This window comes from Hydrogenophaga sp. NFH-34, from assembly GCF_021401345.1.
GTDB classification, from domain to species: domain Bacteria; phylum Pseudomonadota; class Gammaproteobacteria; order Burkholderiales; family Burkholderiaceae_C; genus Hydrogenophaga; species Hydrogenophaga electricum.
The window spans coordinates 52,808-165,317 of the sequence record NZ_JACBGE010000010.1; the positions used below are offsets into that span (position 1 = coordinate 52,808).

General features: G+C 65.2%; 108 protein-coding genes, 2 tRNA genes and 1 pseudogene (2 of these 111 cut by a window edge). 61 read left to right on the top strand and 50 right to left on the bottom strand.

Going from position 1 to position 112,510, the window contains the following annotated elements:
• On the top strand, positions 1 to 662 hold the 3' portion of the coding sequence (gene kdsB, locus L0977_RS11115; protein ID WP_234264933.1) for a 3-deoxy-manno-octulosonate cytidylyltransferase. The gene continues 112 nt to the left of window position 1, outside the view; the window shows 662 of its 774 coding nt (coding positions 113–774); its start codon lies beyond the left edge, outside the window; its stop codon occupies positions 660 to 662.
• A 159-nt stretch (positions 663 to 821) separates the two neighbouring features.
• Entirely contained in the window at positions 822 to 1,478 is a 657-nt protein-coding gene (gene adk / locus L0977_RS11120) for an adenylate kinase (RefSeq protein ID WP_234264934.1), read from the top strand.
• A 61-nt stretch (positions 1,479 to 1,539) separates the two neighbouring features.
• Here adk and L0977_RS11125 read toward each other — a convergent pair whose 3' ends face one another.
• Positions 1,540 to 2,523: an asparaginase gene (locus L0977_RS11125; RefSeq protein ID WP_234264935.1), complete on the bottom strand. Its 984-nt coding sequence runs from the start codon at positions 2,521 to 2,523 to the stop codon at positions 1,540 to 1,542.
• A 128-nt stretch (positions 2,524 to 2,651) separates the two neighbouring features.
• Between L0977_RS11125 and lexA the strand changes: the two genes are divergently transcribed.
• The 3 genes from lexA (at position 2,652) to L0977_RS11140 (ending at position 4,922) form a co-directional block, all read left to right on the top strand.
• Positions 2,652 to 3,320: a transcriptional repressor LexA gene (gene lexA / locus L0977_RS11130; RefSeq protein ID WP_234265050.1), complete on the top strand. Its 669-nt coding sequence runs from the start codon at positions 2,652 to 2,654 to the stop codon at positions 3,318 to 3,320.
• A gap of 132 nt (positions 3,321 to 3,452) precedes the next feature.
• Positions 3,453 to 3,824, top strand: coding sequence for a hypothetical protein (locus L0977_RS11135; protein ID WP_234264936.1), 372 nt, complete (start codon positions 3,453 to 3,455; stop codon positions 3,822 to 3,824).
• 90 nt (positions 3,825 to 3,914) lie between these two features.
• Positions 3,915 to 4,922, top strand: coding sequence for a D-2-hydroxyacid dehydrogenase family protein (locus L0977_RS11140; RefSeq protein ID WP_234264937.1), 1,008 nt, complete (start codon positions 3,915 to 3,917; stop codon positions 4,920 to 4,922).
• Between the two features lie 76 nt (positions 4,923 to 4,998).
• On the opposite strand, the gene L0977_RS11145 is transcribed toward L0977_RS11140, so the two are convergent.
• Positions 4,999 to 6,948: a hypothetical protein gene (locus L0977_RS11145; RefSeq protein ID WP_234264938.1), complete on the bottom strand. Its 1,950-nt coding sequence runs from the start codon at positions 6,946 to 6,948 to the stop codon at positions 4,999 to 5,001.
• 163 nt (positions 6,949 to 7,111) lie between these two features.
• On the opposite strand from L0977_RS11145, the gene L0977_RS11150 reads away from it, so the two are divergent.
• From L0977_RS11150 to L0977_RS11170, 5 genes are all read left to right on the top strand, one after another.
• Positions 7,112 to 8,632, top strand: coding sequence for a 3-hydroxyacyl-CoA dehydrogenase (locus tag L0977_RS11150; protein ID WP_234264939.1), 1,521 nt, complete (start codon positions 7,112 to 7,114; stop codon positions 8,630 to 8,632).
• 3 nt (positions 8,633 to 8,635) lie between these two features.
• On the top strand, positions 8,636 to 9,415 hold the full coding sequence (locus L0977_RS11155; protein ID WP_234264940.1) for an oxepin-CoA hydrolase, alternative type: 780 nt from the start codon (positions 8,636 to 8,638) through the stop codon (positions 9,413 to 9,415).
• A gap of 126 nt (positions 9,416 to 9,541) precedes the next feature.
• A complete protein-coding gene (locus tag L0977_RS11160; RefSeq protein ID WP_234264941.1) occupies positions 9,542 to 10,261 on the top strand; it encodes a Crp/Fnr family transcriptional regulator in 720 nt (239 codons plus the stop codon).
• A 34-nt stretch (positions 10,262 to 10,295) separates the two neighbouring features.
• On the top strand, positions 10,296 to 11,381 hold the full coding sequence (locus tag L0977_RS11165; protein ID WP_234264942.1) for a phosphotransferase: 1,086 nt from the start codon (positions 10,296 to 10,298) through the stop codon (positions 11,379 to 11,381).
• A gap of 57 nt (positions 11,382 to 11,438) precedes the next feature.
• Positions 11,439 to 12,698 (top strand): acyl-CoA dehydrogenase family protein, encoded by a 1,260-nt coding sequence (locus tag L0977_RS11170; RefSeq protein ID WP_234264943.1) that lies wholly within the window; start codon positions 11,439 to 11,441, stop codon positions 12,696 to 12,698.
• A gap of 51 nt (positions 12,699 to 12,749) precedes the next feature.
• Here L0977_RS11170 and L0977_RS11175 read toward each other — a convergent pair whose 3' ends face one another.
• Positions 12,750 to 13,445, bottom strand: coding sequence for a hypothetical protein (locus tag L0977_RS11175; protein WP_234264944.1), 696 nt, complete (start codon positions 13,443 to 13,445; stop codon positions 12,750 to 12,752).
• A 74-nt stretch (positions 13,446 to 13,519) separates the two neighbouring features.
• On the opposite strand from L0977_RS11175, the gene L0977_RS11180 reads away from it, so the two are divergent.
• The 5 genes from L0977_RS11180 (at position 13,520) to L0977_RS11200 (ending at position 17,295) form a co-directional block, all read left to right on the top strand.
• Complete coding sequence (locus L0977_RS11180) at positions 13,520 to 14,224, top strand: glutathione binding-like protein (protein WP_234264945.1); 705 nt, start codon at positions 13,520 to 13,522, stop codon at positions 14,222 to 14,224.
• Positions 14,225 to 14,259: 35 nt separating this feature from the next.
• Positions 14,260 to 14,336: transfer RNA gene (locus L0977_RS11185), tRNA-Pro, on the top strand.
• Positions 14,337 to 14,396: 60 nt separating this feature from the next.
• Positions 14,397 to 14,473, top strand: a tRNA-Arg gene (locus L0977_RS11190).
• Positions 14,474 to 15,156: 683 nt separating this feature from the next.
• The gene (gene trfA / locus L0977_RS11195) at positions 15,157 to 16,065 is read left to right on the top strand and encodes a plasmid replication initiator TrfA (protein WP_234264946.1); all 909 of its coding nucleotides are present in this window, start codon (positions 15,157 to 15,159) and stop codon (positions 16,063 to 16,065) included.
• Between the two features lie 714 nt (positions 16,066 to 16,779).
• Entirely contained in the window at positions 16,780 to 17,295 is a 516-nt protein-coding gene (locus tag L0977_RS11200) for a hypothetical protein (RefSeq protein WP_234264947.1), read from the top strand.
• A 22-nt stretch (positions 17,296 to 17,317) separates the two neighbouring features.
• Here L0977_RS11200 and L0977_RS11205 read toward each other — a convergent pair whose 3' ends face one another.
• From L0977_RS11205 to L0977_RS11245, 9 genes are all read right to left on the bottom strand, one after another.
• Entirely contained in the window at positions 17,318 to 18,199 is an 882-nt protein-coding gene (locus L0977_RS11205) for a hypothetical protein (protein ID WP_234264948.1), read from the bottom strand.
• 56 nt (positions 18,200 to 18,255) lie between these two features.
• Positions 18,256 to 19,779: a UvrD-helicase domain-containing protein gene (locus L0977_RS11210; RefSeq protein ID WP_234264949.1), complete on the bottom strand. Its 1,524-nt coding sequence runs from the start codon at positions 19,777 to 19,779 to the stop codon at positions 18,256 to 18,258.
• The gene (locus tag L0977_RS11215; protein WP_234264950.1) at positions 19,776 to 21,536 is read right to left on the bottom strand and encodes an ATP-dependent nuclease; all 1,761 of its coding nucleotides are present in this window, start codon (positions 21,534 to 21,536) and stop codon (positions 19,776 to 19,778) included. The genes L0977_RS11210 and L0977_RS11215 overlap by 4 nt, the downstream gene beginning before the upstream one ends.
• Entirely contained in the window at positions 21,533 to 22,015 is a 483-nt protein-coding gene (locus tag L0977_RS11220) for a very short patch repair endonuclease (protein ID WP_234264951.1), read from the bottom strand. The genes L0977_RS11215 and L0977_RS11220 overlap by 4 nt, the downstream gene beginning before the upstream one ends.
• Positions 22,016 to 23,677, bottom strand: coding sequence for a DUF2357 domain-containing protein (locus L0977_RS11225; protein ID WP_234264952.1), 1,662 nt, complete (start codon positions 23,675 to 23,677; stop codon positions 22,016 to 22,018).
• Positions 23,678 to 23,680: 3 nt separating this feature from the next.
• Complete coding sequence (locus L0977_RS11230; protein ID WP_234264953.1) at positions 23,681 to 25,357, bottom strand: McrB family protein; 1,677 nt, start codon at positions 25,355 to 25,357, stop codon at positions 23,681 to 23,683.
• Positions 25,323 to 26,828, bottom strand: a complete 1,506-nt coding sequence (locus L0977_RS11235; protein ID WP_234264954.1) for a DNA cytosine methyltransferase — start codon at positions 26,826 to 26,828, stop codon at positions 25,323 to 25,325. The genes L0977_RS11230 and L0977_RS11235 overlap by 35 nt, the downstream gene beginning before the upstream one ends.
• 70 nt (positions 26,829 to 26,898) lie before the next feature.
• Positions 26,899 to 27,090, bottom strand: coding sequence for a CopG family transcriptional regulator (locus L0977_RS11240; RefSeq protein WP_234264955.1), 192 nt, complete (start codon positions 27,088 to 27,090; stop codon positions 26,899 to 26,901).
• 768 nt (positions 27,091 to 27,858) lie between these two features.
• A complete protein-coding gene (locus L0977_RS11245; RefSeq protein WP_234264956.1) occupies positions 27,859 to 28,743 on the bottom strand; it encodes a hypothetical protein in 885 nt (294 codons plus the stop codon).
• Between the two features lie 1,037 nt (positions 28,744 to 29,780).
• Here L0977_RS11245 and L0977_RS11250 point away from each other — a divergent pair.
• Entirely contained in the window at positions 29,781 to 30,119 is a 339-nt protein-coding gene (locus tag L0977_RS11250; protein WP_234264957.1) for a hypothetical protein, read from the top strand.
• Positions 30,116 to 30,322, top strand: a complete 207-nt coding sequence (locus L0977_RS11255; protein WP_234264958.1) for a hypothetical protein — start codon at positions 30,116 to 30,118, stop codon at positions 30,320 to 30,322. The genes L0977_RS11250 and L0977_RS11255 overlap by 4 nt, the downstream gene beginning before the upstream one ends.
• 226 nt (positions 30,323 to 30,548) lie before the next feature.
• Here the strand turns inward: L0977_RS11255 and L0977_RS11260 are convergent, their stop codons facing one another.
• The 5 genes from L0977_RS11260 to L0977_RS11280 all read right to left on the bottom strand — a co-directional run bounded on the left by L0977_RS11260 (position 30,549) and on the right by L0977_RS11280 (position 35,259).
• Positions 30,549 to 31,703, bottom strand: coding sequence for a tyrosine-type recombinase/integrase (locus L0977_RS11260; RefSeq protein ID WP_234264959.1), 1,155 nt, complete (start codon positions 31,701 to 31,703; stop codon positions 30,549 to 30,551).
• A gap of 208 nt (positions 31,704 to 31,911) precedes the next feature.
• The gene (locus tag L0977_RS11265) at positions 31,912 to 32,421 is read right to left on the bottom strand and encodes a DUF4124 domain-containing protein (RefSeq protein WP_234264960.1); all 510 of its coding nucleotides are present in this window, start codon (positions 32,419 to 32,421) and stop codon (positions 31,912 to 31,914) included.
• Positions 32,422 to 32,711: 290 nt separating this feature from the next.
• Positions 32,712 to 34,154 (bottom strand): aminotransferase-like domain-containing protein, encoded by a 1,443-nt coding sequence (locus L0977_RS11270; protein WP_234265051.1) that lies wholly within the window; start codon positions 34,152 to 34,154, stop codon positions 32,712 to 32,714.
• Positions 34,155 to 34,217: 63 nt separating this feature from the next.
• On the bottom strand, positions 34,218 to 34,892 hold the full coding sequence (locus tag L0977_RS11275) for an LrgB family protein (protein ID WP_234264961.1): 675 nt from the start codon (positions 34,890 to 34,892) through the stop codon (positions 34,218 to 34,220).
• Positions 34,885 to 35,259: a CidA/LrgA family protein gene (locus L0977_RS11280; protein ID WP_234264962.1), complete on the bottom strand. Its 375-nt coding sequence runs from the start codon at positions 35,257 to 35,259 to the stop codon at positions 34,885 to 34,887. The genes L0977_RS11275 and L0977_RS11280 overlap by 8 nt, the downstream gene beginning before the upstream one ends.
• 142 nt (positions 35,260 to 35,401) lie before the next feature.
• Between L0977_RS11280 and L0977_RS11285 the strand changes: the two genes are divergently transcribed.
• From L0977_RS11285 to L0977_RS11295, 3 genes are all read left to right on the top strand, one after another.
• The gene (locus tag L0977_RS11285; RefSeq protein WP_234264963.1) at positions 35,402 to 36,076 is read left to right on the top strand and encodes a hypothetical protein; all 675 of its coding nucleotides are present in this window, start codon (positions 35,402 to 35,404) and stop codon (positions 36,074 to 36,076) included.
• Positions 36,077 to 36,089: 13 nt separating this feature from the next.
• Entirely contained in the window at positions 36,090 to 37,499 is a 1,410-nt protein-coding gene (ccoG, locus tag L0977_RS11290; protein ID WP_234264964.1) for a cytochrome c oxidase accessory protein CcoG, read from the top strand.
• A gap of 270 nt (positions 37,500 to 37,769) precedes the next feature.
• Positions 37,770 to 38,417, top strand: coding sequence for a Crp/Fnr family transcriptional regulator (locus tag L0977_RS11295; RefSeq protein WP_234264965.1), 648 nt, complete (start codon positions 37,770 to 37,772; stop codon positions 38,415 to 38,417).
• A gap of 288 nt (positions 38,418 to 38,705) precedes the next feature.
• On the opposite strand, the gene L0977_RS11300 is transcribed toward L0977_RS11295, so the two are convergent.
• From L0977_RS11300 to L0977_RS25575, 7 genes and pseudogenes are all read right to left on the bottom strand, one after another.
• Positions 38,706 to 39,170, bottom strand: coding sequence for a DUF2846 domain-containing protein (locus L0977_RS11300; RefSeq protein WP_234264966.1), 465 nt, complete (start codon positions 39,168 to 39,170; stop codon positions 38,706 to 38,708).
• A 446-nt stretch (positions 39,171 to 39,616) separates the two neighbouring features.
• Positions 39,617 to 40,279 carry a hypothetical protein gene (locus L0977_RS11305; RefSeq protein ID WP_234264967.1) on the bottom strand — a complete coding sequence of 221 codons (663 nt, stop codon included), beginning with the start codon at positions 40,277 to 40,279 and terminating at the stop codon, positions 39,617 to 39,619.
• 267 nt (positions 40,280 to 40,546) lie between these two features.
• Positions 40,547 to 41,529 (bottom strand): annotated as a pseudogene (locus L0977_RS11310) (IS5 family transposase).
• A gap of 96 nt (positions 41,530 to 41,625) precedes the next feature.
• A complete protein-coding gene (locus tag L0977_RS11315) occupies positions 41,626 to 41,940 on the bottom strand; it encodes a hypothetical protein (RefSeq protein WP_234264969.1) in 315 nt (104 codons plus the stop codon).
• A gap of 28 nt (positions 41,941 to 41,968) precedes the next feature.
• Positions 41,969 to 45,298 carry a glycohydrolase toxin TNT-related protein gene (locus tag L0977_RS25570; RefSeq protein WP_234264970.1) on the bottom strand — a complete coding sequence of 1,110 codons (3,330 nt, stop codon included), beginning with the start codon at positions 45,296 to 45,298 and terminating at the stop codon, positions 41,969 to 41,971.
• Between the two features lie 202 nt (positions 45,299 to 45,500).
• Positions 45,501 to 46,034: a DUF2059 domain-containing protein gene (locus L0977_RS11325; RefSeq protein ID WP_234264971.1), complete on the bottom strand. Its 534-nt coding sequence runs from the start codon at positions 46,032 to 46,034 to the stop codon at positions 45,501 to 45,503.
• 32 nt (positions 46,035 to 46,066) lie between these two features.
• Complete coding sequence (locus L0977_RS25575; protein WP_326491063.1) at positions 46,067 to 47,560, bottom strand: hypothetical protein; 1,494 nt, start codon at positions 47,558 to 47,560, stop codon at positions 46,067 to 46,069.
• Between the two features lie 407 nt (positions 47,561 to 47,967).
• Here L0977_RS25575 and L0977_RS11335 point away from each other — a divergent pair, with 407 nt between their 5' ends.
• From L0977_RS11335 to L0977_RS11355, 5 genes are all read left to right on the top strand, one after another.
• Positions 47,968 to 49,155, top strand: a complete 1,188-nt coding sequence (locus tag L0977_RS11335; RefSeq protein WP_234264972.1) for an ABC transporter substrate-binding protein — start codon at positions 47,968 to 47,970, stop codon at positions 49,153 to 49,155.
• A 79-nt stretch (positions 49,156 to 49,234) separates the two neighbouring features.
• Positions 49,235 to 50,098 carry a branched-chain amino acid ABC transporter permease gene (locus L0977_RS11340; protein WP_234264973.1) on the top strand — a complete coding sequence of 288 codons (864 nt, stop codon included), beginning with the start codon at positions 49,235 to 49,237 and terminating at the stop codon, positions 50,096 to 50,098.
• Positions 50,099 to 50,138: 40 nt separating this feature from the next.
• Positions 50,139 to 51,131, top strand: a complete 993-nt coding sequence (locus L0977_RS11345; protein ID WP_234264974.1) for a branched-chain amino acid ABC transporter permease — start codon at positions 50,139 to 50,141, stop codon at positions 51,129 to 51,131.
• Positions 51,128 to 51,889 carry an ABC transporter ATP-binding protein gene (locus L0977_RS11350; RefSeq protein WP_234264975.1) on the top strand — a complete coding sequence of 254 codons (762 nt, stop codon included), beginning with the start codon at positions 51,128 to 51,130 and terminating at the stop codon, positions 51,887 to 51,889. The genes L0977_RS11345 and L0977_RS11350 overlap by 4 nt, the downstream gene beginning before the upstream one ends.
• Before the next feature lie 4 nt (positions 51,890 to 51,893).
• Complete coding sequence (locus L0977_RS11355; RefSeq protein ID WP_234264976.1) at positions 51,894 to 52,610, top strand: ABC transporter ATP-binding protein; 717 nt, start codon at positions 51,894 to 51,896, stop codon at positions 52,608 to 52,610.
• 15 nt (positions 52,611 to 52,625) lie between these two features.
• Here L0977_RS11355 and L0977_RS11360 read toward each other — a convergent pair whose 3' ends face one another.
• A complete protein-coding gene (locus L0977_RS11360; RefSeq protein WP_234264977.1) occupies positions 52,626 to 53,432 on the bottom strand; it encodes an IclR family transcriptional regulator domain-containing protein in 807 nt (268 codons plus the stop codon).
• 169 nt (positions 53,433 to 53,601) lie between these two features.
• Between L0977_RS11360 and pobA the strand changes: the two genes are divergently transcribed.
• Complete coding sequence (gene pobA / locus L0977_RS11365; protein ID WP_234264978.1) at positions 53,602 to 54,786, top strand: 4-hydroxybenzoate 3-monooxygenase; 1,185 nt, start codon at positions 53,602 to 53,604, stop codon at positions 54,784 to 54,786.
• Positions 54,787 to 55,043: 257 nt separating this feature from the next.
• A complete protein-coding gene (locus L0977_RS11370; protein WP_234264979.1) occupies positions 55,044 to 55,961 on the top strand; it encodes a CoA transferase in 918 nt (305 codons plus the stop codon).
• A gap of 42 nt (positions 55,962 to 56,003) precedes the next feature.
• On the opposite strand, the gene L0977_RS11375 is transcribed toward L0977_RS11370, so the two are convergent.
• Genes L0977_RS11375 through L0977_RS11385 form a run of 3 tightly spaced genes read right to left on the bottom strand, consistent with a single transcriptional unit; the run spans position 56,004 to position 58,067 of the window.
• Positions 56,004 to 57,080, bottom strand: a complete 1,077-nt coding sequence (locus L0977_RS11375; RefSeq protein ID WP_234264980.1) for an AI-2E family transporter — start codon at positions 57,078 to 57,080, stop codon at positions 56,004 to 56,006.
• Between the two features lie 4 nt (positions 57,081 to 57,084).
• The gene (locus L0977_RS11380) at positions 57,085 to 57,699 is read right to left on the bottom strand and encodes an AAA family ATPase (RefSeq protein WP_234264981.1); all 615 of its coding nucleotides are present in this window, start codon (positions 57,697 to 57,699) and stop codon (positions 57,085 to 57,087) included.
• A gap of 8 nt (positions 57,700 to 57,707) precedes the next feature.
• The gene (locus L0977_RS11385; protein ID WP_234264982.1) at positions 57,708 to 58,067 is read right to left on the bottom strand and encodes a ParD-like family protein; all 360 of its coding nucleotides are present in this window, start codon (positions 58,065 to 58,067) and stop codon (positions 57,708 to 57,710) included.
• 84 nt (positions 58,068 to 58,151) lie between these two features.
• Here L0977_RS11385 and L0977_RS11390 point away from each other — a divergent pair, with 84 nt between their 5' ends.
• Entirely contained in the window at positions 58,152 to 58,856 is a 705-nt protein-coding gene (locus tag L0977_RS11390) for a DUF1294 domain-containing protein (protein ID WP_234264983.1), read from the top strand.
• A 12-nt stretch (positions 58,857 to 58,868) separates the two neighbouring features.
• Here L0977_RS11390 and L0977_RS11395 read toward each other — a convergent pair whose 3' ends face one another.
• Positions 58,869 to 59,378, bottom strand: a complete 510-nt coding sequence (locus L0977_RS11395; RefSeq protein ID WP_234264984.1) for a bacteriohemerythrin — start codon at positions 59,376 to 59,378, stop codon at positions 58,869 to 58,871.
• Between the two features lie 221 nt (positions 59,379 to 59,599).
• Between L0977_RS11395 and L0977_RS11400 the strand changes: the two genes are divergently transcribed.
• A complete protein-coding gene (locus tag L0977_RS11400) occupies positions 59,600 to 60,253 on the top strand; it encodes a class I SAM-dependent methyltransferase (RefSeq protein ID WP_234265052.1) in 654 nt (217 codons plus the stop codon).
• A 79-nt stretch (positions 60,254 to 60,332) separates the two neighbouring features.
• Here the strand turns inward: L0977_RS11400 and arsB are convergent, their stop codons facing one another.
• The 3 genes from arsB to L0977_RS11415 form a co-directional block, all read right to left on the bottom strand.
• Complete coding sequence (arsB, locus tag L0977_RS11405; protein ID WP_234264985.1) at positions 60,333 to 61,400, bottom strand: ACR3 family arsenite efflux transporter; 1,068 nt, start codon at positions 61,398 to 61,400, stop codon at positions 60,333 to 60,335.
• Positions 61,397 to 61,903 (bottom strand): arsenate reductase ArsC, encoded by a 507-nt coding sequence (locus L0977_RS11410; protein ID WP_234264986.1) that lies wholly within the window; start codon positions 61,901 to 61,903, stop codon positions 61,397 to 61,399. The genes arsB and L0977_RS11410 overlap by 4 nt, the downstream gene beginning before the upstream one ends.
• Positions 61,904 to 61,967: 64 nt before the next feature.
• The gene (locus L0977_RS11415; protein ID WP_234264987.1) at positions 61,968 to 62,294 is read right to left on the bottom strand and encodes an ArsR/SmtB family transcription factor; all 327 of its coding nucleotides are present in this window, start codon (positions 62,292 to 62,294) and stop codon (positions 61,968 to 61,970) included.
• 173 nt (positions 62,295 to 62,467) lie between these two features.
• Here L0977_RS11415 and L0977_RS11420 point away from each other — a divergent pair, with 173 nt between their 5' ends.
• Entirely contained in the window at positions 62,468 to 63,997 is a 1,530-nt protein-coding gene (locus L0977_RS11420; protein ID WP_234264988.1) for a TonB family protein, read from the top strand.
• A 104-nt stretch (positions 63,998 to 64,101) separates the two neighbouring features.
• Here the strand turns inward: L0977_RS11420 and L0977_RS11425 are convergent, their stop codons facing one another.
• Positions 64,102 to 64,710: a hypothetical protein gene (locus tag L0977_RS11425; RefSeq protein WP_234264989.1), complete on the bottom strand. Its 609-nt coding sequence runs from the start codon at positions 64,708 to 64,710 to the stop codon at positions 64,102 to 64,104.
• Between the two features lie 114 nt (positions 64,711 to 64,824).
• Positions 64,825 to 65,190: a phage integrase N-terminal SAM-like domain-containing protein gene (locus L0977_RS11430; protein ID WP_234264990.1), complete on the bottom strand. Its 366-nt coding sequence runs from the start codon at positions 65,188 to 65,190 to the stop codon at positions 64,825 to 64,827.
• Positions 65,191 to 65,372: 182 nt separating this feature from the next.
• Here L0977_RS11430 and L0977_RS11435 point away from each other — a divergent pair, with 182 nt between their 5' ends.
• Positions 65,373 to 65,750 carry a hypothetical protein gene (locus L0977_RS11435; protein ID WP_234264991.1) on the top strand — a complete coding sequence of 126 codons (378 nt, stop codon included), beginning with the start codon at positions 65,373 to 65,375 and terminating at the stop codon, positions 65,748 to 65,750.
• A gap of 14 nt (positions 65,751 to 65,764) precedes the next feature.
• Here L0977_RS11435 and L0977_RS11440 read toward each other — a convergent pair whose 3' ends face one another.
• Both L0977_RS11440 and L0977_RS11445 read right to left on the bottom strand, forming a co-directional pair.
• Entirely contained in the window at positions 65,765 to 67,108 is a 1,344-nt protein-coding gene (locus L0977_RS11440) for an IS110 family transposase (protein ID WP_234264992.1), read from the bottom strand.
• A gap of 412 nt (positions 67,109 to 67,520) precedes the next feature.
• The gene (locus L0977_RS11445) at positions 67,521 to 69,908 is read right to left on the bottom strand and encodes a YgiQ family radical SAM protein (RefSeq protein ID WP_234264993.1); all 2,388 of its coding nucleotides are present in this window, start codon (positions 69,906 to 69,908) and stop codon (positions 67,521 to 67,523) included.
• Positions 69,909 to 70,103: 195 nt separating this feature from the next.
• Here L0977_RS11445 and L0977_RS11450 point away from each other — a divergent pair, with 195 nt between their 5' ends.
• From L0977_RS11450 to hpxZ, 9 genes are all read left to right on the top strand, one after another.
• A complete protein-coding gene (locus L0977_RS11450; RefSeq protein ID WP_234264994.1) occupies positions 70,104 to 71,009 on the top strand; it encodes a LysR family transcriptional regulator in 906 nt (301 codons plus the stop codon).
• 103 nt (positions 71,010 to 71,112) lie between these two features.
• The gene (locus L0977_RS11455) at positions 71,113 to 72,246 is read left to right on the top strand and encodes a ring-opening amidohydrolase (protein ID WP_234264995.1); all 1,134 of its coding nucleotides are present in this window, start codon (positions 71,113 to 71,115) and stop codon (positions 72,244 to 72,246) included.
• Positions 72,243 to 73,625, top strand: coding sequence for an amidase (locus L0977_RS11460; protein WP_234264996.1), 1,383 nt, complete (start codon positions 72,243 to 72,245; stop codon positions 73,623 to 73,625). Before L0977_RS11455 ends, L0977_RS11460 begins: the two co-directional genes overlap by 4 nt.
• Positions 73,626 to 73,651: 26 nt before the next feature.
• Positions 73,652 to 74,863 carry an FAD-dependent monooxygenase gene (locus L0977_RS11465; protein WP_234264997.1) on the top strand — a complete coding sequence of 404 codons (1,212 nt, stop codon included), beginning with the start codon at positions 73,652 to 73,654 and terminating at the stop codon, positions 74,861 to 74,863.
• Positions 74,860 to 75,426: a glyoxalase gene (locus tag L0977_RS11470; protein WP_234264998.1), complete on the top strand. Its 567-nt coding sequence runs from the start codon at positions 74,860 to 74,862 to the stop codon at positions 75,424 to 75,426. Before L0977_RS11465 ends, L0977_RS11470 begins: the two co-directional genes overlap by 4 nt.
• Positions 75,413 to 76,399 (top strand): ABC transporter substrate-binding protein, encoded by a 987-nt coding sequence (locus L0977_RS11475; protein ID WP_234264999.1) that lies wholly within the window; start codon positions 75,413 to 75,415, stop codon positions 76,397 to 76,399. Before L0977_RS11470 ends, L0977_RS11475 begins: the two co-directional genes overlap by 14 nt.
• 43 nt (positions 76,400 to 76,442) lie before the next feature.
• Positions 76,443 to 77,258, top strand: coding sequence for an ABC transporter ATP-binding protein (locus tag L0977_RS11480; RefSeq protein ID WP_234265000.1), 816 nt, complete (start codon positions 76,443 to 76,445; stop codon positions 77,256 to 77,258).
• The gene (locus L0977_RS11485; RefSeq protein WP_234265001.1) at positions 77,255 to 78,019 is read left to right on the top strand and encodes an ABC transporter permease; all 765 of its coding nucleotides are present in this window, start codon (positions 77,255 to 77,257) and stop codon (positions 78,017 to 78,019) included. The genes L0977_RS11480 and L0977_RS11485 overlap by 4 nt, the downstream gene beginning before the upstream one ends.
• A gap of 14 nt (positions 78,020 to 78,033) precedes the next feature.
• On the top strand, positions 78,034 to 78,432 hold the full coding sequence (gene hpxZ, locus L0977_RS11490) for an oxalurate catabolism protein HpxZ (protein WP_234265002.1): 399 nt from the start codon (positions 78,034 to 78,036) through the stop codon (positions 78,430 to 78,432).
• A 102-nt stretch (positions 78,433 to 78,534) separates the two neighbouring features.
• Here hpxZ and L0977_RS11495 read toward each other — a convergent pair whose 3' ends face one another.
• The 5 genes from L0977_RS11495 to L0977_RS11515 form a co-directional block, all read right to left on the bottom strand.
• Complete coding sequence (locus L0977_RS11495) at positions 78,535 to 80,091, bottom strand: gamma-glutamyltransferase family protein (RefSeq protein WP_234265003.1); 1,557 nt, start codon at positions 80,089 to 80,091, stop codon at positions 78,535 to 78,537.
• 229 nt (positions 80,092 to 80,320) lie between these two features.
• Entirely contained in the window at positions 80,321 to 80,908 is a 588-nt protein-coding gene (locus tag L0977_RS11500) for a GAF domain-containing protein (protein WP_234265004.1), read from the bottom strand.
• Between the two features lie 62 nt (positions 80,909 to 80,970).
• Entirely contained in the window at positions 80,971 to 81,168 is a 198-nt protein-coding gene (locus L0977_RS11505; RefSeq protein ID WP_234265005.1) for a DUF2783 domain-containing protein, read from the bottom strand.
• A 2-nt stretch (positions 81,169 to 81,170) separates the two neighbouring features.
• Positions 81,171 to 82,892, bottom strand: a complete 1,722-nt coding sequence (locus L0977_RS11510) for an FAD-dependent monooxygenase (RefSeq protein ID WP_234265006.1) — start codon at positions 82,890 to 82,892, stop codon at positions 81,171 to 81,173.
• A gap of 101 nt (positions 82,893 to 82,993) precedes the next feature.
• Entirely contained in the window at positions 82,994 to 83,842 is an 849-nt protein-coding gene (locus L0977_RS11515) for a helix-turn-helix transcriptional regulator (RefSeq protein WP_234265007.1), read from the bottom strand.
• Positions 83,843 to 83,964: 122 nt separating this feature from the next.
• Between L0977_RS11515 and L0977_RS11520 the strand changes: the two genes are divergently transcribed.
• The 6 genes from L0977_RS11520 (at position 83,965) to opgC (ending at position 90,918) form a co-directional block, all read left to right on the top strand.
• Positions 83,965 to 84,870: a crotonase/enoyl-CoA hydratase family protein gene (locus L0977_RS11520; protein ID WP_234265008.1), complete on the top strand. Its 906-nt coding sequence runs from the start codon at positions 83,965 to 83,967 to the stop codon at positions 84,868 to 84,870.
• Between the two features lie 143 nt (positions 84,871 to 85,013).
• Entirely contained in the window at positions 85,014 to 85,592 is a 579-nt protein-coding gene (locus L0977_RS11525) for a bactofilin family protein (RefSeq protein ID WP_234265009.1), read from the top strand.
• Positions 85,593 to 85,673: 81 nt separating this feature from the next.
• Complete coding sequence (locus tag L0977_RS11530) at positions 85,674 to 87,308, top strand: AAA family ATPase (RefSeq protein ID WP_234265010.1); 1,635 nt, start codon at positions 85,674 to 85,676, stop codon at positions 87,306 to 87,308.
• 17 nt (positions 87,309 to 87,325) lie between these two features.
• Positions 87,326 to 88,009 (top strand): general secretion pathway protein GspB, encoded by a 684-nt coding sequence (locus L0977_RS25580; RefSeq protein ID WP_234265011.1) that lies wholly within the window; start codon positions 87,326 to 87,328, stop codon positions 88,007 to 88,009.
• Between the two features lie 106 nt (positions 88,010 to 88,115).
• Positions 88,116 to 89,687: an ATP-binding protein gene (locus L0977_RS11540; protein ID WP_234265012.1), complete on the top strand. Its 1,572-nt coding sequence runs from the start codon at positions 88,116 to 88,118 to the stop codon at positions 89,685 to 89,687.
• Between the two features lie 88 nt (positions 89,688 to 89,775).
• Positions 89,776 to 90,918 (top strand): OpgC domain-containing protein, encoded by a 1,143-nt coding sequence (gene opgC / locus L0977_RS11545; protein WP_234265013.1) that lies wholly within the window; start codon positions 89,776 to 89,778, stop codon positions 90,916 to 90,918.
• Here the strand turns inward: opgC and L0977_RS11550 are convergent.
• The 5 genes from L0977_RS11550 to L0977_RS11570 all read right to left on the bottom strand — a co-directional run bounded on the left by L0977_RS11550 (position 90,895) and on the right by L0977_RS11570 (position 95,342).
• Complete coding sequence (locus L0977_RS11550; RefSeq protein WP_234265014.1) at positions 90,895 to 91,584, bottom strand: SGNH/GDSL hydrolase family protein; 690 nt, start codon at positions 91,582 to 91,584, stop codon at positions 90,895 to 90,897. The two genes, opgC and L0977_RS11550, sit on opposite strands and share 24 nt — an antisense overlap.
• Before the next feature lie 155 nt (positions 91,585 to 91,739).
• Complete coding sequence (locus L0977_RS11555; protein WP_234265015.1) at positions 91,740 to 92,348, bottom strand: hypothetical protein; 609 nt, start codon at positions 92,346 to 92,348, stop codon at positions 91,740 to 91,742.
• Between the two features lie 127 nt (positions 92,349 to 92,475).
• Positions 92,476 to 93,186, bottom strand: coding sequence for a hypothetical protein (locus tag L0977_RS11560; RefSeq protein ID WP_234265016.1), 711 nt, complete (start codon positions 93,184 to 93,186; stop codon positions 92,476 to 92,478).
• Between the two features lie 78 nt (positions 93,187 to 93,264).
• On the bottom strand, positions 93,265 to 94,110 hold the full coding sequence (locus tag L0977_RS11565; RefSeq protein WP_234265017.1) for a YggS family pyridoxal phosphate-dependent enzyme: 846 nt from the start codon (positions 94,108 to 94,110) through the stop codon (positions 93,265 to 93,267).
• Positions 94,110 to 95,342 (bottom strand): benzoate/H(+) symporter BenE family transporter, encoded by a 1,233-nt coding sequence (locus L0977_RS11570; RefSeq protein ID WP_234265018.1) that lies wholly within the window; start codon positions 95,340 to 95,342, stop codon positions 94,110 to 94,112. Before L0977_RS11570 ends, L0977_RS11565 begins: the two co-directional genes overlap by 1 nt.
• 118 nt (positions 95,343 to 95,460) lie before the next feature.
• On the opposite strand from L0977_RS11570, the gene pdxR reads away from it, so the two are divergent.
• The 4 genes from pdxR (at position 95,461) to L0977_RS11590 (ending at position 99,465) form a co-directional block, all read left to right on the top strand.
• Positions 95,461 to 96,963, top strand: a complete 1,503-nt coding sequence (gene pdxR, locus L0977_RS11575) for a MocR-like pyridoxine biosynthesis transcription factor PdxR (RefSeq protein ID WP_234265019.1) — start codon at positions 95,461 to 95,463, stop codon at positions 96,961 to 96,963.
• A 498-nt stretch (positions 96,964 to 97,461) separates the two neighbouring features.
• Positions 97,462 to 97,638 carry an AlpA family phage regulatory protein gene (locus tag L0977_RS11580; RefSeq protein ID WP_442786631.1) on the top strand — a complete coding sequence of 59 codons (177 nt, stop codon included), beginning with the start codon at positions 97,462 to 97,464 and terminating at the stop codon, positions 97,636 to 97,638.
• A gap of 23 nt (positions 97,639 to 97,661) precedes the next feature.
• Positions 97,662 to 98,036, top strand: a complete 375-nt coding sequence (locus L0977_RS11585; RefSeq protein WP_234265020.1) for a hypothetical protein — start codon at positions 97,662 to 97,664, stop codon at positions 98,034 to 98,036.
• Between the two features lie 421 nt (positions 98,037 to 98,457).
• The gene (locus L0977_RS11590) at positions 98,458 to 99,465 is read left to right on the top strand and encodes an HTH-type transcriptional regulator ArgP (protein WP_234265021.1); all 1,008 of its coding nucleotides are present in this window, start codon (positions 98,458 to 98,460) and stop codon (positions 99,463 to 99,465) included.
• Here the strand turns inward: L0977_RS11590 and L0977_RS11595 are convergent.
• Both L0977_RS11595 and L0977_RS11600 read right to left on the bottom strand, forming a co-directional pair.
• Positions 99,397 to 100,656, bottom strand: coding sequence for a hypothetical protein (locus L0977_RS11595; protein WP_234265022.1), 1,260 nt, complete (start codon positions 100,654 to 100,656; stop codon positions 99,397 to 99,399). The genes L0977_RS11590 and L0977_RS11595 overlap by 69 nt on opposite strands.
• Entirely contained in the window at positions 100,656 to 101,600 is a 945-nt protein-coding gene (locus tag L0977_RS11600; RefSeq protein ID WP_234265023.1) for a fatty acid desaturase family protein, read from the bottom strand. Before L0977_RS11600 ends, L0977_RS11595 begins: the two co-directional genes overlap by 1 nt.
• Positions 101,601 to 101,866: 266 nt before the next feature.
• Here L0977_RS11600 and L0977_RS11605 point away from each other — a divergent pair, with 266 nt between their 5' ends.
• The 3 genes from L0977_RS11605 to L0977_RS11615 all read left to right on the top strand — a co-directional run bounded on the left by L0977_RS11605 (position 101,867) and on the right by L0977_RS11615 (position 103,676).
• Positions 101,867 to 102,280 (top strand): ACT domain-containing protein, encoded by a 414-nt coding sequence (locus L0977_RS11605; RefSeq protein WP_234265024.1) that lies wholly within the window; start codon positions 101,867 to 101,869, stop codon positions 102,278 to 102,280.
• Between the two features lie 201 nt (positions 102,281 to 102,481).
• Positions 102,482 to 102,919, top strand: a complete 438-nt coding sequence (locus L0977_RS11610) for a hypothetical protein (protein WP_234265025.1) — start codon at positions 102,482 to 102,484, stop codon at positions 102,917 to 102,919.
• Positions 102,920 to 102,953: 34 nt separating this feature from the next.
• On the top strand, positions 102,954 to 103,676 hold the full coding sequence (locus L0977_RS11615) for a helix-turn-helix transcriptional regulator (RefSeq protein WP_234265026.1): 723 nt from the start codon (positions 102,954 to 102,956) through the stop codon (positions 103,674 to 103,676).
• Between the two features lie 71 nt (positions 103,677 to 103,747).
• Here L0977_RS11615 and L0977_RS11620 read toward each other — a convergent pair whose 3' ends face one another.
• On the bottom strand, positions 103,748 to 105,136 hold the full coding sequence (locus L0977_RS11620; RefSeq protein WP_234265027.1) for a heavy metal sensor histidine kinase: 1,389 nt from the start codon (positions 105,134 to 105,136) through the stop codon (positions 103,748 to 103,750).
• Positions 105,136 to 105,822 (bottom strand): heavy metal response regulator transcription factor, encoded by a 687-nt coding sequence (locus L0977_RS11625; protein ID WP_234265028.1) that lies wholly within the window; start codon positions 105,820 to 105,822, stop codon positions 105,136 to 105,138. The genes L0977_RS11620 and L0977_RS11625 overlap by 1 nt, the downstream gene beginning before the upstream one ends.
• 198 nt (positions 105,823 to 106,020) lie before the next feature.
• Here L0977_RS11625 and L0977_RS11630 point away from each other — a divergent pair, with 198 nt between their 5' ends.
• The 8 genes from L0977_RS11630 to L0977_RS11665 all read left to right on the top strand — a co-directional run.
• Complete coding sequence (locus L0977_RS11630; protein ID WP_234265029.1) at positions 106,021 to 107,076, top strand: TolC family protein; 1,056 nt, start codon at positions 106,021 to 106,023, stop codon at positions 107,074 to 107,076.
• 14 nt (positions 107,077 to 107,090) lie between these two features.
• A complete protein-coding gene (locus L0977_RS11635) occupies positions 107,091 to 108,479 on the top strand; it encodes a multicopper oxidase family protein (protein ID WP_234265030.1) in 1,389 nt (462 codons plus the stop codon).
• 68 nt (positions 108,480 to 108,547) lie between these two features.
• Complete coding sequence (locus L0977_RS11640) at positions 108,548 to 109,042, top strand: cupredoxin domain-containing protein (protein ID WP_234265031.1); 495 nt, start codon at positions 108,548 to 108,550, stop codon at positions 109,040 to 109,042.
• Positions 109,039 to 109,422, top strand: coding sequence for a copper-binding protein (locus L0977_RS11645; RefSeq protein ID WP_234265032.1), 384 nt, complete (start codon positions 109,039 to 109,041; stop codon positions 109,420 to 109,422). The genes L0977_RS11640 and L0977_RS11645 overlap by 4 nt, the downstream gene beginning before the upstream one ends.
• Complete coding sequence (locus tag L0977_RS11650) at positions 109,422 to 109,922, top strand: c-type cytochrome (RefSeq protein ID WP_234265033.1); 501 nt, start codon at positions 109,422 to 109,424, stop codon at positions 109,920 to 109,922. Before L0977_RS11645 ends, L0977_RS11650 begins: the two co-directional genes overlap by 1 nt.
• A gap of 104 nt (positions 109,923 to 110,026) precedes the next feature.
• Entirely contained in the window at positions 110,027 to 110,524 is a 498-nt protein-coding gene (locus L0977_RS11655) for a hypothetical protein (RefSeq protein ID WP_234265034.1), read from the top strand.
• 57 nt (positions 110,525 to 110,581) lie between these two features.
• A complete protein-coding gene (locus L0977_RS11660; protein WP_234265035.1) occupies positions 110,582 to 112,222 on the top strand; it encodes a multicopper oxidase family protein in 1,641 nt (546 codons plus the stop codon).
• A gap of 10 nt (positions 112,223 to 112,232) precedes the next feature.
• Positions 112,233 to 112,510 carry the start of a YVTN family beta-propeller repeat protein gene (locus L0977_RS11665; RefSeq protein WP_234265036.1) on the top strand. The gene runs 772 nt beyond the window's last position, so only the first 278 of its 1,050 coding nucleotides appear in the window; it begins with the start codon at positions 112,233 to 112,235; its stop codon lies beyond the right edge, outside the window.

The window sequence follows — 112,510 nt, forward strand, 5'->3', positions numbered from 1 at the left end:
GGGCCGCGCTGAGTGGTGCGGCACGCTGCGTCGTGGCGGCGGACGACGAACGCATCGTTCGCGCCTGCCAGGCCCATGGCGTGGCGGCCCTGCTCACGCGCACCGATCACCCGTCCGGCAGCGACCGGCTGGCCGAAGCCTGTGCCTTGCTGGATCTGGCCAACGATGCGGTGGTGGTCAATGTCCAGGGCGATGAACCCCTCATCGCGCCTGCATTGATCGATGCCGTGGCCGAGCAGCTCCGGCAACGCACCGATTGCGTGATGAGCACGGCAGCCCATGTGCTGGCCGGCATGGCCGAGTTCCTCAACCCCCATGTGGTCAAGGTGGTGCTCGACCGCCAGCACACGGCGCTGTACTTCAGCCGTGCCCCCATTCCCTGGTGGCGCGATGGCATGGCCTCGGCCGAGGGACTGACCGACAACACCCCCCTGCCCTCGCCCGCACCCTTGCGGCACGTTGGCATCTACGCTTACCGGGCCGGTTTCCTGCGCCGCTTCCCGACCCTGGAGCCCGCACCGCTGGAGCGCATCGAATCGCTGGAGCAACTGCGCGTGCTCTGGCACGGCGAGCGCATCGCGGTGCACGTGACCGAAGAAGCACCGGGCCCTGGGGTGGACACCCCGGACGACCTCGCACGCGTCCGCGCCCTGTTCGGCTGAGCCGGAAAACCGGCCCGTTCCCGCTGCACGGACCACCCCTCCGGGGCGACAGCGTGTAAGGCGACTGGGGGAAAGCCCATGCTATCCTCGACCGACTGGCCCGCCTGGCTTGTGCCCGCGCTCGGCCCCTGCTTCTTGAAACTCTGATAAAGGAAACCGATGAGACTGATTCTGTTGGGCGCCCCCGGCGCTGGCAAAGGCACACAAGCCGCTTTCATTTGCCAGAAGTACGGTATCCCGCAAATCTCCACCGGCGACATGCTGCGCGCCGCGGTCAAGGCCGGCACGCCCCTGGGTCTGCAGGCCAAGGCGGTCATGGAATCCGGTGGCCTCGTCAGCGACGACCTGATCATCAACCTGGTCAAGGAACGCATCGCCCAGCCCGACTGTGCCGGCGGTTTCCTGTTCGACGGTTTCCCCCGCACCATCCCCCAGGCCGATGCGATGAAGGCTGCAGGTGTCAAGCTCGATTACGTGCTCGAGATCGATGTGCCTTTCGATGCCATCATCGAGCGCATGAGCGGCCGGCGTTCCCACCCGGCCAGCGGCCGCACTTACCACGTCAAGTTCAACCCGCCCAAGGTGGACGGTGTGGACGACGTGACCGGCGAACCGCTGATCCAGCGCGATGACGACAAGGAAGAAACGGTCCAGAAGCGTCTGGAGGTCTACAGTGCCCAGACCCGCCCGCTGGTGGACTATTACCGCAACTGGGCACAGGCCGATGCGGCCGCGGCACCGAAGTACCGCGCCATCAGCGGTATGGGCACCGTGGAAGAGATCACCTCGCGCGCCCTGGCGGCACTGGCCCAGTAAGCCTTCTTCCCGCTCCCGCCAAGCCCGGCCTTTGCCGGGCTTTTTTTGTGGCCGCCTGTCGTCAGCGTCCGCTGCGTTCTGCAAGGAGGTCCAAGGCCAGCGCCAGACGGGCTTTGGGCGCATTGAGCGGGGCCGCGACCGGAAATGGGTTGCGATCATCCGGCATGGCCCGCCCCTGTGCGCACCGGCTCGCACGCACCACCCGCACGCCCGCGTGCTGCGCTTCCAGCAAGGCCGCCACCAGGTTGTCGTGCAGGGTCCCGTTGCCGGTGCCGGCGACCAGCAGACCCTCGGGCGCCAGCGTCAACAAGGCCCGCACCAGGTCGCCATCGGCATCGGCATGGCTGGTGAGCAGCGGCACCTTCGGCAACGCCGGTGCCGCGAGAAAAGCAGCCAGCAAGCGGGTGTCCGGTGCTTCGGGCAAGGCGAGCGGCTGAAACCAGCGGACCTGTCCCGCCTCCACGCAGCCGGCCGGTCCGGCATCGCCCGAAGAGAAGGCGTCCAGCCGGTAACTGTGCACCTTGGCCACATGCTCGGCGCGGTGAATCTGCCCGGCACAGACGGCCAGCACACCACGCGCCTGCGCATCTGCTGCCACGACCACGGCATCAAGCAAATTCTGGGGGCCGTCGGGCACCAGCGCCGTCGCCGGGCGCATGGCACAGGTCAGCACGACCGGTTTGGCTGGCTGCAGCAACCGTTGAAGCAGGTAGGCGGTTTCCTCCAGGGTGTCCGTGCCATGGGTGATGACGATGCCCGCCACGGACGGCTGCGCCATGTGCAACTCGACCGCCCGCACCAACCGCTGCCAGACCGGCAGCCCCATGTCCTTGCTGTCAACCTGGGCCACCTGTTCCAGGGCCAGCGGCCACTGTGCCAGCGCCGGCACGCCGGCGACCAGATCGCGCACCGCCACCTGTCCGGCCACGTAGGCCACGGGGTCATCGGCACCGACCGAACGCCCGGCAATGGTGCCCCCGGTGCCCAGAATCACCACCTTGCAGTCGGGCGGAACGGTCAGCAGGTCGTCTGTGTGATGGGGCACTTGCGAAACTCCTTGAACTGGGTAAAAATACAGTTACTGGATAAGAAAACAGTCACTTTGATCGGCGGTCTTCCGGCATCAGCCCGATGTCTCGCCGGTTTTCCGAAAGGTACGTCATGTTGGACCCCTTGCTCTCCTCGCCCAAGCTCACGGCCCGCCAGCAGCAGATTCTGGAGCTGATCCAGAAAGCCATTGCCAGCACCGGTGCCCCGCCGACGCGCGCAGAAATCGCGGCCGAGCTCGGCTTCAAATCGGCCAACGCGGCCGAAGAGCACTTGCAGGCCCTGGCCCGCAAAGGGGTGATCGAGCTGGTCAGCGGCACCTCCCGGGGCATCCGTCTTCGCGGGCGTGATCTGCGTTCCATCAACGAAGCCCGCGAACACCAGCTCACCCTCCCGGGCCTGGCCCAGCTGGCGCTGCCGCTGATCGGCCGGGTGGCAGCCGGCTCGCCGATTCTCGCCCAGGAGCACGTCGATCAGACCTACCACGTCGAGCGCAGCCTGTTCCAGCGCCAGCCCGACTATCTGCTGCGTGTGCGGGGCATGTCCATGCGCGACGTCGGCATCATGGATGGGGACCTGCTGGCCGTGCAGTCCACACGCGATGCGCGCAACGGCCAGATCGTCGTGGCCCGGCTGGGTGACGACGTGACGGTCAAGCGTTTCATGCGGCGCGACGACCGCATCGAACTGCACGCCGAAAATCCCGACTTCCGCACCATCGTGGTGGAGCCAGGTGAACCTTTCGAAATCGAAGGTTTGGCTGTGGGCCTGATCCGCAACAGTTTCCTGATCTGACCCTACCGGTCTTCATCGCCGGTGCAGGTGGCGGGCGGTTGCGCGGGGAGTTGACAACTCCTCGGGCACATCCCTGCGCGGGCGAACTTTTTTCAATCCTGCCTGTGTTCAACCCCTTGCCTGGAGTTTCACATGGGAATCCCTTTTGCTCGCAATACCTGGCGTGCCCCTTTGCGCCTGATCGATAGCTGGCTCGCGCTGGAGCCTGCGCCCATCGTCAGGCGCGAGCGCTCGGCCCGGATCGTGCAGCTTTTTTCACGTGCCGGCTGGCTGCATGCCAAGCCGTCCACACCTGCGGCGCCCTCCCCCCAACTCTCGAAGCAGCAGGCACTTTCCCGTTCCAACGTGCATCGCCTGGATAAGGCTCGTCGCCAGCCCTTGCTGGTGCGTCAACACGGCCAGGAAGGCCGCCTGGTGATCTCTGGCCGCATGCACGATGTCTGCGCCGAACTGGACCGTCTGGTGGCACTGGAGTCGCAGCAACACGCGGTGAAAGCGGCCTGATCAGGCCAAGGCCTGGCCGCGTCAGTGGCGGGCCCACATATACAGCTTGTAGCAAGGACCGGGAAGGGCTTGCGGGCACAATAGCGTCCCATGAATATTGTGATCCTGGACGACTACCAAGACGTTGTCCGCAAGCTGCGCTGCGCCGAAAAGCTCGAACCTTATCCTGCCAAGGTCTTCACCAACACCGTCAAGGGCGTGGGACAGCTTTCCGTCCGCCTGCGTGATGCCGATGTGCTGGTGCTGATCCGCGAGCGCAGCCAGATCAGCCGGCAGCTCGTGGAGAAGCTGCCCCGGCTCAAACTCATCGCCCAAACAGGCCGCATCGGCAAGCACATCGATGTCAATGCCTGCACGGAACGGGGGGTCGCGGTTTGTGAAGGTACCAGTTCCCCCATTTCCACGGCCGAGCTGACCTGGGCCTTGATCATGGCGTCCATGCGGCGCCTGCCACAGTACATCGCCAGCCTCAAGCATGGGGCGTGGCAGCAGTCCGGCCTCAAAGCGGCGTCCATGCCGAACAATTTCGGGCTCGGCATGGTGCTGCAAGGCAAAACCCTCGGTATCTGGAGCTACGGCCGCATCGGCAAACTGGTGGCCAGCTACGGCCGCGCTTTTGGCATGCGCGTGCTGGTGTGGGGGAGCGACGAGACGCGCATCCGCGCCATGGCCGATGGCCACGAAATTGCCGAAAGCCGGGAAGCTCTGTTCGAAACATCCGATGTGCTGTCGCTGCACCTGCGGCTGGGTGAAGCCAGCCAGGGCTGTGTCACGCTGGAGGATCTCTCCCGCATGAAACCGACGGCCTTGCTGGTCAACACGTCAAGGGCCGAACTCATCGAACCGGAGGCCCTGCTCACGTCGCTCAACCGTGGACGGCCTGGCATGGCTGCGGTGGATGTTTTCGAGTCGGAGCCCATTCTGCAAGGGCATGCCCTGCTGCGTCTGGAGAACTGTATCTGCACGCCGCACATCGGCTATGTCGAGCAGGACAACTACGAGCAGCTGTTCTCGGCGGCCTTCGACAACGTGGTCAATTTCATCAAAGGAACACCCACCAACATCGTCAACCCTGGTGCCCTGCAGGTTCGCCGCTGAGGTGGAGATTCCCCCCATGAAAAAAACCGCCTTCCGGCGGTTTTTTTCATGGGTCCCAAGGCCCTCGTCCGGCCATTTAGGCTTTCTTGTCGTCGAGCGACTCAGGCGGGGTGAAGTCGAGCACCTCAAAATCGATGAGATTGCCTTCGGGCAGCGGATCGTGCGACGCGGGTGCGGGCGGCTTGGCCGTCGGCTCTACCGGCAAGCTGACCTCGGGCAAAGACGCCTCAAACGCAGCATTCTCGGACAGCTCGTCCAGATCGACGTCCAGCCCAAGCCGGGGTGAGGCCGGCGGGACCACATCCATCGGCTGGGTTTCGCGCCCCATATTGACGGAAACGCCCCCGGTCGCAGCACCGGCCTTCAAAGGTCGGATGGCCGTGTGCTGGAAATCGCTGCCCGGGACAGACGCCACCTCCTCGCGCTTGGCGACGTCTTTGGCGATGGCGTAGAGCAGCAGCAACTCGCGATAGGCTTCAAGCCCGAACACCTCGCCCTCGCTCTCGCCGTCTTCCGACTCCCGGAAAATGGACTGCTCGATGACATCGAGTACGCGTGGCTGAGGCCACAGGGCCTGGATGCGGCTGAACGCAGCCTCATAGGTCTCCAGCCCACGGTTTTCTTCCGCGTACTGATCGAACGGCGGCGCGTCGGCGTTGAAATGCTGGTTGAAGTCTTCGCGCAGGCGGTCGTATTCCACGCGGCGCCCCAACTGGTGATACAGCCGGAACAGATCCAGATAAGCCAGCGGGCTGGGTTCGGCGCTGTCAATAAGGTGGCTGCGCAGCACGCCGATGGCCTGTTCGTGTTCGCCGAGCGAAACAAAGAAGTCGGCCTGCTGCTGCACATCGAACAGCTCTTCCGTGGCCACCGAACGCGACGCCGCCAGCATGCTGGGGGCAAACTCCTTGCGGTCCTGCGGTGCCCAACTGGCCGCGGATTGGGCGGTCAAACTCTGGTAGCCGTCGTCTGCCCCCAGATCGAGATCAAGGTCGAGCCCCGCCCCGCCCACCTTGGCCCCAAGCGTGGGCGCGACCTTGGCGCCAGCCGGCGCCACGGAGATATCGTCACCCGCTTGCGCCTCGGCCCACCAAGCCTTGTCTTTGTCCTTCTTTTTCGCAGGAGCCGGCTTCTTGTCGTCTGGCTTGCGGGCCTCGCGCACGACCATGGTCTGGCGGCGACGCAGCAACCATGCGAGCAGCAGCAAGGCCACGAGCAGCAACAGGGCCAGACCCCAGACGGCATAACGCTGCCATTGCGACTGGTCCAGCTCGGCCTGCAAGGCCTGGATGCGCGCCTTGTCCTGGGCTTCCTGCTCGCGCAAGCCTTTGGACTCGGCTTCAAGCACCGCCAGCTTCTGGGCGTCTCGCAGCACGTCTTCGGGCGCGGCGTTGATCGCCTTCCACAGCTGGCTGGCCGCCTGGCGCACCTCTTCCGAGCTTGCCGGTTCGCTCAGCAGGCTCAGCGAAAGGCGCAGCACGGGATCGCGGTCGATGGCCAAGCTCAGATCCACCGGTTCGAGCTGAAGGCGTGGTGCAGGTGCCGGCTGCTCGGGCCGGCGGACCACACTGCGCGGTGCCGCGCGGGCAGGAGCTCGGGCGGCGGTGGCCCCCGTCGCGGACGCTACCGAACCACTGTCCTGGCCCGAAGCGGTGGCCGGCGCCGTGTTCCCGGCCGCCGGTGTTCCGATGGCAGGGATCGGTGCCGCTACAGGCGGCGCCACCGGCAAGGCGCCAGACGACGATTCGGCAACCAGATCGGCGAGCAGCACATAGCGCCGCGAAAACGGCGAGGAACAGCCTGCCTGAACCTGCACCGTGACGATCGGCTCATTGACCGGCTGATTGACCTGAATGCGGATGCTCGCCCCCACATCGGAGGCGCCGCCGATGGGCGTGCTGACGACGTTGCCGGGATTGATCACCGAGTCGCCGTAAAGCACCTCGGTCCGGATGCATTGCTCACCGATATTTTCACCTGGCGCCAATGTGGCCTGGACGCGGATATCCAGCGGTCTGCCAATCACGGCCGCCCCGCTTTGCCGTCCCAAGCTCACCGCCGAACTGCTCAAGGCAGTTGATAGCAAAATACATCCCAGCCCGAAATGGCGCACGTCGAAGTCCCTTCGTTCCTCTGTCGGAACATTTTGTCATAGCTTGCCCTGAACGCAGCACAAATAATACTTTCACATGACCGCTATCTTTTCCGTTGTTGGCATTGTTGGCACCGGTGCCATGGGGCGAGGTATTGCCCAGATGGCTGCCCAGGCTGGCAGCCAGATCGTATTGTTCGATCTTCAGTCCGGCGCAGCACAGGCTGCCCGCGATGCGCTGGCCGAAACCTGGCAGAAGCTGGTGGCCAAAGGCAAGCTTGATGCGGCCAAACAACAGTCTTATCTGGAGCGCATCCGTCTGGCCGAAACCTTGAGCGATCTGGGCCAATGCGATCTGGTCATTGAAGCCATCGTCGAAAAGCTGGAGGTCAAGCAGCGCCTGTTCAGCGAGCTCGAAGGCATCGTGCCAGCCACCACCGTTTTGGCCACCAATACCTCGTCGTTGTCGGTCACGGCCATCGGCGCCGCTCTGCAGCACCCCCAGCGGCTGGCGGGCTATCACTTCTTCAACCCCGTGCCCCTGATGCGCGTGGTGGAGGTGATTGCCGGCATCAAGACCGACCCGGCGGTGTGCCAGCGCCTGACCGACTACACCCGCCAATACGGCCATACCCCGGTGGTGGCCCAGGACACGCCCGGCTTCATCGTCAACCACGCCGGGCGCGGCTATGGCACCGAGGCGCTGCGCGTGGCGGGCGAGCGTGTGGCCGACTTTGCCACCATCGATCGCATTCTGCGCGACCAGATCGGCTTCAAGCTCGGCCCGTTCGAACTCATGGACCTCACGGCGCTGGACGTTTCGCACCCGGTCATGGAGTCCATCTACCGCCAGTATTACGACGAGCCGCGCTACCGGCCCAGCGTGATCACAGCCCAGCGGCTGGCCGGTGGTGTGGTCGGGCGCAAAGTGGGCGAAGGCTTTTATGCCTATCAAGAAGGCCAGGCCCAGGTGCCGGCCGAACCGCCGGTGCCGGTGGTGTCCGCCCTGCCGCCGGTCTGGGTGTCGCCCAAAGCCGCGCGCCGCGCCGAGCTCTACCAGTTGCTCAAAAACCTGGGGGCTGCGATCGAAACCGCCGCAGCGCCGTCTGCGCAGGCGCTGATCCTTGTCGCCCCGCTCGGGCACGACGTGACCACGCTGGCTGCCGTGGAGCGGCTGGACCCGACCCGCACCGTCGGCATCGACATGATGCTGGAGGACGCGGCCACCAAGCGCCGCGTGCTGGCCACCAACCCCGCCACGCGGCCGGACATGCGTGACGCGGCCCATGCCCTCTTCGCCAAGGATGGCAAACCGGTCAGCGTGATCCGCGACAGCGCCGGCTTCGTCAGCCAGCGCGTGGTGGCCACCATCGTGAACATCGCCACCGACATGTGCCAGCAAGGCATCTGTTCGCCCGCCGATCTGGATGTGGCGGTCACGCTCGGCCTGGGTTATCCCATGGGGCCCCTGGCCCTGGGCGACCGTATCGGCCCGACCAACGTGCTGGAGATCCTGTTCAACCTGCAGACCGTCTATGGCGACCCGCGTTACCGCCCCTCGCCCTGGCTGCGCCGCCGCGGCGCACTGGGTTTGAGCCTGACGCACGAAGAGGCCTGAGCCATGACCGCCAGCCTTCAAAGCCGCAGCCACGGCGCCACGATGGTGCTGACCATCAGCAACCCCGAAAACCGCAATGCTCTGGGCCCGGAGATCTACGCTGCTGGTGTGGAAGCGCTCAACGCGGCCGAAAACAGCGCCGAGGTTCGCAGCGTCGTCATCACGGGCGAAGGCAGCCACTTCTGCGCGGGCGGAAACTTGCAGCGGTTGCTGGCCAATCGCCAACAGCCGCCCGAGGTGCAAGCGCAAAGCATCGCCGGCCTGCACAGCTGGATCGAGACCATCCGCGCCTTCCCCAAACCGGTCATTGCCGCGGTTGAAGGGGCCTGTGCGGGGGCCGGGTTCTCGCTGGCGCTGTCCTGCGATCTCATCGTCGCGGCGCAGGATGCGGTGTTCGTCATGGCTTATGCCAACGTCGGTCTTTCGCCCGATGGCGGTGCCACCTGGAGCCTCACCCACGCCCTGCCCCGCGCCACGGCACTGCAGTTGCTGCTGTGCGGCGACCGCATCGATGCGCCGCGGCTGCAGGCGCTGGGTGTGATCAACAGCGTGACCGATCCCGGCCAGGCTCTTGACAGTGCCCTGGCGCTGGCCGAGCGCCTGAACCAGCGCGCGCCGAACGCGCTGACCAGCATCAAGGAACTGGTCAACGAGGCCGTGTCCGCACCGCTGCATGTGCAACTGACCACAGAGCGCGACCATTTCGTGCGCAACCTGCACCACACCAATGCCGGCGAAGGCATTGGTGCCTTCCTGGAAAAGCGGCGGCCGCAGTACCGCTGACGCACTTCGTCGTGCACCCGGACCCTCCGCGACGCCTGCGGGACAGGGCCGGGTGCTATCCCTGATGCAGCACGCCGTCCCCATGGCGACAATGTGCGCGCCCCTCAGTCACCCAGCAGACAGCACATGGACGAACCGATTCTGACAATGGAAGAACGCGAGGCGATCAACAGTGGTCGCTGGTTCCAAAGTCTTTCCCCTTCCCTGCGTCACGACATCCTGCGATGCGCCTACGTCAAGCGATTCAAGGACGGCGATCTGATCGTCGCCCGAGGCGAACCACCCTCCGAATGGACGGCGGTGGCCAAGGGCGCCGTGCGGGTGAGTTCGACATCGCTGTCGGGCAAGCAGATCACGCTGACCTACGTCGAACCCGGCGTGTGGTTTGGCGATGTGGCGATGTTCGACGGCGACCGCCGCACGCACGATGCCTATGCGCATGGGGCGACCACGCTGCTGTGCGTGGCCCGCAACGACCTGCAAAAGATCCTCAGCCAGCACATCGAGCTGTACGAGGCGCTGATGCGGTTGCAGGCCCGGCGCATCCGCACGCTGTTCGGTCTGGTGGAAGACCTCAACACCCTGCCCCTGCGGGCGCGCCTGGCCAAACAGTTGCTGCACCTGGTGCGCAGCTACGGCGTGCCCTGCCTGTCCGATGGCAACGAAATGCGCATCGGGCTGCAACTGGCGCAAGAGGAACTGGCCCAACTGCTGGGCGCCTCGCGTCAGCGCGTGAATCAGGAACTCAAGTCCATGGAGCGCGAGAACGCCATCCGCATCGAGCAGGGTGGCCTCGTGATCCGCAACCGAGAGATGCTGCTGCGCATCGCCGAAGCCGAAAACTGACGGGGTCCTGCCCCGCCCCAACCCTCGTGACCGCATGACCGACACCCAGAACTTCACCGGCACGAGGCCGGTAGCTCCTCAACACGCCTTCGATGTCGACGCCCTCCAGCGCTGGCTCGCCGAACACCTCGACGGCTTTGAAGGCCCCCTGTCGGTCGAGATGTTCAAGGGGGGACAGTCCAACCCCACCTACAAACTCATCACCCCGCAGCGCCTGTATGTGATGCGGGCCAAGCCGGGCCCGGTCGCCAAGCTGCTGCCGTCGGCCCACGCCATCGAGCGCGAGTTCCGCGTCATGAGCGCGCTGGCCCCCACTGGCGTGCCGGTGGCCCGCATGTACGCCCTGTGCGAAGACGAATCGGTCATCGGCCGCGCCTTCTATGTCATGGAATGCGTGCAAGGCCGCGTGCTGTGGGAGCAGTCCCTGCCGGAACAGACGCCCACCGAACGCGCCGCCATCTACGATGAGATGAACCGCGTCATGGCGGCCCTGCACTCGGTCCGCCCTGCGGACGTGGGCTTGGCCGACTACGGCAAGCCTGGCAACTACTTCGAGCGCCAGATCGGCCGCTGGAGCAAGCAGTACGTGGCCTCCATCACCGAGCCCATCGCCGAAATGGACCGGCTGATGGAATGGCTGCCGCAGAACATCCCGGCCATGGCGCGCGACGAATCGCTGGTGTCAGTGGTGCATGGCGACTACCGGCTCGACAACCTGATGTTCCACCCCAGCGAAGCCCGGGTGCTGGCCATCCTGGACTGGGAACTGTCCACGCTGGGCCATCCGCTGGCCGACTTCGCCTACCACTGCATGTCCTGGCACATTCCGCCCGGCGCCTTCCGTGGCATCGGCGGGTTGGATCTGCCGGCCCTGGGCATTCCCAGCGAAGCCGACTACATCGCCCGCTATTGCGAACGCACGGGTTTTGCCACGCCCGACCAGCTCAAGGCCGACTGGAATTTCTACCTCGCCTACAACATGTTCCGCCTCGCGGCCATCCTGCAAGGGATCGCCAAACGGGTCGAGACCGGCACCGCCTCCAGCGCCCAGGCGCTGAATTCGGCGGCCGCCACCCGCCCCATGGCCGAACTGGCCTGGCGTTTCGCGCAGCGTGGCTGACCACCTGCCCCTGTTTTCCGCAGAAGACCCACCCGCTCATCCAAAGGAGCCCAAGCGATGAATTTCGACTACACCGACAAGGTCAAGGACATGCGCGAGCGCCTGCTCGCCTTCATGGACGAACATATCTACCCCAACGAGGGCCGCTTCTTTGCCGAGATTGCCGCCAACCGCGCCAAGGGCAACGCCTGGGTGCCCACGACGCTGATCGAAGAGCTCAAGCCCAAGGCCCGCGAGGCCGGCCTGTGGAACCTGTTCCTGCCGCAAAGCAAGCGCGCACCGGAAGGCCTGTCGAACCTGGAATACGCGCCGATGTGCGAAATCATGGGCCGCGTGCCCTTCGCCGCCGAGGTGTTCAACTGCTCGGCACCCGACACCGGCAACATGGAAACGCTGGAGCGCTATGCCAGCGAAGAGGTCAAGGACGAATGGCTGGAACCCCTGCTCAAGGGCGAATTCCGCTCCGCCTTCCTCATGACCGAACCCGAAGTGGCTTCGTCGGACGCCACCAACATCCAGTGCCGTATCGAGCGCGATGGAGACCACTACGTCATCAATGGCCGCAAGTGGTGGTCATCCGGCGCCGGTGATCCGCGTTGCGCCGTCTACATCGTCATGGGCAAGACCGACCCCGAAGCGCCCCGCCATTCGCAGCAGAGCATGGTGGTGGTGCCCGCGAACACGCCCGGCATCACCGTGGTGCGCCCGCTGAGCGTGTTCGGCTACGACGACGCGCCGCACGGCCACATGGAGGTGCTGCTCAAGGACGTGCGCGTGCCCGTGCGCAACCTGCTGCTGGGTGAAGGCCGCGGCTTCGAAATCGCGCAGGGTCGCCTCGGCCCTGGCCGCATCCACCACTGCATGCGTTCGATCGGCGCGGCCGAGCGGGCGCTGGAACTCATGTGCAAGCGCCTCAACAGCCGCGTCGCGTTCGGCAAGCCGATTTCGGCCCAGTCGGTCTGGCACGAGCGCATTGCCGATGCACGCTGCAAGATCGAACAGGCTCGCCTGCTCACGCTCAAAGCGGCCTACATGATGGACACCGTGGGCAACAAGGTGGCCAAGGCCGAAATCGCCATGATCAAGGTGGTGGCGCCCAACATGGCCTGCGAAATCATCGACATGGCCATCCAGGCCCACGGTGGTGGCGGCGTCAGCGACGACTTCCCGCTGGCCTACAGCTACGCCAACCAGCGCACGCTGCGTTTGGCCGACGGCCCCGACGAGGTGCACCGCAACGCCATTGCCAAGCTGGAACTGGCACGCCACCTCGCCATCAAGGGCGATGTGGAGATGCCCATCACACGCGGCTGCTGACCGCCTGCGGTGTGCGGCCAGCGCCTCCCAGCTGACCCGTCGGCAGACAGGTCAGGGCTGGGCGGGCGCCTCGGTCAGCTCGCTGGCGCGCTGCAGCAGGTGGTCCAGCAGGGCCAAACCGTGCAGCGCGATCGCATCACTTTCGCGCTCGGGCAATGCCAGGCGGGCCAGCAGGCGGCCCTGGGTCCAGGCCAGCATGACTGGCGGCGGGTTCGTCTGGGCGCCACCCGGCCAGTTCATCAGTGCCGCCTGTGCCCGGTCGTCCAGCCAGGCCGGCGCCACCTTCGGCAAGCTGGTCAGCACGGCATAGCGGCGCCAGAAGGCGTCGGCCGGCCCGCTCCAGCCGGTATCCCGGAATCCCGTCAGCCAGCGCACTTCGTCGGACAGCAGCGTCTCGGACGTCCGCAACCCATCGGTAAATTGCGCAAAAGCCGCTTCCGCCTCGCGTTCGAGCGCGGGCTTGAGCGTCCGGCTGATGAGCACAACCCCATCGTCCGGTGCCGCACCGGCGGCAGGCCGCCCCAGCACGGCTTCCAGCTGAAGCACCTGGCCCGGCATATACGGCCAAGGTGAGCGTCCCAGACGCGCCCGCGCGGGCACGCTGCCCCACAGCCCTTCGGCTTCGCAGGCTGCGGGCTCCCAATCTCTGAACGCCATGGCCCGCCCCTCGGCCCAGCGCTGAATCGCCGTCTGCACAGGTGCTGCCTGCTCGCGTCGGCCCCACCAGCCCTTCAACATGTTCAGCAAGGTCTCACCTTTTCCCGTAGAGTGGTCGCCGGTTTTTCTTCATCAACCGCTGCACCCGGAAAGCCCGCCCCGCCATGATCGACGTCTACTCCTGGCCAACGCCCAATGGGCACAAGGTTCACATCATGCTGGAAGAGTGCGGCCTGCGTCTGAGGCGCGACTGGCAAGTCCATGCTGTCAACATCGGCAAAGGCGACCAGTTCGAGCCGGCCTTTCTGAAGATCAGCCCGAACAACAAGATTCCCGCGCTGGTCGACCCCGATGGGCCAGACGGCAAACCCATCAGCCTGTTCGAATCCGGCGCCATCCTGCTCTACCTCGCGGCCAAAACCGGCAAATACCTGCCTCGCAGCGACCGCGCCAAGTTCGAAGTGCTGCAGTGGCTGATGTTCCAGATGGGCGGTGTGGGCCCCATGCTCGGGCAAGCCCACCATTTCCGGATCTACGCACCAGAAAAAATCGACTACGCGGTCAATCGCTACACCAACGAGGCCAAGCGCCTCTACGGCGTGATGGACCGGCAACTCGAAGGCCGCAAGTTCGTCGCCGGTGCGCACTACAGCATCGCCGACATCGCCATCTTTCCCTGGCTGCGCAGCTGGCAGAACCAAGGTATCGACTGGGCCGATTACCCGCGCCTGAAGGACTGGTTCGACCGCATGGGCGCCCGCCCTGCGGTGCAGCGCGGCGTGGCGGTGCTCGCCGATGCGCGCAAGCCGCTGACCGACGACAAGGCACGCGACATTTTGTTTGGTGGCACGCAGTACGCCAAGCGCTGAGAGCGGTCCGACAACGGGTACAATGCTTGTTTCGTCGGAGCGTAGCGCAGCCTGGTAGCGCATCTGCTTTGGGAGCAGAGGGTCGCGAGTTCGAATCCCGCCGCTCCGACCACCCTCAAAACAAAAGGCCCACAGTGTGGGCCTTTTGTCCATCCGGCCCCACCGCCGGACACTGCCCGTAGCTCAACTGGATAGAGCAGCTGCCTTCTAAGCAGCAGGTCGGGGGTTCGAGTCCCTCCGGGTAGACCAATAAACTCAGTATTTTCAAGGCATACAGCGATAGCATCCACTAACAATTTCTTCAAAAAATGAAGAAATGAGTATTTGAGTGTCCCTGTAGTGTCCCGATTTCGCACCTTTTCGCAGCGCTTCGCGCTTGCCAAAACCTGCTTAGCGTCCCCGTGGTGTCCCGTTGACCAGCCCGTTTGATCTGGTTTAATGTGTTGTCGCGAAGGGTTGTGGGACCCTTCGCACGCTCCGAGGTAGAGGCTCTGATCTCGGTGAATGAAGTGCACGTGTGCTGGGTAACGAGGCCTCCCAGCGCTCGTCGCCTCGTCTGGACCTCGCTTTTATCGAGCGAGCAAGATGAGCACGTCAGTACGTGATGAAACCCACTCCCTGCCTGAGAACCGACAGGCACTTCTGAAAAAAATCCTGTGGGACGCCTATGACATGGCCGAATTTCTCGGCCTGTCGGTCCACAGCATCAGGCGCGTCGTACATGCGCCCCCTGCCGGGTTTCCCTCGGCTTTATTCCTGGGTGGCAAGTGGATCTGGAGGTCCGTTGAGGTCCAACGCTGGGCCGAGGGTGAGTACATCCAGCCCTACGCACCACCGCCCCCGGCAGCGCCCCCAGCGCTCACGATGCGTGGGCGCGGGCGGCCGCGCCGCACAATTGAAGTCCTGGCCAGCTCCTGACCGCGAGGCCAGAGATGACGGGAACTTCCAGCGAGCATTCTCGCTATGAAGCTTTGATGGCATGGGCACGCACACGCTCGTCCATCAAAGCTATTCCAGAGGCATCGCAACAAGAGCCCCTGAATGCACAGCTACCACTTTGGCCGAACGAGGTGCGAGCGGTACCGAACGGCTTCCTACGGTCGGCCCTATTTGGCGCGATCGCCAAGGGCGCACGTCGCTACATCGACGGTGAGCAGCTCGCTGCGCTCGATGGCATAGAAATCCGCTACACCGGCCAGCGCCTTGACCAAGGCGACCTTGACACGTGGGAAAGCGTGCTGCACGCCGTGCGCCTTCAGGATCTTGGCGGCCAGTGTCGTGTCACGTCTTATGGCCTGCTGAAGCTCATGGGCAAGACCGACACGGGCAAGAACCGGGCGACGCTCCACAAGCGCATCACGAGGCTTGTAGCCAGCGCCCTTACGGTCAAGCAGGATAGATACAGCTACATCGGCAGTCTGATTGCCGGGGCGGCGAAGGACGAGGAAACACAGGAGTGGGTCATCGAGCTGGACTCCAAGCTGCGCCCGCTGTTCGCCGCAGACCAGTTCACGCAAGTGGAATGGGCGGTGCGCCAAGAACTGCACGGGAAGCCACTGGCCCAGTGGCTGCACGGCTTCTACGCCAGCCACGCCAAGCCGTTCCCGATGAAGGTGGAAACACTGTATCGGCTGTGCGGCAGCGATGCCGGCGAAATTTGGAAGTTCGCGCAGACTCTTCGGAAGGCGTTGGACGCCGTGGCTGAGGCCAGCGCTGCCCAGGGCGAAAGCTTCAGCTACGAGATTTGCGGCAACCTTGTGCACGTGGCCAAGAAGGCCCAAGGGGCGCAGCTGAGGCACTTGGCCAAGAATGCCCGCAAGCCAAGGGACCCGCGCGGTTGATGCCGTTCCAGCGGGTAGGCGATGCCGTTCCAGCGGGTAGGCGATGCCGTTCCAGCGGGTAGGCGATGCCGTTCCAGCGGGTAGGCGATGCCGTTCCAGCAGGTAGGTGATGCCGTTCCAGCAGGTAGGCTATCCACAGGTCGATCGGGTAGAAAGTCCATGTTTGACAAGGGGTTACGGGCTTCGGTCAGTTCAGCCTAATCATCTTCTAATCCTTTCTTAATCGGCCAGCGGCTGCGTGAGGGCGGGCTCGCCCTCCCCCGCCTTCAGCGGCTCCCCCTCCCTATCGAGGCCCCCAAAGGGGGCCAAACAGGTCCCCAAAGCGGGCCACCACAGCAGCAACCAACACAGACATAGTTACGCACACACCTGATGTTGCTCAAGACGCGAAGAGCGGGCCTGTATGCGGCTGCCACGGCCGCGCCCCAGTGACCCCTTCGGGGATCGGATTCGCGACTCCAGCGCCCCGCTGCGGCCCCAGGCGGGGCCTACCTGGGGGCCTCGGCCCCCAGCCCCCCCAATAATCCGAAGCTGCCAATGGGAAGAGCGCCGAGGGATAGGTGCTGAAGCAGCGGTCGAGGTGCCCGATGCGCTTCTGGCTCGTGGCTCTGACTTGGTGCGCGGGATCTTCGCGGAAGTGGCCAGCAGGCTCGCGCGGAGTCGGAGGCCGTTCGCAAGGATGCGGAAGCCCGCGTCACTGAGGTACGAGCTGAATTGAGCGAGGCCACAGAGGAGATCGCACGCCTGGAAGCCCAGGAGACCGCACGCACTGCGGAGCGTTCGTCACTGCGGGACGAGCGCAAGGCTCAGGAGCTGCTGGCGGCCGGACGGAAGGAGCGCGCTGCCCTGGCTGCACGCCTGGAGTCGGAACTGCGTGACGCGCGCGCAGCGCTGGCCAAGAGCGAGCAGCAGGTCGCGGATCTGGCCAAGGCCGGCGAAGTCCAGAAGCTGCTGGAGGGCTTGGGGGCCCGCCTGACGCCGGCCGACGCCGCGGCCAAGGGGAAGAGGTACGCCCCTCCCCAGCGACGTAGCGACACGAGGCGCCGCCAAGCGCCCGACACGAGACGACACGGATGGAGGTTCAGTGCGACGACTCGAACGGGTGAACTTGAATTTCGGCATCGGGGAGCGACGCCACCAGTTTCAACTCCCGCCAAGCGCCTTGAAGTACTCGCGCAGCATGCTGAAGTACATATCGTCACGGCGCTCCAGCTGGTTAACAAGAGGTGAAGGTGCCTTCAGTGCTCGCGACCTAGAAAGAAAAACTGTTGATGCCGTGCGTAAACAGATGGACTGGATACCGGTTCACCGGAACCGATCCGAGGCCCAGTATTGCATAGACGTACTGGTCGAACCAATGCATCGCCTCTGCGATCGGTACCGCGGCGTCCGCTTGCGTCGGAAGGCTTGCGCTCTGCAGGGTGCCAGCGTGGACAAGCGAATTCCGGACCTTGACGACATCGTGTGTCAAGGGCGCAATGCTGATGCGGTTTGCCGCACCTGCCAACAGGTCAAAGAAGCCGGGGTTGGTTGGTCTTCCCTGATTGCGTTGAGCGGCGTGTGCAGAGGCGAACGGTCTGCCCGTGGATTTCTCGGTGTCGGCGACAACCTGCAGCAGAGTGGAGCCGCTCAGGTACAGGTTCTCCAGGGACCAGCAAGCTGTTGCGTCTATAAAGAAGTGCATCAGGAGTCTTAACTTCTCGACTGCGTCCAAGGTCCTGTACTGGGCGACAAACCGCTCCACGAACGCGATGAACTCGGCGAAGGTGTTCACGCAGGCCGCAGGGTTGGCCAGGCCGCGGTCGCGCGGAAAGTGTGGTCCGACAGTGATGAACTGAATGCTGGAAGCCTCGAGCGAGTGCTTGATGGTCACGGAGGCGCCCGTGACAAACGAGGCAGCGAGGCAGATCGGTACTAACTCTTCAAAGGCAGCGTCTTTCAACGACGGCGGACCATTCACCGGGAGCCGGAAGCTCATCGTGTATGTGTTGGCGGTGGCCCCTTGAAGGACTGCCGGGTGAACCTGCCTGAAGTTCGGGACCTGCTGAAACTCCCACGTCCCACAGGGCGTTTGCAAGTTGAATTGCAGGGGGGTTGCCGGTGGCAGCAGGTTTACCACATAGAAGCCGATCATCGTTATTTCTCCTTCCTGTCGATGCGCTTATCTTGCGCCGCGGCCGCGTGGGCGTTCTAAATTATGAAGAGCGGACTTGGATTCGCGCGCGATAGCACCAGCTGCAGCCTATGCGTGGCGCGGCTCAGGGCGACGTATAGCAGGCAGCGCGCATTTTCTTTATCAGGAAACGTGTCAGCGTTGACGGGGAGAAGAATCACGCTTTCGCATTCGAGGCCCTTGGCCTTGTGAATTGTGCTGATAGCGCGAGCGGGCGGGCTTGGCCAAGTGTAAGTGCGACGGTACGCGATTTCGGCAAGCCCTATGTCAGGGCTCTCGTAGTCACCCAACCGCACAGCCTCCCAGAACTCCTTGCCGTAATCGATTTCAATGGCGCCAAAGGCTGCCTGCTGCTCTTTCAACTCACGCACGCGCCGGAGCATCTTCGACACACCGCGATGATCCGGTTCGGCGGTCAGCGATCGGGCAAGCTCCTGGATCAGAGCCGGCTTGCCGGAAGTGGACTTCGTGCAGCCCTCCATGGCTTCGCGGATCAGTCGATCGCCGAAGGCCGAAGGACTGAAGCCCTTACCGACTTCGTCCATGAATGCAACAACTGCTGTGGCGAGTGCCGCGGCATCGCCCGTACCAGCCCGAATAGCCGCAACCAGCCGGTCGAGTCCATCCCGCGTGTGTCCTTCCCAGATTGGCAGGCGACGCATGAACATGGCCCGGATTGCCCGTGCGGTGTCGTTGTAGCGCGTGAGGACAAGCATCGACGACTGGCTCTTCTCAAAGTCGTCGATCGGCTTTCGCTGCATCGATGCCAGCTGGATGCCCATGCGGACCTGCGACTGGTTTTCGGCGACCACGACTTGAACGCTGTCCGGCAGCCCGGACCTGAGATCGATGCGACCGTTGTTCTTCAGCGTCTCGCGCGCCTTGAGGGTCCACGCCCCAAGATCAGGGCAGCCACCGCGACTCCAGCGATGGGGAAAATCCAGCCGCTCGAAAGCCTGTGCAGCACCGGTCAGCGCGTTCCAGTCGTACCGTGGCGATGCTCCTTTGACCGGCTTGTCAGGAAAGATGCGCTGCATCGGGTCGGCGAATATCCGCACACGCGACCCCTGCGCGGCCAGTGCCATCACGATGGCATGCTGATCGCCGCTTGAGTCCTGGTGTTCATCACACAGCACGACGGGGTAGCGACGTGCTGCAGCAGTCGCGACCATTGGGTGTCGCTTGAGCAGCGCGGCCACGCGCAGCGCAAGCTCGCCATAGCCATCCTTGCGTTGACGAACCCAAGCTGCCGTGTCCGCCGGCAAGCCGAGGCCCGCGTGATACGCACCGGCAATGCTGGCAATCAGGCTGTCGATCGTCGCGATTTCCACACGGGAGCCGGCTCCTTTGGTGCGGCCGGCGAAGACTGAACATGCGGCATGCGTATGCGTCAGGATGAGCATGCGTTGCGCATCGCGTTCTCCGGACAGCGCGTTGGCATAGTCCGCGCCCTGATGCGTCTTGCCGCATCCCGCAGGCGCTTCCACAACGACTATTGGAGCGTCGGAGCGAATCGCTGCGCTGACACGAGCGTCGCTCAAGATGGGAGATCTTCCAGTGGCGGCAAGCTTGCTGCGCCACGAACGGCGTTGCAGAGGGGCAGAAGCTCTGTTTTGAGCGCGGGCCACACGCCCAGGCTGAACAGCTTCTCAGCAAGCTCACGGCCGCCGCGCTCCGTCTTGAACCACTCCTGAGAATGCTTGCTATACGCCTTCTTTTCTGCATCGGGCGTACCTTCCGGCACTTTGCCTCCTGCAGCTTCTTTGATGAACCGCTTGAGTTCGGCTCCCGCCTTGGCCTTGATGCTGGCAAAGTCCTTCTGTTCAATCTTGAGGCGCAGCGCCAGAGAACGCAGGCGGCGACCGGTCTTGTCGTCTTCGGGATCAGTGATGAAGGCTTCGATCTTGTCGTCGGCGAGCGCGTCCACTATGTTTGACTCGATATCGCCCGCTTTCCAGCGAAACAGCAGTTGCCCAAGCCTCCCCTTCACTTCATCCCACCCGCCTGAATGTCTTCCCTCCTCGTCAGCAAATCCGCCGAACTTCATCCCCGCTTTGGACAAAGACTTGAGCAGTTCGATCGTTGTGTCGTGACCGCCGCCGTCAGCGACGTGAAACCCCAGAGGCTGGAGTTCCGAACCCAGCGCCTGCATCAACAGCGACTTGGCAAAGCCGACTTCGGTGACGCCTTCGGCGACAACGGTTAGCCGGGCCAGAAAAGCATCTGGATCGTCCGCGCGGAGCTTTGCGACCTTCGTTCCCAAGAGTTGCCCCAGATTGCCCGCCTGGTCCATATACCAAAGCGATGCCTTGGTCGCGGCGGAGATAGCGGCCGGGCTGTGCGTCGTGATGAACGCTTGCGAGGAGGCATCCTGCAGTCTGGCCATCAGAGTGCGTTGCCGGTACGGCTCCAGGCCGCGCTCAACTTCATCGACAACGGTTATCGGATTGCCGCCCTGAATCTGCTCGGCGATGGCGAGCGCCGACAGTCGCCTTGTCCCGGCCCCCCAGCTCGACAGTGGCAACTGCACCGTTTCCCGCTTCGCCGTCAGACCGACCAGAGAAGCGATTGACGGACCCTGCCCGCCGGTGACAGCGATGTCGAGATCGTTCGGTAGCTTGTGGTCACGGAAGGCCTTGTCCAGCTCGCAGAGGGCTATGCTTGCGTCGCCGGATAGTTCGCTCCGCACGTCGTTCTCGGCAAGCTTGCTTGCCATGCGCGAGCGCAGCCCCTTGTCGGTCAGCAGCCGATCGAGCGCGGAGCCCTGCACGAGCCGCAGGTCCCGGTCGTTGCGATCGTCACCGCTCAGGCGAACTAAACCAATCGCGCGACGGAATGAGACCGGCAGCGATTCAGTCATTCCGCTGGGCTGCACGATCTCGTAGCTGAGTTCGAGATCGGACGTGCCCCGAACACGCAAGACGTATACCTCTTCGCCAGCAGGCGCGGTGCTTTCGTCGTGCGTGGGAACGACAGCATTCGCTCCATCCCAGCACCATGGCCAGGACAGCCTCGTCAGCTGGTTGATGCCACCGCCAGAGGGCAAGGCCATCACCGCTTCAATACTGAATTCCGCTTCTTCATCGCGCAGGTTGTAGTCGCTGTCCAGCACCGACGCGCTGTTCGTCGGACTCAACAGCAGACTGATTGCATCAAGGATCGTCGTCTTGCCGACATCGCCACCGCCGAGAATGAGGTTGACGCCGCGCGTCGGCTGCCACGACAGGTGCTTGATGCCGCGGAAGCGCTCGATGGTCAGCTTGTAGATGGTGGGTACGCTGGGGCTGCCTGTTGTCACTTCCGGGCTCTCCCTTGGTCATTCTTCTGGCCGGCAATGTCAAGAACCGGGCGTGCACCATTCCGAACAAAGTAAGCTGCGCTGTCAAGGACGCCGTCTTCAGGAAGACGTCCGCTGCCGCGCAGCGCACATTCCCAGATAACGAGCACGCGCCAGCCTTCGGCCAACAGCGTATCGACAGCCTTGCGGTCACGCGCAGCGTTTGCCGCCAGCTTGGTCTGCCAGAAGTCCTCACGGGTGGCCGGCAGCTTCGACAGCGCGCAGCCATGCGCGTGCCAGAAGCAACCGTGAATGAATACAGCCGTGTGGTACTTGGGAAAGACTAAATCGGGCCGGCCAGGCAGTGATCGATCATGCAGCCGGTAGCGCAACCCGCGTGCATGCAGCCCGCGTCGGATCAGCATCTCCGGCTTCGTGTCCTTGCCTCTGATGCGGCTCATGTTGAGCTGCCGTTGCGCCGGGGTCAGTACGTCCGCCATTCACGCCCCCGCTCCCGCGTCTGCCACGATGGTCTGCAGGCAGGTCCGCAGCTCCTCACCCGACATGCCCGGCCGCAGCGTCACCGCGCCGAAGCGGAACTTCTCGCGGTACTCGGGATGGAATAGCCGGCCCGGCACCGGCGTGTCTTTGAAGTCAGTCTTCAGGCCCGCCGGCATATGCGGGGTCAGCAGATAGGCCGCCGTCACGATGCCCTCAGTCCGTCCACTGGCCACTTCCTGAACCAGTGCGTCGCGGTAGGTGTGGATCGAGTTCAGCGCATCGTTGAGGCCGTCATTGATTCGGTATTTCGCATCGAGCACGATCACGCGCCGTTCAGGGCCACCCAGGTCCCGGCCCGCCAGCACGACATCGGGTACCATCGTCCGGCTGAAGCTGCCTTCGCGGCTGTCCTCGACCCAGTATTCGCGGTACTGCCGCTGGAAGCACAGCACGCGGTCGCCGCCGATCGGGACCGTGATGGCGCCGGCTGCAATCGTCACGCCGCCGCTGGCTTCGCCCAGGAACAGGTTGCTCAGGTCAACGCCCGTTGCGCCGTATTCCTCGACGGCCGCGCGCAGCAGGCGCAGGAAGCACCACAGCTCGTACAGCTCATAAGTCCGGGCCAGCGGCATGTTCAGGAAGTCGCCGAACAGCGCGGCGAGCCCGAGATTCATCTCCTGCCAGAGCCGGTAGAAGCGCTGATAGAGCGGGTCGTTGCGAAACAGCGAGGACATGCGCAGCAGCGCCGGCCCCTCGCCGACTTCGTTCATGAAGCCAGCCGCGGCGACATCGTTGAGACGCCGCGCGACGCGCCAGGCGCGCACGGCCCAGCTGCCCGCCGTTGTGACGATTTCGGGATCGTCGGTGGCGCCCGCTTTGGCCAGCAGCTCGGCGACGCCGCCGAGCCATGCGGACCAGGATCGCAGACAGGCCTTGATCTGCCGGTGTTCGGGGATGTCCACGCTGTTCCGGCGCTGGCGCAGCGTTATGTGTGCCGGAAGCCTGCCTTTCAGGGCAGCGGGCAGGCGTGATGGCGTGACGGTCTCCGTCCGGATTACGCCGGACCTGAACGATCTGATGATCTCCGGCCCGGTCGCGCGGGTGGCACGGTGCGCCGGGACCGTGATGTCTTCGGCGCGCAGGTAGTGTCGCGGTGCGCGGGCAATTGCTTCGACCGTCGCCACGATCGCATCGGCCCGCGACCGCAGAAACTCAAGGCGGGCCAGCGGCGGCGGCCGGTTGCCCGGCTGGCGGGCAATCCCCTTGCGAAACGCGCTCAGCGAAAAGAGGGCGAAGGTGTCTTCGAGGACTTCGCGCACCATCGCGTCGAAGTCGTCGCGCGTGAGCTTGCGCAGGTCGGGATCGGTCGTGACCTCGAAGCGGCGCGTCCCGATGCCCGGCACGCGCAGCGCGGCCTCGACCATGCCGGCATGAAAACCAGGCTGCCAGCGCCAGCGGGCCTTGCGCGGCTCGCGCGACCGCAGCGCCTCGACCGGCGCATCGTCGATCAGCAGATCGGCGGCCAGCGCATCGTCGCTGTCGCGCAGTTCAAAGAGGTAGGACGCCCCTTCCCGCACGGTGCCGGGCGGCACTGCATCCGGCACAGGCCAGACCTGCCATGCCGGTCCGCCGCCTTCCGCCTGGATGTAGAGCGCCGCCACGGTTCACCGCATCGCTTGGAAGGAACCGAAATCGTCGAGATCGGTCAGCAGCTTCTGCACGAAAGCCTGGGCGCGTGGCAGGCCCGCACAGGCCTTGTCCAGGCCCGTCAGCAGCGTGCGCTGACGCTCGGCGCCACGCAGCTTTACCAGCACCTTCTGGACGAGCAGCTGGTCGGTGACATCGTCGGCCGTGCTGCCGAGGTATTTCGCATTGAAGGCGTGATAGCGCACGAACTCTTCGATCAGCCGGTAGCCGAAGCCGAGCCCATACTGCTGCATCAGGCCATGGACTTCGGTGAGCTTCGCTTCGGACGCGGCGCGTGCGTCCTTAAGCTCGGGATGACGGGCTTCTAGCGAAGCCAGGAAGCCAGGCACATCGACCGCGGACATATCGATCACCGACGCGCGGTCGAGGACCTTGTCGCTGACCGGGTTCGTCGTCTCATCGACGTTGATGGTGCCGATGATGAACAGGTTCGCGGGCAGCGGTAGCTCGGCGCGGATGCTCGCACCCGTGGTGCCTTCAAGCGGCACGCTGTTCGAGTGCAGCTGCAGCCGTCCTTCGGTCTCCATGCAGGACAGCACGTCGGACAGGTAATACTCGACGCGCGCCAGGTTCATTTCGTCGAGGATGACGAAGACCGGGGACTCGCGGTGCGCGGTCGCGACCAGAACCGCTTCGAGGAAGGTCGGCACGACGTAGCGGTTCGTGAGCACGTCGAAATAGCCGGTCAGCCCGGTCGGGTCGGTCCACTCCGGCCGCACCGGACACTCGAAGATCAGCGGATCGTCATCCGTGTTCGAGCTCAGGCCATGGACGGCCCGCGCATACTTCAGGGCCAGCTGCGTCTTGCCGGTGCCGGACAGGCCCGACAGGATCACGAAATGCTTGTGCGGCAGGAAATTCAGCGCGGCATGGAAGCGTTTCACTTCGCCGTTCGGATAGTGGCCGCCCAGTGCCTTGACGGCGGCTTCGATGTCGGCGACCGGGATGCTCTCCGGCATGCGGCGCATGGCCGGGCTCAACGTGGCCGTATCGGTCCATACCGGCAGCTCGTGGATCTTCTGTGATCCGACCAGGCTGCCAAGCCAGCCGATGAACTCGCGCGCCAGCAGGCTGCGCCGCGCCGATGCGGTCGGCGGGTAGAGCGCGACGACGATTTCATCCGGTTCCGTCGCCGGGCCAAAGGGCGACATGTCGAAGGCGAGGCTGTCCCAGAACTTGGCATTGCGCAGCCAGAGCCGCCCGTCGCGGGCGAGGTAGATCGGGACCAGGTTGTTGCGGGCGCTGTACTTGATGTTCGCGCCCGGTGCCTCGGCGGCTTCCTCGTCGGCGCCCTCGGACAGCAGATCGGCCGGTTCGGCACCAGCGGCCTTCGCGGCGGCGCCGAGCTTCTTCATTTCGGTGAGGCGGGCCAGGAAGCTGGCCTTATCCTTGCGCACCAGGACCGCGAAGTAAACCTCGTCCTCAGGCGGGAAGCGCATGACGCAGCCGAAGATCAGTGCTTCGGTGTCGTCCTTGACGTTGTCGAGATTGACGACGCCGAGCTGGATGCCGCCTTCGACGATCTTGGCGCTATTGGAGACGCCGAACAGCTCGCGCGGGCGGACTGCCTTCGAGGTCCCGAAATGCTTCTGCGCAGCTTCAAGAAACCGCTGCTGCCGCTCGACGAGGTTCATCCGCCGTCTCCCTGTCCAATTGTTTGAGTGTCTTCATGATCTGCGTCGCGACGGCTTTCGCCAGCAGCGGCGGGACGGCATTGCCGATCTGCCGGAACGCCGGGTTCATCGTGCCGCTGAACAGGAAGCCGTCGGGGAACGAGTGCAGCCGCGCGGCCTCACGCACGGAGATCGTGCGGGCCTGTTTACTGTCGTAGTGAATGTGGCTGTAGCTGTCCTTGCCGAGGTGCGCCATGAGCGTGCGTGCCGGCTGGTCGCGCCACATCTTGCGCCACTTGTTCGGGAACTTGCCCACGTCGTAGGGCGGCACGATCGAGGCCTTGATGTCCTCGTATTTCTGTGAGCCGGGTTTGACCTTCACCCCCTGCTTCGCGAGGTCGGCAAGGTGCTGCTCGAACATCGCCATGGCGTGTTCATAGGCCTGGGGATACTGGTCGCCCGGGTTCATGCGCGCGAAGAGCGGGTAATCGCGCGGCAGATAGCGGATGACGTGGTCGGTCAGGGCCGGCGGGGCCTCGAAGCCCGGCCATGTCCGCATCAGCCTGGCATAGGGCGTATGGGGTTCCCTGCCATAGGGCATGGGCACGTCGAAGCGCCGGGCGCCGCGGCGCAGCTCACCGCTTTTCAGCAGTTTACGTGCGTCGATGGCCGGCAGATCGCCGAGTGCATCTTCCGCAGTGATGGCCGGCGGCAGCGAGCGCGTGGCCTTTGGCGCGTGGATGTAGTGGTGCGCGTCGTCGGCGATCTCACTATCGAGGAACTTGAGCGCGACCGACCGTGTGCCTTCATAGCCTGGCGGCAGGTCGATGAAGTGCGTCGGCTCAGGGAACGTGACCGCGTCGGCGATCTCGCGCCGGTAGGCGATCAGGATCATCCGCTCGCGCATCTGCGGCACGCCATAGAAGGCGGCGTTCAGCAGCGTGTAGCGGCAGATATAACCCTTGCTCTCCAGGACTTCAGCGATCTCTTCGGCGATGTTCTGCCCGCCGTGGTTCAGCACGTCGGGGACGTTTTCGACCACGACGGCCAGCGGCGCAAAGGCTTCGACGTAACGCAGATAGTCGATGTAGAGCTGGGCACGCGGGTCGTGCTTGAACGCTTCGGCGTGGTTGTCCACTTCGCGCAGCTTGGGGCGACCGACGCGGGCGAAAGCCTGACAGGGCGGGCCGCCGACGAGCACGTCGAACGCATCCGCGGTCGGACCGACCTGCAGGTCCTTTGCAAGCTGGTCCGGGCTGGTCTTCGTGATGTCGCGGGCCTGCGAGTGCGCGGCGTCGCCGCCGTGGAAGTTGCGGCCGTGGGAGGCGGCGGCCTCAGGGTCGAACTCGACGGCACCTGCGATGCTGAAGCCTGCGGCCGAGAACCCGAGCGAAATTCCGCCGCAGCCGGCGAACAGATCGAGCACCCGGGGCTTGCCCCCCCCCTGCAGGCGGGCGATCTTCTGGCTAATGGCGCGTGCGGTCTTGCTCACAGGGCTGCACCTTCCTGTACTGGGTTGCTGGTCATGGGGCGGGACTTCTTCGGGTTCAGCATGGCCGCCTTCACTGCTGACGGCGGAAAAGCGGGTACTGCGCCTCGACGTATTTCTCGACGGCGTCGCGGACGACCCAGGCGACGGACACCTTTTTCTCTTCAGCGATCCGTTCCAGCTCGGCGTAGAGATCGGCGGGGAAGGTCACCGATGCGCGGGTGCCTTCCTTTGCCGGGGCGTGCTGTTTCGCGGTGAGTGCCATGGGGCGCTGCCTGTTGTCTGGGAAACTTGCACCACATTACACCACAGCGGTGCAAATGCAATAGTACCAACCCCCGATGGAGGGGCCTGACCCCCAAGCCGCGGCGGTCGCCGCCGGCTGCCCGAGGAACAGGTCGACGTGGCCGGTCAGGTAGTGCTTGTTGGCCTCGTTGACCTTTGTTCTGTTGCCCAGCTATGGTTGTAAAACTGACGGTTTACTAGCTATCCGTTGTTTTCTCTACCTTTTGGAGTTGCGGCCATTGGCCAGCCCTCACACGCAGCGCACCTAGACAGAGCAGGTAACCGAACGCGGTTTCGCACTGGAAAAACGAAGCACATTCGATCCCTGATCGACGCCGAGCACCAGGCGGCGACCACGACCGGAGGGAGTGATCCGAACCATCCGGGCGCCGACCGCCCGGCCTTGCTCGTCCGGGTTCCGGACGTCATGCTGGAAGCCATACCTCCAGTGCGCGGCCCACGCGCCGGCCTGTCAGCCCGGTGGTCGCGCCTTGAACAACAAGGCTATTCGACTCGTTCCCGTTTTTCAATGAACTTTCACGAGCTTTTTCTTTGAAAGTTCATTGAACCGCCCGGTTCTATGAACTTTGCCGTGTTTTTTCTTTGAACTTTCGCGCAGTTTTCATAGAACCGCCCGCCAAAGGCCCTGCCGCATCTCTTTTTCAATCAGCTTTGACAGAAAAAAGTTGCAAATCGTTACGCACAGCGCTGGCGCAACCCGTTTTCCATCAACTTTGGGGCAAGCACTTTACATGTACTTCGCCAGGTCTCGTTCCATCGGAACAAATTCAACCCAAGCCTGGTTATTCAGGGAAACAACTTCCGACTCCTCCGGGTCCTCCCGCCATTCCCTTAGATTCTCATAATATCGCCTTGATGGAATTCCACCCTGCATCAATTTCAGGTAATCACCTAAAGGGCCATGTTGGTGACTGTACCATCGAACGCTAATGTTAATGCCGGCATGCTGCTTCTGATTGATATGCCTCACAATTCTATTTAGCTTAACCAATAACTCCTCTCCATATTTTGGGGTTCGCTCATACTCCAATCCGATCCACTGCCCAGCACTTGTCTTAATGAGTGCATCTGGAACCCAGATTTCAGGGCTTCGCTTTCCCAGCATAGACGCGTACTGGAAAGCAACAGCTTCCCCGGTTGCCATTAATTCAGCAACGATGTGCTGAACAGCCAGATCATGACGCAACGTGGCTTGACTGAGCCGCTCGGGCCTGTCAGGGTAATGCTCGAATTCCTTTTGCCAGATTCCTTGTGCCATTGTCAATCCTGCCCTGGTCAAGACCCAGAGCTGACCACCGCGTGTTCCACATGCGACGGCCTGTACCAGCTCCATTTCTTCGAGCCGCTTCATGTACCCACGACCCTTTACCCCGAGCCGCTTGAGGATGATCGACTCGTTGGATCGGACGAAGGTAGCCAGCCAAAGCAACGTATGGTTGAGCTTCTCTCGACCACGGCTGCGGGGGTTTTGCCCTCCCGACTTCAGCACTGTCGCGGGGTTTTTGGACATGAGCTGGACTCCACGCACCGAACCACCGCCCGCGCCAAACTTCGCCGCGAGCCTCGCCTGCCGCAGCTCCGCAGCCGTCTGATTTTTGGTTGCTTTATCCATCACTTATTCCATACCATTACATAGCAAATTCTATACACACCTGTACGGAATAAAAGCAATACGATTTTGACTGTGCTTCCCCCTTGCTCGGCAAAACCCTCCTTTATCGTTTGAGTGTTCCTCGTGTTGGACCGGCACCGATCGTCTTGCAGCCCTTGGCTGCATACGGCTGGACGCCGCACCGACGCCCTTCCGCGCTAGGGCGCGGATGCCTGATGTTTCAGGCGCCCCCGATGGCCCTATGGGCCACCTCTTCGAGGCCCGCTGCGCGGTCCGGGCAACCGGCTTACGCCGGACTTCGTCGCGCTTTGCGCTCCTGCGGGTCTTCGACCTGGCCTTCGGCCATCCTGTAACCCGGTTGCCCGGACCACGTCGTGGTCGGGGGCGCGGGGCTTCGCCCCCCACCAGGTGTCGGGCGCTGGGGCGCCCTCACCGGCTGCGGCCCTGCCGGGCCTTGTCCCTGTCTTCGCTTCGCTCGCAGGGAGCGCGTTCGCGGCCCGGGGCCACCTGGCGGCTCCCCCCTGCCTGTCGCTTGAAAGCGCCAGGGGCTGCGGGCTGGACGCCCTTGCCCCGCCTTCGGCGGCACCCACGTGTGCGCTAATCTTTCAATTAATAAGCAGCACCCGGCATGAATAGTCCGGTCTATTCGACCGAACAGTTCATGCCATTCCGCGCTCGCGCGGATGCTGTCAATTACCAGAATTGGAAAATCTCTCCCGGAGTTGCGGCACCACGGAGCTGTGGCAATTCCGAGATTTCTCAAATCAAAGCGAAGTCAAGAATGAAGATAATCCGCACTGCTGTCCACGGCACGAATGAGGCGGTAGAAAATCTAATAGACTGCCCGCGAACGGCTTCCTTGGCAGGCCAACACCGCCCGGATTCCGGGCGAACTTAGAGGGGCTGCACGCCCTCGAATTCGACTCACTCGCTACACTCGTATTGCCAGTACGCGCCTGGTGCCGAGCGCTTTAATTTCGTACCGCCGATACGAATCAGATCACCTCAAAAATGACCCGGTATTACCACAAAATCTCTTGCAAATTCAAGAACTAATGATAAAATGGAAATCCAGCAAAAACTGGCTATACGCCGAATGCGATTTCCCGCGCCAGGAAGCGCTTTGCCCCCCCATTGCCGAGGGGCCGGAAGTCGGCCGCAGAAGAAGCCGCCTACTCTCAAAAATTGAAAACTTGAAGGAGCCTGTCATGCTAGAGTTCTACGCTGCCGTATTTCTGATGTTCTGCCTGCTGGGCTGGCTGGGCTGGCACGCCCTCCAAAATCCTGGCATCAGCGATAGCACTTCCTCGAAGCGCATCGCAGACCTCGAGCGCAAGGTCGCAGACTTGGAAAAGCGTCTGGAGGCCAGCGCATGAAGCCCGGTGGTTTGAAGCTGGAATTTGAGCTGGACGTGGACCGTGCCCAGCTTGGCGTGCAGGACATGAAGAACTGCCTGGAGTCCGGCGACGTGGATGCCTTTTTTGCTGCGGGCTGGGCCTCAATGGCAGCGATTGAGCGGTCCATGCAGGCCGTGCTGGCCATCAAACTCGGCCAGCTTCGGGCGCAGGACGAAGACTGAACTCGCACCCGTGATACGAACCGACAGACAGGGCACGGGACCGCCCTGCCCGACCGAATCTGCGCTTCTTAACGTTTGCACACCATACATGTGTGAATGTGATCTCAGCTCAACGGCTGCCCAAGCAGTGCACATGCACTTCACGCCTGCCTGACCTCCACCCACCTCTCGGAGCCTTGAACCCTGCCTGCTGACGCCCACACGCCAGCAGGCCTTTCTTCGTTGTTCAGCCCAGCTTAGATGCCAAGTCTTCGGCCCGCGGGTGGTAATAACGTGAGAGCATTGAACTGGACTTGTGGCCCGTGACTTTCATTAGCTCGTGCATTTGCAGCTTCTCGGCCAGGCGGCTGGTAGCCTCATGCCGAAGGTCGTGAAAATGCAGATCCATCAGCATCCTGTCCTTTTTCTCCAGTTCGGCCAGGAGCTGGACAGTCCTGGCCAGTGGCTGGCGCTTCTTGAAGATCAACGCCCTGACCTCTCGATCTCCGTCGATCCCTTCGGCCTCCAGCTTTTTCACGAGCAGCCGGTGCAGATGCGCCCTGCGTGCGCTGACCAGTGCGCGATCCCACGACAGCCGAAGCGCGTTCTGACTGATTGGAAAGACACGCCCACCGTCAATGGGACGTGGAAGGCTGGACAGTACTTCCAGTGCGCGAGTCGATAAGGGCACATCCCTGAAATCATCGCCGCTCTTCGTTTCCCTGCCCCCGACACCGCGAAGCCGCGCCACGCGCCGCCTGAGATCCACGTCGGCCCAGGTCATGCTGATCAACTCCGATTGCCGTGCTGCCGTCTCTAAGGCAAGAATGACAGCTGCACGAGGGTAGGTTTTGCCGGCAAGGGATTCGAGCAATTGCGACTCTTCCTGACCTTCCAGCCGCCTTTCCCGAGCGTTGGACACCCTGGGCTTGCGCACCAAGGTCGTCGGGATGCCCTGGGGCAGTGCGATCCCCCAATCCAGTTGGCAGGCCTTGAGGACCCGAGTGATGAGACCCAGCTCGTGGACTACCGTTTGCGGACTCACGACCTTCAGCCGCTCGTCACGGTACTCCGCCAGCATGGCCGGCGAGATGCTGGCCAGGGAGTACCGACCGAACCGCTCACAAAGCCGATCCAACATATATCGTGGTTGAACCTGCGCCCGTTTGGTGGGTAGTACCTCGCGCTTGTAGCGCTCGGCTGCTTCACGAAAAGTGGTTCGCTCGGCGTCATCGCGCTGGACAAACGCGCCCACGTCCATTTCCCGCTCGACAGCCCTTGCCCACGCCTCAGCGTCCGCCTTGCGATCAAACGTCTTTGAGGCTGGTGGCCAGCCCTTTCGACGGACCTTTGCCTGCCACCGTTCACCGTTGTCAGTTTTGCGCTTTGTGATCACGGCCATGGAGTGCTCCTGGCCGAAATTCTACAATGCGGACTGTCCCTCCAGTGTCCCTACGCCTGAAAATGAAGGACTTTTTTATATTAAAATCAACGATCTAGTTTTGTTATTTTTATAGCCTTCTAAGCAGCAGGTCGGGGGTTCGAGTCCCTCCGGGCAGGCCATCTTGGCACCTCGAATCAGCCGCCCCCTCCGCTCAAACCTGCCCCGGTCACTTTTTGATGATGACCGTGGTGTGATTGCGCTGGACATTGATGATCTTTGGCGGCTCCTGCATCAGCGGCAAGTCGGTGCCACAAGCCACGTTGGACCTGCCAATCGCGGCATTCACGCGCATACGCTTGTCGTATTCGGACAAGGTGCGGATGCTGGATGCCAGCGCCAGCTCGCGCTGGGCCTTGTCGCATTCATAACGATTGATGGGCTTGGCTTCTGACGTCGGCACGCCTGGGGACGGCGGCACCACGATGACCTGAGGCCGCTCCTGCATCGCCCGCCGCTCCTGCTGGAGCTGGAAGCGCTCCTGAGCCACAGCCGCGCGCTCGGCGTCCATCTGTTGCTGCTCGGGCGAGCGCTCCTTGAGAATCTGAGTGCCGTGCGAACAGGGCTGGTCGCTGTAGGCGACCTGGCCTGTCTTGGCATCTGGGCAGCGGTAAACCTGGGCACTGGCATAGCCGCTCGCCAGGCCAACGGTCACGATCAAGAGGCATCGCAGGTTCATTTCTTCTCTCCTTGAACCCACTCTATCGCAGAGGTGATCCCACGATCGCACCCGACCCCGCCAACGGCTCAAAAAGCCAGGGTGTTCCGATGGATGGCCGCAACGGCGTGACCATCGCCCTGCCCTGCGTCGCCAGACAGCGGAGTTACCAGGTCAGCGCCCGCTGCCCCATGCCCTTTTACCCGGGAAGCGTGGACGATGGCGCCGATGTGATGGATGTATCCGCAGCCACAACAGACCCGTGCACCGTGTGTTGAGCCATGGGCGCCGTCATGGTTTGCGGCTCCATTTCAGGCACCGCCAGCAGCACTGTGATCCCTGGCCAGCGCGCTCAGCAACTTCAACGCAGACCGAACTTGTGGGTCGACCGGGTGGCCGACGTTCAGACGAAGGTGCCGGGTGAAACGCCGGTCGGCCGAGAACAGCACCCCGGGTGCGGTGCTGATGGACTGCGCCATGGCCTGGTGGTGAAGGGCCAACGCATCGACGCCTGGTGGCAATTCCAGCCACACGAAGTAACCCCCCTGGGGTTCGGTCATCCGCGTGCCCTTGGGAAAGCTGCGTTCGATCAGCGCCCGTGCCGCCGTGTGCTGGGTCTTGAGCGCTTCACGCAGGTGGCGCAGGTGGCGGTCAAACCCGCCTTGCACCAGGTACTCCGCCACCGCCAGCTGGGACGGGATCGGCGAGGCCAGCGAGGTCATCATCTTCAGCCGCTCCACGTCCCGGGCATAACGCCCGGCCGCCGCCCAGCCCACCCGGTAGCCGGGCGCCAGCGATTTGGAGAACGACGAGCAGTGCAGCACCAGCCCCTCCTGGTCGAAGGCCTTGGCGGGCAGGGGCCGGCGCGCACCGAAGTGCAGCTCGGCGTAGACGTCGTCCTCGATCAGCGGCACTCCGTGGCGCGCCAGCAACTGCACCAGCTCCTGCTTTTTGGCGCTGGGCATCAGCGCGCCCAGCGGGTTCTGGAAAGTCGGCATGAACCAGCAAGCCGCTACCTTCTGCCGCTGCAGCAAGGCTTCGAGCGCCTCCAGGCGGACACCCTCGACCGGGTCGGTCTCGACCTCGACCGCCTTCAGGTGCAGCCGCTCCAGCGCCTGGAGCGCCGCATAGAACGTGGGTGACTCGACCACCACCACGTCACCGGGCTGGGTCACCGCCTGCAGGCAGAGGTTGAGGGCCTCCATGGCCCCGTTGGTCACGATGAGCTCGTCGGGCCGCAGCGACACGCCGTTGAGCGCGTAGCGCCGCCCTACCTGGGCCCTCAAGGTTTCGTCGCCCGCGGTGAGCGCACCCGAAATCTGCGCCGGGCCCAGCCGCCGCATGGCCCGCGCGCCGCTGCGTGCCAACGCGTCGAAAGGAAACAGCCCGGGCGCCGGGAAGGCCGAGCCCAGCGGCACCACGTCCACATCGCGCGTGGACCCCAGCAGCTCAAACACCAGTTCGCTGATGGCCACCGGCGTCACCTGCCCACTGGGTTGTGCGGCCTCCGGGGGCCGACCCGTGAGTGGCCGCCGCGCCCGCACGAAATAGCCCGAGCGCACCCGAGCCTCGACCAGGCCCTGCGATTCCAGTTGTACATAGGCCTGGAAGATGGTGGACGGACTGACACCCCGCTGGCGCCGCAGCTCGCGCACCGACGGCAGTCGATCCCCGGGCCGCAGCACCCCGGAGCGGATGCTGGCCGCCAGATCCTCAGCCAGTTGCTGGTAGAGCGTCAATGAGCCGGACGACATGTCTTCGAGGACCTCCAGAGGAAGCCTCAATGGTATGACGTGCACAGGACGGTAGCTCATGGCTCAGGGCAGAAAGAAGCCACACAGCAGTGCGGTGACCAGCGCGTTGCCGCACATGCCGGCCACCGCCAGGTCCAGGTACGCCGGGTCCAAGGCCTGCGCCCGCACCAGGCCAATGGCGTGTCCGCTCACGCCCAGCACAAAGGCGTGTATCCGCTCGTCTGAGACCCTTGTGTGCCGCAAGACCAGCGGCGTGAGCAGGGCGCCGCAGAGCCCGGTCAGGAACACCGCAGCCACGGTCAGCGCCTGGTGGGCCGCGTCGCCGGACACCAGCGACAGGGCCACCGGCATCGTGGCGGCCTTGGGGGTCACCGCCGCCGTCACGTCCCAGGGGGCGCTCAGGCACCACCCCGCGAACAACACTCCGCCGACCGACAGGGCAGACGCCACCAGCAAACCCAGCCACAGCGGAATCAGAAGTGCGCCCATGCGGCGGCACGCCTGATGCAACGGCACGGCCATACACACCACCGCCAGGTCCATGGCCTGTTTCAGCACTTGCGTGTGGGCGACAAACGTGGCCGCGTCGAGGCCGAACACAGAAAGCCCCCCCAGTACGAGTACCAATGCCCCGAACACCGGCAAGGCCAGCACATGGCGTCCGCTGAAGCGAAACACCGCCCGCGCCACCCAGTAGCTCGCCAAAGCCAGGAGCAGCGCCCCCGCCATTTCAATCATCCCCGGTATCCGCCCAGCGGCGCGTCAACACCGACACGACCGTGCCGCACCCAAGCGCCATCAGCACGGTCACCAGCGAGCCGGACACCACCAGCAAGACCGCCGCGTCGGCCACCAGGCGCAACCCCACAGCGGCCGCCACCAGCGATGGCAGCAGGAACAGAGTCAGGTGGTTCAACAGCCAGGCAGAGGCGCTGGTCAATGCTCGGGGAATCTCCCGCATGAAGCTCAGCACCGACAACAGGTACAGGAACCCCAAAAAGCTGCCCGGCACCGGCAGACCGAACCTGCGGGACACTGCGTCGCCCAGGCGCAGCAGCGCCACCAACACCATCAGGCCAAGAAGAAGGGAGATTGCACGCTGCATCTGCTGCAGTGTCCGCCCGATTTCAGGATCAGGGTCGTATCAGAAGCGGGCTTATCCGAGGGGATCAGCCCGCTTCTGATACGGTGATTTTTCCAGTGATCTGCATCCTGCGCATCAGACGGTCCCGCGCCACCATCGGCGCATGCCGCTTGAAACCGAATCCCTCACGACTGCACGACGCCTGGGGCAAAACGCCGCAGAGCGTCTGACCGCCATCGCCAGCGCTGGCTATCTGCGGGTGGGCGTCCCCATCGACCTGGGCGGACACGGTGGAACGCTGCAGGACCTCTTTCAAGACCCTGCCGCACGGCAATGGTTGCGCGACCTGCCTTACCCGGACCAGTGGCTGTTTCGCTCGCAACGGCTGGTGGTGGAAGCGCTGCTGCGCAGCGACAACGTGGGTTTGCGCGAGTTGGTGCTGCCGGAACTGTTGGACGGTGCAATGGGCGGCGCCTCGGCGATGGAATGCCCTTGCCTGACGGCTATGCCTGCGGACCTGGGCTGGCGTCTCAACGGTCGTCTGGTCGGTGTGCCCAACCTCCAGTGGGCAGGCTTTTATCTGCTGCTACCCGTGCAGGTGAACGACCGCGTGGACGACCTGCTGCTGGTCCGCTCGGAAGAGAACGATGTCACGGTCCAAGCTGGCGACCCCCACGAGTTGTGGCAACAGGCGGCCTGCGGAACCGTGTCGTTCCGCCAGGTTTTCCTGCGCGCGGACGAATGGCTGGGCGACAGGTCGCTCTGGCAAACGCTGGCCGACGCGAACCGGGCTTTGCAGCAAGGCCTGGGTGCCGCCCTCAGCCGATCAACGAACTGACCACGAGGTCCCCTTGCACAAGGTCGTCCCCATTCAACACGAGAACCCCTGGATCGCTGGCGAGAAAATTCATGCCCGCGCGGTGAACGGCCCGTTCGCCCGCTGGCGCTGGGCCTTTGTCTGGCTGACGCAGATCGCCTTCTACGGCGTTCCCTGGCTGAGCTGGAACGCCCGGCAAGCCGCGCTGTTTGATCTGGAAGGCAAACGCTTCTACCTGTTCGGCGCGGTACTGTTTCCGCAAGACCTGATCTACCTGGCGGCCCTGCTCGTCATCAGCGCGTTGCTGCTGTTCTTCGCCACCGCCGTGGTGGGGCGCGTCTGGTGTGGCTTTGCCTGTCCCCAGACGGTCTACACCTCGATCTTCATGTGGATCGAGAACAACTTCGAAGGCAGCCACCAGAACCGCAAGCGACTGGACACCGTCGGCTGGGGGCCAGAGAAGCTGCTGCGCCGCGGAGGCAAACACCTGGCGTGGGCGTTGTTCGGTTTGTGGACCGGCTTCACCTTTGTGGGCTACTTCACCGCGATCCGTCCGCTGGCCGCCGACGTGCTGTCCCTGTCCGTCGGGCCGTGGACCACTTTCTGGATCCTGTTTTACGGCCTGCTCACCTACCTGAACGCTGGCCTGGTGCGCGAGAAGGTCTGCCTGCACATGTGCCCCTACGGACGGTTCCAGGGGGCACTGATGGACGAACGCACCCTGAACGTGGCCTACGATCACCGGCGCGGGGAACCCCGCCGTGGGCGTGTGGCAGAAGACCACCGAAAAGCCAGCGACGGCCACTGCATCGACTGCACCCTGTGCGTGCAGGTCTGCCCTACCGGCATCGACATCCGCCAGGGGCTGCAGGCGGCCTGCATCGGCTGCGGCCTGTGTATCGACGCCTGTGACGACGTGATGAGAAAGGTCCAGGCGCCCAAAGGACTGATCCGCATGGCATCGCTGCATGAGCTGGGTGGTGCGGCCAGCAAGCAGCGCGCTTTCCTGCAGCGGGTGCTGCGCACCCGGGTCGGGGTCTACGCCAGCCTACTGTCTCTGGCCATCGCCGCGACCATCACCGCGTTTGCCCACCGCCCGGAGGTACGGATGAACATCATCCGGGACCGTTCGATCATGACGCGGCAGGTGGAACAGGGGGCGGTGGAAAATGTCTACACGCTGCAACTGATGAACGCGTCGGACCACACCCGGACGGTGGTGGTGGATGTGGCGCCGTCGAATCTGGTGGCCCTACGTACGCCGATCACGGCCCGGCTAGGCCCAGCGCAAGCCACCACCCTCACCGCGACCGTTCGAATGCCTGCCGCTGAGGCGGCACAGCACGCGGGCGAGGTGGTGCACATCCGGTTCCTGGTGACCACGCCCCAGCAGGCGGGCACAGCGGAAGTGAACGAGTCATCCACCTTCCTGGTGCCGCGATAGGCCGGCGGCCGTGTTGTGTGGTCAGCAAGTCAACCTTCAGGAAATCAAAATGGAATGGGTTCCCATCGTCTTCATCGCGTTCAAGGTTCTCGTGTTCGGCACGGGAATGTTCTTCTCCATCAAATGGCACTACGACCAAGATCAGAAAAACAAAAAGAAATAGGGCGGGAGGTCCCAGCGCCTTTGAAGTCGCCACCGCACACCGGGTTGACTTCGCCAACGCCGCGGTATCCCGATGCCGATGACCGACTCCCCCTTCTTGCCCCGTCGATGAGCGCCCTACTGCCCCTGAACGCTCTCTCGCGCGAGGAGCACCAGTTCCTCGGTTCAAAGCGGCACCCGTTGCCTGCCTGCGGCTACCTCTACCAGCAGGGAGACAGGTCCACCGAGCTGTACTGGATTCGGGCGGGAATCGTCTGCCTGGAAAGTGTGAATGAAAGAGGCGAAAGGTGCATCCTCCATTTCTTGGGACAGGGCGCAGTCCTGGGTCACGAGACTTTCTTGAAACAACCCAGGACCTTTGACGCCAGAGCCTGTACCGACGCGCTGGTGGAGGTGATTGCACCATCGCTGGCGCCAGACCCCTCGCTGTGCGCCTTCATGATGCGCCGGGTCCATGCCGCCGCCGCAACTCCGCTGCAGGACGCGGCCAGGTTCAAGGTCGATCTGCACCGTGCGCAGGCCACCGAGAAGGTGATTCTTCTCCTGGAACATCTTAGAAAGCTGCACCCAGAAAAGGCAGACGCGTACTGGCTGCCCAGTCGCAACGACATGGCCGACATTCTTGACATCAACCACGCCACGGCCAGCCGTGTGGTCGCGCGGCTTTTCAGGGAAGGCGCCCTCCGACGCACGGCAAGCAAGTCGTTTGTACAGGTCGACTGGAGCCTCATCAGCCGCTTGCGCCGCGGAGGCTGAACAGGCCGAGGAGAAATCACGCACGCGGACCCAGGCGAGGGTTGCGCATCGACGCCTTGTTCCACACCAAATACAGATGGTTGGTGGGGCGTTATCGGGGACGTGAGTGACACCAGCTTCCCAGACGCCGATGCGCCCGGCCTGCACGCAGGTGCCGTCGGCGCGGTAGCCGGTGAAGGGGCGGCCGTTGCTGCCGGTGATCAGGTTGCTCGCCTGCGCAATGGCCTGCCCGGTGCTGCTGAGCGTGAGCGTGACCATCAGCAGCACCGCCAGTATCCGCCAGCAAACTCAGCGTGGTGTGGCCAACTGGCTCTCGCTCACACCCTTTTGCCCCTCTTCTGCACCGACCAGATGCAGCTTCGACGCAGCGGCCCACATACCCATCTTCACTTCCTGCCAGATGTAGGTCAGCGTGCCGCCTTTGGTTTCCACTTCCAGCTTGTTCTCCTTGCCTTCGGTCAGCGATTCCACCGTGTGCTTGCCAGGCGTGACCTCTTTGTAGAAATAGGTCTTGGAAGCCGTCTCACCGATCAACTGGCCATCAAGCACCACCGGCATCTTGATGGCCGCGCCGAAAGTCTCGTTTCGGTAGATGTAAATGCCTGCCTTGTCGGCCGCTGGCGCAGCAAAAGTCTTGCGCTGTGCGTCTTCTTTGGCATCAGCCAGGTTGACCGAGGCGCAGCCGGTCAAAGCGGCCGACGCCAGCAACAAGGCGGCCAGGGTGATGCGGGGTGTGACAGCGGTGAGGGTCATGGTGAGTTCTCCTGTTGGATGAAAAAATACGCAGTGGTGCGCGGGGACAAAACAGATTCCGGCTGAGTGGGCGGCGAATAGTCATTTGGATGGAAGGGTGTTGCACTTCGAGTGCCGCACCGTCCTATCAAAATTCCGAACCATCGGAACCAAAAAATACTACATTTCACCCTTCCTCATCAGGCCACTCGGTATCGCCTCGGCGACAGGGCGATTGATCCGATCAAAAAACATAGCAACAGCGTCATTGCAGTAAGTATCCCCCATACTGACAAGCCAACTGTCTGCGCTTTGGAATTATTTCTTGTTTTCATTGGGTTTTATACCCAGTAGATCAATATTGACCTGCTCTCTGAGAGCTTCCCAACCACCCGCAAGATTGATGAGAGTAGCAGCTCTGGCAGCGGTGGCAGGTGTATTGCCCAAGATGTCTCGGAGGGATCAATTCACCGACCGCCAGCATTCAGAGGCCTGGTTATAGGTGATGAAGCCTTGCCACCACCACAACTCCATACCGAATAATTATCGACAGAATCCGCCTCATTCCCCGAGCCTGCCTTTTGCAGCAAAACAGAGCAATCGCGACCCGCGCCCAGAAATTGAAGATGATATTGTTGACCTGCCTTTGGAAGAAACCGTGTTACAAGCGGCCCGCAAGATAGGCTGCGAGAATAATATCCGTTTGATTCACTCATTTGCGCTCGAGCCGAGATGATTACCTCTTCATCTGCATCCACATAAAAATAAACTTTTTCTGGAGCTATCGGGCGCACGGCAACCTTCATGTTGCCAACCCCTTTTAGGTAACGCCGATTCCCATCAAGACCACTGCTGCTCTCGGGCTTACCGGGATCAAATGATTTTGCAGCCACACCAACCGGCTTCAACTTTCTGAAAGAGCATTCTGCATCATTATTCGCCACGGCAATTGCAACAGGAATGCTCACATTTGTTGTAAACTCAATCAATGCCTGTTTTTCTGGTATCGGCGCACGAGACAATTCCGCATCTTGGATCAGCATTTCCTCGGGGATTGGCTCTTCGACCACAGTCATGGCACAACCCGAAACGAGACTCAACAAAAAAATAAGGCTCAGTGAATTTTTCATAATCAGTTCATCTGTTTCAAAATCGCACAAAAATATCATTAAACCAGCGCCGACCAATTAATGCTGCATCACCGCCAGTTCGATCTCAACCCCCTCGTCTTTCCTATTTGGTCGAGATCAAGTACAGCTAGGGAAGGTCTGCACAACACCCGCAGAGGCGTGAGTTGATGCACTTGATTTCGGATGGCAGCGATTTCAGAGCTGCAAGGCCGGTTTGAAGGCCGATTTCGCCCCGATTCACGGCCCTCTGGCCGCATTTGGACGCACTCATCCCCGCACCTTTTGCAGCAACGTGCGCCGCACCATCCACAGATTGGACAGCGCAAACAGCGTGTGCAACTGCGCCGTGTTCTTGGCCAGACCCCGGTAGCGCACCTTCATGTGCCCGAACTGGCGCTTGATCACCCGAAACGGGTGTTCAACTTTGGCCCGCATGCGTGCCTTGGCCTGCTCCAGTTTGTCCATGATCGCGCCCATCGCCGTGCTCTTGTCCAGCGCCTTGCGCTTGCCCGGTCGCATGGCCACGAGCCAGTTGACGTCGATGCCTTGGGTCTCCACTCGCTTGTCCACGCCCTGGTAGCTCGCGTCGGCCAGCACATCGGTTTCTTCTCCGTGCACCAGCGCATGCGCCTGCGTCACGTCGTTGACGTTGGCCGCTGTGCCCACCACCGTGTGCACAAGGCTCAAGTCCGCATCCACGCCGATATGGGCCTTCATCCCAAAGTGCCATTGGTTGCCCTTCTTGGTCTGGTGCATCTCGGGTCGCGTTCGCCGCTGCTGTTCTTGGTCGAACTCGGCGCGGCAATGAGCGTGGCATCGACCACTGTGCCGCTCTTCAAGAGCAGGCCCTTGGCCGCCAGCGTGGCGTTGACGGTGGCCAGGATCTGCAAGCTCAGGCTGTGGGCTTCGAGCAGGTGGCGGAACCGAAGAATCGTGCTCTCGTCGGGCAGACTGTCTTCCCCGGCATCCAGGCTCACAAACTCACGAAACAGCGCCATGTCGTACAGCGCCTCTTCCATCGCCGGGTCCGAGAGGTTGAACCACTGCTGCAAGAAGTGAATGCGCAGCATGGTCTCAACGGCAAACGGCGGGCGTCCGCCCTTGGCGCCGGGGGCCTGTGCGTGCGGTGCAATCAGCGACACCAGCTCGGCCCACGGCACCACCAGGTTCATCTCGTCCAGGAACTCGCGCTTGCGCGTTCGCTTGGTCTTGCGCTCGAAACCGCTCTCGCCCAGGCTCATTTGCTTCATGACGTCACTGTCTCACATAGCGGCTCGGGCGCCGACGTTGTGCAGACCTTCCTTAGATATGCCGAACCAAAAAAATAGGAGACGACTCGCCAAGAGTTATATGGCAGCAGAAATTTTTCTATACATAGCCCCGCCCAACGAATATCCCAAATAATTCAATGCATCCCAAATGCTAAAAAAGAACGACGGATTGTACCCATGACCTCGTTCCCCCACACACACTACCCACAGTTCATTCTCAAAATAAACTGACCACCTCCCATCATCTGCCAGCCCGCCAAGTGCGACGCTTTGTTGGGATTTATTATTTTTGTTTAATAAATTCAACTCATTGCGAAACAATGAAAAGGCAATCTCGGATTCAACCTTTCTCTGAGATTCATTTTGCAAGCCAACAATGTATTTATCCATTGATATATTTATGCACTTCATATGTCAATCAGTCCAGAGGAGATAAATAACCCTTATCAATCAAATATTGAACATCAACCCTTACCCTCAAGCCATCTGGCTGCACAATTTGATATTGGATTCCTCCGCCAGGCTGCCCCATAGCAGGAGCCACCTCAGAACGAACAACATTGAAAGGTTTTGTCACTTCATATCTTTCATAGCCATTGCCCTTTGCTCCTGGAGCAAGCGATCGCTGCTCATAAGGCGTATTTACAGGAGAAAGATATGTACCTCCTCGGCTACCATATCGATCCAATACTTGGCCGGGCTCAATTTTTATCGCCTTTGAAGTTCCGGGCACCGCACCTCCATTTGGAGCCTGAGTGGACCAGTCCCATTCACCGCCCGCCTGGGTGCTGTTAGGACTTCTAAATTTATCGTATTGCTGAAAATCGTCGCGATAGAAATTATTGCTCGCCTTCGCAACATCATCGCCCGAAGTACGAGAAAGCGCCTGCAGCGCCTCCAGACTGTTTTTGCCTGAAGCGCCTGCAACAACCTTGACACCCCATTTGGCCAAGTCCAGTGCCGCCTTGGCATCTAGCAGCCATGCCTCGGGATAGACACCTTCCAAACCTTGGGCTTTGGTCAGTGCTACGTTTCGGTACTGATCAAGGTGAGCCGCATCCGGGCATGCCGCCACGGGCGGGCAACCCAGCGCGGCACGCTCCTGGTTGATGAAGTTGACGACATCGTTGCACTCCGCACCCTGGCACGTCGCCGTGGCGTTGGCCAGCAACCTGTCGCTCAGGGCATCTTTCTCTTGCAAGGCAAAGGCGGTGGCGCAAGCGCTGCTGGACCCGTTCAGCAGGCAACTTTTTTCCGCTTTCTTCAGCGCCTCGCGCTCGATGTGTTTGAGATAGTTGTTCTCAAACGCGTTCTGCCCCGCTGCGCCGCCGTTGAAGAAGTTGCCCTGGGTGTTGCCCGAAGAGCCGCCGACCAGCGCGCCCGCGAAGCCTCCGGCCAAGTTGGAGGCCAGTGCGCCGACGCTGTTGAAGCTTTGCCCATCCAGTCCCGCTGCGGCGACCAGCAGTGCGTTGGGATCGTTGCTGTTCAGGTTCTGGTGGACTTGCTGCCCCGCCCAGTTGCCCACCACGGCGCCAGCCGCGCCTGCCCCACATCCTTCGCTGGAGCCGCCGCGTGCCGCTCCGGCCGCACACCCCAGCGCCGCATGGGCCGCGTAGTTGCCCAGGCTGCCTTCGGCGAAGGTGCTGCCGATCCAGTTGGCCGCGCTTTCGGCCACCGCGTCAGTGCCCGCATTGATAGCGGCTTGGAGCAGGTTGTCACCGAAGCTGCCCCCATAGGCGGCCGTCGTGCCTGCGGCGATCGCGGCCGTATTGATGGCTTTGGTGGCGATCTCGCTGGTGATCCCCAACCCCGGCACGAGCGCGTTGATGGCTGTGCTGACAACGCCGCTGGTCAATGCCTTGCCGGCAGCATCCAACCCTTTGCCCAGATCACCGGTGATGATGGTGGTGTTGATGGCCGCGCTGGCCATGCCGGCCACGGTGGAGCCAATGCCTGTGGCCACCACGCTGCCCACCGTGGCAGTGGTCCCCATCGTCCCGGCCAACACGCTGCTTGCGCTCGCCCCGGCCCCAACAGTGGCCGTGGCTCCAGGCACGAAGCCTGCTGCCCACTGAGTCACCATGGGACCAATGACCCATGCCGCCACCACTGCAACAACCACGGCCACCAGTTGCTTGATCGGATCGCTCTTCTTGGGTGGCTCCAGCGCCTTCTGGAAGGCCGCGCGGTAGCGCGCTTCGGCCAGTGCGCGCGCTTCGTTGTACAGCGCGTCCCCGGGTTTGATCAGGCCGTGGCGCAGTCCGTCCAGCAGTTCCCGGTCGTGCTGGCTGATGTTTTTGTACAGGTACAGCCCGTCTTCGAAGAACTGGCTGTCGCTGTAGGTGTTGAGTTCGAGTTTGCTCGCCTGGTAGGCTGCCCCCTCTTTGGTGAAGGTGGGCCTGAAGCCGTATTCCACCTGCGCCGCGTAGGCGCTTCTGAAGCCTTGTTCGGCCAGCGCGCGCGCTCTTTCGTAGTCAGGGTGGCCCGGCTGGATGCTGCCGTTGCGCAGGCCGTTGAGCAGCCAGTGGTCGGCCTTGTTGACGTAGCCGTACGGGTTGACGCCTTGCAGGAAGAGTTCCCGGTCTTCCTTGAAGGCGCCGAAGTCAATGGCTCCCGCTGCCTGCTGGCCCAGCCAGTGCTGTTGGGCGCCCTGGCGCAGTTGTTCGCCCAGCTTCTCCGTGTTTTGCCCCACGTTCTTGAAGTGCAGGTTGCCCAGCCCGTCTTCAAAGTCGTGCGCCAGGCCGTCGCCGCGGATGTAGCCGAGCACGAAGTCCTGCTCCTTGAGGCCGAATCGGGCCAGGGTGGTGCTGCGCTCGTCTTCGGTGGGGGCCGGTGCGCTGCCCACGTTGTTGAAGAAGTTCTGCACCAGGTCCGGGCACGGGGCGCTGTCGCGCCCGCCGCAGCCGCTGGGGCTTTGGCCCAGGCCCAGGGTCTGCTGGGTGTACAGGATGGGGCTGCCCAACTGGCCGCCCTGCTGCTGTTGCAGGTGGCTCAGGTGGGTTTTGGCCTGCTCGCCCTGGATGAGGAAGAAGGCGGTGGCGCCGCCCAAGGGGTCTTGTGCGCCCTGGAAGGCGGCTTTGCCAATGAAGTCGTTGAAGGCTTTGCCTTTGAGGCTGTTGGCGCTGTCTTCGTGGCTTTTGCCGACGTACTGGCCGTCCACGCTGCTTTGCCAGCCGCCGGTGGGTTCGTCACCGCTGGCGCCTCCGCCCGCTTTGCTTTGGGCGTAGGCCAGGGCCAGCGCATAGTGCTGGTAGTTGTCGATCAGCGGCCCTGTGGGCGGCGTGGCCCCGCTCTCCGGGGCGTCGGCCGGCGGGGCCGAGAGCACACCGGCGCCGGCCAGGTAGGGGTTGTTGATGTTCAGGTACAGCCGCCCCAGGTACAGCCCGCCGGGCTCGGCCTCGCCCGGTGCGTAGGTGCCGGTGGGGGCGATGGCGGCCATCATCTGGTCGATGGTCATCTGCACGAAGTCGGGGTTCGTGCTGCTGGACAGGGCCACCGCGCTGGTGGTCCACAGCGCCGGGTTCTGCAACTGGTGCTGCAGCAGGTGGTAGTCCTGCACTTGCTGGTGGTAGCTGCTGTCGGTGCGCCCGGCCTGCACGTAGGTGCCGTCGGCTCGGTAGCCGGTGAAGGGGCGGCCGTTGCTGCCGGTGATCAGGTTGCTCGCCTGCGCAATGGCCTGGCCCGTGCTGCTGAGCGTGAGCGTGACCATCAGCAGCGCCGCCACCGCGCGCTTGAACCAGCCCCGCACGCCTTGCAGTTGCTGCGCATCGGGGCTGCTGCTCAGGCGGGGGGCCGTGATCTCCTGGCCGGGATCGGGTGGCTGTGGAACAGCGCGGGTGAAGGGCGCTTGCATGGGTTCTCCCTGAACTGACGGTGTCATGGGTTTGGGTGGTGCGGCGATTCGTGCCGGACTCCCGTGGGCCTGCAGGTCTGCGCCTGCCTGGTGGCCCTTATTGCCCGATGGCTTGCTTGAGGGCGTCTTCGAGCACGGGCTGGATGCGCTGCAGGATGACGGGCATGCGCTGCGCCACCAGTTGCGCCGATTGCGTGTTGATCAGCTGCATTTTTTCCATCAGCCTGACGTAGGCCGGGTCCTGGTAGAGCTGCGTCAGGCGCTCGACTTCGGGGCCGCTCAGCTGTGCCTGATAGAGCTTGATGTAAGGCTCTTTCAGGCGCGCCCAGCCCAGTTCCTGGCGCAGCACGATGCCGATGCCGGGCACGGCCTTGTCCACCGCCACCTGCTGGGGGGGCGTGAGCGGCTTGCCGCCGTTTTGCTGCAACAGGTTGGTGATCACCTGTTGCCGCACCTGGGCTTCGATACCGCTGACGGCGGCCTCCAGCGCCTTCTGGGCGCCATTGACGGCCAGGAGCTTTTCGATGGCGGCCACACTGGCCGGACTGCTCTGGGCCATGGCTGTGTTCAGGCTGGTGATGCCGGCAAGGGCCAGGGCGGCGCTGGTCAGCAATCGTTGAAAGAAGGTCATGGTCGGTCCTTGGTGGGCGGAAAGCGGGGCGCTCAGTTCTTGCCCCAGGGGTGGGAGCGCTCGACCGGGGCGGTGCCGTTGTAGTGGGCCTTTTGTCCGTCAACCTGGGTGAAGTCGACCAGCAGGCCCTGCCCCTGGTAGACCTGTTCCTGGGTGGTCAGCGGCCCCGCCCACAGCAGGTAGTGCTCGCGGTAGCGCGCTTCGCGGTTGGAAACCTGCGGCTTGAGGATGTTGTTGCCGTTGCGGTCGAAGGCCATGACTTCAAAGCTGGTTTCGGCCTTGACGGTCTCGTTGTTGTAGACGAATGCATCGAAGCGGCTGCGCACGGTGCCGAAGATGTCGACAGTGACGTACACCAGCACCTCTGCCGTGGGGTCGGATGGCACGGTGGGCGTCACGCCGCTGAGCAGAAAATAGTTGCGCACGAGGCCCATGAGCAGGCTGGCGTCGCTCTTGGGGACCGGGAAGTTCTGGTATTCACCCAGGCCCCGGTAGGTGAGCGTGGCGGTGGCTTCCCGGGTGTGGCCCTTGGTCTGCGTGGTGCTTTCCGTTGGAGATGGGGTGATTTCCTGGCGCTGGCTGTTGTAGCCGCCATCGCTTCGGCTGCTGCCGTTGTTGCGGCTGTTGGTGACCGTGGTGCTGTCACTTTGATTGCTGCCGCTGCCGCTGCTGTTGGTGCTGCTTGTGCTGCTGCCCGTCCCGGAATTGGTGCTGGTCCCCGTCCCCGTGGTGGTGGAGGCATTGGTGCCTGAGCCATTGGTGGTGCTGGAGCCGCTGCTGGTCGTGGTGCTCGTGTTGGTGTTGCTTCCGTTGGTGTTGCTGGTGTTGCTGTCGTTGTTGTTGTAGTTGCTGCTGGTGTTCACACCGCCCGTGGTGCTGTTGCTGGAACCAGAGCTGCTGCCGCTGCCTGTGGTGGTGCTGGTGTGGGTGCCCGAGCCGTTGGTGGTGCTGGTGCCGTTGTTGGTCGTGGTGCTGGTGTTGGTGTTGGTGCCGTCCGTGTTCGTGCTGCTGCTGCTGGTTCCCGTGCTGGTACTGGAAGAACTGCCTGCGCTGTCACTGATGCCGGTGCTGCTGTTGCTGCCACTTTGTTGCGTGGTGCTGATGGTGGTGCTGCCACCGCCACTGGCGCTGTTGTTGTAGTTGGCGCCGGAATCGGCCAGGTTGTAGACCTGAAAGGCGTTGGTCGTGCTGGTGACCGGGCCGGACATGCTGCCGTAGCTGAACAACAAGCCTGGGGTCCAGCGTCCTCCGCTGAAGTTGCCCCCGCCCTCGTCAGCCACGAGATCGAACACCAGGGCGGCCCGTTTGCCTTTGAGCGCGGTGATGTCGATGTCCATCAGCGCGGCGCGCACGCTCGCGGAAACCAGGCGCTGTTCGGTGGCGAACCGCTTGCCGCCGCCGTGCGCGGGCAACCCGGTGAGTGTGCCGCAACCGGTCAGCAAGGCTGTGGTGGCCACCAGGCCCAGAAGCGCCAGCGGCGCGGAAAACGAACGGGCAATAGCCGATGCAATAGGCTTCTGAGCCATGAATCCTCCCTCAAGGATTGTTGTTGATGGCTCGAAGCTATCACCGGAATGGCCGCGTTTTTCCGCTGTGAGCGCGCGAAGATGATCTGGAAGGCGCGCAGGGTGACAGTTTTCACGCTCGCCAGTGCGGAATCTGTGGGAGCCCGCCCACAAATCGGTGCACCACGCCGCATCTCCTGCCTGCGGGTGCCGATCCGGCCAAGGGTTTCCCCTCTGATTGCAGTGCACAACAGCATGCAAGATAGTGCATGTCTTTGCAGTATCCTGCGCCAGCTCCTGGGGCATGCAGCACACCCATCATTCAGGTTAAAACAATTTAAGCCTGAAGTTCGGGAAAGCCTGTATCCCCAAGACGTCGCGTGGCACCTACATTGAGCCTGTTACCAGACACCCACAGGAGACCACCCATGACCACCCGCCGTCTTGTTCTGACCCGCAGTGCCGCCGTGATCGGCGCCGCATCTTCCGGCTTGCTGTTGCCGCAGATCGTGCGCGCCCAGTCGGACAAGGTGCGGCTCGGGTTCATGCTCCCTTACACGGGCACTTTCGCCCAGCTCGGGGTCGCGATCGAAAACGGCGTGCGCATGGCGCTCAACGAGCAAGGTGGCAAGCTCGGCGGCCGCGAGGTCGAGTTCTTCAAGGTGGACGACGAGTCGAACCCGGCCAAGGGCATTGAAAACGCACAACGCCTGGTGCAGCGCGACAAGGTGGACGTGCTGATCGGCACCGTGCACTCGGGCGTGCAGATGGGCATTCACAAGGTGGCGCGCGAATCGGGCGTGCTCAACCTGATTCCGAACGCCGGCGTGCACATCGCCACCCGCGCCCAGTGCGCGCCCAACGTGTTCCGCACCTCGTTCACCAACAGCCAGCCCACGCTGGCGCTGGGCAAGGCGATGGTCGACCGCGGCCACAAGAAGGCCGTGTGGATCAGCTGGAACTACGCCGCGGGCGATGAGGCCTTCGAAGGCTTCGAGCAGAGCTACACCGCCGCTGGCGGCACCATCGTCAAGAAGCTGGGGCTGCCGTTCCCGAACGTGGAATTCCAGGCGCTGCTGACCGAGATCGCCGCGCTCAAGCCCGACGCTGTGGCCTGCTTCTTTGCCGGCGGTGGCGCGGCCAAGTTCCTGCGCGACTACGCTGCGGCCGGCCTGAACAAGAGCATCCAGCTCTATGGCTCGGGTTTCCTGACCGAAGGCGTGCTCGACGCGGCGGGCGATGCCGCCAACGGCGTGCTGACCACCATGCACTACAGCGATTCGCTGGACACGCCCCGCAACAAGCAGTTCCGCCTGGAATACGCCAAGGCGTTCAAGCTGCAGCCCGACGTGTACGCCGTGCAGGGCTACGACACCGGCCTGCTGCTGGTCCAGGGCGCCAACGCGGTCAAGGGCGACCTGTCGAACAAGAAGGCGCTGTATGCCGCCATGGAAGGCGCCACCATCGACAGCCCGCGCGGCAAGTGGACCATGAGCAAGGCCCACAACCCGATCCAGGACATGTACCTGCGCAAGGTCGAAAACAAGGAAAACAAGGTGATCGGCATTGCGCAGAAGGCCGTGGCCGACCCGGCCACCGGCTGCCGCATGGGCTGACCCTTCCTCCCCCGGTTTGCCTGACCTCGGCGCGCCCCACACGGCGCGCCGCTGGCCGGGCTGTGCCACCGCATACCCCATGGACTTCGCCAATTTCCTCATCCAGTTGCTCAACAGCCTGCAGTACGGGCTGTTGCTGTTCATGCTGGCCGCCGGCCTCACACTGATCTTCGGGATCATGGGCGTGGTCAACCTCGCGCACGGCAGTTTCTACATGCTGGGCGCCTACATGGCCTGGTTCTTCACGGCCCAGTTTGACAGCCTGCTGCTGGCCATCGTGGTCGGTGCCGTGCTCGCGGTGGCCTTCGGCTGGTTGCTGGAATGGACGCTGTTCCGGTTTTTCTACCACCGCGACCACCTCGACCAGGTGCTGCTGACTTTCGGCCTGATCTACATCTTTGAAGAAGTGCGCTCGCTGCTCTGGGGCGACGACGTGCACGCCGTGCAGGTGCCCGAGGCGCTGAACTGGTCGATCCCGCTGACCGACACCCTCTCCTACCCGGTCTACCGGCTGGTGATGTCGGGCATCTGCATCGTCCTGGCGCTGGGTCTGTACCTGCTGATCAGCAAGACGCGCCTGGGCATGAAGATCCGCGCGGGCGCCTTCAACCGCGAGATGACCGAATCGCTGGGCATCAACATCCGCCTCATCCACGGCGTGGTGTTCGCGCTGGGCGTTGGCCTGGCCGCGGTGGCCGGCATGATCGCGGCGCCCATCGCCAGCGTCTACCCCGGCATGGGCAGCTCGGTGCTGATCATGTGTTTCGTGGTCGTGGTCATCGGCGGCATCGGCTCGGTGCGCGGCGCGCTGGTCGCGGCCCTGCTGGTCGGGCTGGTCGATACCTTCGGCAAGGTGCTGCTGCCCCAGATTGCCGGCATGGCGGTCTACATGCTCATGGCCGCCGTGCTGCTCTACAAACCGGAAGGCCTGTTCAAACAATGAGCGCCCAACCTGTCACGGTCTCCCGGGGAGCCCTGTCGTCATGAGTGCCCCCAAAGCCCAACTCGAAAAGCTGCCGCGCAGCGTGCAGGTGCTGCTGGCCTTCGGCGCCATCGCCCTGGCCGCGTTTCCGCTCGTGCCCGTGGAGGGCAGCGACTTCTACCTGCAGATGCTCACGCAGATGATGATCCTGGCCATCTTCGCGATGAGCCTGGACCTGCTGCAGGGCGTGACCGGCCTGGTCTCGCTCGGGCACGCGGCGTACTTCGGCATTGCCGGGTATGCCCTGGCCTTCATCACGCCGCAGGACGCCCCCATCGCCCTGTGGTGGAGCCTGCCGCTGGCGGTGGTGGCAGCCGGCCTGGCGGCGCTGGTGATCGGCTTCTTCGTGGTGCGCACCCACGGCATCTACTTCATCATGGTGACCATGGCCTTCGCCCAGATGGTCTATTTCCTGTTCTTCGACAACAAGGCCCTGGGCGGCTCCGACGGCATCTACGTCTACTTCCGGCCCGACGCCTCGGCCCTGGGCCTGGACCTCGAAAGCAAGACCACCTTCTTCTACCTGACGCTGGTGCTGCTGATCGTGGTGTACGCTTTTTTGCGCCGTGTGCTGTTTTCGCCCTTCGGCCGCGTGCTCGCAGGCATCCGGGTCAATGAGCACCGGCTGCGCGCCGTGGGCTATGGCACCTTCGGCTACAAGCTGGCCGCCTTCACACTGGCCGGCGCGCTGGCCGGGCTGGCGGGTTTTCTGTGGGCGGCGCAGACGGGCTTCGTCAACCCCGAGCTGATGGGCTTTCACATGAGCGCGCACGCCATCATGATGGTGATCCTCGGCGGCATGGGCAACTTTGCCGGCGCCATCGTCGGGGCCTTCGCCTTCGAATATGTGATGCACGTCTTCAAAGACCTCACCAAGCACTGGCAGTTGCTGATGGGTGGGTTCATCCTGCTGGTGGTGATCGTGGCGCCGCGCGGCCTGCTGGGCCTGGGCGACACGCTGCTGCGCCGCTCCCGCAAGGAGGCTTCGGAATGAGCCAGCCGCTGTTGAGCGCCCGCAACCTGACCAAGCGCTTCGGCGGCCTGGCCGCCGTCAACGACGTGTCGGTCGACCTGCTGCGCGACCGCATCCATGCCGTGATCGGCCCCAACGGCGCGGGCAAGTCCACCCTGACCAACCTGCTCTCGGGCGACCTGCCGCCCACCTCGGGCACGATCACGCTCAACGGTCAGGCCACTGCGGGGCATTCGCCCGAATCGATCTCGCGCCTGGGCCTGGGCCGCAGCTACCAGAAAACCAACATCTTCGGCCCCTTCACGGTGTGGGACAACGTGCGCCTGGCGGCCCAGTCGCGCGAAGGGTTTTCGCCGTGGAACCCGCTGCACTGGCTGTCGCCGGCGCACCGCCTCTCGGGCATCAACCTGCGCTGCGAACGCGCCATCGAGCTGGCGGGTCTGACCCACCGCACCCAGACCGTGGCCGCCACCATCAGCCACGGCGAGCAGCGCCAGCTCGAAATTGCCATGACCCTGGCCACCGAACCGACCGTGCTGCTGCTCGACGAGCCGCTGGCCGGCATGGGCCAGGCCGAGGCCGAGCGCATGGTCGAGCTGCTGCTCAAGCTCAAGAAGGACCACGCGATGATGCTGGTCGAGCACGACATGGGCGCGGTGTTCACGCTGGCCGACCAGCTCACCGTGATGGTCAACGGCCAGGTCATCGCCAGCGGCTCGCCCGAACAGGTGCGCGCCGACCCGATGGTGCAGGCGGCCTATCTGGGCGAGGAGCACTGAAGCCATGTCCGAGACTCCCCTGATCAGCGCCCACGGCCTGCACACGCATTACGGCCAGAGCCACATCCTGCGCGGCGTCGATTTTGTCGTCGCCCCGGGCCAGACCATCGGCCTCATGGGCCGCAACGGCATGGGCAAGAGCACCCTGCTCAAGTCGCTCATGGGCATCGTCAAACCCAGCGGCGGCGGCGTGCTCATCAAGGGCCACCCCATGACCGGCGCCAGCCCCTACGAAGTGGCGCGGCTCGGCATTGCCTACGTGCCCGAAGGGCGCGGCATCTTCGGCAACCTGAGCGTGAAGGAAAACCTGGTCATGGCCGCGCGCGCCGGCACGCGCGGTCAGCGCGACTGGACCTACGAGCGCGTGCTCGACACCTTCCCGCGTCTGGCCGAGCGCCTGGGCCACGGCGGCCAGCAGCTCAGTGGCGGCGAACAGCAGATGCTGACCATCGGCCGCGCGCTGATGACCAACCCCGACGTGCTGATCCTCGACGAGGCCACCGAAGGCCTGGCGCCGCTGATCGCGCGCGAGATCTGGCGCATCTGTGGCCTGATCCGCGAGAGCGGCATCAGCAGCGTGATCGTCGACAAGAACTGGAAGCACGTGACCCAGATCACCGACCGCAACGTCATCCTGGTCAAGGGCGAGGTGGTGTTCGAGGGCAGCTCGGGCGAACTGCTGTCCCAGCCGCAGTTGCTGGAGCAGTACCTGGGCGTCTGAACGCCACCGGCCGGCTTACAGCAGCGGCCGCAGTTCGCGCGCAGCCTCCAGCAGCAGGGGCAGCAGATCCTGGCGCAGGGTTTCGGGCGCCAGGCGCTGCGGCGCCGCCACCACGTTGAGCGCCGCCACCATGCGGCCCTTCATGTCGCGCAGGGGCACGGCCAGCGCGTGCACGCCGAGTTCGTGCTCTTCACTGGCCACGGCGTAGTCGTCGGCGCGCACCTGGGCCACGATGGCCCGGAAGGCCTTGTGGTCCACCGTGGTCTTCGGCGTCAGCCGCGGCAGTTCGCGGCCCTTGAGCCAGGCGCTGAACGCCGCACGCGGCAGCGCCGCCAGCAGCACGCGCCCGGTGCTGGTGGCGTGCACCGGCAGGCGCGCCCCCAGGTGCAGGCCATAGGCCATGAGGCGCTGCCCGCCCACGGCCGCGCTGCGCGCCACGATCACCACCTCGTCGCCGTCGAGCACCACGGCCGAAAACGATTCGCGCGTCTGCGCCGCCAGGCGGTTGAGCGTGGGCTGCAACAGGCGCGGCAGCCGCGCCGAGGCCAGGTAGCTGCCCGAAAACCGCAGCACCTTGGCCGACAGCCAGTAGTGCGTGCCATCGGTGTCCAAGTAACCCAGATAGGCCAGCGTGAGCAGGTGGCGCCGGGCGGCGGCGCGGGTGAGGCCGGCGCGTTCGGCAGCCTGGGTGGCGTTCAGCCGCTGGCGCTCGGTGTCGAAGCTCTCCAGCACGGCCATGCCCTTGGCCATGCCTTCGATGAAGTCGGCCCGGGCAATGCCTTGCAGCGGCTCGGAAGAACGGGGGGCGGGGGCGGTGCTCATGCCGGCATTATCGCGAACCCGGGTGTATTGCGCGATCATCGCGCAGGTCTTCCAATGATCGCGCAAACCCTTGCGCCACGCCTTGGAAACGGGCCCGGCGACTCCTAAAGTCGCCGCCACGGCTCAAGCAGGACCTCCGGCCCCTGCCCTTCTTCCAGGAGACAACCCCATGCGCACCCAGGTCGCCATCATCGGTGCAGGCCCCTCCGGCCTGCTGCTCGGCCAACTGCTTCACAAGGCGGGCATCGACGCCATCATCCTTGAGCGCCAGACCGGCGACTACGTGCTGGGCCGCATCCGCGCCGGGATTCTGGAACAGGTCTGCATCGACCTGATGGACGAGGCCGGCGTGGGCGAGCGCATGCACAAGGAAGGCCTGGTGCACGGCGGCTTCGACCTGCTGGTGGACGGCCACCGCCACCGGGTGGACATGAACCAGCTCACCGGCGGCAAGAACGTGATGGTGTATGGCCAGACCGAACTGACCCGCGACCTGATGGACGCCCGCGCTGCGGCCGGACTGACCACGGTGTACGAGGCCGCCAACGTCAAGGTGCACGACTTCGATACGCAAAACCCGCGCGTCACCTACGAAAAAGACGGCCAGACGCACACCATCGAATGCGACTTCATCGCCGGCTGCGACGGTTTCCACGGCGTCTGCCGCGCCAGCGCGCCGCGCAGCGCGATCAAGGAATACGAAAAGGTCTACCCGTTCGGCTGGCTCGGCCTGCTGTCGGACACGCCGCCGGTGCACGACGAACTGATCTATGTGAACAGCCCGCGCGGCTTCGCGCTGTGCTCGCAGCGCAGCATGACCCGCAGCCGCTACTACCTGCAGGTGCCGCTGACCGACAAGATCGAAGCGTGGACCGACGACGCCTTCTGGCAGGAACTTCGTCTGCGGCTGGACGACGAGGCCAACGCCAAGCTGGTCACCGGCCCGAGCATTGAAAAGAGCATTGCGCCGCTGCGCAGCTTCGTGACCGAGCCGCTGCGCTTTGGCCGCATGTTCCTGGCCGGTGACGCCGGCCACATCGTGCCGCCCACCGGTGCCAAGGGCCTGAACCTGGCCGCCACGGACGTGAAGTACCTGTTCAACGGTATCCGCGAGTACTACGAAGAAAAGTCCGAAGCTGGCATCGACCGCTATTCGGAACTGGCGCTCAAGCGCATCTGGCGCGCCGAGCGTTTCTCGTGGTGGTTCACCCAGCTGATGCACAAATTCCCCGACGACGGCGAGATCGTGGGCAAGTTCCAGCGCGCCGAGTTGGACTACCTGATGCACTCGGAAAACGGCGCCCGCACCGTCGCCGAAAACTACGTCGGCCTGCCGCTGGACTTCGGGCAGTAACGCCACGGCGATCAGGCACCCGACACCGCGCAGGGGCGCCTGGTCCCGCCACACAAAGTCCTGGACGCCCGCTTCTGCGGGCGTGACGTTTTCTGGTGAGCGTGGTCGGTAATCTGTGCGGCCATCTTCCTGCCACTGCCCGCGCGGGCGCGCGAGCGGGAACCGGCATGCCGGGAAACACGGGTGTCGCCCGCGTGCCGGGGGCGGTTGCGGGTTGCCTGTACATTGACGTTTACGTCAACGTCCATCCTCCGCGCATGCCCTCTTCCGCCGCTCCTGCTTCGACCCAACCCCTTCGCCCCCTGCGGGGTGTGCGCGTGCTCAGTCTGGCCCTCAACCTGCCCGGCCCGGCCGCGCTGATGCGCCTCAAGGCCATGGGCGCCACCTGCCTCAAAGCCGAACCCCCGGCCCCCCAAGGCGCGCCCGCGGGCACCAGCGGTGACCCCATGGGCCAGTACAACGCCCAGGGTTACGGCCAGTTGCACGCCGGCATCCGGGTGGTCACCATCGATCTCAAAAGCGAAGCCGGGCAAGCCCGGCTGCACCAGGCGCTGGCCCGCACCGACGTGCTGCTGACCTCGTTCCGCCCATCGGCCCTGCAAAAACTCGGGCTCGGCTGGAAAGCCCTGCACCGCCAGCACCCCGCGCTGTCGGTGGTGGCCATCTATGGCGCTCCGGGCGAGCGGGCCGAAGAGCCCGGCCACGACCTCACCTACCTGGCCGATGCCGGCCTGGTCACCGGGCTGGACCTGCCGGCCACGCTGTTTGCCGACATGGGCGGCGCGCTGATGGCCAGCGAAGCCGTGCTGCAGGCGGTCATTCAGCAACAGCGCACCGGCAAGAGCAGCTTCCAGTCGGTCGCGCTGTCCGACGCGGCCGCCTGGCTGGCCCTGCCCCGCGTATGGGGCCTGACCCAGCCCTCCGGCTCGGTGGGCGGCGCCCACGCCGGCTATCGCGTCTACCCGTGCAAGAACGGCCGCGTGGCATTGGCGGCGCTGGAGCCGCACTTCGCGGCCGCACTCTGCGCGGTGGCCGGCATCCCGTTCCACGGCATGGTCACCATGCTGCACCCGGACACACCGGCGGCCATCGCCGCCTTCCTGGCCGGCAAGACCCGCGCACAACTGGACAAACTGGCCGCCCGGCACGACATCCCGCTGCACACGCTGGCCTGAGCTGGCGGCCGCTGCCCACCGGGCAGCCTCGCAAGAGCAGGCCTAGGGCAGGCGGGCAGGCGCCTCGTCGGCCTGCAAACCGAGCAGCCATTCGCGCCAGATCGCCACCAGCAGCGCCATGAGCACCGGGCCGACGAACAGGCCAACGATGCCCATGGTCTTGACGCCGCCCACCAACCCGAAGAACGTGGGCAGGAACGGCAGCTTCACCGGCCCGCCCACCAGGCGCGGGCGCAGCGTCTTGTCGACGATGAACAGCTCGATCGACCCCCAGGCAAACAGCGCCACGCCGGCCAGCGCCTCGCCCGAGCCCACGAGGTAGAGCGACACCAGCGTGAACGACAGCGGTGCCCCCCCGGGGATCAGCGCCATGAAGCCGGTGATCACGCCCAGCAGCACCGGCGAAGGCACCCCCGCGATGGCATAGGCCACGCCCAGCACCACGCCCTCGCCCAACGCGATCAGGCCCAGCCCGGTGACGGTGGCGCTGACCGTGGCCGGCACCACGCGTGAAAACCGCTGCCAGCGATCGGGCAGCAGGCGCTCGCCCACGGTATCGATCTGCGCCCCGATGCGTGCGCCGTCCTTGTAGACGAAGAACAGCGTGATCAGCATGAACAGCACCAGCAGCAGCAGCCCGAACAGGTCGCCCGTGGCCGTCAGGGCCACGCGGTAGATGTTGCCCAGGTGCTGGCCGCTGAGCAGTTGGATCCACTCGCCCAGCGCGTGCGGTTCGCCCAGGTGGTCGCGCCAATACGCGGCCAGTTGCGCGCCCACCAGCGGCAGCGACTCGATCCACTGCGGCACCGGCGCGCCGCTGCGATTGGCCTCGATCAGCCAACGCAGCAGACCGCTGGCCTCGCGGATCGCGTAGTGCAGCGCCAGCGACAGGGGCACCACCAGCACCACCAGCACCACGACGATGGCCAGGCTGGCCGCCAGTGTGGTGTTGCCGCGGCAGGCCTTCACCACCTTGCGGTACAGCGGCCAGCTGGCAAAACCGATGATCAGGGCCGCCAGCACCGGCACCAGGAAACCGCGGAAGAAATACACCCCCGCGGCCAGGATCAGCAACAACAGCGCACGGGTGATGAGGGGAGTCTGAAGCACAGGGGGCATGCGGTCATTCTGACACGGGGCCCAGCACCGTCCGGGCCCAGTCCGGCAGCGCCGGCGCCTGCCACACCAGCGCGCCACTGCGCAGCCGGGCCACCAGGCGCGGCGGCTGAAACGGCTCGCCGGCCGGCACCGAGGTGTCGTAGAGCAGCGCCAGATCGGCGCGGCGCACGGCCACGCCCAGGTGCTTCACCGTGCGGGGGTAGCGCGAGAGGATGCGTTCGGGCGGCACCGGGTGCCCGCCCTCGTCCACCCGCCGCGCGACGCGGCCCGGCAACTGCGCCGGATCGTCCACGCACACCACCAGCAGCACCACGGCGAACCCGGCCCGACGCGCTGCTGCCATGAGATCGAGCTTGGATGTGTGCGAAAACACCGTCTCGCTGGCGAAGGCAAGCCCGGCGGCCAGGCAGGCCTGGCGGCGCTCATCGGCCCATTGCCGCGCCAGGGCCGAACGCTGCTGGGGATCAGCCACGTGCCCGAGGTGGGCCGCTTCGTACAGATCGGCATTGACGAACTCGGCCTCGGCGGGGATCAGACCTTCGGCCACCGCAGCCCGGTACAGCGTCGATTTGCCCGCCCCGTTCGGGCCTGCGAGCAGGAAGAAAACCGGTCGCGCCACTGAACCTCTCAGGCCGCTCGCCGCAACACGGCCCGCTGCCGGTTGGCCTCTACCGTGGCGCGCACGGCCTGCACCAGCCGGCCACTGGCCTCCGCCGCCACGAAGCGCGCTTCCAGCGCGTCCAGGGCCTCATCGGCCACGGGCTCTGCTGGCAGCTTCTCCTGTGGAATGCCGCGCTGCGCGTCGTGCTGGGCAATGGCCTCCAGCGCGTCTTGCGCCGTCAGGCCCGAAGCCTCGACGATGCGCCCCAGCGTGGCCCAGTATTCGATCTGCCCGGCCACCGAGCGGCGCATGGGCTGTGCCGCCTGGCGCGCCTGGTGCACCAGGTCGGACGGCAGTTTGACCGAAGCGAAGGCAGCAGAAGTCATGGCAATCTCCTTTATGGCGCATTTTGCGCCATAAAGGACCATTCTGGCAAAGCGGATAATCGCCGCTTCTTCAGAGGAGGCGCCATGAAAAAACAAGGCACCGTGGTGCGCTGGGAAAGCGCCAAAGGTTTCGGGTTCATCCGCAGCGGCCAGACCACGGCCGATGTCTTCTTTCACATCCGCGATTACCGGGGTTCCGAAGCGCCTGTGGTCGGGCAATCGGTCGGCTTTGAAGAAATCGTGGTCGGGGGCAAGGGCCCGCGCGCCATGGACGTGCATCCTGCGGGCATGCCGGCAAGCGGCATGCCTCGTCCGGCCGCCCGCCGCCCGTCCACCACGAGCCGCCCGCCGCCGGCACCCCGCCCCACGGCGCCGCGTCGGCCTCCACCACCCGCCAGCCCACGAACGGACACGACCGGGGTCGCGCTCGGCCTGATGTTGCTCTGGATCGCGCTGCTGGGCCTCGGGGTCTGGCGTGGGCAACTGGGCTGGGTGCTGCTGCCCGCGCTCCTGGGCCTGAACCTCATGACCTTCTTCCTGTACTGGCAGGACAAACACGCCGCGCAGCACGGGCAGTGGCGCACGAAAGAAAACCACCTGCATCTGCTGGCGTTGCTCGGCGGCTGGCCAGGTGCCTGGCTGGCGCAGCGGGTGCTGCGTCACAAGACGGTGAAGGCCCCCTTCGTCTTGGGGTACTGGGCCACCGTGGGCCTCCACCTGGTTCTGCTGGCGCTCTGGGTCTTTGCGCCCGAGGTTGGCCCGCTTCTGGGGCCGCTGGCCGGGCGCTGAAGCGCTTGTTACTCAGTTGCTGCCGAACAGGCGCGCCAGGAAACCGCGCTTCTTTTTCTGCTGCAGTTCGCGCAGCAGTTCTTCCTTGATCTGGGCCTTGAGGTCGGCGTCGCCCCGGCCCACGTTCTTCAGGTACACCTTCACCGAATCGGCGTAGCTCTTGTCGTCGCTGCGGATGTGGTTGAACAGCCAGCGCGAAAGCATGGCGTGCAACTCGTCGGCAACGTCTTCGCCCGCCTCGAAGCGCATGCGGTAGTCGGCCACCTTGCGGGTGAACAGTTCGTGCACCTTCTTGTGCGGGCCGCTGTACATGTAGCCGGCATCGACCATCAGCGCCTCTTCAAAGGCGAAATGCGAGAGCGTGTAGTCGATCGCCTCGTCGATCACCGCGCCCACGGCCGCGCGGTCGTGTTGCTCGCGGGCGTCGTAGAGCTGGTTGATGTATTCGACGATGCGCTTGTGCTGCCCGTCGATTTCGGTGATGCCCGTCTCCAGGTCGGGCGTCCAGTTCAGGTGTGCCATGGAAAGTCCTCCAGCGCGCCGCCTGAAAAAATTGGCGCCGCGCTTAAGGAAAAATTGTGGCTGACCTGTAAGCAAACGTGAGGGCTATCACACCGCTTCATGACTTATCTCAAGCCCGGCCCCGAATTGCCGACAGCCGGACGGCCGAGGCGCCTGGAACTGTGGGGTCAATGCCGCAACCGATAGACTGCGCGGCTCCTTGCCCATCGTCCCTTGCCTTGATGACCTCCCTCTTCTCTCTGTTTCTGGTGCTTCTCGCGGTGGGTCTGGTCTCCATCATCTGGCGGCTCGCCTCCCGCCGCCAAAGCCTGCCCTGCCCGTCCTGGCTGCGTTGGCTGGTGGAACTGGACAACCCCTTCACCCAGACCAACCGGGCCGCGTTCATCGTCGACACCCTCGAACTGACCCCGGGCATGGTGGTGCTCGACGCCGGGTGTGGCCCAGGGCGACTGACCGTTCCTCTGGCCCAGCGCGTGGGCCCCGACGGCCGCGTGGTGGCGCTGGACATCCAGGCCGGCATGCTGGCGCGGGCCCAGGCCAAGGTGGCTGCGGCCGGGCTCACGCAGGTGGACTTTGTGGCCGCCGCCCTCGGCAATGCCCAGTTGCCCGCCGACCACTTTGATCGGGCGGTCCTGGTCACCGTGCTGGGCGAGATTCCCGATCGCGCCAGCGCGCTGGCTGCGCTGTTCGCCAGCTTGAAGCCGGGCGGCGTGCTGGCGGTGGTCGAGGTCATCTTCGACCCCCACTTTCAATCCCGTCAGACGGTTGCCCAGTTGGCGGCATCGGCGGGCTTTCAGGAAAGCGCATTTTTCGGGCACCGGCTGGCTTACGTCATGCATCTGACCAAACCGGCCGCCGCGCAAGCCGGTGCCTGAACAGCACCAGACACCGCTTGCCCGCCATCATCGGCAGCCCAACGACCCGATGGCCGAACCACCGGGAACCGTGGGGCGGTCAATGCCGCAAGCGGCCCCGCTCGTACCAGGCCGCGCTGCGGTTCACCACCGACACCACCCACAGCATCACCGGCACCTCGATCAGCACGCCCACCACGGTGGCCAGCGCCGCGCCCGACTGGAAGCCGAACAGGCTGATGGCCGTGGCCACGGCCAATTCAAAGAAATTGCTCGCGCCGATCAGCGCCGACGGCCCGGCCACGCAATGCGCCACACCCAGGCGGCGGTTGAGCAGGTAGGCCAGGCCCGAGTTCAGCACCACCTGAATCAGGATCGGCACCGCCAGCAGCGCGATCACCAGCGGCTGACGCAGGATGGCTTCGCCCTGGAAGGCGAAGAGCAGCACCAAAGTCAGCAGCAACGCCACGATCGACCACGGGCCGAGCCGCGCCGCCACGGTCTGCAGACGTTCGGCACCGCCGCGCAGCAGCCACGCCCGCAGCAGTTGGGCCACGATCACTGGCACCACTATGTACAGCCCCACCGACATCAGCAGCGTGCCCCACGGCACCGCGATGGACGAAAGCCCGAGCAGCAGGGCCACCAGCGGCGCAAAGGCCACCACCATCAGCGCGTCGTTGAGCGCCACCTGTGACAGCGTGAAATACGGATCGCCCCGGCACAACTGGCTCCACACAAACACCATCGCGGTGCAGGGCGCGGCCGCCAGCAGGATCAGGCCCGCCACGTAGCTGTCGATCTGGTCGGCCGGCAGCAGCGGCGCAAACAGGTGGCGGATGAACAGCCAGCCCAGCAGCGCCATCGAAAACGGCTTGACCGCCCAGTTCACGAACAGCGTCACGCCGATGCCACGCCAGTGCGCCCGGACCTGCCCGAGCGCGCCGAAGTCGATCTTCAGCAGCATGGGAATGATCATCACCCAGATGAGCACGCCCACCGGCAGGTTCACCTGCGCCACCTCCATCGCACCCACCGCCTGGAAAACGCCGGGCAGCCACTGGCCCAGCGCGATGCCGGCGACGATGCACAAGGCCACCCACACCGTCAGGTAGCGCTCGAAAAAACCCATGGCCGGCTGAGCGGCCGCTGCCTGCGCGCCGCTCATGACGCCGCCAGCCCGCGTGCGCTGGCCTGCAGCGCCATGCGCTCCAGGCGTTCGGGCGGCAGGCTGACCAGCAGATCCAGCCGGCGGCGGATCGCGTGCAGCGTCAGGCGGAAAGCTTCCAGCCTGGCGGCCTCGTCACCCGGCGCTTCCGACGGGTCGGCGTAACCCCAGTGCGCGGTGGCCGGCTGACCCGGCCAGAACGGGCACACCTCGCCGGCCGCGTTGTCGCACACGGTGATCACCAGGTCCATGTGCGGCGCATCGGGCTGCGCGAACTCGTCCCAGCTCTTGCTGCGCACATTCGCCGTAGCGATGCCGGCGGCATCGAGCACTTTCAGCGCCAGCGGGTTCGGCTGCTGGTTTTCGCGCGGCTGGCTGCCGGCCGAAAAGGCGCGAAAGCGCAGACCGCCGATGTGGTTCAGCACGGCCTCGGCCAGGATGCTGCGCGCCGAATTGTGCGTGCACAAAAACAGCACGTTGAGCGTGGGAGGAGAAGCGTTCATGGATCGAAACCCCGTCAAAGAAGAGAAAAGATTCGGAGACAAAAGCGGAAAAAACGCCCTGCGCTCAGCAGGCGCAGGCCCGCGCCTGGCCATTCACCTCGCAGGCGGCGCCCTCGCAACAGTTTTCGCTCAGGTAGGCCAGCAGCGCGTTCATCGGGCCGAACGCGGCGCGGTAGATCAGGTTCCGGCCGCTGCGCTCCTGCGTCACCAGACCCGCGTGCGTCAGTTCTTTCAGGTGGAACGACAGGCTGGGCGCCGGCACCTGCATCTGTTCGGTGAGCGCGCCGGGCGTCAACCCCTCAGGGCCGGCCACCACCAGGGCACGGAACACCCGCAGGCGCAGGGGCTGGGCCAGCGCGGCCAAGGCTTGAACCACTTCGTTTTCTTCCATATTTTGATAATACTTGAAATATGGAAATTTATGATGACAGTGGTGTGACACCAAGTACCAACCCTAGCGCAGCAACGTCGCCATGTAACAAGCCACCCCAGTCCGGATGCGCATAACGGGTGCTTATCCCGCGCTCATAATGCGAGCCAGAATCATTTAAAGATGGAGGATGAATGACTGTCATACGCAGCAAAGGCAGATTACTGGTGATGTCTCGGCGCCTCTTGCTTCTTGCACTGTTGAGCCCATGGGCTACGCAGGCCGGCAACCTGACAGACATGCCACTTGGCCAGAACGCGAGTGCAGTGCCCGCCGATCCAAGTGACGAGCAGGCGGCACAGGCCAGGGCCGCGAAAACTGTTCGCGCTACCAAGTCGCTTCCAGGACTCCCTGAGAATGCCGACCTCATACCCGTTTTTGAAGCGCAAGAAGGTAAGGTCAAACCATTCGGGTCTTTCGCCGTACCCAAAACGCGTGCCTCGCTGACTCATCAAGGCATGTCGGTCTATCCGCGCCTCGCCCAAGATGCGAACCTGTCTGGCCAAGTGAGCGTCATGGTCTACATCGATGTCCGAGGCGCCCCATACAAAACGGCAGTGGTATCACGACAGCCATCTCATCTGTACTTCTTCGACGATGCTGCGCGTCTGGCAGCCATGCAATCCCGTTTCGAACCGGCGAGAAATGACCAAGGAGAAGTTGTGGAGGATGCTCGCATCATGCCGATCGTCTTCACCGCTGCCGACGGAGCGGCACCTGCTCAATGTCGATTGGACAACCACATTGCTGTGGAATATCCCCAGGCTGCTCGAGAGCAAGGTATTGAAACCCGCATGCTCATGGCCGTTCCAGTAAACCCTTCCGGCCAAGTCGATGCAAAAGGCGTGGTCATTCTTTCCCGAGGAGCGCAACCCACCGGACTGTTTGATGACAGCGCACGCCACGCGGCATCCAATGCCCGCTGCAGCCCCAGCGTGCGAGATGGGCAGCCTATCGACGGCTGGGGAATCATCGAAGTGGAATATGCCCTGACACAGAAAGCGCGGCGCGCCCCACCCGTGCTGCCCCCGAATTCTCCGATCAAAAACGTCCATTCAGGAGAGCTTCCCAGCTATCCCGAATTTGCACGGCGTGCCGGATTGGAAGGCTCGGTTTTGATGGAAGTCGACATACATTGGAAAAGTGGCAAGCCTTTGGCAACCCGTATCGTGGACCGCAAGCCCTACTACATGGTTTTTTTCGACGAGACGGCGCGACGATGGGCCATGGAACTGCGCCAAGTGCCGGAACTCCTGCCGTTGGCAGAGCAGGCCGAATCCCCTGATCAAAATGGATTCACGACCATTGCTGTTCCCATTAACTTCAAACTGGATCGAGATCGACAAGACCACAGTCAAGTGCGTTGTGATCTCACACAAGTAGCGAATCCTCCGGACACGGCACGAATTCTGGGCAAAGAGGCGCGCGTCTTGGTTGCGGTCTCTGTAGACGAGCGAGGCCGCATCCAGAAAGACAGAAGCAAGGTCGCATACAGCCTGCCGGCAGATGCAGTGATATTCCATGACAACGCGATTGCAACGGCCAACCAAGCTCGCTGCAAGCCCTCGAGTTTTCGCGGCGTCAACGTGCCGGGGTTCACGTTCATCGAAGTTCCCTTCACCTTGAGGCCCAGTGTGATCGTTGAAACCGGAGATACACAGTGAACGTGGCTGGACCGGCAGCGTGCAACTGACATCACGTCCGGCCAGTGCTACCCAAGCTCGACGCTTGCCGATTAGTGTTCAGCCCTGTGCGCCGAAGGCACGCACTATGGCAATGCATCAACGTCAAACGCCTCGACATCAAAAGTGTCGAACGTGACCTCGCCGAAATCGCTGGGGTCAAGCTGCTTGCGAGCGCGGGTGCCATGGATTCGATCCGTGGCCGCCTCATCGACGCCCACCAAGCGCCAGCCGCCGGTCTGGACATGCGCAAAGCGGAATTCGATGGACCAGATTTCCCGCGAGCCCCCCTCAAAGCGGAGCGTGAACGCGCCGGGATCGGTGCGAATGGTTCGGAAGGGATCGCCCATCGCGCCGCCACAACGGCCACAAAGAACGGCACGGGGGTTAGTGGCTGCGACGCGCAGGCGGCCTGAGGGTTCGCGCAAGAGAACGCTCAACACCCTGGGTGCGTCCGCTAGCGACGCCGACGGCGCGTAGACCAGCAGCACGTCGTCACGGCCATCGGCATTGACATCGCCGCGAAACACCGACACCAACGTCGCCGCGTCTGGCACAAAAGGTCGCCACTCGGCACCGCCCCGCTCATTCGCGGCCAATGTTGAACAGCCCACGAATGTCACCGAACAGAGCGCCCACATCGCGTAGGCCCACAACCTGCTGAATGCATTGCCCGAAAGCCACCGCATATTCATCCCCCTGACTGGTCTATCTGCTGATTGGTTGGGGATGGTAGCTGACGGCGATACGGGGGAGGTAATGTGTACGCCTGAACCGTCTTTCGCCAAAAGGCGTCAGCCATTGCCCTGTCAGTGGTCATTTCTTCGGCGCCACGCTGCGACAGCAACAAGACCCGCGACCAGCACAAATATGAGCGCTTGGCGGTGCGTGGCTGGCGAGACTTGCCGCTCATTGGCCAGCATGATCAAAAAGGCTTCTACATCCGCCCCGCGCATGTCGCGCGGGTGCCGCATGCCACCCTGTTGAGCGGACCACAGAACAAAAAACTGAACGCAATACAGGTAGGCCTTTTCGGTCTTGAGGCTATAGTGCAGATACCGAATGCGCTCACGAACCTGATCTAACAAGCGCTTGGACACCAGCGGCTGCACGTCGGCGACTTTGTCGGTCCTGTTATACCTGTTCATATAACCAGCACATGAAGACAAGTACATGATGTCAAAAGATATTTCAGCCTCGGTACCGCCACGTTATCCGCCTGTCTCCGGGCATATCCGGTGATTCGGCGACTACATCAAAGTTAGGCGTCGCAAAACTATCTATCCTCATGCTCACAAGAATCCTCTTCGCCCTTCTAGCGCCGGCATGGCTGTATCAGATTCCCTTAAGCAATCGGATGATTGATTGGCACGGCAAGGCAATAGGCGGGGCAAAGTACATCGACCACATGGGTGTTCGGGGCTACATCACAGCGGTGCAATTGCTGATGGTCCTAGCCGTCATCACGGCGGTGCTCCTTGCTGCCACGGCCATGTGGCCCAGGTTGTCGAGGAAAGCCATCTTTGGCTCCGCCGCTGCTTTCTCGATCGTCGCCGTAGTCGCGTGGTTTCCAGCAATTTCAAACGGAATAGGTCTCATGCGGGCTCTTGTGTTCCCATATGAGATGCGCAGCGAGATCTATCTCATGTTGTGCCTAGCCGCGGGCACACTACTTCTTTCTCTGCTCCCCCTTCACCGCGAGACGCCTCTCAAGAAACACCAGATAACTGATTGATTTTCATGGTGCTTTTAAGCGGTGCTGTCGGAGGGCACGAGTTGCATGCCCATGGTCTTGGCCTTCTGAGCGAGGTTGTGCAGGACGCGCTGGCGGTAGCGCTCCTCGAAGTAGTCCTGCCCGCGGTCGGTGTACTCCTGGCCGTGGGTGAGCATGGCGTAGATCAGACGGGCCAGCTTGTGGGCCGCGGCCGTGACGGCCTTGGGTTTGTCCATGCGGGCACACATGCGCCGGTAGTACGCGCCCAGCGCCGATTGGCTCGAACGCAAGGCGGCCGCAGCCAGTCGCAGCGCCTGGGCCGCGCGGTTGGCGCAACGCTTGGTCTTGCCGCTCATGACCTTGCCGCCGGTGATCTTGGTGCCCGAACACAGACCCAGCCAGGAGGCAAAGTGCTTGTCGCTGGGGAACTTGCCCATGTCGGCCCCCACCTCGGAGACCACCACCAGCGCGGTGGTCACGTCGATACCGTCGATACGGGTGAGGTCCACGCCGCACATCTGGAAGAGCTGGGTGCGCAGATCGAACTTCGGGGCATTGCGGGCGCGCCCGCGCTTCTTGCCCTTGGCCGGTTCGTCCTCGCGCACATGCAAGGCCTGCAACTGCGCCTGGATCTGCGCATCGCACTCGGCCAGTTGGGTGCCACAGAAGTCAAACGCATCCAGGGCCTGCTTCAAGGCAAAGAGGTGCTCGGCGCGCCAGGAGCCTTGCAGACCCTGGGCGATCTGATCCTCGCTGGCGCGGATGCGCGAATTCTTCAGGCGCGCCAGGGCCAGTCCATCGCGCTCGCCCGCGACGATGGCGCGCAGGATCTTCTGGCCCGTCTCGCCGGCCACGTCGGAGATGACGTTGGCCAGCTGAATGTTCATTTGCGTCAGGGCCTTCTGCATGTGCTGCACGAAACGGCCCTGGCTGCGCAGCAGCATGGTGCGCTGTCGGCTGAGCGAGCGCAGCACGCAGACCTGATCGGTCGGGCGGAAGGCACCGCGCAGCAGACCAAAGCTCATGAGCTGCTGCAGCCACTGGCAGTCCAGCACATCGCTCTTGCGGCCCGAGACGTTCTTGACATGGCGCGCGTTGACCAGCAGCACCGTGAAGCCGCGCAATTCGAGCAGTTCGTACAAGGGGATCCAGTAGACCCCGGTGGACTCCATGGCCACCGTGTCCACGCCACAGGCGTCGAGCCAGTCGGCCAGGCGGTGCAGGTCGGCGGTGAAGCTGGCGAACTCGCGCACGGGTTCATCATCGCGGTCCGCAGGCACGGCCACGAAGTGAGCAGCGCTGCCGATATCGATACCGGCAGCATTGGGATGGGTCAGGGAGATGGCCGACTGTGTGGTGGGCCGCTTGCGTTGAGCCATGGCATCCTCCATCATGAGAAGTGGAACGTGGCACCGGCTCGGGTACGTCGTCTTGATCACTCTCTCAAACGGGATGCCTGTGCAAGGCGTCAAACGCCAAACGCAGGCTCACCAATGTCGATGACGCAGCCCATGACCACGCTAACCCGCGGGCAATGTGCACCATTGCTACATCGGTCTTCGCCGGTGCTGCGTTCCACCTTGCCATATTCAGCAGGCCAACGCCACGTGTTTCTTCGGAACGATTTGCGGCGCGGGCGGGCCGATTACTTCGCTAACCCAGCCTATGTGGACTCCCCCTCAATGGCAAGAGCCTGACCGATTTTGGGGGCCGTTGGGTAAAGCACCTGAGTCGTATATCCGGCATCTGGAGTGGACTCTGTTGGCCCTCAGCAGCCCAAAGCCACCCGGCTTACCGCCCTTTAACCCCGGCCCTTGGCGGCAGCCCAGTGTGCTGGGTCAGGATGCGCCCTTTGACCGGCGCCTTGCTGCCGCCGGCTTTCGCCCCTGAAGTGCCGCCCTTCCCCGCGCCACCCGTTTTCACCACCGCCGCCGCGCGTTCGCTGGCCTTGGCGCCACCGGCGCCCGGCGTGCTGTTTTTGCGCCGGGCGCTCTGGTAGCCGCCATCGGTCACCGGCTGGAAGGTCGGGATCAGGTGGTGTTTGCCGTTGCCGATCAGGTCGGCGCGGCCCATGGCCTTGAGCGCTTCGCGCAGCAGCGGCCAGTTGTTGGGGTCGTGGTAGCGCAGGAAAGCCTTGTGCAGGCGGCGGCGTTTCTCGCCGCGCACGATGTCGACCGTTTCGCCGCGTCCACCCGGCCCGTTGTCGCGGTGTACGCCCTTGAGCGGGTTCAGGCCCGAGTGGTACATGGCCGTGGCGGTGGCCATGGGGCTGGGGTAGAAGGTCTGCACCTGGTCGGCGCGGAAGCCGTTTTTCTTCAGCCAGACGGCGAGGTTCATCATGTCCTCGTCGCGCGTGCCAGGGTGCGCGGCGATGAAGTACGGGATGAGGAACTGCTTCTTGCCGGCCTCTTCGCTGTACTTCTCGAACATCGTCTTGAAGCGGTCGTAGGTGCCGATGCCGGGCTTCATCATCTTCGACAGCGGGCCACTCTCGGTGTGTTCGGGCGCGATCTTGAGGTAGCCGCCCACGTGGTGCTGCACCAGTTCCTTGACGTATTCGGGGCTCTGCACGGCCAGGTCGTAGCGCAGGCCGGAGCCGATCAGGATCTTCTTGATGCCCTTGAGGGCCCGCGCCCGGCGGTAGATCCTGATCAGCGGGTCGTGGTTGGTGGTGAGGTTCTGGCAGATGCCGGGGTAGACGCAGCTGGGCTTGCGGCAGGCGGCTTCGATGGCGGGGCTGCGGCAGCCCAGGCGGTACATGTTGGCGGTGGGGCCGCCCAGGTCGGAAATGACGCCGGTGAAGCCGTCGACCTTGTCGCGGATGTCTTCGACCTCCTTGATGATCGAGTCTTCCGAGCGGCTCTGGATGATGCGGCCTTCGTGTTCGGTGATCGAGCAGAAGGTGCAGCCGCCGAAGCAGCCGCGCATGATGTTCACGCTGAAGCGGATCATTTCCCAGGCCGGGATCTTGGTCGCGCCGTCGTGGCGGCCGTGTTCGTCGGCGTAGGCCGGGTGGGGGCCGCGCGCGTACGGCAGGTCGAACACGTAGTCCATCTCGGCCGTGGTCAGCGGAATCGGCGGCGGGTTGATCCACACGTCGCGGGCCGTGGCGCCTTCGCCGTGCGCCTGCACCAGCGCGCGGGCGTTGCCGGGGTTGGCTTCCACGTGCAGCACGCGGTTGGCGTGGGCGTAGAGCACCGCGTCGCTTTTGACCTGCTCGTAGCTGGGCAGGCGGATCACGGTGCGGTCGCGCGGCAGCTTGGCCACGCCGCCCGCACCCTGCGGGCGGTGGATGGTGATGGGTTTGACCTGCACGACCTGCGCTGAGGCCGCGGCGCCTTCTTCCTTGGAACAGCTCTGGCCTTGCGCCTGGGCCTGTTCGCTGGTGGTCTGGTAGGGGTTGATGTGGTCTTCGATGTGGCCGGGCGTGTCGACCTCGGTCGAATCCAGCTCGATCCAGCCTTCGGCCGTCGGATCGCCCGCGCGGCGGATGAAGGCGGTGCCGCGCACGTCGGTGATGCTCTCGACCGGCTCCTTGCGCGCCAGCCGGTGGGCCACTTCCACCAGCGCGCGTTCGGCGTTGCCGTACAGCAGCAGGTCGCACTTGGCGTCGACCACGATGGAGCGGCGCACCTTGTCGCTCCAGTAGTCGTAGTGGGCGATGCGGCGCAGGCTCCCTTCAATGCCGCCGAGCACGATGGGCACGTCTTTGTAGGCCTCGCGGCAGCGCTGGCTGTAGACGATGGCGGCGCGGTCGGGCCGCTTGCCGCCCACGTCGCCGGGGGTGTAGGCGTCGTCGCTGCGGATCTTCCGGTCGGCGGTGTACCGGTTGATCATGGAATCCATGTTGCCCGCCGTCACGCCCCAGAACAGGTTGGGCTTGCCCAGCGCCTTGAAGGGCTCGGCGCTCTGCCAGTCGGGCTGGGCGATGATGCCGACCCGAAAACCCTGCGCCTCCAGCACGCGGCCGATCACGGCCATGCCGAAGCTGGGGTGGTCCACATAGGCGTCGCCCGTCACCAGGACGATGTCGCACGAATCCCAGCCGAGCTGCTCCATTTCCGCGCGGCTCATGGGCAGGAACGGGGCCGTGCCGAAGCGCTTGGCCCAGTACGGGCGGTAGCTGGTCAGCGGTTTGGCGTTGCGCGCGAAAAAGGAAACGTCGATGGGCGCGTTCATGGACGCTTTCTTCGGAAGTGGGGCGAGGGCTGGCGGGCGGAAAGACCTGCGAGTGTAGGTTTTTCAGGCCAACCTGCGCCAGCGAAGGGGCTCCCGGCCGCCGTTCGGGCGCGTGGCCGGCACGCGGATGCCGCTGCCGGGCAACACCCGGGCGGGCCGGCGTGATTGAATAGAGGGCTGTCTGCCCCGGCCGCCATGCTGCACCCTCCCCGCGCCTATCTCTACCTCGACGCCGTCGCCCGCGCCGGCTCCATCCGCAAGGCGGCCGAAAAGCTGCATGTGGCGTCCACCGCGCTCAACCGCATGATCCTGGAGCTGGAGGAACAGGCAGGCACGCCGCTGTTCGAGCGCCTGCCCCGCGGCGTGCGCCCCACAGCAGCGGGCGAGGTGCTGATCCATGCCGTGCGGCGCTCGCTGGCCGACCTGCGTTCGGCCGAATCGCACATCGAGCAGTTGCGCGGGCTGGTGCGCGGCACGGTGCGCGTGGGCTGCGCCGAATCGGTCGCCACCGACCTGATTCCCAGCGCCGTCGTGCAGTACCAGGCCCAGCACCCGGGGGTGCAGTTCCAGGTGGTGTCGGGCGTGACCAACCACCTGGTCGGCCTGCTGGGGCAGGATGAGGTGGAACTGGTGCTGGTGCACGACCCGGCGCCCAGCGACGACCTGCACGTCATCAGCCGGCTGCACCAGCCGCTGTGCGCCATGGTGCGGCCGGACCACCCGCTGGCCGGGCGCGAAAGCCTGCGCCTGGCCGAATGCCAGCAGTACCCGGTGGCGCTGGGCGACCGCTCCTTCGGCAGCCGGCGCCTGCTCGACGCGGTGATGGACCGCTCGCGCCTGTCGATGCGGCCGCTGATCGAAGCCAGCACGGTGCAACTGCTCAAGGAGTTCACGCGCCAGACCGGTGCCATCAGCTTCCAGTTCCAGATCGGCACGTTGCAGGAAGTGCGCCGCGGCGAGCTGGTGTCGATCCCGCTGACCGATTCGGCCCTGGGCCGCAGCGAACTGGTGCTGGCGGTGCGCGACAGCCGCCGCCTGCCCATTGCCGTGCTGTCGTTCATCGAACTGCTGGTCAGCCGCCTGGCCGAACTCACCCCCTGAGCCCGGCGGGCCATCCGGGTCCGCACCAGTGCACACATTTTTCTCTCACCCTGAGAGAAACATTGAGCTTCCAGGCAGCAGTCGGATTCCAGATACTGGACCCATGAACCGCGCCGACGCCGCTTTTTCCCCCCGCATGCTGCAGGTCTTGCGCCTGTCCATGGCCCATCCCGGCGACCTGTCGGCGCTGGCCGCCCTGCTCGATGCGGGCCGGGTGCGGGCCGAAGACGTGGTCGCCGTGATCGGCAAGACCGAGGGCAACGGCGGCGTGAACGACTTCACCCGCGGCTACTTCACCCAGAGCCTGATGCACCTGCTGGGCCAGCACCTGGGGCGCGCCCCGGCCGATCTGGTGCGCGAGCTGCCCTGCATCCTCTCCGGTGGCACCGAAGGCGTGCTCTCGCCCCACTACAGCGTGTTCGTGCGCGGCCCGGCCCCGGCCGATGCCCCCGCCGGCCCGGCCCTGGCCATCGGCCGCGCCTTCAGCCCGGTGACGCCGGCAGCCGATATCGGCCGCTGGGCCCAGGTGCGTGCCGTGGCCGACGCGGTGCGCGCCGCCATGGCCGATGCCGGCATCACCGACCCGGCCGACGTGCGCTTCGTGCAGGTCAAAGGCCCCTGCGTCACCGCCACACGGGCCGCCGCCGCGCTCGCCGCCGGGCAGACCGTGGCCAGCGCCGACCCCAACCGCTCCATGGCGCTGTCGCGCGCGGCGGGCGCTTTCGGTGTAGCGCTGGCGCTGGGCGAAATGGCCGACGATGCGGCGCTCGAAGCCGGTTTGCTGACCCGTTTCGACCTCTGGTGCGGGCGTGCCAGCGTGTCCACCGGCGTGGAGGTGGAAGCCAACGAGGTGGTGCTGCTGGGCCACAGCCCGGCCTGGCGCGGCCCGCTGCGCATGGCCTGCGAACCCATGGCCGACGCCATGGACCTGCCCGCGGTCACGCGCGCCCTGGCCCAGTTGGGCCTGCATGCCCGGCCGCAACTGGCCGACGAAGACCGTGCCCGCGTGGCCGCCGCCCTGGTCAAGTGCGAGCCCGACCGCCGCGGCCAGGTGCGCGGCGCGCGCCACACCATGCTGGACGACACCGACATCAACGCCCAGCGCCATGTGCGCGGCGCCGTGGGCGGCCTGGTGGCCGGCGCGCTGGGCGACGGGCGCATCTTCGTCTCGGGCGGTGCCGAACACCAGGGCCCCGACGGCGGCGGCCTGATCGCCGTGATCGCGGAGGTGGCATGAGCCCGCCCTGGTGGCAGCTCGACGCCAGCGCGCTGGGCCAGGCCTACCGCGACGGCGCGGTCACGCCGGTGCAGGCGCTGGCCTCGCACCTGGACCGGTTGGCCCAGGTGCAGCCGGTCATCAACGCCATGGCCTGGGTCGACGCCGAAGGTGCCGGCCAGGCGGCCGCAGCCAGCGCCGCCCGCTGGCAGGCGGGCCAGCCCCTGTCGCCCCTGGACGGCGTGCCCATCACCGTCAAGGACAACATTCCCGTGGCCGGCCTGCCCTGCCGCTGGGGCAGCCGGCTCTACCAGGACCACGTGCCCGAGCGCGACGAAACGCCCGTGGCCCGGCTGCGCGCGGCCGGCGCCGTCATCCTCGGCAAGACCGCGGTGCCCGAATTCACCCTGCAGGGCTACACGCACAGCCCCGTCACCGGCACCACCGGCAACCCCTGGGACCCGGCGCTCACACCCGGTGGTTCCAGCGGCGGTGCGGTGGCCAGCCTCGCGGCCGGCGTGGGCGCGCTGGCCATCGGCACCGACGGGGGTGGCTCCATCCGCCGCCCGGCCGGCTTCACCGGGCTGTATGGCTTCAAGCCCGGCTGGGGCGTGGTGCCCCGCCAGGACGGCCTGCCCGAGATCCTGCCCGGCATGGAAGTCATCGGCCCCATCACCCGCAGCGCGCGCGACCTGGCGCTGGTGCTGGCGGTGATCGGCGGCGACGTGGCGGAACCCTGGGCCCCCGAGCCTGCGCCGCCGGCAGGTCTGCGCATCGCCTACTGGCGCGACATCGCCGGCTCGCCGGTGGACCCGGCCATCACCGCCGTGGGTGACGCCACCGCCGAGCGCCTGCGTGCGCTCGGCCATGCCGTGCACACCACCGCCGCGCCCGACGCCGTGCAGGCCTTCAACCAGCGGGCCTGGCCGGTCATCAGCAGCACCGGTCTGGCCCACGTGCTGCAGACGCACGATCGGCTCGACCGGCTGACGCCGGCCCTGGCCGACATGCTGGCACGCGGCCGCGCCGGGCGTGCCACCGACCTGTTCGCCGCACAGGCCCTGGTGCGGCAATTGCAAGCCGCTCTGGCGGATGTGTTCCGTGCACACGATCTGGTGCTCACGCCCACTTCGGCGGCCCTGCCCTGGCCGGCCGACGAGCCGCACCCCGCACACATCGCGGGCCAGGCCGTCGACGGGCGCGGGCATGCGGTCTTCACCGCCTTCGTCAACGCCTGCGGCCTGCCGGCGCTGGCCCTGCCTGCGGGGTGGGCGCAGCACCTGCCCGTGGGCGTGCAACTGGTGGGACCGACCGGGTCCGACGCGCGGCTGATCGCCCTGGCGCCAGCCTGGGAAGCCGCCAACGACCCGGCCGCCCCCCGGCGCTGGCCCCTGCACTGAATACCTGCCCTTTGGAGAAACCGCGAATGTCCCGTCCCCTGAAAGTCCTGATCATCGGTGCCGGTGTGGCCGGCGCCATCCTGGCGCGGCGCCTGGGCGCCCTGCCGGCGCTGTCGGTCACCTGCCTGGAGCGGGTGGCGCCCGACGACCACAGCGAGGCCGGCACCGGCCTGAACGTCGGCCCCAACGCGATCAAGGCGCTGGCGATCTGCGACCCCGAACTGGCCGAAGCCGTGACCGAGGCCAGCCTGCCCTGGCAAAGCTGGCGCGTGGCGCTGGCCGACGGCACGGAACTGTTCGACCTGCCGCTGGCGCGCGTGGCCGACAACGACGGCATCCGCATCCGCTGGTCGGAGCTCTACCGCATCCTGCGCAGCGGCGCGGAACCCCACATCCGCTACGGCTGCGAGGTGACCGGCATCGGCCCCAGCGCCCTCGACCCGCGCCAGACGCGCGTGACCTGGACGGAAGACGGCGCCCACCACGAGCTGGACGGCATCGACCTGCTGATCGGCACCGACGGCCGCTACTCGGCCACCCGCGCGGCGTTCTCGGGCCTGCCCAAGCCCAGCCATGTGGGCGTGACCATCCTGCGCATCCTGGTGGACGACACCAGCAACGGCCTGGTGGACGACTACACCCAGTGGTTCAACCGCCACCACCGGCTGCTGGCCTTCCGCGTGCCGCCCCACCACATCTACATCGCCGGCACCTACCCGATCGATGCCGACACCCCGATCCCCGACGACTGGAAGACCCCGCAAGCCATGCGGCAGGCCTTTCTGCCCGAAAACGGTGCGCCCTCGCCGGCCGTGCAATGGCTGGTGGACGCGCTGTGCACCCATGCCGACGAGGCCCACTGGGCGCGCATGCAGGAATCCGAGGTGCGCTTCACCGAACCCGAGCGGCAGGTGCTGTACCTGGGCGACAGCGCCCACGGCATGGCGCCCACCCTGGGCCAGGGCGCGACGCAGGCGATGGAAGACGCGAGCTGCGCCGCGCTGCTGATCGAAGCGGCGGTGCAGGCCGGCCAGCACGACGTCCGCGCCTGGCTCCAGGCGATTGACGCAGCCCGCAGCGACCGCATCCGCTTCGCGATGGACCTGTCGGTGCGCGCCACCGACACGCTGCTGCAGAACGCCGACCCGGTGGCGGGCGCGCGCTGGAAGACCGAAGACCCGTTCATCGACGACCTGTCGCGCCTGTTCCGCGACGTGGCACTCGGGACCCAGCCATGACCACGCCTGCCGCCGCAGCGCCCGCCGGCGACGGCGCGCTCACCCTGGGCCTGTTCCACCTGGCCATCAAGACCGAGGACCTGGCCCTGACCCGCGCCTTCTGGTGCGGCGTGATCGGTCTGCGCGACGTGCCCCGGCCCGACTTCGGCTACCCCGGCGCCTGGCTGGCCTGCCCGCAGCCGGGGGGCCAGGCCATCATCCATGTCTATGCCGGCGGCCCGGCGCTGGGCGGGCTCGACCACGTGCCCAGCGGCACCGCAGCCATCGACCACGTGTCGCTGGCCTGCGCGGGCTACCACGCCTACCGCGCGCGCTTCGTGGCCGCGGGCCTGGACTGGCGCGAATTCCTGGTGCCCGGCACCACGCTGTGGCAGTTGTTCGTCTACGACCCCAGCGGCGTGCAGCTGGAACTGACCTTCGACGGTGCGTCCGAAGCCGGCCCGCCGCCCGACATGGGCGAAGCGCGCGTCTACCGCGCCGGCCTGTCGTTTTTTGCCGCTGCCACCTACCCCCGCCAACCCCTTTTGTCACTTCACGGAGAAACCCGCCATGCAACGCGCTGACTTCCTTTCCCTCACCGCCAAGGGCCTTGCCGCCGTGGCGCTGTCCGCCGCCCTGCTGCCGCTGGCGCACGCCGCCGACAAGGTGCGCTTCGGCGTTTTCCCTTCCAGCGCGGCGCTGCCGTTCTACATCGCCCAGAACCGGGGCTATTTCAAGGACGTGGGCCTGGAGGTCGAAGAGATCCCCATGAACAGCCACCCGCTGACCGTGCAGGCCATCGTCGCCGGCAACATCGATGGCGCGGCCAACCTGGTCACGCTCGAAGGCGCCAACATGGAATCGCGCCGCCCGAAGACGCTCAAGTACATCTCGCTCAACGGCCAGAACAGCCAGCACGTGATCGAGCAGTTCGTGGTCAAGGCCGCCAGCCCGGCCAAGTCGCTCAAGGACTTCAAGGGCGGCTTCAAGCTGTTCTCGGCGCCCGGCCCGGCCAACATCGGCGCCGCCCGCGCCGTGCTCAAGAAGATCGGCCTGACCGAAGGCACCGACTTCACCATCCAGGAGCAGCCCATCAACATGCACACCAGCGTGCTGCAGGCCGGTACCTTCGACGGTGGCTACGCGCTGGAGCCCGCCGCCACCATCATGGTTGGCCAGAAAATCGCCCGCCGCGTGGAAACCGGCGTGATCGCCACCCACCTGCTGGGCAGCCAGAAGGCCAGCGCCTTCGCCGCCGGCGCCGTGCTGTCGGACAAGTTCATGGCCGAGCACCCCGACGTGGCCAAACGCTTCACCGAAGCCTGGGCGCGCGGCGTCCAGCAAGCGCAGAGCGACAGCAGCACGCGGGGCTACCTGATCGCCGGCATGAAGGTGCCGCCGGAGCTGGCCGCCATCGTGCCGCTGCCGCGCATCGTCATGGCCAAGGACCTGAGCGCCGCCGACACCGCCGATTTCCAGAAATTCCTGGATCTGGGCGTGGAACTGGGCGTGATCAAGGAGAAACTGGACAGCAAGGCGCTGCTCAAGGCCTTCTGAACGCCCCCGACGAACCCGACGACCCATGCGAGTGTTGCCCTCGATGAACGAATCCCCCCTTTCGCCCACCCCACCCGAGGGCGCCTCGCACCGGTGGTACCCCGCCGGTACGCACATCACGGTGCGCGGCCTGACCAAGCGCTTCGACGGCGTCACGGTCTATGAAAACTTCGACCTGGACATCGCCAAGGGCAAGATCACCTCGGTGTTCGGCCCCAACGGCTGCGGCAAGAGCACGCTGATCAACATGATCTCGGGCATCCTGCCGTACGACGGTGGTCAGATCCTTTTCGAAGGCAAGGAAGCCTACGAAACCCGCATCGGCTACGTGTTCCAGAACTACCGCGAGGCGGTGTTCCCCTGGATGCGCGCGATCGACAACATCCGCTATCCGCTGCAGTTCCTGGACCTGACCAAGACCGAGCGCCAGACCCTGCTGGACAGCGTGGTCAACAGCTTCGACGTGTCTTTCGACCTCAACCGCTACCCCTACCAGATGTCCGGCGGCCAGCAGCAACTGGTGTCCATCATGCGGGCGCTGGTGGTCGAACCCGAGGTGCTGTTCCTCGACGAGCCGTTTTCGGCGCTGGACTACGAAATGGTGCTGTTCCTGCGCGGCATCCTGCAAAAGGTGCTCAAGGAACGCGAGGTGACGACGCTGCTGGTGTCGCACGACCTCGACGAAGCCGTGCTGCTGGCCGACGAGGTGCTGCTGCTGACCAAGCGCCCCACCCGCGTCGCCGAACGGCTGGTGTTCGATGCGCCGCGTCCGCGCGATGCCGAGACCACCGTCACCCCCGCGTTCGTGCAAACCAAGACCCGGGCCCTCGAAATCTTCCGACGCGAGGTGCGCGCATGAACGCCCCCCACTGGCTCCACCGCCTGCGCCCGCTGCTGGGCGCGGTCATCCTGATCGCCGCCTGGGCGCTGATCCACGCCGCCGGCGCCGTCGACCCGGTGCTGCTGCCCTCGCCCACCGAAGCCGCCCAGGCGTTCTGGAAAGGCATGACCGAAGGCACGCTGGGCGCGGACTTCGGCAAGACCATCGTGCGCACGCTCAGTTCGTTCGCCATCGCCATGGTCATCGCCGTGCCGCTGGGCATCGTGCTGGGCGCCTCGCAGCGCCTGTACGAGTCGATCGAGTTCGCCATCGACTTCTTCCGCTCCACGCCGGCCTCGGCCATGTTTCCGCTGTTCCTGGTGATCTTCGGCCCCGGCGAAACCACCAAGATCGCGGTGGCGGCCTTCGGCGCCGCGCTGGTGATCCTGTTCAACGTCGCCTACGGCGTGATGGGCGCGCGCAAGCAGCGCCAGCTCGCCGCCCGGGTGATGCGCGCACCACGCTGGCGCGTGCTGACCGACGTGACGCTGCTCGAATCCATGCCGCAGGTCTTCGTGGGCATGCGCTCGGGCGTGTCGCTGGCGCTGGTGATCGTCATCGTGGCCGAAATGTTCATCGGCTCCACCGACGGCCTGGGCCAGCGCGTCATGAACGCCCAGATGATTTTCGACATGCCCGAGATGTACGCGGCCATCTTCGCCGCCGGCGCCCTGGGCTACGTGATGAACCTGCTGTTCCTGCTGGCCGAACGCCGTTTCGTGCACTGGGGTGGCAAATGACTTGGATGGCTCCCATGGCTGCTTCCACAACGCCCCTTGCCGACATCAACCGCCCCGACGTGCTGGCCGAAGTCAACGCGGTCTTCGACAGCTACGAAACGGCCCTGGTCGGCAACGACGTGGCCGTGCTCGACGAACTGTTCTGGCATTCGCCACTGACGCTGCGCTACGGCGCGGGTGAAAACCTCTACGGCTTCGAGGCGATCCAGGCCTTCCGCCAGGGTCGCCCGGCCGGCAACCTGGCGCGCACCGTGACCGCGCGCCAGATCACCACCTTCGGCAAACACATGGCGGTGGCGCACATCGAGTTCCGCCGCGACGGCAGCGAACGCATCGGCCGCCAGAGCCAGACCTGGGTGCGCATGCCCGAAGGCTGGCGCGTGGTGTCTGCGCACGTGAGCCTGATGCTCTGAGCCCGGGCCGCGCGGCCACGCCGCGCCGCGCCGCGACCCGACGAAAAAAAGCCCCGGCCATGACGGCCGGGGCTTTCGGCATTCCGGGGAACCGCAGCCCGCTCAGACCCCGAGCGCCAGGCCTTCGCTGCGGGGGTCGTGCGCGCCGCACAGGCCTGTGGCCGCATCCAGGCGGATCACGCCGGGCTGCCCGGCCAGCGGGCTCTGCGCGGGGATCAGGCTGATTTCGTGGCCCACGGCGCCCAGCGCCGCCACCACGTCATCCCCCACATCGGCTTCCAGCTTGAGCGTGTCGCGGGCGTCGGAAAAGGTCTTTCCGAGCAGGAAGCGCGGCCGGGCCATCGCGGCCAGCGGGTCCAGCCCGTAGTCGATCAGGCGCGTGAGCAGCGCCACCAGCGTCTGCGGCTGGCCGTCGGCGCCCTGCGTGCCGTACAGGAGCCGGGGCCGGCCGCCTTCGAGGTAGACGCCGGGGTTCAACGTGTGGAACGGCCGCTTGCCCGGCCGCAGCACGTTCGGGTGCGCGGGGTCGAGGCTGAAGGCGGCGCCCCGGTTGTGCCACAGCACGCCGGTGTCGCCCGCGACCACGCCGCTGCCCCAGTCGAAATAGATGGTCTGCAGCAGGCTCACGCCGCGGCCCATGGCGTCCGCCGCCCCCATGAACACGGTGTCGCCGTGCCGGAAAAGATGCGGCCAGGGCCGCGCTTTTTCGCGCGAGATGCGCTGCGCCTGGGCCGCGAGGTAGGCCGGATCGAGCAGATCGGCCACCGGCACCTGAACGTGTTCGGGGTCGGCCACCCAGCGGTCGCGGTCCATGAAGGCGAGCTTGATGGCTTCGATCATCAGGTGGTAATGCATCGCGCTGCCTTCGGCGATGCCGCCGAAATCGACATGCGCCAGCATGCCCATGGCCTGCAGCGTGCTGATGCCCTGCGTGGGCGGGCCGAAGGTGAACAGCTCGCCGCCCCGGTAGGGCAGCTTCAGCGGCGCCTCGTCGCGCGCGCGGGTGCGCTGCAGATCGCTCAGGGTCAGGGGCGAACCGGCAGCGGCCAGGCCGTGTGCCAGCCGCTGCGCGATCTCGCCCTCGTAAAAATCGCGCGCGCCGGCTTCGGCCAGCCGGGTCAGCGTGCGGGCCAGTGGCGGCTGCCGCAGCGTCTGCCCTGCCGACGGGAAAGCCGCCGAAAAACCGGGCCAGCCCGGGATCTCGGCGGCCCGCTGCGCGGCCCAGAAGCGCTGCGACTGCGAGACCGGCACCCCGTCCTCGGCGTGCGCGATGGCCGGCGCCAGCAGGGCCGGCCAGCTCTGGCGGCCGCCCCAGCGGTCACGCGAGATGTCGAACGCCTGGCCCCAGCTGTCGACCGCCGCGGCCGTCGTCAGCGCCGAAGCGGCGCCACGCACCGGGATCGACCCGCTGTAGCCGGCACAGTGCTGCGCGGCCTGGCCGATGCCGGAGAGCGCGCGCACCGCGCCGTCGGGTTCGGCGATCAGCCAGAAGGCATCGCCGCCCAGGCCGGTGAAATGGGGGTAGACGACGGCCAGCACCGCCGCCATGGCCAGGGTGGCTTCGATGGCGTTGCCACCCTGGGCCAGCACCTGCCGGCCCGCTTCGCTGGCCAGGGGATGGGGACTCGTGACAAGGCCGTGGGGGGAGGTCGCTAGCAAAATGGCTCCTGTTCGGGACGGCTTCGGGTGGCGACCAGCCCCGGCACCACCGGGCGGTCACCCAGTGATGGGCGCGGTCAGCCCGTCTGCGGGGCTTTCCCCGATTGAAACCGCCGCAAGCGCGCACGACCAGCACCGTTTTTCGCGCATGCCGAGCGAATAATGTGCGCACCGGGGGCCGCACATGCCCGGTGAGCCGAGGCTGCGCCAGCCCCGCGCCTCCGCGTCCTCACCAGCCTTTTTTCTTCTCGATCGGTACCAGGCTGAGTTCGGGTTCGGGCGGCCGCTGGCGGGCCAGCGCGCGGTGCTCGTCGATCTTCTTGGCGGCGAGCTGAGCGGTGTAGCGCAACACCTTGAGGTCGTCCGCCTCGGCCGGCTCCTTGGGTTTGAAGCTGAAAGCGCAGAGGGTGCCGTACACCTCGCCGCTCTGGAGCACGATCGGCACGCTCAGGTGGGTGCCGATGGGAAATGGCAGCGCTTTGACCAAGGGGGCCGAGGCCGGCAGCGTCTGCGCGTCCGGGATGTACTGCGGCAGGCGGCCGTCCACCACGCGCTGGCACCAGGCGTCCTGCAGCGGGTCGGAGCCGCCTGGCGCGATCACCGGTTGATCGGGCGGGGTGTCCACAAAGCGGAAAACACGCCGGCCGTTGGCGAACTCGGAAACAAACACCACGTCCATCTTCAGCTTGTCGCGCACCAGCTTCAGGACCTCGGGAACGGCCTGGTCGATCTCGCTGTCGGCGGTATCGGTGGTGGCGACCAGCATCTCGGAGATCTGGACGGAAAGGTCGTCGGGGTTGTAGCCCAAGTCACGCATGGCAGGGATCACGGGGGAAATGGTGAAGCCGCGCATGATGCCGCAAACCCGGCGCCTGCCGGCTACAAATCCCGCAAAGCGGCCTGGATATGGGTATCGAAACGTTTCGGGTCGGCCAGCGCGTCGGCATTGAGCAGGGCCAGCTTGACCAGAAACAGCTCGGTCTTGTCGGGGCCGGCCTGATCGATGGCGCTGGCCAGCGCGTCGTAGACCTGTTCGAGACCGGGCACGGTCAAGGTGGCGGCAGGGGAAGACGGCATGGTCAGGCTCCTGGGTTCGGGGTGGTGGACGTGGCGGCCAGGCCCACGGCCTGCTGCAGGGCGGCACGCAGGCGGTGGGCGTCCAGCGTCATCCAGCGCGCGCAGATGTGCTGGTCGGGGCGCAACAGGTAGGCGCCGCCGGCCCGCAGGCCGTGGCGCGCGCGCAAGTGACCGTCGGCATCGGCCAGGCTCAGATCGGCCCCGGCCACGGGCTGGGGTGCACCGACGGCGATCACGCGCAGCGGCAGGCCGCGTTCGCGCGCTGCGGCCACCTCGGTCTGCAGCGCTTCGGGCAGCGCCGCTGCGGCCGTGGCGCAAAGCAGCGTGAAGCCGTGGCCCAGGTGGTCGAGCAGGAATTGATCGGGGCCCAGGCGCACGTTGCACGGCGGAGCGCCGTGGGCGGGGCCGGCGGTGAAAAGCGCGTTGTCGTCGCCGGCGCTGTTGAGCGGCGAATGCGTGTATTCGTGCGGACGCGACGTGCGCCAGTGGTAGAGCGGCCCCACGAAGGGCTGGCTCAGCGACAGCGAAAGCACCGCGTCGCGCAGCAAACGGAAACCGCGCGTGGGCGGCGCCATGAAGCGCGTGCTCTTGCCGGCTTCGTCGATGATTTCGCGCGCCGCGCCCACGCGCTCCTGCGTGTAGCTGGCCAGCAGGTGGGCCGGCGCCACGCCGCGCGCCACCAGCGCCAGGCGCCAGGCCAGCGCCTGGGCGTCCTGAAAACCGGTGTTGGCGCCGCGCACGCCGAAGATGGGCAGCAGGTGGGCGGCGTCGCCGGTGAACAGCACGCGGCCGTGCACGTAGTCGGGCAGCGTGAGCGCGCGCGCCGAATAGACCGAACTCCAGTCGAGTTCCCAGGCGATGCCGGGGTGGCCGATCATGGCCAGCTGTGCGTCGATGCGGGCCCTGAGCGAGTCGGGGTGCAGCGCCTGTTCGGGCGTCTCGCCGGGCGGCAACTGGTAGTCGAGCCGCCAGATGCCGTGCGGCTCGCGGTGCATGAGGATGGTGTTGCCCGGGTTCCAGGGCGGGTCAAAAAACGCCAGGCGCTCGGTGGGCAGCGGCAGATCGACCCGGATGTCGGCGATCACGAAGCGGCCTTCGTAAGAAGCGCCTTCGAGCTTCAGACCGAGTTGCGTGCGGATCGGCGAGCGCGCGCCATCGGCCGCGACCAGCCAGTCGGCCGCCAGCGTGTAGGGGCCGGCCGGCGTGTCGACCTCGATGCGCACGCCCTGCCCGTCCTGCGTCAGGCCCGTGACCTGGTTGCCCCAGCGCAGCTCGATCAGCGGCTCGGCCCGGCAGGCGTCGACCAGGTATTCCTCCAGGTACTGCTGCTGCAGGTTGGTCATGGGGAAGAAGCGGTCGTCGTCGCTGTGCGGCGCTTCCATGCGAAAAACGCGCTGCCCGCGATAGACCGAGTTGCCGAAGCGCCAGGCCAGGCCGTTGCGCTCCACCCGCTCGGCCACGCCCACCTGCTGCAGGATTTCCATGGAACGGCGGGTGAACACGATGGCGCGGCTGCCTTCGGACACCTGGCGCTCGGCTTCCAGCACCACCGAAGGCACGCCCTGCTGCGCCAGCGCCAGCGCGGTGACCAGGCCGATGGGCCCGGCCCCGGCGATCACCACCCCGGCCTGCTGCAGGGGCGCCGACGGCGGTGGCAGCCAGGCGTCGAATACCTGGTAGCGGTAATAGATGGAACGCCGGGGTTCGGCGTGGGGCTGGTGCATGCTGGTCTCCTGCCGCGGTGCCCGGTGGGCGTTGTGGACGGTGCGGGTGTGGGCGCAGTGTAGGCAGGCAGGCGGCGCGACCATGTTCCCCTAAAGGAACATCAGGACTGCAGCAGCAGCAGCGCCAGCAGGGCCTTCTGACTGCCCACGCCCAGCTTGCGCAGCACGCGCTTGCGGTAGGTCTGGGCGCTGCCGGTCGTCAGGCCCAGGCGCTGCGCCATCGCCTCGGCCGAAAGGCCGTCCATCAGCGCCACCACCACGTCGCGGTCGCGCTGCGTCAGCGCCGGAAAGCGCCGCACCAGGCGCGCCAGCAGCAGGTCGCCCAGCGCCTGGTTCACCGCCAGCCCGGTGTGGTGCAGGCGCACGGTGTGCACGATCAGGGGCGCAAAGGCCTCCACCACGGCCAGGCCGGCTTCGTCGAACGGGCCGTGCTCCAGCCCGCGGTAGAGGTTGACCGAAAACCAGCGCCGCCCTTCGTACAGCGCCAGCACCGACAGGCGCTCGGCCACCTGCGGCAGTTCGTAACACAGGCGCCGGTATTCGGGGTGGCTGATGTCGGCGCCTTGCTGGCGGTGCAGCAGGATGCGCGGCTGCGCGCTGCCGGCGCGCGCGGCCGCGGCCTGCTCTTCGCGCATGACCGCCGCGCTGCCATCGAGCCGGTGAAAGCGGCGGGCATAGGTGTCGGCGATATGAGGCAGTTCGAGCGTGCGCGAGCGGTCGCCCACGGCCACCACCCGGGCCGGCCGGCCCGCCTCGAACGCGAAGATGGCGCACTGCGCCAGAGGCACATGCGCCCCGACCAGCCGCAACAGGTCTTCGGCCACGGCGTGCGGATCGCCCTGCCCCAGGCGCGCCAGCAGCGCCCCCACCTGCGTCAGCGGCAAGGGCGTGGTGGCAGGCAAAAGCGCGGTGCCGGGGCGCTCGCCCAGCACCCAGTAAGGGCTGGGCATGCGGGGCACTGTAGCGCAGCGGCATCGGGGTATGCCCGTAGGCGTCGCCTGCGCGGCAGCGGCCACGCGGGGGCGCCACCTAGGATGGCGCCGTTCCATCCCGCCTCACCGAGGAAACCGCCATGCCCGACTTCAGCACCCTCACCATCGGCCCCGACCCGCGCAACCCGCGCATCGCCCGGCTGCTGCTCAACCGCCCCGAGCGGCTGAACGCCATCAACGATGCCATGCCGGGCGAGATCCGGGCGGCCGTGGAATGGGCGAACGCCGAGCCGGGCATCCACGTGATCGTGGTCGAGGGCGCGGGCAAGGGTTTCTGTGGCGGCTACGACCTGGCCGACACCGCCAGCCAGCACATCGAGCACCCGTGCCAGCAGGAGGCCTACCCCTGGGATCCGATGGTCGACTACGCCTACATGAAGCGCAACACCGAGCACTTCATGAGCCTGTGGAAGAGCGCCAAGCCCACCATCGCCCAGGTACACGGCGCCGCAGTGGCCGGTGGCAGCGACATCGCGCTGTGCTGCGACCTGCTGGTGATGGCCGAGGACGCGCGCATCGGCTACATGCCGACCCGCGTGTGGGGCTGCCCCACCACGGCGATGTGGACCTTCCGCCTCGGCCCGGTGCGTGCCAAGCAGCTCATGTTCACGGGCGACGTGATCGACGGGCGCACCGCCGCCGACTGGGGCCTGGCCAACCAGGCCGTGCCGGCGGCCGAGCTGGACGGCGCGGTGCTCAAGCTCGCCACCCGCATCGCCGGCGTGCCGTCGTCGCACCTGGCCATGCACAAGCTGGTGGTCAACCAGGTGATGCTGACCATGGGCCTGGAGCAGACGCAGATGATGGCCACCGTGTTCGACGGCATCACGCGCCACAACCCCGAAGGCCTGTGGTTCCGCCGCCATGCGCAGGAGCATGGCTTCAAGTCGGCGATCCAGTGGCGCGATGGCGGCGAGCCGATTCCGGAAGGCGACGAAGCCCGCGCGCTGATCCGCGAGATGGAGGCCCGCCGCCAGGGCGGCTGAGCCCCTGGGCCGCCCCGGGACGTGACCGAACGCAACAGCCGCAAGCAAACACGGGTGCATCCCGTTACGGCTCTTACGGTACCGTCCTGAATGTAAGCCGCTGGGCCCCTAGCATGAGCGCTTCAGTTTTTACAGGAGGCTTCATGGCACTGCACTTCGGCAAACGCGAGTCCGACAACACCCCTCTCAACAGCACGGGCAACAACCCGTATCCGTCGCGCTACGGCGCGGGCTCGACCAGCAGCACGTCGTCGAGCGTGACCAGCCGGACCAGCGACAGCAGCGCCTCGGCAGCCGTGGCCGCTGCGTCCACGTCGGCCTCCGCGCCCGTCGCCCCCCCCGGCGAAAACGGCAGCAAGCTCACCGTCGGGCCGAACATCAAGCTCAAGGGCGTGGAGATCACCGACTGCGACACGCTGTTCGTCGAAGGTCTGGTCGAGGCGACCATGGATTCGCGCGTGATCCAGATCGCCGAACAGGGCGCCTTCAAGGGCTCGGCCGAGGTCGACATCGCCGAAATCCACGGCTCGCTCGAAGGCAACCTCACCGTGCGCCAGAAGCTGGTGATCCACGCCACCGGCAAGGTCACCGGCAAGATCCGCTACGGCAAGGTGGTGATCGAAGAAGGCGGCCAGCTCTCGGGCGACATCGAGTGCGCCGCCGCCACCAAGGCCGGCGCCAGCAGCAGCGCCGCCAAACCCGCCATGGCCCTGGCGGCCTGACCGCGCCGGGAGCCACCCGCACCGGCCGGCGCCTGAGCGCCTGGCTGGTGCCCCCGGTGTCGGCCCGGTATGCTCCGGGCCATGTACGCCTCTTTTTTCGGCCTGCGGCAGACGCCGTTTTCGATTGCGCCGGACCCCCGTTACCTGTATCTGAGCGAGCGCCACCGCGAGGCGCTTGCGCACCTGCTCTATGGCGTGCAGGGCGGTGGCGGCTTCGTGCTGCTGACGGGCGAAATCGGCGCTGGCAAGACCACCGTCTGCCGCGCCTTCCTCGAACAGATGCCCGCCACCTGCCAGGTGGCCTACATCTTCAATCCGCGCCTGACGGTGCACGAGCTGCTGCAGACGGTGTGCGAGGAATTCGGCGTCGACACCAGCGCCGCCGATGCCCCGCCCGCCCCCGGCGTGAAGACGCCGGTGGACCGGCTCAACGCCTTTTTGCTGCAGGCCCACGCGGCCGGCAAGCAGGCCGTGCTGATCATCGACGAGGCACAGAACCTCGCCCCCGACGTGCTGGAGCAGTTGCGCCTGCTCACCAACCTGGAAACCAGCGAACGCAAGCTGCTGCAGATCGTGCTGATCGGCCAACCCGAACTGCGCGAACTGCTGGCGCGGCCCGAGCTGGAGCAACTGGCCCAGCGCGTGATCGCGCGCTTCCACCTCGGCGCGCTCACCGCCGACGAGACCGCGCGCTACGTGCAGCACCGGCTGCAGGTGGCCGGCCTGCAGGGTGAAGGCCCGTTCACCGCCGCCGCCTTGCGGCGCATCCACACGCTGACCGGTGGCGTGCCGCGCCGCATCAACCTGCTGTGCGACCGCGCCCTGCTGGGTGCCTATGGCAACGGCCTGCGCCAGATCGGCGACGAGGTGATCGAACGCGCCGCGCGCGAGGTGACGGGCGACCCGGCCCCGGCCGCGGCTGAACCCCGCTCCGCCGCGCGGGACCGCTGGTGGCCGCTGGCCTGGGGCCTGGCGGGCACCGCGCTGGGTGCAGCCGGTGTGCTGGCCTTCTGGCAGCCCTGGGCCCAGCCGGCCCCGGCCAGGTCCGAATTCGCTGCCACGTCGCCCGATGCCGGCGTTCTGCCGGCGGCGCCGACCGCGGCGGCCCAGGTGCCCCAGCCGGTTCAGACCGGCCTGCCCGCGACCGGTGAAGCCCTGCCGTCGGAAGACGCTGCCTGGCAGGCACTGGCCCGCCAGTGGGGGCAAGACATTCCCGCCGACAACCCCTGCGCCGCCGCCCTGCAGCAGCAGTTGCAGTGCTACCGGACCCCGCGCATGACCGCGCACGGCCTGCAGGCGCTGGACCGCCCGGCCATCCTCACCCTGCGCCCCGCCGGCCAGGCCGCCGCCTGGGTGCTGCTGGTGGGGGCGTCGCCTGACGATGTGCTGCTGCAGGCGGGCGAGCGCCGCTGGCGCGTGCCGGCCGCCTCGCTCGCCGCCGTGTGGCAGGGGGAATACGCCACACTCTGGCGCTTGCCCCCGGGCCAGACCGGGCGCCTGGTCGATGGCTGGCGCGGCCCCGCGGCCCCCTGGCTGGAGGCCCAGCTCGACCGCCTGCAGCAGCGCGGCGAGACCGCGGGCGACACGCCCCAGGCCCGGCTCCAGGCTTTCCAGACCCGCCGGGGCATTCCCGCCGATGGCCTGGCCGGCCCCGTCACCCTGATGCAGATCAACCGGGCCGCCGGCGTCGACGAACCCCGGCTGGGCCCCGCCTGAGAGAAAGTCCGCACACCGTGTCCTACATTCTTGATGCGCTCAAACGCGCGGACGCCGAACGCGACCTGGGCCAGGTGCCCGGTCTGCACAGCCAGTCGCCGGTGACCCTCACCAGCCAGCGACCCGCACGCCGCTGGCGCGGGATCGGGCTGGCCGCAGCCGCCACCCTGCTGGTGGGCGGCGCGCTGCTCTGGCGAGCCTGGTCACCGACGCACACACCCGTACCGGCTCCGGAACCCGTTGCGGTCGCCGGGAGTTCCGCTGCGCCCTCGATGGCGCCGGACACAACGCCACCGGCCACGCCGGCCGCCAGCAAAGCCACCGCCGCCGGCAGCCTGCGGCCCCGCCCCATCCTCAACCCCGCGCCAGCGACCGCCGAAAAGCCCGAACCACCACCGGCCACGGCGGCCAGCGCGCCGGATCAGGCCACGCCCACCCCACGCCCCACACCACCCGCCGGTGCGTCGGCGCCGCCACCGGCCGCAGCGGCGCCAGCCCCCGAGCCGGTGTCCGCGTCGGCCAGTGGCCTGCGCATCTCCGGCTCCACCTGGTCGGAAAACCCGCATTCGCGCACCCTGATCGTCAATGGCCAGATGGTGCAGGAAGGCCAGGAAGTCGCGCCGGGCGTGACGCTGGAGGTGATCGGCCGCCAGACCGCCATCTTCCGCCGGGGCCAGGAGCGCTTCAGCCTGCGGCATTGATAAAAAAAGCCCTCTCCGGGCCCGCTGATTCGTGATTTATCCACAGCCATTGGTACTAACATCGCAGCCTTTGCGCCCACCCTCTTGACAAACGGCCAGGCTCCCCATGGACAGCACATCATCCCCCGCCCCCCAGGGTGCGGGTGGACAAGACTCAGAACAAGCCGGCCTGACCTCCGAGCAACGAGACGATTTCCAGGACTTCATGGCCGCCGTGGAGTCCACCGCAGGCCTGTACCTGCTGACCAGCGACCAGCCTGATACCGCCCAGGCGCTGGCGCAGCGCCTCTGGGACCGTTTCAACGGCCCGGCGCGCACCGCCTGGGTGCAGCAACCGCGGCAGACGCTGACCCGGTTCATGCAACTGCTCTGCCAGGCCTTTCGCGTGACGCTGTCGTCCGGCGACCATCCCGTGGCCCTGATGCAGGACCTGCTGCGGCGTTCGCTGGGCCAGAGCCGCGCCAAAGGGCGTCCGGCGCTGCTGATCGTCACCCAGGCACACCAGGCCCCGTTCTTCGTGCTGCGGCAACTGGTGGCCCTCAATGCCCCGGACGCCGACGGCGCGGTCCCGCTGCGGATCGTGCTGATCGGTGAGCCCGCCCTGCGCAAGACCCTGGAGCAGACGGCGCTGCAACCGGTGACCGCGGCCATGGTGGGCGAGCTGCACCTGGAAGAAGAAGCCGCGGCCGCAGAACTGCCCTGGCCCGACACCTGCCCACCGGGCGCCTTCGACGACGCACCCGCGCCAGGCTTCCCCCCGGCCAACCCGGGCCGCACGCGGCCCCCCAGCCCCGCTGCCGTCTGGCGCGCGTGGGCCGTGCGTCAGCGGCGCTGGCTGTTCGCAGGCGCCGCCCTGGTGGTTCTGGTGGTGGCCGCCACGGCCTTGCTGCGCCCGCCACCGACGGTACAAACCCTGGCCGCCCCCGCCCTGCCCGACCCGGCATCGGCCTCTGCATCGGCGCCCCCCGCTGCTCCGCCGCCCATTCCGGTGGAGGACACCCCGCGCCCTGCGCCGCCGCCCCCGGTCGCCGGAGCCACCCGCATTGCCGCCAGTGCCACCGAAACCCGGGCAGACACCGGTGCGGCATCGGATGGTGTGCTGCTGCCCAGCCTCACGGACCAGTTGGAAGAAGGCTGGGTCGCCCTCGGGCAACGCTGGGGCGCCAAGCTGGCCCTGGCGCAGCCCTGCGACGATGCGCTGACTCAGCGCCTGCAGTGCTACCGTGCCAACAAACTGGCGTTCAAGGATCTCCAGGCCATCAACCGCCCCGGTCTGCTGCTGCTGCGGCAGGGCGACGTCGCCCGCTGGGTCCGCCTTGAAGGCATCCAGGGCGACCAGATTCTGCTCGCCTCCTCCGGGCGGCAATGGTCGATCAACACCGCCCAGTTGAACGCCGAGTGGACCGGCAGCTACGCCACGCTGTGGCGCCTGCCGCCTGGACAGACCAGCCGCGTCTACACGGCCGCCGCCAACGACGCGGCCGGACGCTGGCTCAACCAGCAGTTGCAGCGGCGGCAACAGGCCCGGCAGTTGCCGGGCGGGCAGACCCTGGCGGAGCGGATCGAGGCCTTCCAGCGGCACGAGGGCTTGCCGGTCGACGGCCGGGCCACGCCCACCATCTTCGTCCGGTTGATGGGGGTGATCGACCTGGGAGAACCCCGCCTGCAGCAACCCTGAGGCGGGTCGCACCACCCGGGGCCATCCCGGGCATGCCCGTCTGCGGGTTTTCCCCAGCTATCATGGCGGGTTCCTTTCGCGACCGCCGATGCCTCAAGCCGCACGCCGTCTCTGGGAGCTGGACGCCCTGCGTGGCCTCCTGCTCGTGCTGATGACGCTGACCCACATGCCGACCCGCTTCTCGCTGCCCCTGGGGCAGCCGTTCGGCTTCGTCTCGGCGGCCGAGGGCTTCGTCTTCCTGTCGGCCTTCATGGCCGGGCGGGTCTACGGCACGCGGGGGCGGCGCCAAGGCGTGGCGGCCATGCAGGCGGCCTTTTTCGCCCGCGCCTGGAAACTCTATCTGTGCCACATGGCGCTGGTCGCCCTGGCCTTCACCGTGATCGCCTGGCTGGGCGTGCGCAACCAGCAAGGGGGCGCCACCGGGCTGCTGGAGTTCTATTTCATCGACCGGGGAAACGCGGTGCTCGGGGCCATGCTGCTGCTGCACAACCCACCCCTGCTGGACATCCTGCCGCTCTACGTGGGCCTGATGCTGCTCAGCCCGGTGGTGCTGGGTCTGGCGGCCCGCTTCGGCTGGCAACCCGTGCTGCTGGTGAGCGCGCTGCTCTGGCTGGCCGAACAATGGGGCCTCGGGCGCTGGGTCTACGGCCTCTGGACCAGCACCGCCCAGTGGCCCGTGCCCTACAAGGACATGGGCGCCTTCCATGGCCTGGCCTGGCAAGGGCTCTGGGTTGCCGGCCTGGCCCTGGGCATGCGCCAGACGCCGCTGCCCCGCTGGCCCTGGTGGGTGTTGGGCCCGGCCGCCGCCTACGCGCTGGGCATGCTGGTCTGGCGCCATGTCGCCGGCCAGGCGCCCCTTCCCGGCTGGCCGGCCGTGGCCTTCCTGCTGGACAAATGGGCGCTCGGACCGGCACGGGTCTTGAACTTCGCCAGCCTGTTCGTGGTGCTGACCGCCCTGGCGCCCTGGATCCACCGCCACCTGCCGCGCCCGTGGCCGTTGGAGCTGATGGGGCGGCATTCGCTGCTGGTGTTCTGCTCGCACCTGGTGCTGGCGCTGTTCACGCTCGCCACCTTCGGCTCGACCCAGGTCTGGCGCCCGTACTGGCTCGACGCCCTGCTGCTGGCGGGGTCGCTGGTGGCGTTGCTGCTGGTGGCCTGGCTGGCCGAATGGCGCGACCGCGGCGTGGTCCGGCCGTGGCGCATGGCCTCAGGTGGTGCGCAGGTGCGGTGAGATGACCGACTGCCACAGCGCGTAGCCGGCCGCGTTGAGGTGCAGCATGTCGGGCAGGAACAGCTCGCGCCGCGGCAGGCCACCGGCATCCACCATGGGGGTGAACACATCGATGACCTCGAAGCCTGGCGTCTGCGTCGCCCACTGGCGAAGCAGCGCATTGGTTTCGCGCACCGCCGGCAGGATGCCCAGACGGGACGGGCTAGGCTTGACCGACACAAAGGCGATGGGCACACCCGGCAGGCCGGTCCGGGTCTGCTGCACGAAGCGCGCGCAGTGCCCGACCACCGCCTGCGGACTGGCCCCTTCGGACAGGTCGTTGTCGCCCGCGTAGAGCACCACCTGCCGGGGTTCGTAGGGCAGCACCAGACGCGGCACCAGGTCGGCACAGTCGGCCAGGCGCCCACCGCCAAAGCCCCGTTTGACCACCTGGGGCACGGCGGGAAAGGCCCACTCCAGGCCGTTCCACATGCGGATCGTCGAACTGCCGATGAACAGCAGGCACCCCGCTGGTGGGGGCCAGAGCTGGTCGGCATCGGCAAAGGCATCGAGATCGGATTTCCAGCGCCGCTCGGCCGGCGTCTGACCCGCCTTGGCGCCGACCGGCAGCCCCGCCGCCGCCCAGAGCAGCCACTGCCGCCGGGAAAGCCCTGAAGGCCGGCTCATGACCGGTGCTCCGCCAGGTCAGAGAACAACACGGTCGTCGACAGGACGGAGGGCAACGGGCGATGGCGGCGCATGGGACACAAAAAAGACCACGCAAAGGCGCGGCCGAGCCGGAAGTATGACACCGCCCAAGGCCTGCCCGTGGGCTGGCGCGATCAGGCGAAGGCGGCGCGGGACATGCGGTCGAACGGAATGCGCGAGAGCGCGGCGTCCCACGAGTCGTCGTTGCCGGTCCAGGCCTGTGGGGTGCCGATCTTGGGGCCTTCGCGGTCGTTGACCCACAGGTTGAGTACCGACCCGTCGGTCACCGCGGGGGCATCTTCGCCCTGCTGCAGCACGTTCACCAGCAGGAAGTGCTTGCGGTAGCGGGTGGCGAGCACCTGCTGCAGGCGCCGGAAATCGGCTTCGGTGCCAGGGCCCAGGTAGATCAGCACCACCTCGGCGGCGCCCGCGAGCAAGGCGCGGGTCTTCTGCCCCAGGTGGGCAAACTTCGCCAGCGAGTCCGGCATGGCCGCCGCGAGCGCGGCCTCACCCGCCGCGCGGTCGTCCCACAGCTTGTGCATGCAGCCGAAGTCGTGCAGAAAGGCCATGCCCGAAGCCCGGTCGCGCGGGATGAACTGCCCTCCGACTTCGTCGAGCGCCACGTCGTCCGGGCCGAGCTGGAAATCCCTCTCGATGAAGTTGGCCACACCGGGCAGCCCCCCCTTCATGAGGTGATCGAAAAAATACGATTCCGGCTGGTAGCCCGCGAAATGCGCGGTCATGAAACGGTCAATCTGGAACCGTGGACGGCAGTCGCGGCCTATCGAAAGCGGGACCCTGATGCGGTCCATGGTGGTCTCCTTCGCGAGAAAACGCCGCCGGGTTCTGGCTCCCGGGGCGAAGGCATTCTCACACAGGGTCTGCGGTCACCGGCTCCGCCGAAGCCGCCAACGGGCAAGAGGGCACCCCGTCCAGCGGCAGGCACGACAGGGCCGCGGCCCACGAAGCGTCCCAGCCTTGCCATTCCTGCGGGGTGTGGCGCTTGGGGCTTTCGGCGTCGTTGACGAAAACCGGCACCACGGTGCCGTCGGTCACGGCCAGATGGCGCAGATTCTGTTCCAGCACGTTCAAAATCAGGAAATCCTTGCCGTAGCGTTCGCGAAGCACGCTTTTGAGCGCCAGAAAACCGTCGCGCGTGGCCGTGCCCAGGTACACCAGCGCCACCTGCAGTGGTCCCGCCAGGACGCGGCGGGTGTTTTCCGCGAGACCCTGGTACTTGGCCAGGGACGCTTCGCACTCACTGAGCATCGCCGCCTCGCAAGCGTCGCGATCGTCCCAGAGGCGGTTGGGGCAACCGAAATCGTGCAGGAAGGCCATGCCCGACGCGCGGTCGCGGGGCACGAACTGGCCACCGCCCTCGAAAACGTAGAGGTCCTCGCGCGCCAACCGGAAGTCCCGCTCCACCAGGCTGATCACCCCGGGCAGGTCACCGGCCCCGAGCTTGTCAAAGAAAAACGGCGGCGGCTGGTAGTGCGGGAAAGCCTGGCCCATGTAGCGGCCGATCTGGAAATGCGGCCGGCAATTGCTGCCTATCGACATCGGGACCTGAACAAGCCGCATGGGGAGGATGCCTCTATTTCGGGATGCCGGATCGAACGGCGAAACGCTTTGGCCCCGCGCCGGGCCAGGCGAGCGGCATTATGCAAAAACCCCGCCAGGTAGCGTGTCTCCAGACAGCGACGGGCCGCCGCCGGCTTCTCCGGGCCAGAAATGGCTGTCCGGCAACGCGCGCGCACCAAAGATGGCCTGGCCAACCCGCACGACGGTGGCGCCCTCTTCCACCGCGATCTCCAAGTCGCCCGACATGCCCATCGACAGCTCGTCGAGCCCGATGCCGGCCGGCGCGCTCTGCCGCAGGCGTTCGCGCAAACCGTGCAGCAGCCGAAAGCACCGGCGCACACGCGCGGCGTCGCTGGAAAACACCGCAAGCGTCATCAGCCCGCGCACACGCAAGGCCCCGAATGCCGGCAGGGCCTGGAGAAAAGCCGCCACCGCCTCGGGCGCGAGGCCGTATTTGCTGGTTTCGCCAGAGGTGTTGACCTGCACGAACACGTCCAGCGCCCGCCCTTCGCGCTGCAAACAGCGATCGAGGGTTTCGGCCAGCCGCAGGCTGTCGAGCGCCTGGAACTCCGAAGCAAAGCGCGCCACGAGCTTGGCCTTGTTGGTCTGCAAGTGACCGATGACAGACCAGCGCAGGTCGGCCAGGTCCTGCAGTGCCTGCCATTTGAGGTGCGCTTCCTGGACCTTGTTTTCGCCCAGCAGTTGGCAGCCCGTCGCATACGCCAGGCGCAGGCGGCTCTCCGGCTGGGTTTTGCTGACCGGCAACAGGCGCACACCGGCCGGATCGCGGCCGACCCGCCGGCTGGCCGCAGCGATGCGCGAACGCACCGCGACCAGGTTGCGCTGCACATCCTCGACGGTGACGACCTGGGGATAGCGCCCATGCCGGTCGTGCCCGGTGGGCGTCGAAAGCGGCGCGTCCATCAGCCCGCCCGCCTTTCGGTCGGGGCCACGGGCGGCGTGATCGGCCGCCGCTGCGGCCAGCGCCCGTTGAGCAAGGCATGCGCCGACAGGCCGATCACCAGCCCCCAGAACGCGCCGCCCACGCCCAGCAACTGGATGTTCGCGGCGGCGGCCAAAAAGGTGATCAGCGAGGCCTCGCGCGTGCGGGCATCGGCCAACGCAGCGGCCAGGCTGCCGCCGATGGTGCCCAGCAGCGCCAGACCGGCCAGCGTGGTGATGAAGGTCGACGGGAACGCCATGAACACCGCCGCCAGCGTCACCCCGAAGACACCGACAAGGATGTAGAAAACCCCGGCGGCGATGCCCGCGATCCAGCGTCTGGACGGATCCTCGTGCGCCTCGCGGCCGGTGCAGATCGCGGCCGTGATGGCGGCGATGTTGAAGGCGTGGGAGCCGAACGGCGCCATCAGCAGCGAGCCGAAGCCGGTCACCGCAACGATCGGGTTGGCGCTGCTGCGGAAACCGTCGTTGCGCAACACCAGCATGCCGGGCATGTACTGGCCGGTCAGCGTGATCAGGAACAGCGGCAGCGCGACGCTCAGCAAGGCCTGGCCCGAAAACACCGGCATCGTGAACACCGGCCGGGCCAGCGTCAGGCTCAGGCCCTGGAGATCAACACGGTCCTGCAGCAGCAGAAAGGCCAGGCCCAGCACCAGGATGCCCACCACCGCATAACGCGCGAACACGCGTTTGAAGGCCCCGTAAGACAGGATCAGCAGACCGGCGAGCCAAGGGTCCAGACTCATCCCGCCAAAGGCCCCGATGCCGAAAGGCAGCAGGATGCCGGCCAGCAGGCCGGCGGCCACGCCCGGTGGAATCAGCCGGATGACACGGTCGAACCAGCCCGACAGCCCCAGCAGCACGAAGGCGGCGGCCGACACCATGTAGGCCCCCACCGCTTCGGCATACGGGGTGGTCGCCAGTGCCGTGACCAGAAAAGCCGCGGCCGGTGTCGACCACGCGGTGATGATCGGCTCGCGCGACAGCCCACTGAGCACGATGCCCGTCACGCCGACACCGATCGATACCGACCACACCCAGGACGCCGTCAGCTCCGGACTGAGACCAGCCACCTTCGCGGCCTGGAACACCAGGATGAAGGTGCCGCCGTAGTTGACGATGACCGAAATCAGGCCGGCCACGACGGGATGTGTGAGATCGCGCCAGCGAAGCGATGAGGAGGTGGATGGCATGGCCGGACGGGCCTTCCTGACAAATGTGTCGAAGGGGGCAAAAGGGAGGGTGAAGCCCGTTTGTAGTCCTAGAATGGTCTGGTTTTCCCCTCCATTTTTTTGATCAGATACCAGCCAATTGTTCAAACACGCCGCACTCGAATCCGTCAAAGCCTGGGTCGCTGATCCGGCGCAAGGGGCGTTGCCGCTGCACGCACGGGTGCAGCGCGCAATCCGCCAGTTGATCCTCGACGGCGCACTCGACGTGGGCCGCCCTTTGCCCGCATCGCGGTCCCTTGCCCGATCGCTGGGCGTGTCGCGCGACACGGTGGAGGCCGCCTACAGCCAGTTGCACGCCGAAGGCTTCATCGAGCGGCGCGTCGGCAGCGGCAGCTACGTGTCAGGCCGCACCCAGCGCCTGGCAACACGAGGCGAGCCACGGCGACTCGGCACTGCCGCCACCCCCACGACACCGCGCCTGAGCCAGCGCGGCAGCCATTTGTTCGACGGCGGCGGGGTGCGCGATTTCCTGGCGCCCCGCCCTTTTGCACCGGGTGTGCCCGACACCCGCGCTTTTCCGCTGGCCACCTGGGAGCGCCTGCAACGGCAGGTGCTGAAGACGCACGGCAGCCAAGCCCTGCTGCACAGCCCGCCACAGGGCATGGAGGCGCTGCGGCGGGCGATCGCCGACTACGTCAACCTCGAACGCGGCGCACGCGCCACCGCCGACCGCGTGCTGGTGCTAACCAGTTCGCAACAGGCCCTGGCCTTGTGCGCCCAGGTGCTGCTCGACGCCGGAGACCGCATCTTCATGGAAGACCCGGCCTACCACGGTGCGCGCAAGGCCTTCGACGCGGCCGGACTGGTGTGCGTACCGGTGCCCGTGGACGGCGACGGCCTGCAGGTGGAGCCGCTGTTCGATGCAGCGCCCCCACCCGGCGGCGCCTCCCCGGCGGTGTTCCTGACGCCCTCGCACCAGTTCCCCACCGGCGTCACGCTGGCGCTGGAGCGGCGCCTGGCGCTCATCGAATGGGCCCGTCAGCGCCAAGGCTGGGTCATCGAGGACGACTACGACAGCGAGTTCCACTACGCGGGCAAACCCACCGCCTGCGTGCAGGGCCTGGATCCGCACGACCGCACGATCTACATTGGCACCTTCACCAAATCGCTGTTTCCAGGGCTGCGCATCGCCTACATGGTGCTGCCACCGTCCCTGGTGGCACCGATGACCGTGGCCCGCACCCTGCTCGACGGGCACAGCGCGCCGATCCCGCAGCTGACGCTGGCGCGTTTCATCGAAGGGGGCCACTACGGTGCCCACATTCGCACCATGCGCGCCGTGTACGCCGAACGGCGCGACGTGCTGGCACGGCAGCTGCGCGAGCACCTGCCCGACATCGTCGAACCGCGCGTGCCCGCAGGCGGCCTGCAGATGCCTTGCATCTTCGTGCGCCACATCGTCGAACACGAAGCCGTGGCTGCCGCCCGCCGGGCTGGCATCGACCTGCTGGGGTTGACGCCGCTGCACGCGTCGAGCCCGCACGAAGCCGGATTCCTCATGGGCTTCGCCGCCCACGCCCCCCACGAGCAGGAGTCCGCCGTCAAAAAGCTGGCGAGCGTGCTGCGGGCCTGCTGCCCATGAGCAGGCGGGGCCGCGCGGCAAAAGCTGAGACCTTACGAGGACTGAATCATTCCCACTCTATTGTCAATAGCCGGTCGCGCCTCAGAGGAAAAGCGCGTTGCGTGATGGCCGAGAAAACGCTCGATACCGACAAATCTACCGTCGTCTTCGAGAGTCCTTCACAAAGCTCATTGCTGTCGATCTCAGTCATTGACGGTTCGCCGCAGCGATTTGAATACGAAAGTGGCATTTTCTGTGGCACGATGACGGTACCAGGTGCTCTTTGCGAAAGGAAAAGACGGTACCCCAGAGTGGGTTGACGGTATCACAACCTTCCTTGCCCAGGAATCGCTCGGCTCGCACTGACAGGTGGATACCGATGCACGATTTAGGACTGAATCCAGCAAGGCGACTGAAGCCTATTGGTCTCACAGTGAAGGCGTTACTTCAACCGGGAGACACGTCGTGCAGCTCCGCCACCTCCATCACTCTGCAGATCATATCGACACACCAGCAGCCGTGCTCCTGCGCATCCGCACGGTGATGAAGATCACGGGTCTTGGTCGCTCAACGATCTATCGCTTGATGGCGAGCCATGAGTTTCCCAGTCCGGTGCGGCTTGCTGCGCGCGCCATTGCGTGGCGAAGCACTGATATTGATTCTTGGAGTCAGACTCGGCCCACCGTGCCCCATTGACCAATTCGAAATGGGATCAAGACATGGGCCTGATTCACGAGCCGAACACTACACAGTGGAGGCCAGGTGATCTGGTCATCCACGATTCCGACGCCAAGCGCGCCGACATGCTCATGATCATTCTGGAGCGCGATGCCACTGGCATCTTTCGCACCCGATACGCATTCCCTTGGGCACAGCCCAGACCTTGGCGCCGGAAGATCTGGCGCAACACATTGGAGTGGCTTCACGATCCTGCGCGTTTTGGGATCATCGTTCCACGTCTGGCTATGTCTTCAAGCGAGCATTTTCAATACCGCCCCCAACATCATCAGTCCGAGAACTACCCCACCCCATCGCCAGGTGCTGAAGCGGTAACGGTGGTTCAGCCAGATGGCTCGACGAAGCCGGAAAACTGACAGCAAAAGAACTGCCGCTATCAACACTGGGCCGACGATCCCAAGTTGCAGGTTCGAAAGGGAAATCAGGAGAACGGCGGCCACGGGCCAGGCCAGAGCGTCCAAAGCAGCAAGACTCCTCCTGCCCGACCATTGGGGGGCATCTTGTCTAGGTTCGTGAGCAACCAGCAGCCACATAGGTCATCTCCGTTTTTGCCATTTCGAGGGTGCCACATTCCTCCAAGCGATTCAGTCCGCACGGCAACCATGTGTAATTTCTGTCTTGCAGAAATCTGTCTCACCTCCTTGAAGTGCAAATTATCGATACCGCCTGTAACTCCTCGGAAGCGATTGACACCCGAAAACTATCGACACATTTTTCGATTGACCAATTAAATAGCGCAGGTTGGCAACCGCGTCAGCCAGACATCGGGAGATACCCATGCTGGATCGTGATCAGTTGGAAACTTTTGCGGTGGTGATTGAGCAGCAGAGCTTTGAAAAGGCAGCAACTGCATTGAGCATCACGCGGGGTGCCGTATCTCAGCGCATCAAGGCATTGGAAGAATCGTTGTCCACGGTACTCGTGCTTCGTGAACGGCCCGTATCACCGACTCCTGCGGGTGAAGTTCTGCTGCGGCACGTGAAGGCACTAAGAGTCATGGAAGGGTCTGCCCTGCAGGCTCTGGCGCCTCAGCCAAAACTCCACGCCCCTGTTCCGCTGTCCATTGCAGTGAATGCAGACTCCTTGGCCACTTGGTTTCCGGAGGTTTTAAAAGAACTGCTGTTGAGCCAGTTGGTTGCGTTGGAGGTGGTTGCTGATGACCAGGATCACACATCACAGCTGCTATCCCGTGGCGAAGTCATCGGGTGCATCTCCACAAGTGCGAAAGCGGCAGACGGTTTCGCTGCCGAATGTCTGGGTGCCATGGAGTACCGCTGCTACGCGACGCCTGAATTCGCGGCACGAGCCTTCCCAGACGGATTGACCGTGCCTGCGGTTCTCGCCGCACCCGCAGTCCTCTTCAATCGAAAAGACTCCCTGCATGACGACTTCCTGAAAAGCCGGTTCGGTTTTTCGATTGACCGGTACGCAAAACACTTTTTGCCTTCCCCTGTGGCCTTGCTGGAGGGTGTGGCGATTGGGGCAGGTTATGGACTGATCCCAAGCACTCAGGCCCAACCTCTGGTCGAAAGCGGACGGCTCCTAGATCTGTGTCCCAACCACAGCGTCATGGTCGATCTGTACTGGCACCACTGGGAGCTCGAACCGCCATTGGCCCACGACGTCACTGCGTTGATCGTCAAGGTGGCTCACCGAGAACTGGTTACAAGCGAAGTCGAGACGCCAGTGGTGATAGCTGGGCCGGGCGACTCAGCATCAAGACTTCGTCACGTCAACCCTGTGGTGACCGCCCACAATGCCAAAGCCGACTGCAACACTCAGTGATACAGCAAGGCCGGCAACCAGCGAGGAGGCGTCAGCAGCCTGCGGTGCAAAAAGGCCAAACCAACTGGCCACATAAACGCATCCAGACACGACAAGCCCCGTGACCATGGTGGCCCTGGCACGTTGAGGGGTCAGACTGATGCCTGACAGCAGGGCAATGAAGCAGACGCCGACGCTGGCCAGGTAAATGATGTTGACCGACACCATGGTCTCGACGATGCCCTGGTCCCGTGAGGCAAGCGCAGCCCCGATGATGAGGGCTGCGGCCGAGACAAGCCTTGGCCGACTGACACCTGACTGAGTCGTGCTCATCGCAGAGGCCATCGCCCGCAGAATCGCCGCCCCCGAACCCAACGCTGCAAGGGACAGGGCCACCAACATGGCAGCCCCCAGTCCCCACGCGAGATTGCCCACAGCTTGAGACAACACCCACGGAATGACCTGTTTGCCGTCTGGCATGTTCACCAGCGCACCGCTTGATTGCATTGCCACTACAACAGCTGCCGGCAAAAGCCCAATGAGAATCAGAGCGAGTCCAGCCATGGTGCATCCGACCATAGCGCTCCGGGCTGTTCGACCGGACATCACAAACTGGTGGTAGTCGGCTCCTGTGATGACCAGAAGGCCGACAGCGAGCGACATGGAGCCCAGTTGGGTCGGACTGAAGGTATCCAGATCCTGCACAAATCTAGGCACTGCCTCCCGGTAGAGTGCCAGCCCGTCTGCCGCCACAAGGGTGTACACAAGAACCACCCCGCTCAACAGGAGGCATCCGGCGAACACACTCGAAGCGATGCGAAGACTCATTTGAGCCGCGACGTAGATCAGGCTCAGCACGATGAACAGTCCATACGGATCGGGCACTCCCAGCAAGCGAGCAACAGCCACACCGCCATGAATCTGTGCGGCGAGCACACCCGCCATCCACACCACAGACAGCGCCGCAACCAAACCGCGCAGTTGCAGGCCGTACGCTCGCCCAAACAAGTCCCACACTGACAAACCAGACCTCCACAACGGCTGTGCCACCAGCGCGAGTGCGAGCATGCCGAACCCGGTGGCCATGCCGTAGATGCTTCCTGCCATCCCGTGTGTCAGGGCCAGTTCTCCAGATCCAAACAAAAAGCCGATGCCGTAGCTGGCCGACACCAACAACGCCGCGATCTGGAAGCTGTTCAGGACGCGATTCATCACGTTGCTGCCCTGCTCTGCCATTCTGTCGTCACTGCATCCGCTGAGCCGAAGTAGGCGCGGCAGACGTGTGATCGATCCTCGAACAGGGTCAACTGACTCAGCAGTGTGTGAGCTTCCGGAAGTCGGTAGTACGGAACTGCTGGCAACAAATGATGGGTGAGATGGTAGCCGTTGTTGCGCGGATGAATGGTCCAGCGCCAGGGTCCGTGACAGACCATGTCACGGGTGAAGCCAAACACCCCACCTGGCTGCAGCCCAAAGTGATCGCACATCTCGCGAAAGGTGGTGATGCAGTGAAAAAGCGTGGCCCGCGAGAGCAGCCACAGCACTACAAAAGCCAACGCAAAGTCGCCACCGCCCAACATGGCCAGCCCTCCGACGAAGCTCGCCCACCATCCAATGATGAAGGCCTTGCTCCGCAAAGTAACCTCCTTCGCGAGCAGATGACCTCCCAGTGAGCCTAGCCAGGTGGGCCATGACAGCAAGCACCTGGCGTAGCTGACCACCCAGAAAGTTGGCAGATGATCCTGCCCTGGTATCAGGTCAGGATCACCTTGCTTGCGGCCCAACTCCAGGTGGTGCTGGAAATGTGTTTCCCGATATCGGGAGAGGCTGGCGAACAGCAGTGGCGCCAACAGCACCCGGGCGGTGAAGTCGTTCTGATGCTTGTTTCGCCAGATGTTCCGGTGACCCGCGTCGTGCAGGATGTTACCCAGTGCCCTTTGCCGAATGGAGATCACCAGCACGGACAACGGCACAAGCACTGCACCGAGCCACACGACAGCAGCAACGGCTCCCAGGATCAGCGCCCAATCGAATGCAATGTCGAGCAGCACTTGCCCAGGTCGCAGCTTGAACAACTCGCTGTACGCACTACCCTGCTGACTCAGCTGACTGCGAAGATCGGCCATGTCCGCGAGGACTTCGGAAGTCGGTGCCATGTGGACACTCCTTCTCACTGTGCTTTGCCGTGTGGTGCCCGGCGGTCAAAGCAATAGATGGCGAGAGTCTGTTCCGGGCTGCGCCAGACGGTAGCAGCAGATCCCGGTTGAGTGCCTATGTTTAGGAACTTTGGCGTCGCGTCAATTCAGCTAAACCGACCCATTCAGCGTCGTGCCTGCGCACTTGTGCACGCGCCGGACGAACGCCAGCCGCCCATAATCAACGCCGAAAGCCAACACCATTGCCCTGTGCAGGAGGACATCGGATGAGCGGAGAAAAAGACCAACTTCGGCTGCAGCAATTGATGGCCCCTGACCTTCGGCCAGAGACCTACGTTTACTGCACCTTCGAGGATCACAGCCTCCCCGTCGACCTCTCCCCCATCTGCACCTTCAGGGAGTCAGAAGGTTTGACAGCCATCGTAGAGCGCTCTCAAGCCGTTCGAGCCAAAGTGCCCTACATCTTCGAAGCCAAACTCATCACGCTAACCGTGCACTCGTCGTTGGAGGCCATCGGGTTCCTAGCCATGATCTCCTCGGCATTGGCCAACGCGGGCATCCCCTGCAACGCGGTCGCAGCCTTCCACCACGACCACCTGTTCATCCCGGTGGACCGAGCCGATGATGCGTTTTCTTTGCTTGAGGCTTTGAGCCAAAGCAGCGCACCAGCGGTGATTTGACGATCAGCGTGCGATATGTCTTTCGTCGTTTAGCGCGACTGACCTAGCTGCAGATTTGGTCGCCCTGACCGGATTTCCTTTGACATCGCGCGTTGCGCTTGTCTACCCTCCCCTCTATCCAGTCAGTTGAGACTTGATGCGTGGGTCACGCGGTGCCTGCACTGCGTGGCCTGTCGGTCAACCCGACCTGTAGGAGTGGGGATGAGCAAGCTTCAGACTCCCGTGGTGATCCAGTCAGCACGCGCCGTGTTGGCTCGACCCTCGGTCAAACGCCGCATAGACCCCATCGACGAGCCTGCTCGCCCTTTGGGCTCAAAGCGTTCGGCGCTTGTAGTCAAACGCGCTGACTCGGCTGCGTTGACTGCTGGTCACAAAACTGCACTTGCTGCGACGGGCGACTCGTTGCTGGTCTCAGCCGATGGCGCTGTGACTTTCCTGCTGCGCACTACAAACTTCGGTCTGCTGATGGAGCGCACCCAACGTCAAGGTGCGGGTATGCGACTGGTACAGACGATGGTGTTTCGTGACGTGAAGAGCTTCGAGTTCTGGTGTGCGGTTGAGCCCCTGCGGTTTGGAGATGGGCTGCTGTTCAGCAAGCTGGTGCGCGAAGGCCATGAAGCATTTACTGCCAGGTGCTGAATCCAACAGGCACGCTTCGCAAAGGTGCGACAGCATGGACGATGTGCGCGTTTTACAGCTGCTACCTCTGATCGCAGACGTCAGCTCTTCTGGCGAAGTGCTATTGCTCTTTCACGAGGTTGTTGCCGGCCTGGGTGCCGACGAGGGCGTCTTCTTGAGCTGCCTCCGGGATGATGCAACCCGAACCTCCTTTCGGTCTATGTGGGCGTGCGACCCGGCATGGGCGGCGGAATACGCGTCGAACCGTTGGTTCGAACACGACCCCTGGTTACGGTATGCATCGAGCAATGCGGAACCCATCCGTTCCAGCGAATTGGCCTGCTCATCGAATGAGGAAGTCAATTTCACCCACGCAGCGGCACAGCATGGCTTCACCTCAGCCCTGATTGCACCTGCTCCCAGCCCCGTTGGCCTCTCCCGGGTGGGCGTCCTGTGCCTGGGATCAGCGGACCCCAGTAGGTTTGACGGCGAAAATTTCTCCATGATGCGCGTGCTGGCAAGCGCGCTCGCCATGGAATTGCATCATTGGATCGCGAAATCTATGCGCGAAGAAATGCTTCAAGGGGTGCGCCTCACAGACGCCGACCTGCAACTCCTGCACCACGAGGCCGCCGGTCACAGCAGCAAGGTCATCGGCGCGGCCATGAATCTGGAAGCCAAAACCATCGACTGCCGCTTCCAGCGGCTCAATGCCAAGTTGGGGGCGCCTGATCGGCGCACTGCGGTGCGCGTCGCACGCCTCTATGGACTCCTTTAGGCTGGCTGCTGTCGCTCGAACTTGCCAGTTGAACGTTCGCTATCGATGTGACCGGTCATTCCAAGCGTCAGTCAACCTGCAACTGAGCCGGGAAACACGAGGCAGAAAGTGGTGATGCCGTTGCTCGAACTGGCTGTCACGGCACCGCCATGGGCCGCCATGATGGCTTGGGTAATCGACAAGCCCAGGCCGGCACCGTCGGAGTCCGGGTGGCTGCGTGATTTGTCCACCCGGAAGAAGCGGTCGAACAGCCTCGGCAGCACCTCGGGCGAAATGGTGACCCCTTGGTTGGTGAGGCTCAGCGTGGTGTTCGCACCCTGCTGCTCGATCATCACCGCCACCTCGGCATCGGTCGGTGAGTGCCGCAGCGCATTGGACAGCAGGTTGCCGATCGCACGCCGCAACATCAGCCGGTCGCCCATGACCACCGCTTGGCCGGTGAGTGATAGCCGGATACGCTTTTCATCAGCCACCGCATCGTAGAACTCGAACAGCGCCTGTGTTTCCTGGTCCAGCGATATCGCTTCCGGGTTGGGCAATTCGATGCCGTGTTCCGTCTTGGCCAGAAACAGCATGTCGGACACCATGCGGGCCAGCCGCTGGAACTCTTCGGCGTTGGAGGCGAGGATGTCCTGATAGGCGTTCGCATCCCGTTTCTGGGCCAGTGACACCTGGGTCTGGGTCAGCAGATTGTTGATGGGGGTACGCAGTTCGTGCGCCAGGTCGCTGGAAAACTCCTGCAGCCGCGCGAAGTCGGATTGCAGGCGCTCCAGCATGTTGTTCAGGCTCTGCGCCAGGTCGGCGAACTCCGCCGGCACCGCTTGCACCGGCATTCGCTGGTCCAGCTTCTGAGCCGTGACGGTCATGGCGCGCTCCTTCATCACCCGCAGCGGCGCCAGCCCTCGGCGCGCCGCCCACCAGCCCAGCAGGCCACTGACCAGGATGGCGCCCAGCAGGTACAGCATCAGCGTCTGACGCAGTGCCTGCAGGAAGTGCGCATGGTGTGCCGTGTCCACTGCGATCCTGAGCTGCATCGTCGCTTGCGAGGCGACGTCGGGCAGCGCAGGGGCCTCGGCCTGAGCCGACAGCCCTCTGAGCGTTTGAGGCCCCACTGACCAGTCCACCGGATTGGCCCCCGAGTCCGCGGTGGGCAGGCCCTTGGGAAAGCTGGCAGCCTCCTGTCCATACACCAGCCGATCACCTTGTCGCAGATCGACAAAAAGCCCATGGTGGCTGTTCAGCAGCTCATCCAGCCGGCCGGACAGTTCGACCTGCGAAGGCGACTCCCGGACGATCTTCTGGACCAGTCCGATCTTGTCTTTGAGGTAGCCGTGATCCAGTTCGACAAAGTGCCGCTCGGTGGCCAACGACACCAGGACGCCCATGCCGACCAACACCGCCGCGGACACCAGGGTATAGAACGCGGTCAGCCGCGCGGTGAGCGAGAGCCGCCCCGGCATCAACGCGCGCCCTCGGGGGCTTCCAGCACATACCCCATGCCACGAACGGTCTGTATCAACCGCGGCTCGAACGGGTCGTCCACCTTGGCCCGCAGGCGGCGCATGGCGACCTCGATCACGTTGGTGTCGCTGTCGAAGTTCATGTCCCAGACCTGGGACGCGATCAGGGAGCGGGGCAGCACCTCGCCCTGCCGACGCATCAGCAGCTCCAGCAGGCCGAACTCCTTGGCGGTGAGGTCGATGCGCTTGCCGGATCGGCTCACGCGTCGGCGCAGCAGGTCCAGTTCCAAGTCGGCCACCTGCAGTGTGGTGGACTCCATGCCCGATCGGCCTCGGCGCAGGATGGTGCGCACCCGCGCCAGTAGTTCGGCGAACGAAAACGGTTTGACCAGGTAGTCGTCTGCGCCCAGTTCCAGCCCCTTGACGCGGTCCTCGACCTGGTCCCGGGCGGTGAGGAAGAGCACTGGCATCTGGCGCCCCTGGGCACGCAGGTTCTGTAGCACCTGCCACCCGTCCATGCCCGGCAGCATCACATCCAGGATCACCAGGTCGTGGTCGCCTTCCAAAGCATGGTGCAGACCGTCCACGCCGTTGGTGACGAGTTCCACCGAATAGCCCGCTTCGCGCAGACCCTGTCTGAGGTAGTCACCCGCTTTGGGTTCGTCTTCAACAATCAGAATCTTCACGTGAGTTCTCCTGACCGCGAGTGTGCCTGCCTTGAGGCCCGTCGACTCAAACATGACATTTTTGTAATCTGGCCGACAGGGGAGTGTCGGCTTGGCACCTCCAGAATTCGCCCCGCTTGATCCATATCAAACGGAGTGAAACCAGTGACAACTTCATTTCTCAATCGGGCCTGCCACCATGTGCTGGCAGCGAGCCTCTTGAGCATTCCCTTCGCGCTTGCCGCGCAGACCACCAGCCCACAACAGGAGGCCGACTGGCGCCGAGCCAACGACGCGGTAGGTGCGCTCAAACGAGGCCATGCCGACGTGCTCAAGTGGGAGCAGGCCAACACCGTTGCCTCCACCACGACGCCCGGCGGAACCACCGGCATGGCCATTCCCACCGCCGAGGCGGCGGTTCGCATGGCCTGGGCGGTGCACCGCGATCTGGCGCGTGCGTTGGCCCGGTTGGGTCCTAGGAACGAACAACTGATCGCGGAGGGCCGCTGGACGAAGCTCGACCCCAGTCTGCAACGGCGCGTCGAGGATGCTGGTGAGGTGCTGGAGGTGGCTGCGGCCGGCCGCAAAGCCTGGATTGAAGCTGTCGCCGCCCAACAGGTGCTGAAGCACCAACGCGACATGCTCGAAGCCTCACAGGCGGCCTATGAACTGGGGCAGCGCATGGTGACGGTGGGCAACTGGAGCAAGCTGCAACTCTCCCCCGTCCAACTCGCTGCGTCCAACGCACGCATGAATCTGCGGCGGGCTCAGCAAGCGGCCGCACAGGCCCAGGCCAATCTCGTCAAAACGATGGGGCAAACGGGCCTGCAGGAAGGGTTTGTGCTGCCGGACCAACTGCCTGCCATCCCGGCGCAACCCCTGACAGCAACGGACTTGCAAAAGCGCGCCGATGCTGTTCGCAACCAGCTGCCCGATGCAGAAAGTCTGCGCAACCGTGCGCTGTCCAAGGTGGCCATGAATGTCTACTGGGCGGCCCATGCCTTGGCCCAGGACAGCCAGGGGGACATTCTGAAGACCCGCGAGTTCATCACCGAAGAGACGGTGCTGCACTACAACGGCATGCTCAAGAGCGTGTGGGACCTGCTGGACGAGGTGCGCAACCAGTCCCAGGCCACCGTGGACGCCATCGGCGCGCAGCGTGACTTCTGGCTGGCCGAGGCGGATCTGCAGTGGGTCCTGCAAGGCGGCGAGCCGGACAGCTTTGTCGGCCTGGGAGGCGCCGGTGGCGATGCCCCGGCCGCAGCAGCGCATTGAAAGGACACCAGAACATGACGAACACCCACTCCAGACGACAGTTTTTCGCCGGTGCCGCCGCCTCCGTGGCCGGCCTGGCCGTGGCCCGTTCCGCCCTGGCGGGTTTGCCCGAACCCGTCATCCAGACCTCGGTCGAGACGGCGCCGCCGCTGGTGCCCCAGACCGGCCGGCCCTACAACCCGGTGGTCACACTCAACGGCTGGACCTTGCCCTGGCGCATGAACAACGGCGTCAAGGAATTCCACCTGGTGGCCGAACCGGTGGTGCGCGAGGTCTCGCCGGGCTTCAAGGTCAACATGTGGGGCTACAACGGCCAGAGCCCGGGACCGACCATCGAGGTGGTCGAGGGCGACCGGGTGCGCATCTTCGTGACCAACAAGCTGCCCGAGCACACCACCATCCACTGGCACGGTCAGCGCCTGCCCAGCGGCATGGACGGTGTGGGCGGCCTGACCCAGCGCGCCATCCCCGTGGGCAAGACCTTCGTCTACGAGTTCGAGGCGCGACGCCCTGGCACCTTCATGTACCACCCGCATGCGGACGAGATGGTGCAGATGGCCATGGGCATGATGGGCATGTGGGTGACCCATCCCAAAAACAAGCATCCGCACATCAGTGATGTGGACCGCGACTTCTGCTTCCTGCTCAACGCCTTCGATGTGGAGCCCGGCAGCAAGACGCCCAAGGTCAACACCATGACGGACTTCAACATCTGGTGCTGGAACAGCCGGGTGTTCCCGGCCATCGACACGCTCAACGTGCGCCTGAACGACCGCGTGCGCATTCGGGTGGGCAACCTCACCATGACCAACCACCCGATACACCTGCACGGCCACGAGTTTCTGGTCACGGGCACCGACGGCGGACCGACGCCACCGAGCGCCCGCTGGTACGAAGTCACCACCGACGTGGCCGTGGGCCAGATGCGCCAGATCGAGCTGATCGCCGACGAAGAAGGCGACTGGGCCATGCACTGCCACAAGAGCCACCACACCATGAACGCCATGGGCCACGACGTGCCGACCATGATCGGCGTGGACCACCGGGGTCTGGTCGGCAAGATCCAGAAGGTAGCGCCCGACTACATGCTGATGGGCGAACGAGGCATGGCCGACATGGGCGAGATGCAGATGCAGATTCCCGACAACACGGCGCCCATGATGACCGGCACCGGCCAGTTCGGCCCGCTGGAAATGGGCGGCATGTTCACGGTCTTCAAGGTCCGCAAGGACCAGAAACCGGGCGACTACAAGGACCCCGGCCCTTACAAGTTCCCGCAGGGCACCGTGGCCTACGAATGGACCGGGGCGCTACCCCCGACACCACGCCCTGCGGCCAGCAGCGACAAGACGCCCGCTGCCGCGAAGGTGGTCAAACCCACCGCCAAAGGCATGTCGCACTGAAAGGGCCGTGGCAGGCCTCACCACCGTTTTCCCTCAACCGCTTTCACAACCAGAACCCAAAGATAACCATGAAATCCTTCCAGTCCCACTTCATCTCCCGTGCCGGCCTTGCGTTCGCTGCGGCCACTTTGGCCTCGTCGGCTGCCTTCGCCGGTGGCACTCACAGCGGCGGCCACCACGAGGAGTCACCCATCGGCAAACCGGGTGTCGCCGCCAAGGTCACGCGCACGATCCAGGTCGACATGAGCAACGGCATGCGCTTCAAGCCGTCGGACATCCAGGTCAAGCGGGGTGAAACCGTCCGCTTCGTCCTGAAGAACACCGACAGCGTCAAACACGAGTTCAGCCTGGGTACGCCCAAGGAGTTGGCGGAGCACTACGAGGTGATGAAGAAGTTCCCCGACATGGAGCACGACGAACCCAACAAGATCTCGCTGGCGCCCGGCAAGCAGGGCGAGATCATCTGGCAGTTCACCAAGGCCGGCACCGTGGATTTCGCGTGCCTGCACGTGGGGCATTTCGACGCTGGCATGAAGGGTCAGGTCAAGGTGGCGGCCAAGTGAGCCTTCTTCTGGTTATCTCCACTCAACGAAAGGAATTCACGATGAAGCTGCGAGTGATTTTGAGTGCGGGCGCACTGGCCTTCACGGCCTTTGCCGTCAACCCGGTGCTAGCCCAGATGAACATGGACCACGGAAAAATGGGCATGGCGGCCATGCCCGGCATGACCGACGGCGAGGTCCGCAAGATCGACAGGGACGCCGGCAAGATCACCATCAAGCACGGTGACATCAAGCACATGGACATGCCACCCATGACCATGGTGTTCGTGGTCAAGGACAAGGCCCTTCTGGACAAAGCCGCGGTCGGCGCCAGGATCCTGTTCATGGCCGCGAACGAGAACGGCCAGATGACGGTGACCGACATCCAGCCGGCGAAGTGATGCTGCGCTCCCCTTCCCGCCGTCGGGCCGCGGCCGGCCTTGCTCTGGCAGCGGCGGTTGCGGCCCTGGTCTGGTGGCGATTCGCCGATTCGCCCGGTGCTGTCCCGACGGGGGTGCTTCGTCCGGATGACCCGGTGGTGCTCAAGCGGGGAGAGCAGGTCTACCGGGCGCAATGCGCCAGTTGCCATGGGGCGGATCTGCAGGGACAGGCCAACTGGCGCGAGCGAGGAGCCGACGGCCGCTTGCCTGCACCTCCCCACGATGCAAGCGGCCACACGTGGCACCACCCGGACGATGTGCTGATTCGCATCACCAAGGAAGGGGTGGCGAAGGCCGTCGGCATGCCCGACTACGCCACCAACATGCCCGCCTTTGGCGATTCGCTCAGCGATGCCGATATTGTGGCCGTGCTGTCCTGGATCAAGTCGCAATGGGCGCCAGAGACACGACGCCACCACGACGACATCAACCGGCAGGCTCAGCAGCAGTCGCCGCGCTGAACCTGACTTTTTTGTCATCTCCGGGTCATCTTGCCGACCTGGGTCGGTTAATAGAGTGACCCCATGGCATTTCGCCATGCGTTCTGTCACGAAAGGAAATCGACATGTCCACCTTGATCCGAAGCCTTCTTGCCGTGGCCGTCGCTGGTGCGGCGGTCTCCGCCGCGGCGCAGCAAGCCACCGACCACACCCAGCACCACCCGTCCACCTCGGCGACCAGCACCGCAACCCAGCCGGCCACACCCCAGGCAGGCATGCCCATGGGCATGTCGTCAATGCCACAGATGCAGCAGCACATGACCACGATGCAGGCGCTGCGCACCAGGATGGCGGCCGCCAAGACACCGGCCGAACGCGAGGCCCTGATGGCCGAGCACATGAAGGCCATGCAAGAGGGCATGGACATGATGAAAGCCATGAAGCCCATGGGCGGTATGGCTGGCATGTCGGGGATGCAGGGGATGGGTGCCCCGGGCGCGGCCACGCCGGACCTGACACAGCGTCATCAAATGATGGAGATGCGCATGGACATGATGCAGAACATGATGGAAATGATGATGCAGCGCATGCAACCATCGCCCGCCAAACCCGGCGCTCAGTGACCGCGCCGACGTTCTGACGCTGTTCCTGTTTTCTTATCCAGTTCAGGAGATTGTGTGATGTCGATGTTTTCACGGCGGCAGTTTCTGGGCGGCATGGGCGCGCTGGGGGCAGCAGCAGCCTGCCCGGGCGCCTGGGCCGCCTCAGCCACGCCGTCAGGCCTGTCCACCGACGCGGTCCTTCGCATTGAAGCGCAGGCGACGGGCTTCTCCAACCCCTTGCGCCTGCCGGGCAGCAGTGGCCTCTTCGGGGTGCTGCCCGCGACGGACTTCAGGGAAGTCCACGTGGTCCGCAGCGAGATCGAGGTGCTGCCGGGGCAGCGCACGCCTGTCCTGGCCTATGCCGTGCAGGCGGGCGGCAAGACCTTCCTCAACCCGGCGCTGCTGGCGCGCCAGGGCGACCAGATGCGCGTGAAGCTGATCAACCGCATCGATCAACCCACCGTCATTCACTGGCACGGCCTGAGCGTGGATTCGCGCAACGACGGCAACGGGCTCCACGTGGTGGCGCCGGGCCAGCAGATGGACTACGCCTTCACCGTGCAGGACCGGTCGTCGATGTACTGGTACCACCCCCATGCGCACGGCTTCATTCCCCAGCAGGCCTACCACGGGCTTGCCAGCCTGCTCTTTGTCGAGGACGACGACGAAACCGCCCTGCGCAAGGAACTGGCGCTGGCGCTGGGTGAATCCGAGATCCCGCTGGTGCTGCAGGACAAGGAATTCGACGCACAGGGACGCCTCCGGTACGCACCCAGCGCCGCACAGTCTTTTGGCGGCTGGGTGGGCAGCCGGCTGATGGTCAACCTGACCGAGCGTCCGGTGCTCAAGGCGGGTCGCCGCATCGTGCGTTTCCGGCTGCTCAACGGGAGCAACGCGCGCAGTTACCGGCTGGCGTTCCTGCAACAAGGCCGGGCCCTGGGCTTCTACCTGGCGGGCACGGACGGGGGATTGCTGGCCCAGCCCGTGCGCATCGATCAGACCTTCCTTTCGCCCGGTCAGCGGCTGGATGTGCTGGTGGACTTCCGGGAAGCCGAAGGCGGTCGGCCGGTGACCCTGGCCTCGCTGCCCTTTGATCCGATGCACCAGGAGGGTGGACACGACATGGCGGCGATGGACCACAGCCAGCACGGCGCGGCCCACGGTGCCGCCGCGCCCGCCGCCATGGCGATGGAAGGCGATGCGCGGGCCCTGATGCGTATTGACCTGGCGGCAGCCGGAGTGCCCTATGACCGGCGCATGCCCTCCCGGCTGTCCAGCCTCGCCGCACCGGCCGAACCGGCGGGCGCCCTGCGCCGCATGCGGCTGGGTCACGACGGCCAGGGGCACTGGACCATCAATGACGGGGTGTTCGACCACGCCGCCGTGCAGTTGACCGTGCAGCGCGGCGCGCGCGAGACCTGGCTGATCGAGAACGCCGCACGCAGCATGCCGCATCCCATGCACCTGCACGGCTTCTCGTTCCGGGTGCTCGAACGCCTGGGCAGCCCGGCCCAGATCCGCCCCCTGGCCGGCGCGCGCGGCCTGCTGCCGCAGGACCTGGGGGTGGTGGACACCCTGCAGGTCTGGCCGGGCGAGTCGGTGAAGGTCGCCATCGACTTCTCGCACCCCCACGCCGGCGATCAGGACTATGTCTTTCACTGCCACACGCTGGAACATGCCGAGGCGGGAATGATGATGCGATACCAGGTCAAGGCCTGAGGAACTCACCATGAACATTCGAACCATCAGCAAACGTCTCGCCGTGATCCCCACCTGTCTCGCCCTGGGCTGGACGTCCGCTGCTCTGGCCGCGTCCAAGGTCTACGTCGCCAATGAAACCGATGGCACGGTCAGCGTGATCGCGACCGACACCCGCCAGACCATCCGCACCATCACCGTCGGCGCGGGCGCCCACAACGTCCAGGCCACCGCCGACGGCCGGCGGGTCTGGGTGACCAACAACGGAACGCCACCGGCCGACGCCGGCCACGCGGGCCACCAGGGGAT

Excerpts from the sequence above, each read along its gene's own strand:
- adk (WP_234264934.1), top strand. The coding sequence starts at position 822 with ATGAGACTGATTCTGTTGGGCGCCCCCGGCGCTGGCAAAGGCACACAA.
- L0977_RS11135 (WP_234264936.1), top strand. The coding sequence starts at position 3,453 with ATGGGAATCCCTTTTGCTCGCAATACCTGGCGTGCCCCTTTGCGCCTG.
- L0977_RS11140 (WP_234264937.1), top strand. The coding sequence starts at position 3,915 with ATGAATATTGTGATCCTGGACGACTACCAAGACGTTGTCCGCAAGCTG.
- L0977_RS11150 (WP_234264939.1), top strand. The coding sequence starts at position 7,112 with ATGACCGCTATCTTTTCCGTTGTTGGCATTGTTGGCACCGGTGCCATG.
- L0977_RS11155 (WP_234264940.1), top strand. The coding sequence starts at position 8,636 with ATGACCGCCAGCCTTCAAAGCCGCAGCCACGGCGCCACGATGGTGCTG.
- L0977_RS11160 (WP_234264941.1), top strand. The coding sequence starts at position 9,542 with ATGGACGAACCGATTCTGACAATGGAAGAACGCGAGGCGATCAACAGT.
- L0977_RS11165 (WP_234264942.1), top strand. The coding sequence starts at position 10,296 with ATGACCGACACCCAGAACTTCACCGGCACGAGGCCGGTAGCTCCTCAA.
- L0977_RS11170 (WP_234264943.1), top strand. The coding sequence starts at position 11,439 with ATGAATTTCGACTACACCGACAAGGTCAAGGACATGCGCGAGCGCCTG.
- L0977_RS11180 (WP_234264945.1), top strand. The coding sequence starts at position 13,520 with ATGATCGACGTCTACTCCTGGCCAACGCCCAATGGGCACAAGGTTCAC.
- trfA (WP_234264946.1), top strand. The coding sequence starts at position 15,157 with ATGACGGGAACTTCCAGCGAGCATTCTCGCTATGAAGCTTTGATGGCA.
- L0977_RS11205 (WP_234264948.1), bottom strand. The coding sequence starts at position 18,199 with ATGATCGGCTTCTATGTGGTAAACCTGCTGCCACCGGCAACCCCCCTG.
- L0977_RS11220 (WP_234264951.1), bottom strand. The coding sequence starts at position 22,015 with ATGGCGGACGTACTGACCCCGGCGCAACGGCAGCTCAACATGAGCCGC.
- L0977_RS11230 (WP_234264953.1), bottom strand. The coding sequence starts at position 25,357 with ATGAACCTCGTCGAGCGGCAGCAGCGGTTTCTTGAAGCTGCGCAGAAG.
- L0977_RS11240 (WP_234264955.1), bottom strand. The coding sequence starts at position 27,090 with ATGGCACTCACCGCGAAACAGCACGCCCCGGCAAAGGAAGGCACCCGC.
- L0977_RS11245 (WP_234264956.1), bottom strand. The coding sequence starts at position 28,743 with ATGGATAAAGCAACCAAAAATCAGACGGCTGCGGAGCTGCGGCAGGCG.
- L0977_RS11255 (WP_234264958.1), top strand. The coding sequence starts at position 30,116 with ATGAAGCCCGGTGGTTTGAAGCTGGAATTTGAGCTGGACGTGGACCGT.
- L0977_RS11260 (WP_234264959.1), bottom strand. The coding sequence starts at position 31,703 with ATGGCCGTGATCACAAAGCGCAAAACTGACAACGGTGAACGGTGGCAG.
- L0977_RS11265 (WP_234264960.1), bottom strand. The coding sequence starts at position 32,421 with ATGAACCTGCGATGCCTCTTGATCGTGACCGTTGGCCTGGCGAGCGGC.
- L0977_RS11270 (WP_234265051.1), bottom strand. The coding sequence starts at position 34,154 with ATGTCGTCCGGCTCATTGACGCTCTACCAGCAACTGGCTGAGGATCTG.
- L0977_RS11275 (WP_234264961.1), bottom strand. The coding sequence starts at position 34,892 with ATGATTGAAATGGCGGGGGCGCTGCTCCTGGCTTTGGCGAGCTACTGG.
- L0977_RS11280 (WP_234264962.1), bottom strand. The coding sequence starts at position 35,259 with ATGCAGCGTGCAATCTCCCTTCTTCTTGGCCTGATGGTGTTGGTGGCG.
- L0977_RS11285 (WP_234264963.1), top strand. The coding sequence starts at position 35,402 with ATGCCGCTTGAAACCGAATCCCTCACGACTGCACGACGCCTGGGGCAA.
- L0977_RS11295 (WP_234264965.1), top strand. The coding sequence starts at position 37,770 with ATGAGCGCCCTACTGCCCCTGAACGCTCTCTCGCGCGAGGAGCACCAG.
- L0977_RS11300 (WP_234264966.1), bottom strand. The coding sequence starts at position 39,170 with ATGACCCTCACCGCTGTCACACCCCGCATCACCCTGGCCGCCTTGTTG.
- L0977_RS11305 (WP_234264967.1), bottom strand. The coding sequence starts at position 40,279 with ATGAAAAATTCACTGAGCCTTATTTTTTTGTTGAGTCTCGTTTCGGGT.
- L0977_RS11315 (WP_234264969.1), bottom strand. The coding sequence starts at position 41,940 with ATGGATAAATACATTGTTGGCTTGCAAAATGAATCTCAGAGAAAGGTT.
- L0977_RS11325 (WP_234264971.1), bottom strand. The coding sequence starts at position 46,034 with ATGACCTTCTTTCAACGATTGCTGACCAGCGCCGCCCTGGCCCTTGCC.
- L0977_RS25575 (WP_326491063.1), bottom strand. The coding sequence starts at position 47,560 with ATGGCTCAGAAGCCTATTGCATCGGCTATTGCCCGTTCGTTTTCCGCG.
- L0977_RS11335 (WP_234264972.1), top strand. The coding sequence starts at position 47,968 with ATGACCACCCGCCGTCTTGTTCTGACCCGCAGTGCCGCCGTGATCGGC.
- L0977_RS11340 (WP_234264973.1), top strand. The coding sequence starts at position 49,235 with ATGGACTTCGCCAATTTCCTCATCCAGTTGCTCAACAGCCTGCAGTAC.
- L0977_RS11345 (WP_234264974.1), top strand. The coding sequence starts at position 50,139 with ATGAGTGCCCCCAAAGCCCAACTCGAAAAGCTGCCGCGCAGCGTGCAG.
- L0977_RS11350 (WP_234264975.1), top strand. The coding sequence starts at position 51,128 with ATGAGCCAGCCGCTGTTGAGCGCCCGCAACCTGACCAAGCGCTTCGGC.
- L0977_RS11355 (WP_234264976.1), top strand. The coding sequence starts at position 51,894 with ATGTCCGAGACTCCCCTGATCAGCGCCCACGGCCTGCACACGCATTAC.
- L0977_RS11360 (WP_234264977.1), bottom strand. The coding sequence starts at position 53,432 with ATGAGCACCGCCCCCGCCCCCCGTTCTTCCGAGCCGCTGCAAGGCATT.
- pobA (WP_234264978.1), top strand. The coding sequence starts at position 53,602 with ATGCGCACCCAGGTCGCCATCATCGGTGCAGGCCCCTCCGGCCTGCTG.
- L0977_RS11370 (WP_234264979.1), top strand. The coding sequence starts at position 55,044 with ATGCCCTCTTCCGCCGCTCCTGCTTCGACCCAACCCCTTCGCCCCCTG.
- L0977_RS11375 (WP_234264980.1), bottom strand. The coding sequence starts at position 57,080 with ATGCCCCCTGTGCTTCAGACTCCCCTCATCACCCGTGCGCTGTTGTTG.
- L0977_RS11385 (WP_234264982.1), bottom strand. The coding sequence starts at position 58,067 with ATGACTTCTGCTGCCTTCGCTTCGGTCAAACTGCCGTCCGACCTGGTG.
- L0977_RS11390 (WP_234264983.1), top strand. The coding sequence starts at position 58,152 with ATGAAAAAACAAGGCACCGTGGTGCGCTGGGAAAGCGCCAAAGGTTTC.
- L0977_RS11395 (WP_234264984.1), bottom strand. The coding sequence starts at position 59,378 with ATGGCACACCTGAACTGGACGCCCGACCTGGAGACGGGCATCACCGAA.
- L0977_RS11400 (WP_234265052.1), top strand. The coding sequence starts at position 59,600 with ATGACCTCCCTCTTCTCTCTGTTTCTGGTGCTTCTCGCGGTGGGTCTG.
- arsB (WP_234264985.1), bottom strand. The coding sequence starts at position 61,400 with ATGAGCGGCGCGCAGGCAGCGGCCGCTCAGCCGGCCATGGGTTTTTTC.
- L0977_RS11410 (WP_234264986.1), bottom strand. The coding sequence starts at position 61,903 with ATGAACGCTTCTCCTCCCACGCTCAACGTGCTGTTTTTGTGCACGCAC.
- L0977_RS11415 (WP_234264987.1), bottom strand. The coding sequence starts at position 62,294 with ATGGAAGAAAACGAAGTGGTTCAAGCCTTGGCCGCGCTGGCCCAGCCC.
- L0977_RS11420 (WP_234264988.1), top strand. The coding sequence starts at position 62,468 with ATGACTGTCATACGCAGCAAAGGCAGATTACTGGTGATGTCTCGGCGC.
- L0977_RS11425 (WP_234264989.1), bottom strand. The coding sequence starts at position 64,710 with ATGAATATGCGGTGGCTTTCGGGCAATGCATTCAGCAGGTTGTGGGCC.
- L0977_RS11430 (WP_234264990.1), bottom strand. The coding sequence starts at position 65,190 with ATGTACTTGTCTTCATGTGCTGGTTATATGAACAGGTATAACAGGACC.
- L0977_RS11435 (WP_234264991.1), top strand. The coding sequence starts at position 65,373 with ATGATTGATTGGCACGGCAAGGCAATAGGCGGGGCAAAGTACATCGAC.
- L0977_RS11440 (WP_234264992.1), bottom strand. The coding sequence starts at position 67,108 with ATGGCTCAACGCAAGCGGCCCACCACACAGTCGGCCATCTCCCTGACC.
- L0977_RS11445 (WP_234264993.1), bottom strand. The coding sequence starts at position 69,908 with ATGAACGCGCCCATCGACGTTTCCTTTTTCGCGCGCAACGCCAAACCG.
- L0977_RS11450 (WP_234264994.1), top strand. The coding sequence starts at position 70,104 with ATGCTGCACCCTCCCCGCGCCTATCTCTACCTCGACGCCGTCGCCCGC.
- L0977_RS11455 (WP_234264995.1), top strand. The coding sequence starts at position 71,113 with ATGAACCGCGCCGACGCCGCTTTTTCCCCCCGCATGCTGCAGGTCTTG.
- L0977_RS11460 (WP_234264996.1), top strand. The coding sequence starts at position 72,243 with ATGAGCCCGCCCTGGTGGCAGCTCGACGCCAGCGCGCTGGGCCAGGCC.
- L0977_RS11465 (WP_234264997.1), top strand. The coding sequence starts at position 73,652 with ATGTCCCGTCCCCTGAAAGTCCTGATCATCGGTGCCGGTGTGGCCGGC.
- L0977_RS11470 (WP_234264998.1), top strand. The coding sequence starts at position 74,860 with ATGACCACGCCTGCCGCCGCAGCGCCCGCCGGCGACGGCGCGCTCACC.
- L0977_RS11475 (WP_234264999.1), top strand. The coding sequence starts at position 75,413 with ATGCAACGCGCTGACTTCCTTTCCCTCACCGCCAAGGGCCTTGCCGCC.
- L0977_RS11480 (WP_234265000.1), top strand. The coding sequence starts at position 76,443 with ATGAACGAATCCCCCCTTTCGCCCACCCCACCCGAGGGCGCCTCGCAC.
- L0977_RS11485 (WP_234265001.1), top strand. The coding sequence starts at position 77,255 with ATGAACGCCCCCCACTGGCTCCACCGCCTGCGCCCGCTGCTGGGCGCG.
- hpxZ (WP_234265002.1), top strand. The coding sequence starts at position 78,034 with ATGGCTGCTTCCACAACGCCCCTTGCCGACATCAACCGCCCCGACGTG.
- L0977_RS11500 (WP_234265004.1), bottom strand. The coding sequence starts at position 80,908 with ATGCGTGACTTGGGCTACAACCCCGACGACCTTTCCGTCCAGATCTCC.
- L0977_RS11505 (WP_234265005.1), bottom strand. The coding sequence starts at position 81,168 with ATGCCGTCTTCCCCTGCCGCCACCTTGACCGTGCCCGGTCTCGAACAG.
- L0977_RS11510 (WP_234265006.1), bottom strand. The coding sequence starts at position 82,892 with ATGCACCAGCCCCACGCCGAACCCCGGCGTTCCATCTATTACCGCTAC.
- L0977_RS11515 (WP_234265007.1), bottom strand. The coding sequence starts at position 83,842 with ATGCCCAGCCCTTACTGGGTGCTGGGCGAGCGCCCCGGCACCGCGCTT.
- L0977_RS11520 (WP_234265008.1), top strand. The coding sequence starts at position 83,965 with ATGCCCGACTTCAGCACCCTCACCATCGGCCCCGACCCGCGCAACCCG.
- L0977_RS11525 (WP_234265009.1), top strand. The coding sequence starts at position 85,014 with ATGGCACTGCACTTCGGCAAACGCGAGTCCGACAACACCCCTCTCAAC.
- L0977_RS11530 (WP_234265010.1), top strand. The coding sequence starts at position 85,674 with ATGTACGCCTCTTTTTTCGGCCTGCGGCAGACGCCGTTTTCGATTGCG.
- L0977_RS11540 (WP_234265012.1), top strand. The coding sequence starts at position 88,116 with ATGGACAGCACATCATCCCCCGCCCCCCAGGGTGCGGGTGGACAAGAC.
- opgC (WP_234265013.1), top strand. The coding sequence starts at position 89,776 with ATGCCTCAAGCCGCACGCCGTCTCTGGGAGCTGGACGCCCTGCGTGGC.
- L0977_RS11550 (WP_234265014.1), bottom strand. The coding sequence starts at position 91,584 with ATGAGCCGGCCTTCAGGGCTTTCCCGGCGGCAGTGGCTGCTCTGGGCG.
- L0977_RS11555 (WP_234265015.1), bottom strand. The coding sequence starts at position 92,348 with ATGACCGCGCATTTCGCGGGCTACCAGCCGGAATCGTATTTTTTCGAT.
- L0977_RS11560 (WP_234265016.1), bottom strand. The coding sequence starts at position 93,186 with ATGCGGCTTGTTCAGGTCCCGATGTCGATAGGCAGCAATTGCCGGCCG.
- L0977_RS11565 (WP_234265017.1), bottom strand. The coding sequence starts at position 94,110 with ATGGACGCGCCGCTTTCGACGCCCACCGGGCACGACCGGCATGGGCGC.
- L0977_RS11570 (WP_234265018.1), bottom strand. The coding sequence starts at position 95,342 with ATGCCATCCACCTCCTCATCGCTTCGCTGGCGCGATCTCACACATCCC.
- L0977_RS11585 (WP_234265020.1), top strand. The coding sequence starts at position 97,662 with ATGGGCCTGATTCACGAGCCGAACACTACACAGTGGAGGCCAGGTGAT.
- L0977_RS11590 (WP_234265021.1), top strand. The coding sequence starts at position 98,458 with ATGCTGGATCGTGATCAGTTGGAAACTTTTGCGGTGGTGATTGAGCAG.
- L0977_RS11595 (WP_234265022.1), bottom strand. The coding sequence starts at position 100,656 with ATGAATCGCGTCCTGAACAGCTTCCAGATCGCGGCGTTGTTGGTGTCG.
- L0977_RS11600 (WP_234265023.1), bottom strand. The coding sequence starts at position 101,600 with ATGGCACCGACTTCCGAAGTCCTCGCGGACATGGCCGATCTTCGCAGT.
- L0977_RS11605 (WP_234265024.1), top strand. The coding sequence starts at position 101,867 with ATGAGCGGAGAAAAAGACCAACTTCGGCTGCAGCAATTGATGGCCCCT.
- L0977_RS11610 (WP_234265025.1), top strand. The coding sequence starts at position 102,482 with ATGAGCAAGCTTCAGACTCCCGTGGTGATCCAGTCAGCACGCGCCGTG.
- L0977_RS11615 (WP_234265026.1), top strand. The coding sequence starts at position 102,954 with ATGGACGATGTGCGCGTTTTACAGCTGCTACCTCTGATCGCAGACGTC.
- L0977_RS11620 (WP_234265027.1), bottom strand. The coding sequence starts at position 105,136 with ATGCCGGGGCGGCTCTCGCTCACCGCGCGGCTGACCGCGTTCTATACC.
- L0977_RS11635 (WP_234265030.1), top strand. The coding sequence starts at position 107,091 with ATGACGAACACCCACTCCAGACGACAGTTTTTCGCCGGTGCCGCCGCC.
- L0977_RS11640 (WP_234265031.1), top strand. The coding sequence starts at position 108,548 with ATGAAATCCTTCCAGTCCCACTTCATCTCCCGTGCCGGCCTTGCGTTC.
- L0977_RS11650 (WP_234265033.1), top strand. The coding sequence starts at position 109,422 with ATGCTGCGCTCCCCTTCCCGCCGTCGGGCCGCGGCCGGCCTTGCTCTG.
- L0977_RS11655 (WP_234265034.1), top strand. The coding sequence starts at position 110,027 with ATGTCCACCTTGATCCGAAGCCTTCTTGCCGTGGCCGTCGCTGGTGCG.
- L0977_RS11660 (WP_234265035.1), top strand. The coding sequence starts at position 110,582 with ATGTCGATGTTTTCACGGCGGCAGTTTCTGGGCGGCATGGGCGCGCTG.